Origin of the sequence: Halomonas sp. Y3, assembly GCF_024137965.1 — a bacterium.
GTDB classification, from domain to species: Bacteria; Pseudomonadota; Gammaproteobacteria; order Pseudomonadales; family Halomonadaceae; genus Halomonas; species Halomonas mongoliensis.
Window position 1 is genome coordinate 2,915,322 of sequence record NZ_CP099975.1, and the last position, 113,493, is coordinate 3,028,814.

Here is a 113,493-nt window from a genome sequence, read left to right on the forward strand (position 1 = left end):
CGAGGCCCCGGGCGGGCTCACCGGCTACGCCGCCAGCTACGCCACCGGCGAGGTGGCCATCTACCTGACGCCGGACGGCGAGCATGCCATCGTCGGCACCCTGGTGGACGCCGAGGGCAACGACCTCTCCGATGCGGCCCTGGACGAGCACGTGCGCGCCGCCCAGTTCGCCGAGGTGTGGGAGCGGCTGGAGCAGAGTCACTGGATCCTCGACGGCGACGCCGAGGCGCCGCGGGTGGTCTACACCTTCACCGACGCCAACTGCCCCTACTGCCGCCAGTTCTGGGAGGAGGCCCGCCCCTGGGTGGAAGCCGGCGAGGTGCAGCTGCGCCATATCATGATCGGCATCCTCGCCTCCAACAGCCCCGCTAAGGCGGCCACCCTGCTGGGCGCCGACGACCCGGCGGCGGCCCTGCACGCCCACAGCAGCAGCGGAGAGGAGATCGCCGCGGCGGCACAGCCCCGGGAGATCGAGGAGCAGGTCTACGCCAACAACCAGCTCTTCGACGAGCTGGGCCTGATGGCCACGCCCACCACCCTCTATCGGGACGGTGAGCGGGTCGACCGCGCCCAGGGCGTGCCGAACGCGGAGCGCATGGTCGAGATCATGGGCGGCGAGGCGCCCTGACCGCCACCCGACAGGCAACGAAAAAACGCCCCGCCCGGCTTAACTGACCGGGCGGGGCGTTTGTTTCAGGCCCATCATGATCGCCGGATAACCGGCCAATCGCGCAATGAATTGCGCTCCTACCGGGCCTTCAGCTCCTCGAAGCGCGGCACGCCGATGTTCCACGGCTTGATGTCGTCGCCCTTCTCGCCCCAGTTGGCGTGATCGGCGAGGATCTCGCCGTTGGGTCCCTCCTGGCCATAGAGCGAGTGACGGTGGAAGCTGGGGCCGAAGCGCTCCAGGGTCTCGGCCACGTCGCCGGTATAGCGCGGATCCTGGGGACGCTCCTGGCTGCTCATGTAGTAGGCGATGTCCCAGGCCTCCTGATCGGAGAGCGACAGCGGCTGACCCAGCGGCATGTTGTTCTTGATGAACCCGGCTGCCGTGTGAACCCGCGCGATGCCGGCACCCCAGTTGTTGGAGCCGTCCCCCCAGGGCGCCGGGAAGACATACTCGCCGTCCTGGTAGAGGCCTGAGCCGTCCTCGCTGTGGCAGATGGCGCAGTTCTCCACGTAGAGCGCCTCGCCATTCTCGTAGCTCAGCTCGTCGGGACGATCCGGCGCCGGGAAACCGCGGCCGTAGATCGGCTGGTCGGGGTACATGGGCGCGCCCTTGGCCAGCCACTGATGGTAGGCGGTGAGCGCCAGCATGTCGTCGCTGCCATACTCCGGCGGCACGCCGTTCATGGAGTAGGCGAAGCAGCCGGCGATGCGCTCCTCCAGATTGTTGACGTGATCATTCTTGCCGCGGTAGTTGGGCAGGGTCACCGCGGCGGCCCACACCGGAGCGCTGAAGGGCTGGCGGCCCTCGCCGAGGTGGCAGCTGGAGCAGTTCATGTCGTTGAAGACGTTCTCGCCGCGCAGCTGCTGGGTGTTGGTGAAGAGGTCATAGCCGCGACGGATGACCGCCTTGGTCTCCGGATGCAGGTCGGAGGCCTCGAGATCCGCCATGGTGGGCGGAATATGGACCAGCTCGCCCTCCTGGGGGGCCGGATAGCCCAACTCCACCAGGGTCTGTACCGCGGACGGAAGGGACTCGGCGGCGGCCAGGCCGATGCCGGCCAGCGCGGTGGCGCCAGCCACGGCCAGAGTGGTCCTGCCCAGGTTTGTCCTGAAATGGTTCATGTTCTGCTCCCCCTTATTCGGACGCCACGGACTGGCTGGCCAGCCAGGCGGATACGGCGCGAATGTCCTCGTCGCTCATGCGCTTGGCCACGGCCCCCATCAGGTTCTGGGGATCATTGCTGCGCTCGTCGGCCTGCCAGGCCCGCAGCTGGCTCTCGATATAGCCGGCGTGCTGGCTGGCGATACCCGGGAAGTCGCTGCCGACGCCTTCATTGCGGGGGCCGTGACAGCTCTTGCAGGAGACGATGTAGTTGTCCCAGTCGCCGCGCAGGGCCAGCTGCTCGCCGCGGGCCAGCTGCTCATCCTCGACGTCGCCGCCCTGGGCCTCGGTCACCGGCATCTGGCTGTAGTAGACCGCCACGTCGGCGATCTGCTGATCGTCGAGCATGTTGGCGAAGGGCAGCATGCTGGCGTTCTGGCGACGCCCCTCCTTGAAGTCGTGCAGCTGCTTGGCGATATAGTCGGCGTTCATGCCCGCCAGGCGCGGCCAGGATTCGCCGCCGGGCACGTTCATGCCGCTGCCGTCGGCCTGGTGGCAGGCCATGCAGACCCCTGCCGCCGCCTGGCCGCGCTCGGCGTCGCCTTCCAGCGCCACGGCCTGACCGGCGGCCAGGCCGATGCCCAGCAGCAGGCCGAGCCCGCCCGTGATTCTCTTGCTGGTCCCCATGCTCCTCTGGTAGGACATAGCGGTTCCCCTCATCTTGTCATCGGCCCCTTGCGGGGGTTTATCGACCCGCCGTGACCGGAAAGGTCAGGCGGGCTTCCAGTCCGTCTCCCTCGGGACGGACATACGCCAGTCGGCCAGCGAAGCGCTCGGCGATGGCCACCACGATGGCCAGCCCCAGCCCGCTGCCCTGCTGCTTGCTGGCCCGCCAGAAGCGGCGGGACATCTGTTCGAGCGCCTTCTCGTCGACGCCGGGACCGCGGTCGCGCACCCTGAAGGTGAACTCGCCGGCGGCGCTGTCCAGCTCCCCCTGCAGGGTGACCCGCGCAGCCCCACCGCCGTGACGCAGGGCGTTGTCCACCAGGTTGCGCAGGGCGGTCACCGCCAGCTCACGGGGCAGCGCCAGCTCCGCCTCGGGCCAGCGCTCGGGCAGCTCGAAGCGCTGCGGGTCGGCGCCGGTATCGCGCAGCGCCAGCTCCACCACATCGGCCACCCGGGTGCGCTCGCCATCCTCGAAGGCCACCCGCCCCTCGACCCGGGCCAGCATCAGCAGCTGGTCGAGGATTCGTGACAGGCGCCCCACCCCCTCCTCGGCATGGGCCAGGGACCGGCGGGCCGCCTCCCCCTCCACCCGGCCGGCCACCTGCAGGTGGGTCTTGATGGCGGTGAGCGGGGTCTTGAGCTCATGGGCGGCATCGTTGGTGAAGCGCTGCTCCCGAACGATGGCCTGCTGGATCCGCGCCAGCAGGCCGTTGAGCGTCTCGATCAGCGGCTTGATCTCCATCGGCACCCCGTAGGTCGCCACCGGGGCCAGGGCATCCGGATGGCGCCGCGCCAGGGACTGACGCAGCCGGGAGAGCGGCGCCAGGCCGCGCACCACGCCCAGCCAGAGCGCCGCCATGCTGCCCAGCAGCGCCACGGCGAAGGGCACCACCGCCACCTTGAAGACGTCGGCCAGCAGCTGGTCGCGCTCATCCATGCGGTCGGCGGTGGTGATGGTCAGCCCGCCCCGCTCATAGGTGAAGACCCGCCAGGTCACCCCGCCCTCCTCACGAAAGGCATGGCCCCGCTCCCCCGGGGCCAGGATGGTCTCCAGGTCGGTATGGGTGCGAGCCATGATCTCGCCCCGGGGCGAGTGCACCTGGCAGGCCAGCCCCTCGATGGGCGGAATCGACAGCGCCCGGCGGTCCGCCTCGAGCCACACCTCCTCGGGGAGCTGGGCCATCAGCCCGGCCACCATCCGCGCCGACTGGGCCAGGCGCTGGTCCAGGGTGGCCACGAACTGCTCCTCGAGGTCGCGCATCAGCCAGGCCGCCGCCAGCCCCCACAGCAGGGCAAGCGTCAGCCCCAGGGTCAGCAGCAGTCGGGTGCGCAGGCTCATGAGCTGCCCCCCTCCCCCGGCGGCGCTGGCGCCGAGGGCTTGCCCAGCCGATAGCCAAGCCCCCGTACCGTTTCGATCACCTGGCTGCCAAGCTTGCGGCGCAGGTGATGGATGTGGACGTTGAGGGCGTTGCTCTCCACCTCGTCGTTCATGCCGTAGAGGCTGTCCTTGAGCTGGTCGGCGGAGAGCACGCTGCGGGGCGACTGCAGGAAGGTCTCCAGCAGCACCAGCTCGCGACGCGACAGCGCGACCGGCCGTCCATCCAGGGTGACCTCCCGGGCCACCGGGTCGAGGCAGAGGGCGCCATGCTCGATCAGCGATCGCGAGCGACCCGCGGCCCGGCGCAGCAGCGCCTGCAGCCGCGCCACCAGCTCATCGAGATCGAAGGGCTTGATCAGGTAGTCGTCCGCTCCACCCTGCAGGCCCGACACGCGGTCCTGCACGCTGTCCCGGGCGGTCAGTACCAGCACCGGTGTGGTCACGCCGGTAGCACGCCACTCCTCGAGCAGGTCGAGGCCATCGCCGTCGGGCAGGCCACGGTCGAGAATCACCACGTCGCTGGCCACCGCCTCGAGGGCGCTACGCGCCTCGGCCATGGTCATCACGTGGTCGACCACGAAGTCGTGGACGGTCAGGCCGGCCTGGATCCCGGAGGCTACCAGGGCGTCATCCTCGATCAGCAGTACGTGCATGAGATGGAATCCTCGTCTTGGGGCGCATCGTGGCACCCGTGAATTAAGCCGTCGTTAACCTACGACCAGAGTCCAAGCCAACCGCCGGCGAGCTTGTCCCAGATCATGGTATCCGGCACAAACGCAAGCGTCCCCGCCGTTTCCACGGCGGGGACGCTTTAGGGGCGGACCGTGATGGCCCGCGCTCAGGGAAGACTTACCCTCTGGCGGGTATTGCCCTGGCCAGGAACCAGCCGGCGACCATCGCCACCAGCATGGCGGCCAGCGGTGCGGTCAGCCCGCCGATGGAGGCCAGGGCCGGGCCCGGGCAGTAGCCGGAGAGCCCCCAGCCGATGCCGAACAGGGCGGCACCGCCGATCAGGCGGCCATCGAGATCCTGGCGGGTAGGGAGCTGGAAGGCCTCGCCATAGACCGGGGCCGTGCGCTTGAAGGCGAGGCGGTAGCCGATGAAGTTGGTGACCACGGCCCCGCCGAGCACGAACATCAGGGTCGGGTCCCAGGCGCCGAAGAGGTCCAGGAAGCCCAGCACCCGGGCCGGATCGGTCATGCCGGAGACGCCGACCCCCAGGCCGAACAGCAGGCCGGCGATATAGCCCATCACTGGTTTCAAGGTCGAGGCCTTCATGCGCCACCTCCGATCAGATGCCGAACCACATAGACGGTAATGATCGCCGCCACCAGAAAGGTCAGGGTCGCCACCAGGGAGCGCGGCGACAGCCTCGAGAGACCGCAGACGCCGTGACCGCTGGTGCAGCCGCTGCCGATGCCGGTGCCCACGCCCACCAGCAGGCCGGCAACGAGCATGACCGCCACACCGCCGGCGGGGGCGCCGATCACCTCGCCGGGAGCACCGGCAACGTTGCCCAGCCCCCCGCCGAGCAGCATCAGCAGGATGGGGCCGCTGATCAGCCCCAGCAGGAAGGTGAGCCGCCAGGCGCTGTCGCCCTTGGGTCGAGCGGTGACAAGGCTGCCGACGATGCCGCTGATGCCGGCGATGCGGCCCAGGGTGGCCATCAGCCAGGTGGCGGACAGGCCGATCAGGATACCGCCGGCCAGCCCAGACAGGGATGCGCTCCAGTCCACGTTTTTCTTGCTCCTTTGCGTTCAGGGTTGTTGATCAGGGACCTTCAGGTGGCCCGCAGGGCGCCACAGGGCCGGGACAGCGGGGCATCGCTCTCGCCGCGCAGCTCTCGCCAGGCGTCATAGGTGCTCAGGTAGACCTTGCCGGTCATCTCGTGACAGAACTCGGTGTGCTCCAGCCGGTCCATCACCGGGCCCTTGACCTCGGCCAGGTGCAGGCAGACGCCGGAGTCCCTGAGCCGGGCGTTGATCGCCTCCAGGCTCTCCAGCGCCGAGGCGTCGATGACGTTGACCGCCTGGCAGGCCAGCACGATGTGCTCGAGGCCGGGCTGACGCGTCGCCAGCGCCATCACGGTGTCCTCCAGGTAGCGGGCGTTGGCGAAGTAGAGGCTCTCGTCGACCCGCAGGATCACCAGCCGCTCATCGGTCTCCACCGCGTGGCGCTGGACGTTGCGAAAGTGCTCGGTGCCCGGTACCCGCCCCACCACGGCGCTGTGCGGCCGGCTGGTGCGGTAGAGGTGCAGCGCCAGGGAGAGGCCGACACCGACCATGATACCGCTTTCGACGCCGTGCCCCAGGGTCACCACGATGGTCGCCAGCATGGCGGCGAAATCGCTGCGGGAGTAGGACCAGGTGCGCCGGATCGCCCCCAGGTCCACCAGGGAGAGCACCGCCACGATGATGGTCGCCGCCAGGGTGGCGATGGGCAGGTAGGCGATCAGGGGGGTGAGCAGCAGCGCCGCCGCCATGATACCGACGGCGGTGAAGGCACCGGCGGCCGGGGTCTCGGCGCCCGCATCGAAGTTCACCACCGAGCGCGAGAAACCGCCGGTCACCGGCATGCCGCCGGTGAAGGAAGCCGCGATATTGGAGGTGCCGAGCCCCACCAGCTCCTGGTCGGGGTCGATGCGCTGGCGCCGCTTGGCGGCCAGGGTCTGCCCCACCGATACCGACTCCACGAAGCCCACGATGCTGATCAGCAGCGCCGCCACGAAGAGCTGGCTCCAGAGCCCGCTGTCGAAGCCGGGCAAGGTCAGGGGCGGCAGGCCCGCGGGCACGCTGCCGACCACGGCCACGCCGCGCTCGTCGAGCCCGAGCCCCCAGGCGGCCAGGGTGGTCACCGCCACGGCGAGGATGGGCGCCGCCTTGGTGAGCATGTCCGCCGACCGCCCCGGCACGCCCAGGCGCAGCAGCGACGGCTTGAGCCAGCGCCTCGCGGCATACAGAAAGGCCAGCACGCCGACGCCGATCAGCAGGGTCGGCAGGTTCACGCTGCCCAGGTTGGCCCCCAGGCTGAGCAACAGGTCCAGCAGGTTATGGCCGCTCGCCTCGACGCCGATCACATGCTTGAGCTGACTGGCCGCGATGATCAGGCCCGAAGCGGTAATAAAGCCGGAGATCACCGGATGGCTGAGGAAGTTGGCCAGAAAGCCGAGCCTGGCGATACCCATCAGCGTCAGGATCAGCCCCGACATCAGCGCCAGCACCAGGGCCGCCCCCAGGTACTCGGGGCTCCCCTGGGGAGCGATCTGGCCGACCGCGGCCGCCGTCATCAGCGACACCACCGCCACCGGCCCCACTGCCAGGGTGCGGCTGGTGCCGAAGACGGCATAGACCACCAGCGGCGCGATGCTGGCATAGAGGCCCACCTCGGGAGGCAGGCCGGCCAGCATGGCGTAGGCCAGCGACTGCGGGATCAGCATGATGGTGACGATCACCGCCGCCAGCAGGTCGCTGCCCAGGGTGGCCCGCCCATAGCCGGGCAGCCACTGCAGGATGGGCAGATAGCGCTTCGGGTTCATGGCTCAGCGCTGCCCGGCGGCCGCTTCCAGCAGCGGGCGGCGCTCTTCAAGGTCGTGTCCCGCGGCGCGGGCCGCGGCCAGCAGCGCCGGGATATCGCAGCTCTCGCCCTGGCTGCGCGCGTGGGCCCAGAGATGCACGGCGCGCTTGCCGCTGCGGCAGAAGGCCAGTATCGGGGAGGGCAGGCTGTCCAGCGCCTGGCCGAAGGCCTCGATATCCGCCTCGCCGTACTCGCCCGGAGTGACCGGGATGCAGCGCCACTCGAGGCCCAGCTCGGCGGCGCGGGCACTCAGGGCGCGATCGTCCGGGTGATCCTCGGCCTCGCCGGGGCGACGGTTGCAGATCACCGCGCGAAAGCCGCGGCGGGCCACCTCGTCCAGATCCGCCGGCAAGACGGCGTCGGCAATGGCAAAGTCGGGTTCCAGCTGATGGATATGCATGGCGCCTGCCTCCTGTAAATCGCGTGAAATCAGAACTTGTTGATGGGGACCTTGAGATAGACCTGGCCGTTGTCCTCGGCGGGCGGCATCTCGCCGGCGCGCATATTGACCTGCACCGAGGGCAGGATCAGCTTCGGCATGTCGAGGGTCGCATCGCGCTCGGTGCGCATCCTCACGAACTCCTCCTCGCTGATGCCCTCATGAACGTGCACGTTATGGGCGCGCTGCTCCGCCACCGTGGTCTCGTGCTGGTACTCGTCGCGGTCCGGCGCCTTGTAGTCGTGGCACAGGAAGATGCGGGTCTCTCCCGGCAGGGCCAGCACCTTCTGGATGGAGCGGAAGAGGGTGCGGGCATCGCCGCCGGGGAAGTCACAGCGGGCGGTGCCGTAGTCGGGCATGAAGAGGGTGTCGCCGACGAAGGCGGCATCGCCGATCACATAGGTCAGGCAGGCCGGGGTGTGGCCGGGGGTGTGCAGCACCCGCCCTTCCAGGTTGCCGATGGCAAAGGTGTCGCCCTCCTCGAAGAGGCGGTCGAACTGGCTGCCGTCCCGGGCGAACTCGGTGCCGGCATTGAAGGCCTTGCCGAAGACATCCTGGACCACGGTGATATTGGCGCCGATCCCGGTCTTGCCGCCGAGCGTCTCGTGCAGGTAGGGGGCCGCCGAGAGGTGGTCGGCGTGGACATGGGTCTCGAGGATCCAGACCGCTTCCAGGCCATTGTCGCGCACGAAGGCGATGATCTCGTCGGCCGAACGGGTGTCGGTGCGGCCGGCGGCATAGTCGAAATCGAGCACCGAGTCGAGAATGGCACAGGCACGGCTATCGGGATCCTGCACCACATAGCTGAAGGTGTTGGTGGGCTCGTCGAAGAAATGGGTCACGATGGGCCGAGACATGGCTGAAACCTCCGTCATGGTGAGTCACTGACGCTGCGTATTGGGACCAGCATAGCCCAATAATGATTCTAAGGATAGACTATATTGCTATATATCATGTCGTTCGACCGCGGCCGTAGCGCAGGCCCCGCCGCCCGAGGCAGCGGGGCCCTGCGGGCGACTACTCCCAGGCGGCGCCCTCCAGGGCATCCAGCGGGATCTTGAGGTAGCGCTTGCCGTTGGCCTCGGGCTCCGGCAGGCGGCCGCCCCGGGTATTGACCTGCAGGGAGTGCAGGATCAGCTTGGGCATCGGCAGCTCGCTGTCGCGTTCGTCGCGCAGGGCCACGAAGTCTCCCTCCACGATACCGGCCAGGTGCGGGTTGCGGCTGCGCTGCTCCGCCACGCTGCTCTCCCACTCCGGCTCGCGCCCGCCGGGCATGTAGTCGTGACCGGTGAAGAGGCGTGTCTCGTCGGGCAGCGCCAGGATCGCCTGGATGGAGCGCCACAGCTGGTGGGCGTCCCCGCCGGGGAAGTCCGCCCGGGCGGTGCCGAAGTCGGGCTGGAAGATGGTGTCATGGATAAAGGCGGCATCGCCGATCACGTAGGTGATGGAGGCCAGGGTATGCCCCGGCGAGAACATCACCCGCGCCTCCAGCTCGCCGATGCGGAAGGTGTCGCCATCGGCGAAGAGGCGATCCCACTGGGAGCCATCGGCCTGCAGATCCGGCCAGTGGTAGATCTTCTTCCACAGCTTCTGGACCTCCACGACCTTCTCGCCGATGGCGGTGGGCGCGCCGGTCTTCTCCTTGAGGTACTGGGCCGCCGAGAAGTGGTCGGCATGGGGATGGGTGTCCAGCACCCACTCCACCTCGAGGCCCTTCTCCTCCACGTAGGCGAGCAGCTCATCGGCGTGGTGAGTGGCGGTGGCACCGGACTTCTCGTCGAAGTCGTGGACCGGGTCGATGATGGCGCACTTGCCGGTGGCGGGGTCGCTGACCACATACTGAATGGAGAAGGTGCGCGGGTCGAAGAAACCGGCCACATCGGGGCTGCCGACGCCGTTGCTGCGAGAGAGCTCAAAGGTCTTCATCCTGGCCTCCTGAAATGCCTGTCGTTGAGTCAGGTTGCAGGTGCCGTAAAGGCCCTTTCCAACCATTGGTTATAACCTTATAGCTAAAAATGCATTTCGACCAATTGGCCCTCGCCATGGACTCGATAGCCGCCGCAAGCCCCCTAACGAAAAAGCCCCCGGCCGATAGCCAGGGGCGAAAGAAACGTCATGTGAGAGAGGTGCCCTGGGGCTACTTCTTCAGCTTGCAGGTGTTGATGCCGAACAGGCTGTAGGCCGGGCAGAAGTTGAACAGGCCGGTGGCCAGCGGCAGCACGCCGATCCAGCCCCAGGCGCCGATGGCGCCGGTCAGCGCCAGCAGGATCAGCAGGGCGCCGACCACGATACGGGCAATCTTGTCGATGCCGCCCACGTTGCTCTTCATGGTGTCACCTCGAAGGTCGGTGGATTCAGAAGCTGAAGGTCGGGATATTGGGGTCGCGCATCATCTCGGCGATGGGGCCCGGCGCGGCTACGCCCACGCCCTCGCGCAGGTCATCCTCACCGTACTCGGTATTGGGCAGGAAGATGGCGCAGACGTCCACGCTGGCGCCCTCGCCCATCATCATCTGCATGAGGCCTTCAGGCTTGACGCCCCGCGGGCCCAGCTCGGTCTCGCTCTCGTAGCCCTCCACGCCCAGCTCGCCGGCGGCGTCGCAGAGCAGGATATGCGGGGTGGTGCCCTGCTCACGCATGGCATTGGCCAGGATCATGGCCATTCCCTGGGTCTGCAGGGAGTCGCTGGTCACGATGAACAGCGCCTTGTCGGCATAGTCGTCGTGGCCATGGCTGTCGGCGAGGGCAGCACCGGAGAGGCCGATGGCGGTGGCCGCAGCGGCCAGGGTCAGGGTTGTCTTGAAGCTCATGGGTTCACCTTTTGCGGGTTGTCGGATAAGCGTGTGGTTGCCCGGGCGTCCGACGATGTGCAGCCGGACGCCCGGGGAGGAAAAGTTCCGGGGTCGATCCGCCGGCCGGCGTCTCTATCTTGATAACCGAACTCGATAACCGAGCCCTGATAACCGAACCCTATATACTAATAACCTTTATCATATTCGAGGAAGCCTAGTCCATAGCGTCAGCTTTTGCATGAGACACCAGGTCGCACCTTGACCTGCATCAAGAAAGGCCTTCAAGGCGACAGCCCGGGACAAGATGCCACACTCTCCCCGGGCCCTTGAGCCCTCATCATGGGTCGACTTACCACACCATTTCAGGGTCACTTCTGATGTCGACGCTCTGGCACTGGCTCACCCTGCCCTATCGCCGCTACCCCCTGCTGACCGGCCTGCTGCTGCCGCTGCTGGTGGTGGCCGCCATCCTGATGACGCCGCGGCTGATGGCGCCATCCACACCGCCCCTCGACGCCCTCGGGCGCACCCCGCTGACCCTGGCCGCCGAGCGCGGCGAGTTCGAGACGGTCATGGCCATGCTGGACCGCGGCACCGCCGTGGACGAGAGCGACGGCTGCGGCTGGACGGCGCTGATGAAGGCCGCCGCGGGCGGCCACCTCGACCTGCTCGAGACGCTGCTGGCGCGCGGCGCGGACCCCGAGCATCGCGACGAGGCGGGCTATACGGCCCTCATGGTCGCCGTGGTCAACGGCAGGGAGGCGACCAGCCGAGCGCTGCTGGAGCACGGCGCCCGAATCGATGCGGTAGAGAGCGAGGCCGGCTGGTCGAGCCTGACCTGGGCCGCTCGCAACGGCCACCCGGCGCTGGTGGCGCTGCTGCTGGACCACGGGGCGGATGCCAACCACAGCGCCGATGACGGCACCACCCCGCTGCACCTGGCCCGGGAGGGGGAACATGAGGAGGCGGCCGCCCTGCTCGAGGCGGCCGGCGAGTAGATTGGCACCGGGGTCCTACCACCGGCAACAAGAGGGCGCGCCTGCCGGGACGGGCCTACAGCTCGATGCGGTCGCCGTAGGAGGGAATCTCGGCCTCGATGCCGCTCTCGGCCAGGGCGGCCTTGAAGGCCTCCTGGGTCTCGGGCTCGCCGTGCACCAGGTAGAAGCGGGGAGCGTTGCGGAAGGCCCCAGCCCAGCCGATCATGTCGGTCTGGCCGGCGTGGGCCGAAAAGCCGCCGATGGTGTGAACCTTCGCCTTGACCGCCAGGTCGTGGCCCAGCACCCGCACCCGCTCGGCGCCGTCGACGATCTGCCGGCCCAGGGTGCCGGCGGCCTGGAAGCCGACGATCACCAGGCGGGTATTGGGCTTCTCCAGGTTGTAGCGGAAGTGGTGGATGATGCGCCCGCCGGTGCACATGCCGGCCCCGGCGATGATGATGGCCCCGCCGTGGATGCGGTTGATGGCCATGGACTCCTCCACGCTACGGGTCATGCGCAGGATCGGCAGGTACTGGCTGGTATCGCCGCTGGCGGCGATATTGAGCACCTTGAGGTCCTCGGCGTCCAGCGCCTTGCGCGCCCGGTGGTAGAGCTCGGTGACCTTGATCGCCATGGGGCTGTCGAGGAAGACCATCTGCTGGCGCAGGCGCCCCTCGTGGTAGAGCACGCTCAGGTGGTAGAGGATCTCCTGGCTACGCCCCACCGCAAAGGAGGGAATCAGCACGTTGCCCCCCGCCTCGTGGGCCTCCTCCAGCACCCGGGCGAACTCCTCCAGGGTCTCGTCCAGGGGACGATGGTCGCGGTCGCCGTAGGTGCTCTCCATCAGCACCACGTCGGCCTCGTAGAGCTTCTCGGGGTCCTTCATCAGCACCGAGCTGGGGTTGCCAAGGTCGCCGGAAAAGACCAGCCGCTTCTGCTGGCCGCCGGAGGGGATCGTCAGCTCGACGATGGCGGAGCCGAGAATATGGCCGGCGTCCCGGAACACCAGGCGGGCGCCGCCGGGCAGGTCCACCGGCTGGCCGTAGGGATGGGACTCGCAGAGCGACAGGGTACGCGCCACGTCATCCAGGTCATAGAGCGGCTCGACCAGCGGCTTGTCGTTGCGCTTGCGCCACTTGTTCTCCCACTCCACATCCTTGGCCATGATGAAGGCGGCATCCTGAAGCATGATCTCCAGCAGGTCGCGGGTGCCCCGGGTGCAGTGGACCGGGCCGCTGAAGCCCTCGCGCACCAGCTTAGGGAGCAGGCCGGCATGGTCCAGATGACCATGAGAGAGCACCACCGCATCCAGCTCCTGGGCCAGCCTGCCGAAGGGCTTGGCGTTGGCTTCATCGGCATCGCTGCCGCCCTGGTGGAGCCCGCACTCCAGCAGCAGCTTCTTCGGGCTGCCGTCGCCGTCCACCTCGATCAGGTAGCGAGAGCCGGTGACTTCCTTCACCGCGCCCTGGAAAGTGAGTGTCGACATGGTGTTGCGCTCCTTTGCCAGCAGACCTGCCCAGCTTACCCGGGCCCTGAGTTCAGCATACTGGATCCAGGGAGTGACTGCGCGCCCGGGGTAGAGAACAACAAGCTAGGTGTTGCCCCCCCCCTATCGCGCCTCGAGGGCAAAGCCCAGCCTGCCGAGCGCATGCCAGAGTGCGGGGGTCATGGCACGGGTAAACTCATCGCCGCTGGCTAACAGCACGGTATACCCGCCCGGAAGCGCGTCCAACCGCTCCGCCAAAGCATTGCTTTCAGTTTCGCTAGCATAGGTATCGTAGGTCATACCGAACAGCTGCTCGCCCTGCGCGTCCAGCACAACCACGCCCAGCCCACGCTCAGGTGCCAGCAGGGTTTCATCCCCAACGCGAATGAAGCGCGACGAATTCTCGGGTAAAAAGCCACCGGTAGCACGCAGGTCAACAGCCCCCACTCCCTCTCTCCAGAAGGCAAGCCGGGCGACGCTATCCACCGTGTCCCCTGGCGATAGCCGTTCGCCGATGACATCCTCACCTACCACGGCAGCAGCCACCCAGGCGCTGCGAAAGGCCGGCACGGCAGAGTCAGCCACTACCGCCAGATCGAATTCGGGAGAGAATGCCGCATCGCCAAACCATTCCTCCCAGCGCTGCCTTGCACTGAACTGGGCCGCCCCGGACACACCCTGCCAGCGGATAAACGCCATACCGGGGTTGGCAATGGCGACCCGCCAGCGGCCCTCACCCTCGCTATGCTCATGCAGACTTCCGCCTGTTTCGAGGCGCCTTAACAGCTCCTCCACCTCCGGCAACGGCTCACCGGACTCATCCGACCAGAGCTCTCCCGCGGGCACCTGTGTCAAGTGACTCGTCAGCTGTCGCTGCCACCCCAGGGCTTCACCGGCAGCCCGAGTAACCAGGCAGATGGCACCGGCCCCACCGGAGAGAAGGGCGTTTCGACGGCAAGCATCGATCCAGACAAAGCCCGTCTCATCAGGCAGCTGGGTCAACGCCTGACGAAAGCCCCCTTGCTGCAGCACCCCCACCACCCGCTTACCATCGGGCGCCACCTGCAACAACACGGGATAATCGAAATGTCGTGAACCGACCATGACCTGCTGCTGTTGAGAGTCGACATGCAGGCCATGAGACAGGTCTGGGTAGGCCCAAAGACTGCCCAAGCTGGGGTAGAGCGCCCGCAGGGCATCGTGAGAGCCCCGGTGCTGCTCATGGAAGTTCACCTCTTCACCCAGCAGGTCCCTGCCCAACCCCAAGGCCGGAATATCGAACCCCATCAACGACAGCACGGTGGGGGCGATATCCAGCTGTGAGCCATGACGCGCCACCTGGCGAGGAGCGACATCCGCGCCGAGTATCAGGAAAAGGTTGCGCCGAGGATGTTGATCCAGCACGCCACTCACCGTGTTACGCATCGCCATATGGTCCGACATCAACACCACCAGGGTATCCTCGGCATGGGGCGAGTTAAGGATATGCTCGACCAGCTCGTCCAGCAGCCAATCGCTGCAGTGCACCGCCTGCAGGATAGGATTACTGCCATCGCCATAGGGCATTTCCCGGCACGACGCCGACACATGGCCCTCCGGGTGGTGGGTATCCAGCGTCAGGGTGGTCAGTACGAAGGGCACATCGCGCTCAGCGAGCTCATCGAAGCGCTCGGCCACCATGGGCAGCAAAGCATCGTCGTAGAGCCCCCAGGCATTTACGTCGGCCGGATCGTCCAGCCTTTGGCGCAGCTCTTCCAACCCCTCAATTCGAGAGTAGCCGTGGGTGCGATAGAAGCTTCCCTTGCCGGCAAAGCCACTCTCGGCGCCGCCCATATAGTGAAGGGTATAACCGGCATCGGCGAGCAGGTCACCCAGGCAGACAGCCAGAGGCAGAAACTCGCTGCGGGCACCCTCCCCCGTCCAGCCCGGAGAGCGACCCAGGGGCACACCGCACTGGCTGCCTACCATACCGGCGACCGTCCACCCCATCCCAGGCAGCTGGTCGATGCCGGTGAAGTTCAAGCCCTGTTGCTGGCGACCATTCAGCCTCGGCAGCAGCTCCGGGAAGAGTTCTTCATCGAAATAGGTCCGCTCCAGGGACTCCGCATAGATCAGCACCAGGTTCTTGGGCTGTGCAGTGCCCTTGGCCAGCACCGGGGTCGAGGGCCGCACATAGCCCTCCGGCAGCTCCCCGGTCGGCGAGGCCAGCACATATTGGTGCCCCACCGTCATCAGGGCCTGGCTGCCCGGATGAATGACCCAGGCGGACAGCAGCAGCGGCGGCGTGGCCAGACCCCACCAGGTCGAGAGCGGCAAGGGGCTAAGACGCAGTAGCCGCCACATACCCCATCCGAACAGGGTGCTCAACAGCAGCAGGATGACCGCCAGCCCCATGACGCTCAGGTACTCAGCAAAGCCTGCACCGGCCAGGCCCACCGACAGATGGTAGAGCACCGACTCATCGATACCCTGCCCGGTAAACCAGTCCGATATCAGATGAATACTGGACAACAGCGCCAGCAGCAGCCCCAGCAACGCGACAAGCCCCGCCGGCCAGCGCCGGCGAGGCGACCAGATGGCACAGCCCAGGACGAACAGCCCCAGCGACCCAATCACAGACAATGACATCGATGCCCTCACCAGCACGCTTACCCCAAGGGGGGCGGCATTATGTCACTGCCATGTCAGCTTTCCTACAGGCTGCTCGCCACCTCGGAAAGTGCCGTACCGAAATGGCCCATGGCCTGGGCTACATCACCGCATGGATCTCCTCCATGGTGGGCATCGCCATGATCTCCGTCATGCCGACCATGTCGCCGGCAGAGGCTTCCTGGGGCATTTCCGCCATGCCATCCTCCTGCTCGCCTTCCATGATCAGGGCGTCATCGTCGCTCAGCAGCATGAGCGCCTCATCGTCGAGGTCCACCTCACCGGCGATGAAGGTGCCATTGGCGTCCAGCTCATCCAGACCCACGTCCTTGAGCTTGACCACCTGCCCGATGGTGCCCGCGCTGTCGCCCTCCTGGGCGAAGATGAAGGTGCTACCGTCCACCTCGGCTGCCACGAAGAAGACGCCGCTGTCTTCCAGCCCCTGGCTGGCGATCAAGCGCGCCTCGGCAAAGTTGGCTGCCTCACCGCCCACCAGATAGGTATCGCCTGAGCCGAAGAGGGGACCGCCATCAGCGCTGTGCGAGGCGTCCAGGCCCGAAAAGGCGAGCAGGTCGCCGTCGGCAACGCTGAAGTCGGTCACGACATCAGCGTCTGCCGCCAGGAAGAAATTGCCCCCCTGGCCGCTGGCCGTGGTGCTGATATGGTAGTGTCGATCACGGCACCATTGTTGGCCACCGCGAAATTGAAGCGCGAGGCATCGCCGCTGGCGTCGATGGCCAGCGTATCCAGCTCGGCACCGTTGGCGTCGAGGTTCAGGCCGGCCGCACCGTCGGCGTTGTTGTCGGTGGCGCCCGCGATCATCGGCGCAAGCCCGGACGCCGCCAGCGCCACGTTGATCTGAGTGGCATTGGTGCTATCGCTCAAATCGGCACTCACCGAGGCATCGGTGTCGATAAAGCCGAAGCTGACACTCCCCGCCCGCCGCGCTTCGCGCTTTGGGCGAGAGTTCTGAGGTCACCCCCAGAACCTTCCTGCTTCGACACGCCTTCACTAGGCCGTGGCTAGGCCACGGCCCCCCGCTCCAGTCGCTCCACAGGCTAACCCCGCCAGCCCGGCGGTTCGGATATTTCTGGCCGCGTTGATATCACGGTCGATGGCTTGGCCGCAGCCCTCGCAGTGCCAATGGCGTTGCGATAGCGGCAGTTTCTCAACTTGGTGCCCACAGCCGTGGCACCGCTTACTGCTCGGCAGCCACTGGCTGACTTTCACCAGCTGCCGGCCCGCCCAGTTGGCCTTGTACTCAAGCTGGCGCAAGAATTCACCCCAGCCGGCATCGCTGATGGCCTTGGCCAAGGAACGGTTCTTGAGCATGCCCACGATATTGAGCGACTCGACACACAGCACTTGGTTTTCGTTAATCAGCGTGCGGGTCGCCTTGTGGATCGCATCGCGGCGGCAGTCCGCGATCCTGGCATGTAGCCGCGCCACTTTCTGGCGCAGCTTGTGGCGGTTGCGCGAGCCTTTCTGCTTTTTCGACAACCGGCGTTGCAGATAGGCCAGCTTGGCCTCATAGCGCTTGAGATGACGCGGGTTGCCCGACTTCATGCCCTCGCTGGTGATGAACAGGTCGGTCAGGCCGAGATCGATGCCTACCCTCTTCGGCGTGACCGGCAGCGTCTCCGGCTCGAACTCGCACAGGCAGCTGATGAAATAGCGGCCGGCACGATCCCGCGAGATCGTGATGCTGGAGGGTTCGCTGGGCAGCGGACGGCTCCAGCGGATCGGCAGCGGCGCCGTGGTCTTGGCGATGGTGATCTCGCCATCGCAATAGCGAAATGCCGCCTTGGTCAGCCGGATCGACTGCCGGCCGTCCTTGCGCTTGAAGCGCGGATAGCGCGCCTTGAGTTTGGGGTTGAAGAAATTGTCGAAGGCCGCCTTTTGATCGCGCAGCGTCTGCTGCAGGATCACGCTGGAGACATCCTTCAACCAGGGATAGTCGGCCTTGAGCGCGACCAGGCGCTTTTCTGCGGCGGCGTGCGACACCGGCTCGCCCCGCTGCTGATAGGCCTCGGTGCGATAGGCCAGCGTATTGTTCCAGACAAAACGGGTACATCCGAACGACTGCGCCAGCAGCACCGCCTGCTCGGGGGTGGGATAGAACCGTTCTTTGTAGGCACGTTTTATCATACTGGAAAGATATCAGGGTTTTGAGGCAGTATCCATTGAGCACCGCTTCGCGGTGCGCGCTTGTATCACCGCCCGATTGGGCGATGCTTTACGCGCTGTTTGGTAAGGCCTGGCACATGCGCCGCCTCGCCGGGGCCCGCCTCATCCTGCTCGGCCAGCAGGCCGTCGATGATCTCGGCAATGGCCGCCACGCTCGGCACCGCCAGCGCTGCTGCCGAAGGCGGGTTCCAGGCCCTGGGTCACGTCGATGGCCGCATCACCCAGGGCGGCGCTCTCACCCAGGGGCATGAAGTCCGCCTGCAGCTCACCCTGCGGGGTGCTGGCAAGATTCAACTGCACCAGCTCATCCTGCTCATCCACCAGCCACAGTATCGGCTGCTCCGCCCCCTGGGCGAAAAAACGCTCCACGCTGATGGCGTCGCCATTAACCAGCTGCAGCAGCAGATCGTCGCCGGCCTGTTCCACGGAGAGCAACTCGGAGGGCGTCAGATTGACGACCGTGGGGCCCAGCAGGTCCACCGGGATGGCTTGCGCGGCCTTGTTCAGCATATCCATGTCGCACCTTCTCTTTGAGCTGTCAGGGAAAATGACTACCCGTTACCAGCAGACGCCTTGGGCAGTCATACATGCCTTACACAGCGCCAGCGAGCCTGGATGCAGCTGTACAGGATTTTTTTTGTTCATCGCACTTTGCAGGGGCAGCCGGCTCTCGTGAAACGCATCCACTTTCCGTATCCCTGTGTAGTCTTTTTGTCGCTACTCTCTTTCTGCCGCCGTCGTCTGCGTGACCGCCGTCGCTGCGGCATGGCAAAGTTCGAGGCTGACCGGCCAAGCGCCACCACCTCCACGCCAGAGACAGCCAAGTGACACGGGAACGCGAGGAATTTGACCATGCGGCCGCTCTCGAGGCCTGTGCCCGCGGTGATCAGCAGGCCCTCCATGCCATCTATCTGCATGAGGGTGGCCGCCTGCTCGGCGTGGTGCAGCGCATCGTGCGCGACCGCAGCATGGCAGAGGACATTGTGCATGATGCCTGTCTCAACATCTGGCGACGAGCCAGTACCTATGACCGCAGCCGCGGGTCGGCGCGCGCCTGGATCTTCAGCGTGGCCCGGCACCTCGCCCTCAATGCGATACGCGACCGCCGCAGGGAGGTCGTCACCGACGACCCACATCAGGTCGAGCCACTGGAGAGTACCGGGCCCCAGGACGTGGCCGACTGGCAGGTCGGCGCGCGCATGGATCACTGCCTGGCGCAGCTCGAGCCCGAACGCCGCGCCTGCCTGCTGCATGCCTACGTCAACGGCTACAGCCATGCGGAAATCGCCACCCACACCGACACCCCGCTGGGTACGGTCAAGGCCTGGATCAGGCGCAGCCTCGAACGGCTGCGGGAGTGCATGTCGTGAGCCCGCATGACCTACCCAAAGATCCGGACATCCTCGCTGGCGAGTATGTGCTGGGCCTGCTGGATGAAACGCAGCGCCGTGGCGTCGAGGCGCGCCTGGCAGTCGACCCGGCGCTGCGGCAGGCCGTCGGCCGCTGGGAGGAACGCTTTCACCCCTATACGGCGCTGGCACCGTCGCTCACGCCCTCGGAGCGGCTTTGGCCGCGTATCCAGCGCAGCCTGACGGCGCTCGACGAAGAGCAACGCAGCGCGCAGGCCGCCGGATCCGTCACGTCGTCGCCCTCTCCCCCGGAGGCGCGCGAGGCGACAGCGCCGCCCCCGACGAAGCGCCAGGCGCGGGAGGCGCAGGAAGGTCGGCTGGCGCGCCCCCCCCGCCGCTCGGGCAGGATGTGGCAGAGCCTCACCCTGTGGCGCAGCCTGGCGGGCGCCGGGCTGGCGGCGCTGGTCACCGTCATGGTCACCGAGCCCCCGCCGCAGCGAATAGAAGTGCCCGTGGAGGTGCCGGTGGAAGTCCGGGTCGAAGCGCAGCCGCGCTATATGGTGGTGCTGATGGGCACGGAAGAAGCCACCGCCGGCTGGGTGGCTCAGGCCAGCAGCGCCAGCCAGGTCAGGCTGTTTCCGCTGGCCGGCTACGAGCTGCCCGAAGACCGCGCCCTGGAGCTCTGGACCCAGCTGGAGGCCTGGAACGAGCCGGTCTCGCTGGGACTGATCGAGCCGGGCCGGCCGCTGGAGATTGCCCTGGAAGGCATCGCCCTGGAGGGCAACCAGCTGTTCGCCATCTCACTGGAGCCCCCGGGCGGCTCGCCCACCGGGCAGCCAACCGGCCCCATCGAGTTCGCCGGACACCTGGTGGAACTTTGAATCCTCGCCGCCACAGCGCCACGTGGTCACCGGTGACAGGGAGTCTCCGCCTCGATATGGCCGTTAAATGTCACTACAATGGCATTTTGTTTTCAGATCCATGGATGGCCCGAAATGTCGCCACATTCTATTCCTACTCGCTCAGCCGCCCCGCGCCAGCTACTGATCGGCTTTGGCCTACTGGCTGCCGCCTGGCTGGCCGTGATAGGCGTAGACATGCTCAATCTTTTCGGCGCTGGCGACAGCCTTTACGACCGCATGATCGACCGCAACACCACCCGCTCCTGGGTCTGGGTCATGCTATTCAGCGAGGGCGCGCCGATCGAGATCCTTCAGTGGCTGACCCTGGCGCTGGCGGCAGGCGTTGCCTTTACGCACTACGGCAGGCTCTCTCCCGTCGCTGCCGCCGGCACGCCGGAGCGCAGAGCCGCTCTGTTCTGGCTACTGATGGGCATCGCCCTGATGCTGATGCTGATTGAGGATGCCGGCAACATGCGCCACTGGATGCGCAGCACCGCCTATCACTTCATCGGCGGAAAATCTTCTAAGTATGTGGAACTGACTTACTTCTTTGTACTGGCCTGCGTGCCACTCTCCGCCCTGCTGCTGTTCGGGCGCAGCATTCTGAGCCTGCCTCGTACGCGGCTCTATCTGCTGGGTGGCTTCGCCTTCTACGGCCTGGCGGCCGGCGGCTCGGCCTTCCGCTACGACTGGTACGACAGCATCGGCCAGTGGGTCCACCACACGCTGCTGGGCGACAGCCTGAAAATCACTGAGGTCGGCGGACACAGCCACTACTTCTGGCTGATGGATTTTCTGGTGGAAGAGTCGCTGGAATTTGCCGGGGCCACGCTGCTGGCCGCGGCGGCACTGCACTTCGGCTTCGAGTTCTCCCGCCGCCGTGCCAGCGAACTTGCCAGCGCCGAGCCATGACGTCTAGCGGCGGCTGAGCACGGCCGGCCTGCAGTAACGCACCGGGCATCACCGATGACGCAAATAGGAAGCAGCATGCACGCAAGGTCAAGCCGCTGGCGCTTATCTCTGGTGGTACCGGTATACGATGAGGCAGAAGCGCTTGAGCCTTTTCTGAGCGCCACGCTACCAATGCTGGAAAAGCAGGCGCCGGAACTGGAGATCCTGTTCGTCGATGACGGCTCCCGGGATAGCACCCTGAGCAAGCTTCGGGAGCTGGCCGCCAGCGATCCGCGTATCCGCTACCTGGCCTTCAGCCGCAACTTCGGCAAGGAAGCGGCGCTCAGCGCGGGTATCGAGCACGCCCGCGGCGATGCCGTGATACTTATCGATGTGGACCTGCAGGACCCTCCCGAGCTTATCGCCAAGTTCCTCTACCACTGGCGAGTAGAGGGCTACGACATGGTCTACGGCGTGCGGCAGACGCGCCGTGCCGACAGCGCCACCAAGCGCCAGACGGCGGGCTGGTTTTATCGGATCTTCAACCGGGTCAGCGACACGCCGATTCCACCCAATGCCGGCGACTTTCGCCTGCTCGACCGCCAGGTGGTCGACGCGCTGCGGCAGCTGCCGGAGCGCAACCGCTTCATGAAGGGGCTCTACGCCTGGGCCGGCTTTCACCAGCTGGGCGTGCCCTACCATCGTCCGGCACGCCAGGTGGGCAGCAGCAAGTTTCGCTATTGGAAGCTATGGAATTTTGCCCTGGATGGCATCTTTAGCTTCAGCACGCTGCCGCTGAGAGTCTGGAGCTATCTGGGTGGGGTCGTCGCGCTGCTGGCGTTCGGCTATATACTGGTAATCATCACCAAGGTACTGCTGCTGGGCCGAGACGTACCGGGCTATGCCTCGCTGATGACCACCGTGCTGTTCTTCGGCGGCATGCAGCTGCTCTCCATCGGCATTCTCGGCGAATACCTGGGCCGACTGGTCACCGAGAGCAAGCGCCGTCCGCTCTACCTGATCGCCGAGACCAGTCCGCCCCGCCAAGACGGAGAACCCTGATTGTGCGCAGCGTCGCCGAGCTGTGGCGCCTGCTGCGCTTTCTTGCAGTAGGCGGCGCGGCCACCCTGACCCATCTTGGCGTTGCCACCGCGCTGCTGCTGAGCGGTGCGCCGCTGCCGGTACTGGCGATCAACCTAGTCGCCTACCTCTGCGCCTTCAGCGTCTCTCTGGTGGGTCACCAGCGGGTCACCTTCCAGCGTCGCGCCCGGCTGCCCCACTTCATTGCCATGTCGCTTGGCGGCTACCTAGGGAATAACCTGCTGCTGCTGGCAGGGCTCGGACTCGACGCCGCTCCCCTCGCGGCCATTACCTTCGCTACGCTAACCACCGCCGCCATCACCTACCTGGTGGCCAGGCAATGGGTATTTCGCACCGACTACCCCTGAAGACTCAGCACCAGCTGCTCACCATCCCACCACAACCGGTAATAGCGCGACTGGTGCAGCAGGGCCTCCACCGCCCCCGGCGGCGAAGCCTGGGGGGTCGTGACCACCACCTCCTCGAACAGGCCCCGCAGGTCCAGCGCCGGCTCGTTCCAGTAGTCACCCTCTTGCAGCCCCCGAGGCAGCAAGGTACGCATCAGCGGGTCCAGCGGGCGTATGCGTTCCGCCACGGGCGGCCAGACCCAGTTGCCCTCGACAACCAGCCGGTCACGGCCGTTCTGCAGATACTGGGTATTGACGCGATCGGCGATATCGCGCAGCAGCCACTCCTCATGGCGCTGCAGCTCACCCGCCAAGCTGCCAAATAGCCAGGCCTGCAGCAGCACCGTGGCGCAATAGGCCCCCGCCACCGTCCCAGCAAGGCGCCGCCACAGTTCCCCCGGCCTCAGATGCCAGGCCAACAGCGCCCAGCAGGCCACCACCCCCCCCAGCCCCACGAAGGCCCGGGGCTGCCAAATGGGGTTGACCAGCGCCAGCATAAGACCAAACAGGGCGATCGGGCTGAGCACTAGACACAGCAGCACCGGCCAGCGCCGCCGCCAGGTGGCGCCACCTAGCGCTCCCACCAGCACCATCCCCAGCAGCAGGCCCAGCGCCACCAAGGCCCCGGGATGCAACCAACCCAGGGCCTTCTGCCAGGCCAGGAGCAAGTTTTGCCAGGCGCCCCCTGGCAGCGCGGCAAGCTCGAAACGCTCGGCATGGTGGGCGCTATAGCCCGCCTCAGGCAGGAAGTGCTGCATTACCGGATAGTAGAGCAGTAGCCCCAGTACCAGCGCCGACAGGGCCCGCCACAGATCATGCCAAAGCCGGGCAGGCCCGGATTGCCGCGCCGCCAGGGCGCCCTGCAGACAGCACATCGCCAGGAAGATATTGACCGCCGGCTGGTAGAGCATGAACACCGCCAGCAGCCAGCCAGCCGCAATGCCAATACCGAGATAGGCACGCGGCGACCAGAGCGCGCCGGCGGCCAGCATCGCACCCAGCATCGCCAGACTCATGGAAAACGCATCGAAGCGAAAGGCCATGTTCTCGATAAACAGCGGCGTGGCGAACAGCGGCAGCGCGCAGGCCAACCAGCTCCAGCGCGCCGGCGCCTGCAGCTGGCGGCGTACGATTACCAGCGTCAGCGCCATCAGGCCGATGGCCAGCAGCTGCGGCAACGGGGTGACATCCAGCAGCTGCCCATCCCGGGTCAGCAGGCGCATGACCAGTGTTGTTAGAGGGCGACCGTTGTCCTCCCAGCCCAACATACCCCAAAGGCTGCGCCCGCGATCGTCCAGGAAGCGATAGCCAGATAACCAGATACCCGACCACAGCAGCAGATAAGCCAGCAGCGCACGGCGAAACACCCAGCCGTCGCTGCCCCCGTCACCTTCATGCCCTAGCCCTAGCCCTAGCCCCAGCCACCGCATCGAACTAGCCCGACTCTGGCTTGACGGAAACGTCTTGAGACACAGCCGCCCTTTCCGCTCCGGCTGGCTCTACAACATAGCGGCCGCGCTGTTTCAGAAAGGGGCGCTCGATGCAGGCATAGCTCAGCGAAGCAATGGCGATGCACAGCAGCAGTACCACCAGCAGATTGGCCAGGAAGTTGATCGCGAACCAGGCCGTGGGCTGCCAGACTCCCAAGTGCTCCAGCCACAAGAAAAGCACGCTGGCATGTAGCAGGTAGAAGGAGTAGCTGATCTTGCCGCAGTGCATCAGCACGGCTCCCACCCACTCGGCCAGACGCCCCCGCACGGCCGGCAAGGAGAGGTAACCCACTATCAGTAATGCCCACCCCACCGCCTCCAGGCTGGCCCAGACGATCCACAGCGGCTCATGACGGTCGGCACTGAAAGTACTGGCATGGCGCGCCAGAAGATACAGCATGCTGTAGCAATAGAGAGAGGCTCCGATAAACAGAAAAACACCATGGCGAGCAAGAGGCTCCCGATACTTGGCATATAAAACACCCGCCGCCATACCGATAAGAAACTGATCGAGCCTGCCGGGCAACGTTGAATAAAACACATGCATGGGGTCCGCCACGCTAGCATGGATCACCAGCTTGAAGAGCAACAGCAAACACCACACTCCCAGCAGGTAACGCCAGCCCTGAGAGATAAAGGCCGCCGCAAGGAAGGGAAAGATAAGATAGAAGGTAAACTCCACCGAGATGGTCCAGGCAGCACCCGTCACAAAGTGGTCCGAAGTGGGAGGAGCACCAATATTGGAAAACAGCACGTAGAGGATATCGGTAGCCTGAAACTCGTCACGCCCCAGCGTTATCGCCAGATAAAACACCACCAGAAAGAGCGGCGCAATGCGCAGCACACGATTGAACATGAACTGACGGTAGCGGATCGGCCCCTGAAGGGCGATCAGCATGAACAGGAAGCCCGACAGGGTGAAGAACAGCGCCACTCCGCTATGCCCTTCAACAATAAAGCCAATCAGTGCTGCCTCGGGGTTTGGCTGCCAGCCATGAAAGAAGTAGTGGTAGAGATGAAAGGCCAGCACCAACAGGGCTGCCAGGAAGCGCAAATGGTCCAAGCGAGGAAGGTAACGAATATTGGTAGAGCGCATTGGACCGCCTTTTATAGAAAGAAAATGACGGCTGCACCAGCAACGGAGCGAGGTGCCTCCGCCATTCAAACAACGGGTGGGGGAGCACAAGGCTTAGTGCGCCCCCCACCAGAAATGCCGACGGTCAGTGTGCCGTATTCTCGACGTTATCGCCTTCAAGCTCACGCTTCAGCGCGTTGGCATAAGCTACGCGAGCCGTCTGGGCGATGGCCAGCTGGTGGTTGAGACGCTGGATTTCCTGGTCGGTAATGCGCAGGTTGACCACCTGGTTGCGCGCCTGCTCGCTCAGCTTGTCGAGTTCATACTGCTTGCCGTCGATGGTGATAGTCTGTGCCTGTTCTTCAGCCATGGAATCCTCCAAAAAAATGTGTATGGGCGCCGCGCATCATACCGCACTTGCCCTGCAGGCCACAGGGGAGCCCTTAAATTCTTGGTGATAGCAGCCAAAGCTCCAAGCCAGCCGGCGGCGCCTGGACTATGCTGAAAGTCTGAGCCCTTTCCGGCCCTGGCTCTTGTCACCGGGGAAGCGGCCACGACAGCAGCGCCAGGGCTCCACCGCGGTCGACAAACGGAACTGGCCGTCCGCCCTGCCTGACGAAGACAATCACTATGAAGATCAAACACCTACTGCCCGGCGCGGTGCTACTGCTGGCCTCCGGCGGCGCCTGGGCCTGGAGCGCTACCTACCTTGACGGCCAGAACTGGGCCATCACCTGCGCAGACGGCACCTCACACAGCTATCACGGCAGCTCGGCGGGACTGGACACCGTCGGCCCGGCGCTCTGCCCGGGGGGGATCGTCGACACCGGCGACCCGCTGCCGGGCCCGACCTGGACCCTGGGCAATATCCACGAGCTGGAGCGAGAGGCCAGTCAGCGACCGGCCGTGCGGCTGGAAGCCACGACCGAGCGCGTTCGCGAAAGCCAGTAGCATTTTCAGCCAGCTCAGGTTGCCTACAGCCAGCTCAGGCTTCGGGAAACACCTTGCCCAGCTGGTGCCTCCAGGTCCACTCCTGCTTGACGGCGGCATGAGCGCGCTCACCTACCTGCTGCGCCCGAGCATAGTCCTCATGAACAAGGCGCAGCAGGTGCACCAGGTGCTCCTCATCGCGCTGGGTTCAGCGCTGCATCATGGATGCAAGCGAACGCGACAGCGGGTCCGTATAGCGCTTGATGATCGCATTCAGCACCTGATGGTCTTCACCAAACTGGCTGTGCTGCATCGTCATGGCTTTATCTGCCGCCAAGAGGCCTGCAAAGGCTTGTTTGGCCGACAGCCTGGGAGACGGCTGCAACACTTCGGCCAGGGCCGCCGCTTCGCGCTGCGTCAGGTCGGGATAATACAAGCCAAGCAGTATACGCCGTAGAGGCGTCTTGCCCTCCTCCAGATGAGGCGTATTGGCCGTGATATTTTGCCCATGGCGATGATACTCCAGCAGCGTATCGGGCATATTGGCCAGTGTCGCCCCGGCCTGCACCATGCGAATGTAGAGATCATGGTCTTCATCGCAGATTCGTTCTGCGCTGTAGGTCAACCGATGCTGCACCAAAAATTGCCGCCGCATCATCACGGTGGGATGGACAAAGGTGGCATCCACCAGCAGCAGCCTAGCCTTAAGCTCCGCATCTCCCGGCGCCATCTTCATCTGCACCCTGCCCTGCGGCATCACCTTGATGGCATTGGCGCCAGCCAGGGTGACATGGGGGTTGGCTTCCATGAAGCTGACCTGGCGCCCCAGGCGCTCGGCCAGTGCGACGTCGTCGGAGTCCATGATCGCCACATAGTCTCCGCTAGCCGCTTTCAGTGCCATGCTCCTCGCCAGGCCGGGCCCGCCGTTCACCGGCAGCCTGAGGTGGCGTACTCGGCGATCCAGCGCCGCGTAGTGATCAATGACCGAGGGCGTCCTGTCGGTTGAACCGTCATCGACGACGAGCAATTCAAAGTCTCGATAGCGCTGGTCGAGAATGCTCTCCACGGCACCCGGCAGGCGGGTTTCGCGGTTGTGGACCGGCATGATCACGCTGACGGTCGGCATAAGTGACGTTTCTCCTGTCGCTTGTCGACGTTACGCCGGCCCGTGCAGCTGCTTGTTGGGCCGCCGGTCGGCGTGGCTGTCTCCGGCGCGGCGGGCCACAAGCGGGGCCAGCGCGGCGCATAGCCGTTCGGTGCTGGTCGCCATGCCGTGGCGTTCCCCCTGGGCGCGGGCACGCGCCACCATGGCCTCATGGTAGGCATCGTCGTCGAAGAAGCGCTCGATGTGCTGAACCAGCGCCTCCAGCCATTGGCGGCCCGGCACCCTCCCGTATGGCGGCTCATAGCAGACCTCCGGGAAGTCGAGGTGCACGCCCCCTTCGCCCACCACTTCAGGCAGGCCGCCGCGATTGCTCACGATGGCCGGGATCCCGTTCAACATCGCCTCGGCGGACACGCGGCCAAAGCTTTCCCACCACAGGCTCGGCGCCAGCAGCAGGCGTGCCCGGCCGTACACGGGCCGCATATCACGGGTGGTGGGCGTGACCACGACGTTGCCGAGGGAGTCGCGAGGCGCGCCCAGCTGCGAGGTCATCTGCTCGAGCAGCTGCTGCCAGCTGCCGCGAGACTCGACCACCTCGAAGACGATATCCGGGCGGCGCTGCTCCATCAGCAGCGCCAGCATGACCACCACCGCTCCACCCTTCTGAGGGGACGGGTTGACCACCAGCACGCGGCGGCGCTCATGGTGAGGCGCCACGACGCGCCCCGCATCGATAAAGGCGCCAATGGCCCGCGGCGCAATACCCTGGGTCATACGATAATGCGACGCCGTTGCCTCACTATCGGTGAGAATCAGGTCCACATCGCGGCACCAGCGAGTTCCGCGGTAGTTGCCGTTGGCCAGATAGGCCACGCAGGGAATCCCGCGGCTGTGCGCTTCATCCGCCGCCAGCAGGTCCAGGGGGCGCCCGCCGTAGAAGAACACCAGATCAGGCCGAAAGCGCTCCAGCGTCTGGGTGTAGAGGTCCAGCCAGCGCGTCTGCTCCAGGGTGGTCATGGCCCCACGCTCGATGCTGGCGGTCTTGACCAGGCGGTGGGTCAGCGGCGGATCCTTTAGCGTGACGACCGGCGACGAACTGTGCTGGATCCTGTCCCACTGGGCCCGTAGCGGCAGCCGGCCGCTCTCGGCGTCAAACACGGTGGCGCCGATGATCTCGACCTCATAGCCCTGCCCCACCAGCTGGATCAGCATCTCGCGCACCGCCATGGAGGCGCCGCTGGAAAGGTCCATCAGACAGTAGGCGTTGGCCCAGAGCAGCCGCGGACGCCGCCGAGTATTCGGGTGGCTCATGGCGCTCAGCTGTCGAAATCGAAGGCGAAATCGTCTTCGCCGCCGTCAAACAGCTCGTCCAGGTTCTCGGGGGCCTCGCCCGGGCCGGCGGCGACCGTGGCCACAGGGCTGTCCTGCAGGTTGGCAAGCGACAGGATCTGAGCGTAGGCGAGCATCAGGGCGCCGCTGTCGCGCAGCGCGGCCAGCGCCTTCGGACTCAGGGCCGCCAGGGCCTCGCTGTCCACCACCCGAAAGCCGCTCACGCCGAGCTTACGCGACTTGACCTCCAGCGAGCGCGCCACCAGCAGGCCGTGCTGCTCCAGCTGGCCCACCAGGCGAGTCAGGCGGATGCGATCCTTCTCCAGGTTGGTAAGGATGCCCTTGATCTTCTCCAGCAGCGCGGTGGGCTTTTCGCCCTGGAAAAGCGCATGGCCGCCGGGGGCATTGACATGCTCGCTGGCCATGTCCACCACCATGGCGTAACGGGTCTTGCCCTCCGGGGTCTCCCCCATGGCCTTGATGGTAAAAGGGTAGGCGCGAATGGTCGCCGGACGATAGCGCCCCCGCCACTGCCCCTGGGGGGTCACGTAGGCATTATGGCCCCGCTCGATACCCAGCAGCGCATAGGCGGCGGGCTTGGCGGTATCGAACACCACCGCATAGTCACGGGCGGCGGTGGTGATCTCGCTGGCCACCAGGGGCACAGCCACCTCTTCGCTGGCGAAGCGAAAACTGACGTCGGGCTGGTAGGTCAGCGCGGCGTGCTTGGCAGGGTCCAGCGCCTCGGGGGCCTGATAGAGACTCATCGATACACTCCTTGCGGTTGGGGCTGGGCACAGGATACCCAGCGACATACCAAAAGCCCAGGCGCCTTTGCGGCTTGCCACGGCTCTCCTGCAGCGTCTTGCTCATACGCGACGATCGATCCAATCCTGCCGGCAGCCGGGCCGCTACAGCACCGGCACCAGGGGCACGCGGCCGCAGCCGCCAAGCAGTGCAACGAGCATCACCAGGGGAATCCAGCGCATCGCGCCGCGGCACATCGGGGTATCAGGCATCGGAACTCTCCTTCTCACGATGGGACGGTGCACCAGCCGGTGCGGGCAGCGCATCCAGCAGGGCACGTAGGTAGACAGCGCGGGCCGTGCGCGCCATGGCCAGCCGCTGCTCCAGATGTTCGATGCGCGCCTCGGCCGAACGCAGGCCGTCGCGCCAGGTGCGCGCCTGGGCACTCAGGGTTTGGCCCTCGGGTGTACCCTCGGACACAGGAGGCGCCGGCGGCGGCGATGTCTCCTCCAGCGCGAAGCCGTAGTCGCGCAGCAGCGCCTGGCGCGCCGCGTCACCGGAAAACGCCTTGGGCCCAAGTGCCGGCGCCTGGGGGTGGCACAGGGAATAAGCCGCGGCCATCAGCGGCCTGGGCTCGTAGGGGCCGCGGCCCTGATAGGTCACCCGCCGGCCCTTGGCGGCCTTGAACCCGGGGTGGCAGCTACGGCGAAAGGCGTCGAGGCCCAGCCGATCGCAGCATTCCATGGCCTGCTCGAGATGGTGCCGGGTAATGCCGGCCTGTTGCCAAGGCATAGTATTCCTCGGTTTGTTGATGAGCGGGCACAAGGATACCCAGCACAGGCCCAAAAACCTAGGAGCCTGTCGGGTTTGACCGATCGTCGCGAGGAACACGGGGTTCGCAGCAGATCAGCGTTAAGTCCGACAGGCTCCTAGGCCTCTCTTGGCCCCTGCGCACAGGTGCAGCGCCGCTGTTTGCCGGCGCTGATTTAGGCTAATCTTCGCCGGCGCCAACCAACATCAATGAATAACTTCATATCGAGGGAACGAAGATGACGCGTGAACTGATCGACCTGGCCGTTGCCCTGCTCGGGCGCGCCCCGAGTGGTGAAGAACTCCGCGCCTGGCAGAGCGAAGAAGCGGGACTTTCCGCCTTGTCCGCTACGCTGCTGGCCCTGCCGGAGGCTCAGGCCCGCTTCGACATCCAAAGCGACACTGCCGCGCTGGTGGCCAGCGCCTACCGCGCCGTCTTCGATCGCGAAGCGGATGCCGAGGGTCTCGCCTACTGGCAGGGAGAGCTGGAGAACGACGCACTGTCAGCCACGACGCTGGTCCCTGCCCTGCTGGCCGGCGCACGGGCACCCAACGGCGGCGCCATGGATGCGGCACTGATTGATCAGCGGCTGGAAGCGGCCACCCGCTATCTAGCGGAGGTCGACGACGGCAGCCGACCGTTCGACCTACAGACGGCACAGCAGGCTGTTGCCCAGATCTCCCGAGAGGAGCCTCCCGTATCGCGCACGGAATGGATCGACCTGGCCGTTGCCCTGCTCGGGCGCGCTCCGAGTGACGCCGAACTCCTCGCCTGGCAAAGCGAGGAGGCCGGGCTGACGGCAGCCGCCGCTTCGCTGCTGGCTCTGCCGGAGGCTCAGGCCCGCTTCGACACCCAGGGCGACGCTGCTGCGCTGGTGGCCAGCGCCTACCGCGCCGTCTTCGATCGCGAAGCGGATGCCGAGGGTCTCGCCTACTGGCAAGGAGAGCTGGAGAGCGGCGCGCTGTCGCCCGCGAGCCTGATCCCCGCCCTGCTGGACGGCGCGCGGGCACCCACCGGGGGAGCCAACGATGCCGACCTGATCGACCAGCGCCTGGAGGCCGCCACCGCCTACCTTGCGGAGGTAGAGAGCGGCACTCAGCCGTTTGATGCACAGACGGCCGCCGCGGTCGTCTCGCAGGTATCCCGCGAGCCCATCACCGAGCAGCCGCCCGAGCAGCCGCCCGAGCATGACGCCGGCAGCGGCATTGTGGTGGTGCTTGATAAGGGCTCGGTGGTATACGAGTTTGAAAAAGCCAGCACCGTTCAGGATGGCGTCTCGTCAGTGCTTCTGACCAAGACCGACATGCTCTCATTTGAAACCGCCCTGGACGCGCTGGAAATCACGGCCGACCAGAACTTTGGCTCCATCATCACGTTCACGCTCGATGGCGCAGCGGGCCCCGAAAGCCTCGACCTGGTCACCATCGACTTCGTCGGCGACAGCCCCATCCGCCACTATGCCGAGCAGGTAGGCTACACCACCGGCTTTATCGACTTTGCCCTCTTCAACGGCGAGCTGGTGCTGCCGGAAGCCATCGGTGTCGGGCCGGACACGCTCTTCTATAACCAGAGCGAGCTGTACCATTACTTCGGCTACGACTGGCAGTGGGACATGCAGGGCAATGAAAGCCTTTCCCGCCCGGACGGGCAGGCGTTCAGCGTCAGCGTAGAGCTGCTGGATACGCTGGGCATTGCCAACCTCGACGAAGTATTCGCCGCCGCCATGGCATAATCGGCACTACCCAAGCGACGCGGGGCGCCAGGTCACCACACCGGCGCCCCGTTTGCTGTGCGCGCCTTTCTACTCAGGTTGACGGGCTGCCGGCAGGCAGTTCAGCTGTCGAAGTCGAACACGAAGTCGTCGTCGCCCTCGTCGAACAGTTCATCGAGGCTCAGGGGGCCGGCCGGGGCGACGCCGGAAAGGTCGGCCACGGGGCTATCCTGCAGGTTGGCAAGCGACAGGATCTGGGCATAGGCAAGCATCAGGGCGCCGCTGTCGCGCAGCTCGGCCAGCGCTTCCGGGCTCAGGGCCGCCAGGGCCTCGCTGTCCACCACCCGAAAACCGCTCACTCCGAGCTTACGCGACTTGACTTCCAGCGAGCGCGCCACCAGCAGGCCGTGTTGCTCCAGCTGGCCGACCAGGCGGGTCAGGCGGATGCGGTCCTTCTCCAGGTTGGTAAGGATGCCCTTGATCTTCTCCAGCAGCGCGGTGGGCTTGCCCTCTTCGAAGAGCAGATAGCCGCCGGGGGCGTTGACGTGCTCGCTGGCCATGTCCACCACCATGGCGTAACGGGTCTTGCCCTCGGGGGTCTCCCCCATGACCTTGATGGTAAAGGGGTAGGCGCGAATGGCCGCCGGGCGGTAGCGGCCCCGCCACTGCCCCTTGGGGGTGACATAGGCGTTGTGGCCTCGCGCCACGCCGAGCAGCGCATAGGCGGCGGGCTTGGCGGTATCGAACACCACGACGTAGTCTCGGGCGGCGGTGGTCACCTCGCTTGCCACCAGGGGCACGGTGACTGCATCGCTTGCAAAGCGGAAGCTGACGTTGGGCTGATAGGTCAAGCCGCCGTGATGGGCGGGATCCAGGGCTTCGGGCGCCTGATAGAGGCTCATGGGGCAACTCCTTTTCCATAGGGAGAGGCACAGAATAACTCGGCGTACCGATAAAAAAATAGCCGCCCCCGAGGGGGCGGCTACTACAGCCAACTCTACAAGATAGAGTTATGCGAAGGCGAAGTTGCTGGCATCCAGCTCGTTCAGCCCCAGGAAGCCCGTACCCAGGCCATCCTCAATGGTCAGCTCCCAATAGTTGGGATCGTTCTGACCAACATCGCTGGTGATAACCGCGCTCCAGGTACCAGTAAAGAAGGGACCAGTGAACACATAGTCGATGTCAATATCGCCCAGCGAACCGTAGATACCGAACTCGGAGAAGTCCAGCACATCTTGGGAGAGATCGAAACCGCTGATGACCCACTCACTGGGTGCGCCGCTATTCTGGCTGGCAGCCACGAACTCGAAGTTCACCGCTTCGTTGGAGTTGCTGGTGATATCAACGTCACCGGCACCGATCACGATGGTAGTCTCGGTAGCAGCAGCCCCTGCATCTTGCAGCGTCAGCGTAGAACCAGCGCTGTCAGACAGGTCGATCTTGCTGATGCTGTCGAACACGGCAACGTTATCCAGTGCGACGTTGATCAGCGTCAGATCCTCGACCGTGGCATCCAGAGTCAGATTCTCCAGAGTAGAGCCAGCCGCGACGAGAGAGGAGATCTCCACGTTGGTTGCGCTCTGAATGTCCAGAGTACCTTCGTGGATTCCGCCGCTCAGAGCCACGTCCAGCTCATTGACACCGGTCTCACCGATCAGCTCGAGGGTGATGCCGCTACCGATGTTGCCAGACACTTCGACGTAGCTCTCGTCACGCAGGGAGTCGAGGGTAAGATCACCCGCCAGGAGGGCGACATCAAAGACTTCCACGCCGGTGGTGTTGCTAGCGCTGAAGTAGCCCTGAGCACCTGCGCCAGTTGCGGCGAACGGAGCGCCGAACTGAATGGTTTCGAACTCGCTGATTTCAGCAGCGGTGTTCAGAGCACCATACAGCTGCAGGGTGTCATTGTCGTTCAGCGTGCCCTTAATACCGACGTAGTTGTTGGCGTTGGGGTTGATGCCGTTGCCAAAGCCGTTACCACCACCGTTGACGACCTGGGCAGAGAGCGCCAGGGTCAGGTCGGCCTGGTTCAGGTTACCGTTGGTCTGCAGGTTACCGGTCAGGCCGGTAGCATCGATGTTGCGCGGACCAGTGATGGTAGTACCACCCTGGGTCTGACCCATACGATCGATGTGCAGATCCAGGTCCTGGGTGCCGTCGATATCGACAGTACGAGCACTGGTCGACATGGTGTTGACCACGTTGGTGGCCTCACGGCGACCGGCAGAGGTTACAGTGGTGCTGGCCACATTGTCGACGCGCAGGGAGTCAACGCTCAGCTCGGAGGTGTCACTGGTAGCAGCACCGCGAGAGGTGTTGTCCAGCGTCACGTTGAGATGCTGAGTGTTGACGTTAAGGCCCACCAGCTCGATGTCGCCGAACGTCTGGTTGACATCGTTATTGAAGTTGGTAGCAGACAGGGTCTGGTTCTTGCCGCTGATGGTGACGTCAGTACCGTCTTCGATCTGGGTCACGGCGTTATCGAAACCGCCGGACTGGAAGTCACCCGTGGCGATCACGATATCTTCAAGGCCGCTCATGTTACCTGTGATGATAGCGTGATTGGAATCACCACCGGCGATCACCAGCGTCTCGATGCTGTCGAACGCGGCCCAGCGGGCGGCACCGGTACCGGTACCGGAGCTGGTGGTCACTTCAACGGTGTCGCGACCTGCGCCGCCGTCGATGCTGACCACAGAGCGGTCGATCAGGCTGTTGTTGAAGTTGAAGCGGTCGTTACCGGCACCACCCTCGATGTCGATCACCACGTCGGTGTCAAGCTCAACACCGGTCAGGGCGTTGAAGAAGTTGTCGCCGCTGCCGCCTTCACCGTCAAAGTCGAAGGTGAAGATATCGTCGCCGTTACCGCCGGCGTAGCGGAAGCCAGGCGCGTACTTCTCGCCGGAAGCGCCGGTGCCGCCAACGAAGTCGCTGCCGTCATCATCCGGATTGGTGCTGCTGCCGGAATCACGGAAGTAGCTATCGGCCTTGGCGCCCAGGTCGCCGGTCAGGTTGATAGCGACGTTCAGGTCACCGTTAAACTCATCAGCGTTAACCTGACGAACGTCGGTCAGGCCGACCAGGTTACCATCAACGTCGGTGCCGAAGGCACGGCCGTCGGTGGAGGCCAGCTCGTTGACCGGGGTGCTGTCACCGCGAGTCGCACCGATGGTCAGGTCGCCATCGCCGACAACGTTGACGATCTCCAGGAAGCCTTCCGGCTGGTTGCCAGCATTCAGATTGACGGAAGACATGGCGAGCAGGTGGCTGTCGTTCAGCACGGTGGTGTTGAAGACACCGATGCCGTCCTGACCGGACATGGCGCCAATGTTCAGCATACCGCCCTGGGAGCCGTTACCAGCGCCGTCGAGCACCACGTTGGTTTCGACCAGCACGTCAAACAGGGTAGCGTCGCCGACCTGCTGATTGCCTTCGATGTCGAAGTTGCCCGGCTGAGTGGTGGTCACTGTGCCTTCGGCAAAGTCACGGCCCTGCTCGTCGACCAGCACGAAAGTACCATCTTCGTTGTTGCTGACGGTAACACCTGCCAGAGCCGGCTCAGAGGCGATCGCCGCTTCCAGAGCGGCCTTGAACTCGGCAAAGCTGTTGGCCTGGGCCATGGCAGCATTGGACAGGGTGTAGTCGCTGCCGTCGAGCTCGATGGTCACCGCATTAACGGTGAAGTTTTGCAGCTCATTTTCCGGTGCGCCGGACTCGCGCACGGTCAGAGTCAGGAAGGAATCAGAGCGCCCCTGGCCCAGCGCCACTTCGCGGGCGTTGAAGAAGGCCGCATAGCTAACGTTGGGATCGGTGTCGCGCATGCCGAAGAAGGTCTCTTCGGGAGCAGAGCGAATGTCTTCGATCTGCAGGTAAGCGCGGCTGTTATCGGACCACCACTGCTGGACGCCGTTCATGAACTGAGCGTCGATGTTGGAACCGTTAACGGTGACGTCCTGCGCCAGACGCGACTGCACCTGGATGTTGACGACTTCGATATTCTCGGTACGCGGCGAGATGGCGGTAGCGTCAGCAGTACCCAGGAAGGTATCGGTGACGGTCGCATTGGTCATCAGCTGCGCATTCAGGGTATCGGTACCCTCGCCACCGTCGAGACGGTCGCCGCTGCCCAGGGTGTTAGCGTCGCGGCCACCGATAGTGGTGAAGCTGGCGTCGAAGACGTCGTCGCCGGCGGTGCCGGTCAGCACGTCGGCCTCTGCGGTCAGGCGGAACTCTTCACCTTCGGCAGGCGGCTCCGGCTGGCCGTCATCACCGGTGACCAGGAAGTTGATAAAGCCGTCAACGTCGACGTCGGCGACAGTGGTGTCGGCATCAACGCCGGCGAGGAAGTCGCGGGCGCTAGCGGCAGCGGCATTGCCTTCATAGGCAAGGATTTCCTGGGTGGTGTCGAGCCCTGCGGTGAAGGCATCGGCCACGTCCAGCTTGTTCTGCAGAGCGACTGCGTCGTCGCCCTGGGCGCCACCGGCGATCTCGTAGGCGATCTCGGCCAGGGTCTTCTCGCCGCTGCTGAGCAGACCGACGTAGAACTGGAGGCCAGCCGGCTCGGCATCGCGGCCGAACAGCTGGTTGTAGAGGTTATTGACGAGCTGAGCATTTGACAGGTTGCCAAAAGCATTCTCGTACTCGGCGGAGGTGCCGAAAGCGTTCAGGATGTGGCCGACGCCTTCAGCGTCGATACGCTCTGCCCAGTACTGCTGGCCCTGCGGGTCGGCCGGACGGCCGTAGTAGGCGACGTAAAGCAGCTGCGCCTGGTTCAAGCTCTCTTGAGTTGCCATGGGACTATAGTCTCCTTGCTTAGTTAAATATGCCGGCTATGGCTATCATTCCTTCGCTTGCGCCGGCATTGCTACCTTGAGCGCTCAAGGTCATCCGCTTTGCTCGTCCTTCCTTGTAGGTATTGTGGCGCTGTGCAGCTTTCCATTTCCTGCACCGCCACCCCCCTCGTCACCGACGAGCAATGTCAGATAATGTAAAAGCCATGTCTCTGGCAAGTCAATGGCATTGAACTAATGCCTGATGCCAGAGTGACCTTATTGGGACCTCCCGCGAGCCGCATGACACATATCACACGGCACTAGGCATCTGAAAACAGCGTGCGGGAACATGCCTGCATGCTAGCTCCGCCCTCGCTGGAGTGCAAGCGGTGAATCCGAGCGGCCTCACCCAGGCGCGGCGCAATGCGGTGCCAGGCGTAGGCGTCCTGGGTCAGCTGCCGAGCCCGCGCCACTCGGGCCTCTTGCGCCGGCCGCGGCGTCGCCAGCAGGCGTTCTAGAGCCGCGGCCAACCGGTCCAGCTCGGCCAGCCAAAGATGACGTTCGTCAAAGTCGAAGCCGCGGTTGCCGAAGGGGGTCGTCAGGACAGGTACGCCGCTCGCCGTGTAGTCCAACATCTTGAGATTGCTGCCCGAACCGGAGCCCATCGGGTTGAGCGCCACGTCGACGCTAGCCAACAGCGCACCAAGCTCGGCATCTGTTACCGTGCCCATCAGCCGCAGGTTGGGCGGCAGGTCAATATCGGCAAGATCGGGATGCAGACAGAGGCTGCCGACGACAAGAAAGTCCACCGCCGGGCAGGCCGGCGCCAGGCGCTCCATGATCAGACGGGCGGCCTCCAGATTGGGGCCGTGCCAGCTGCCGATGAACAATGCCGTGGGGCGCTGCTGCCCCAGGCTGGCCTGCCAGCGCCGCCTCAACGCCATATCCACGAAGGGCAGACGCTGGATATCGGCGCCGTTGGGCACCACGATGCCGCGCCGTGGGTCCAGCCCGTAGTGCGAAGTAAAGCTCGCCAGGTCCGCCTCGGTGCAGGCCGACACCCAGGCGCCGGCGCAGCAGGCCAGCCTTTCTACCTCTTCCACCTGCCTGAGAGCGGCGCGTGCCTCGGGCAGGTTCTGTCGCAGCGCCTGGGCCAGGATATCGCGCTTGAGCAGGGCCTCGACGTTATGCGACTCGTAGCCCCAGGGTACGTCCAGATGCTCATGCAGCGCCCCGGCCAGGTAGGGGTGGGCCGCCACGCCCATGGTGGCCTCGCTCGCATAGTGCTTGAGCCGCTCGACAAAGCGGGTATTGAGGCGCCAGCCCTCGATGGCGGCGATATCCTCGACCGGCACGCCAAGTGCCTTTTCCAGCGCCTCGAGCCGCTGCTGCTGCGCCTCGCTAAGCGGAACACGATGCTCCACCAGGCCCGGCGCGATTTCGCGGCGGCACTCCTCGCTGCCGACCGGCGCCAGCACCAGCAGGGTCACGCGGCGCCCCGGCTCGGCGGCCAGGTGGCGGTAGAGGTGAAACATGCGGTTCTGGCCGCCTCCCATGGGGGGATAGACGCTGTAGGTGTTGAGCACCAGCCAGTGCTCGCCGGCGCCCAGCCCGGTCACCTGTGCGGGGCACTGGGGACGGGCGTCGGCCGCGGGTGCCTCCAGCAGCGCCGCCACGGTGCTCGGCCAGTTCACGTGGGCGACGCTGCGGCGCGCGGCGGCGGCCATGGCAAGCGCACTCTCGGGCGCCCGCCCCAGCGCCTCGATCACCTCGGCCAGGGCGGCCGGCTCCGGGGGCACGCACCAGCCATTCTCACCGTGGCGCACGAACTCGGTCACGCCACCGGCGTCGTTGCAGGTGATCACCGGCTTGCCGGCGCTCATGGCCTCGATGGTAATCAGGCCGTAGTCCTCCTGGTAGGGAAGAAAGGGCACCGCCAGGGCGTGGCGATACTGCTCTGCCACCTGGCTGTCGCGCAAAAACCCCAGGAAGCGAATGCGCGGGTCACCGGCGGCCAGCTGCCTGAGCGCTTCTTCCTCCGGGCCCGTACCGGCAATGCGCAGCTCCAGGTCGGCGCGGCTGGCCATGAAGGCACGCACCAGAAGCTCGATGCGCTTGGGGCCGTCCAGCCGGCTGACGGTAAACAGGTAGGGGGGCGTCGCTGCGGCAGGCGCGGGCTCTACAGGCGGCAGGTCCGAGGGGTGGTGGATGACCTTGACGGCCTCACCCCGAGGAAAGTAGTGGGCGCGCCGCGTGACGGTCTGTGAAATGGCGGCATAGCGGCGAATGGCGCCCGGTGCCATGGCGATCGCGTCCAGGTGATGAATCACCGCCCGCGTCAGCGGCCCAGGGAAGGCCAGCAGGGCGTCGCGGCTGGCCGCGGGCAGCCAGCGGCTCTGCTGCAGCGCCTCCAGGGTGGCGAAGAGCTCCGGCAGCTGAGCGCGCTCGGGCGCGGTGGCAAGCAGCTTCTGCAGGCGGCGCAGCTGCGGATGGCGCCGCCAGCGCCCCATGGCCTGCCGGCCCGCCGGCGTGGGCCAGGCAGCAGCGCTGAAGGGGTCGTGGGCGGCCAGCTCCGGCCAGGGATAGGTGTCGTAGAGCCCCCGCAGCGGATGCTGCAGATAGAGCCGGTGGTTGGGGTGTGACACCATCCAGGCCGGATACTTGGTGCTGATCACACAGTCGAAGTGGCTCAGGTCCAGCTCGCTGAAGCGACGATAGCTGCTCAGCAGCTCACCCAGACTGCGCTCGGGCGACGGCAGCTTGATCAGCTCCACCTGGTGGTCGGTCAGCTGATTGAGGTGATGCAGGAGCCCCCACCAGAGCTTTTCGGCACCGCCTACCGTGAAGGGGACGCTGCTGGGCGCCACCAGCGCGATCTTCATGGTACCGACTCCCCCAGCAGGCGGGCCACCACCTGATCCCAGCTGATGTTGGCGCGGTGGTAGCCTTCCAGGCCGGCGCGCCCCATCTCGGCAGCACGCCGACGGTCGCGCCACACCTCATCGATGGCGGCCGCCACGGCCTGAGGCTCCGGCTCCACCACCCAGCCGGTCTCGGCGTCGCGCACAAACTCCAGCGGACCGCCGCTGTCGCGACAGGTGATGACCGGCTTGGCGGCCAGCATCGCCTCGAGGGTCACGTAGCCGTAGTCCTCGTCGAAGGGGCCATAGAAGACCGCGGTGGCGTTGGCATACCAGGCCAACTTCTCCTCTTCGCTGATGCGCCCGATCAGCCGCACGCGATCACTCAGGCCATGCTGCTCGACCAGCGCCTGATAGCGCTGCCGCTGGCCGCCCTCGCCGGCGATCACCAGGCGCGCCGGCGTCTGCAGGTAACGCGCTGCCTCGATCAGCAGATCCTGGCGCTTGAGGCTCTCCAGGCGGCTGGGGTAGAAGATATAGCCCCAGTCTTCATAGCAGCGAAAGCGCTCGGCGTCATGCGGCGGGTGATAGAGCGGCTGCGCCTGCAGGCCGTTGAAGCGCTCGAGCCGCTCGGCCACGCGCCGGGAGTTGGCCAGCAGCCGAGTGGCACTGGGCAGATGGCGGTCGTCGAAGGCCTGAACGGCATCGCGCAGGCGCTGCTGGGCCGGCGAGGCCTGCTGCGGGGAGTAGAGCTCGTAGCAGGCGCGATGCTGGTGCATCACCCAGACGGTATGGTCTGGGTGTTTCAGCCCCCAGGCGGGAAACTGCAGGCTGATGGCGCGGTCGATCTCGACCCCGTTGGGCGCGGCCATATCGAGGGTCTCGACGTAGGCCATCAGGCGTTCGATGTCCTTCTCCGGGCCGAAGCGAAACGGCAGGCGCATCAGCTCGACCTCGTGGCCGCGGTCGCGCAGGGCCTGGGCAACGCCATGAATATGGTAGTCGGCGCCACCGTGAATGAAGGGCACCTGAGTGGCACTGAGCAGGATTCTCACGGCTGCGGCTCCTCGAGCGACGCGGCGACTTCTGCCTGCGCCGGCCGAACCGCCACCAGCGCATAGTCCTGAGGGCCGCACAGATGTCCGTTGACGCGCTCGGTCAGCGGGTCGCTGCCGGGCACCTTGGCGCTCTCCGGGTAGGGGTTGAAGCGCAGCACTTCCAGCCCCCGAAACCCGTGAAACTCCAGCAGGAAGCTCAGCGAGGTGGGCGTCAGCGGATTGCGGTGGGTGGGGTCGTGGTAGAAGGTGTGGCTGCCTACCAGCACGTTCTCGGGATTGGGCGTTTCGATGATCAGCACGCCACCCGGCGCCAGCACGCGACCGGCCTCTGCCACGGTGGCATAGAGCACGTCGAAGGGCAGGTGCTCGGCGATATGAAAGGCACTGATCAGGGCGTGACTGCCGTCAGGCTGCGCCTTGAGCACCTCGAGCAGGTCATCTTCCACGACCTCCAGGCCCTGGGCCCGGCAGTGCGCCGCCATGGTCGCGTTGAGATCGACGCCGTGGGCCTTGAAGCCGTGCTCTTCCAGCAGCTGCAGCCACTCACCCCGCCCGCAGCCCAGGTCGAGGGCGCGCTCACCGCAGGCGCGCGCCTGATGCAGCTGGGGCAGATAGCGCTGGAGGTTTTCGCGCACCTGCGCCTCATCGCCACGAAAGATCGCCTCGAAGGCGAGGTAGTAGTCGTCGAGCTGCTGCTGGCTCGCCGCCGGGCGGCGCTGCGCTCCCAGGGACTCGAGCTTGTGCAGCAGGGGCTCGAGCGCGTCTTCGTCGGGGAGGAGTGCGTGCAGGGCCTCGACCAGCGGCTCGCGGGACTGGGCCAACCGCTCCAGCTGCCGCGCCTGCTCTTGCAGGCCGCGCTCCTGACTGCGTGAACGCTGCTCCAGCTTGGCACTGTGGTGCGCCTGGCGCTGCAGTTCGGCATCCAGCATCAGCAGGATATCGTAGATCCGCTGCTCCTGGCTCTCCAGGCGGCGAGAGAGCGACCGCAGCCGCTCGCGCCGCCTGAGCTCCGGCATCCAGCGGCGCTCCAGCCACCGGTACCAGCGCTGTACGCTCCCCTGCAGCCAGCGCCCCGGCGGCCCCAGCCGCCGCTGCAGGCGCAGCGGCAGCGTCAGCCGCTGAAAGTCGCGCAGGTAAAGCTGGCCGGCGGCCAGCCGTTGGCGGCACTCCGCGGTGCAGAGCAGCTCGGCCAGCACATGGCAGCGCCCCACCTCGGGCAGCGCCTCGAGGTAGTGCCGCCTGCCCTCCTCGTCCGGCTCTCTGCCCAGCAGCACGGCATAGGCGCGCTGCAGAAACTGTTCGTCAGGCTGGCTGGGCAGCAGCAGCGCTTCCAGCTCGGGGGCGGTATCGTCGTCGATCTCAATGGGCAAATCGCCGCCATCCCGCAGCTCTCCCAGCCGCTGCCGGTAGGCAAGCGGCACGGGCTGAGGGGGCTCCTGATACTCGCCGGCATGGCGCGCGGCAGCCCGAATTCGGCCGATCAGGCCGTCAATATCGTCAAAGCGGTGAGTCATGAAGACAGTTCCGGTTGGGCGTGCCGAGTATCCCCGCCGCTGGCGCCCCCTTCGCGGGGCAGTAGTTCCAGGTTCAGCGGTAGCCGGCATGCACCTGAGAAGAGGTGTCCCTTGAAGCCTGCCACGTCAAACTGCAGGTAGCTGTCGCACCACCAGTAGCACTGGTCGAGGTGGTGCTCGCGGCTGTGCAGCGCCACCGTGACCGTGTATTTGCCCGGGGCGATATCCGCCCGCAGCGACAGCCTGACGCAGCAGGGCTGCTCGGGCTCCAGCTCAATCGCCTGCCCGAGCTGGTAGCTGTTGACGCCGAAAATATCCTGCCCGAAGCGATCTCGGATCATGATGCCCAGCGTCACCTCTTCGAGGGGCCGATGAGCCAGCAGATCAAGCTCGATATCCACCAGCTCACCGCTGGACACCGTATCGCTGGCGCTTTCGTGGCCGCGCACGCGGCCCTTGAGCACTTCCACTTCGCGCGTGCCATAGGCCTGGTGGTCGCGCGCCAGATGGCGCCCTTCCTCCTCTTCGGCCTGCCTGGCCATGATGCGGTTGTAGTGGTTCACGGCTTTTTCGGCGTCGCCGTCGAAGACGATACCGCCATCCTCCAGCACCATGACCCTGTCGCACAAGACCTTGACGGCGTTAAGGTCGTGGGAGACAAACAGGATCGAGCCTCCGCCCTCCTTGAACTCGCGGATCCGCTTCATGCACTTCTGCTGGAAGTAGCCATCGCCCACAGACAGCGCCTCATCCACGAGAAAGCAGCGGGGATCGGCGTGAATGGCGATGGAGAATCCCAGGCGCATGACCATGCCGGATGAATAGGTGCGCAGGGGTTCGTCGATATAGTCACCCAGTTCGGAGAAGTCGATGATCGCGTCTCGACGCGCCTCGATCTCCTCGTGAGTCATGCCCAGCATCAGAGCGTTGGCGGTAATATTCTGCCGCCCGGTCAGCTCCATGTTGAAGCCGGTCCCCAGCTCCAGCAGGCCGGTGACGCGCCCGTCAATGCGGATAGCACCGCTGTCGGGCACCAGCACGCCGGTCAGCAGCTTGAGCAGCGTCGATTTGCCAGCTCCATTGCGGCCCACCACGCCGAGCACCTCGCCCGGCGCCACGCGAAAACTGATATCTCTGAGCGCATGGTAGCTGGAGTGGCGGGTTCGGCCGGTTACGGCTTCCAGCAGCCGGTCGCCGGGGCGCTGAAACAGCTTGAAGGTCTTGTTCAGCCCCTCTATCTCGATCATCGCCTCGTTCTCCTAGATGCAGTCGCGCAGGTCGCGCTCGGTACGCCGCAGCAGCCATAGCGCCGACGCCAGCAGCAAAAGCGTCAGCGCTGCCACGCCGGCCAGGCCGTAGGGCCCCGGCAGGGTGTGGTACATGATCAGATCCCGATAGGCATCCACCAGCTGATAGATGGGGTTGAAACGCATCAGTTCCATGGCGCCGTCCGGCAGGATATCGCTGACGTAGACGATCGGCGTGGTCCAGAACAGCACCGGCAGCAGCACCGCCACGGCCTCACGAATATCCTTGAGGTAGACGGCCAGGATGGCCAGCAGCAGCCCCAGCGCGTAGGTGAAGGCCAGCTGCAGGGCAAAGACCAGGGGCACCGCCAGCCACCAGGCGCTGAAGGGAAAGCCGATCAGCAGCAGAAAGACAGCGAAGAACAGCATGCTGATGGCATAGATCACCGACTCGGCAATCAGCACCGAGACAGGCAGCGCCTTGAGCGATACCTTGACCTTGGTGATCAGGTGGGCCCGTTCGATAAACAGGTTGGTGATGGTGCTGAGCCCCTTGGCAAAGGCGGTCCAGGCGAGCATGCCGCAGATCAGATAGATGCTGTAGGTGTACTGGTCGATCTCGGCGCCAAAGCCCTCCAGGCGCGCGCCCATGATCTTGGAGAACACCAGCACGAACACCAGGATGTTGATCAGCGGCCCGATCAGCGTCCAGGCCTTGCCGATCACGGAGCCCTTGTGGCGGTCGACCAGGTCCTCACGGGCCAGGTGCCAGAGCAGTGGCAACTGATTGCGCCATCCGGCCAGACGAGGTGACAACGAGGCCAGGGTCATGACAGCGCTCCTTGTTCATTGGCGCCAGGGGCACTTTCATTGGCACCAGGGGCACTGGGGGCAGGCTCACTGGTACCAGGGCCACCGGGATCGGACTGGCGGCGACAGTCGTTCGAGCCGGGGTCAGCTGGGCTTGCGTCGAGCGGGCTGATGGAGGCCTGGGGCCGGGGCAGATCGGCGAGAATCGGCGCCAGCCAGGCGTCGGCGCTCTGTGCCCAGGTGAGGCACGGCAGTGCCCGAGAGTCGGGCAGGCTGCCGCCCTGCCAGCTCAGGTACCAGGCCTGCAGTTCGCCGGCCAGCTGCTCGGCGCTCTCGGCGTGGAAGTAGCAGGCATGCTCGCCGGCCACTTCACGAAATACCGGAATGTCTCGCGCCAGGATCGGAATACCGCGGTGAGCCGCTTCGATCAGCGGCAGGCCAAAGCCCTCACCGAGGGAGGCTGCCAGCAGGGCATCGCTGTCTGCGTAAAGACGCGACAGCATGGCATCGCTGGCACCCTCCACCCAGTGCAGGCGCTGCCCGGCCATGGGGTGGTGGCGCAGCTGGCCGGCAAGCTTGTCCACGTTCCAGCCCTGTTTGCCCACAATGACCAGATTGAGCGGCAGCTGTCGTTCCCAGCAGCGCTCCAGGGCATCCAGTACCTGACGATGCCCCTTGCGCGGCTCCAGGGTGCCGACCATCAGCAGCGTCGCGCCGCCCGCCTGATCGATCACTTGAAGCTGCGCCTGCTCCTCCTCGCTGGGCGACGCGGCGTCGGCCTGCTCCGCAAAATCGGCGCCCAGATGAAAGTGCCTGACCCAGGGAGACCGGGGCAGCGCAAGGCGGCTCAGCTCCTGGCGCACATCGTCTGCCACCGTCGCCGACACGCAGGTGATGCCGTCGGCCAGCTCGGCGATGGCGTTGAACCAGGCCTGCATGCGCGCCGGAATATCCTCCGGGAAGCAGTGCGGGAGACGCAGCGGCAGCAGGTCATGCACGGTGAAGTAGCAGCGCACGCCCCGCGCGCGCATCCGCTTGAGCGCGTGGCCGGCCTGCTCCAGCAGCGGCGGCGCCCACTCGACGCTGACGTAGATATCACCGGGGCGCGCCTCGCAGGGGCGGTCCGGCGCCGGCGGTTCGATGCCCAGCTGCTCGCTGGCAAAGCCCCGGGCAAGGTGAAAGTCGTCACCGCCCCAGCGCACCAGCTCGACGCGCCAGCCCTGCGGAGGATGGCGCAGCAGCTGGTCTGCCAGCCTTCGAGTGACCCGTTCGATCCCGGTCTTCAGGTCGTGCCAGGCAATGGTGCTCACATCGAAGAGGATGCGCGGGGCCGCCGCAGGGGCCGTGGTGTCGAGCTCGCACAGGCCGCCCGTGACCTCCAGCAAGGCTCCTTCATCGAGGCGCCGCAGCGCGCTCAGACCGGCCAGGCGGTCGAGCCAGCGTTCGTGCCTCTCTCGCCGCGTACGGCCGCTGAAGGATTCGATAGCGTCACGGTACTGCTTGGCCACCTGCACCGGGTCCAGCTGGCGCGCCACGTGGCAGCGCGCCTGCTCACCCAGGGTATGGCGCCTTTCGTCGCTCGCTACCAGCGCCTCCAGCGCCTTCCCTAGCTGCTCGGCGCAAAACCGGTCCGGCAGCATCACCAGCGCCTCCTCCGGCAGTTCGGCGCTGCTGCCGTGGGCATTGGCCACCACCGCCAGACCGTGCGCCATGGCGTCCAGAATAGCGCCGGAGGTCTCTCCCCGGGAGTCCTGGCGCAGCTGCACTGCCACATCCGCGGCGCGTAGCCAGCGCAGGTAGTCGCTGCGGGATACATAGCCCGTGACTCTCACTTGCCGGCCAGCCGGATGCGCGCGCAGGCGGCGTTCCAACGCCTGGCCGAAATCCCCGGCGTGCTGGGCGCCGACCAGGGCGAGTATGACCTCGCGCTCCCCCCAGTCGCCTGCCAGGAATGCCTCCACCAGCTGGTCGCTCATCTTCTTGGGGTTGATGCCACCGAAACTGGCGATCACGCAGGCATCCTCGCTGAGCTGCAGCTCACGGCGCGCCCGGGCACGGCGCTCGTCGTCCAACTCGGGCAGCGCGCGAAGGTGCGGAATGATGGCGGGCGCCTCTTGCCAGGCGTCAGGACGCCAGCGTCGGTCCAGCTCGCTGGCAAACCGTGAGTGCATGATCAGTCCCGCCGCCTCGTGGGTCACAAAGCCGTTGACCGGGTACTCTTCGGGGCCCCTGCTGCCCCCGCCATGCCCCCCGGCTTCCAGCGCCAGCACGGCTGGGAAGCCGTGTTCGTGGAAGAGCTGACGACGCAACCCGTCCGGCCAGTTGCCACACTCCTGCTGCCACCAGACGGCGTCGAAGAGAAACACATCGTGCAGCACCACGACGCCCGGGCAGCGCTGCAGCAGCGGGAACTGATAGGAGTGAAACATGGAGTTGCCGACCTGATAGAGCACACGATCAAAGCCTGAATAGGCCTCGATGAACTGCGCCGGCGACATGACCGCGTGCGTTCCGACAAGGTCGGGGGCGATGTCGGGCTGGTCGACGACCAGCGTGATCTCGTAGTGCGCTGCCAGATAGGGCAGCAGCTCGGCGCTGTAGTCCGCAATGCCGGTTGCCTCGGGGGGCAGAGGCGCCACGAAGGCCAGCCGCGGCGGCGAGTGAGGCGGACACGCTTCATCCTGCGGCACGCTGTCCAGATGCGCCCAGCGCGGAGTCTGACCGGCATGCCCTATCCAGTGCAGCTGTTCGGCGCCCAGGCCATCGGCCAGGCGCTGCGGTACCAGCTCCCAGAGCTGGCGATCGACCCGAGCCAGATGCTCCTGGGCCGGCGCGGGAATATGCAGAATACGCTGCTCCTCCAACCGCCCCGCCAGCCGCCGCCTGACCTCGATGGCATCATCGTCGTCAAAGCCGATCAGCAGGAGCCCGGCCTCGGGCGCAAGGGCCTCCAGCCAGCCATCGCCCTCCGCCAGAGGGCGCCCACCGGGGTTGTCCACAACGTTCAGACGCTTCATGCCTCTCGCTCCCAGCGCTGTTGCAGGTCATCGAGCAGGCGCTTTTGGTACTCACCGCGGCCGTCGAAGTCGTTAACGGGCTGTGCTTCGCCGGCGCGCCATGCACCACCGTACATGAGGCGCAGTACCAGCCCGCGCAGGCGCGGAGCGCGCGCGAGCGTTCGTTGCCCGAGGAGCTTGAGGCGCGGCGAACGTGCCAGCCTCATCAGCGTGCGTGAAAGCAGACGGCGCGCTGTGCTAGTCATGGAACGACTCCAGATCAGGAAAGTGATGAGGTCAAAAGGCTCTGCCAACGAGACCAGAATTGTTCTGTCGAGAAGCGCTCGGCCTGACGGCGACACGCCTGAGGGTCAATGGCCAGCGTCTCGAACGCGTCAAGGCCGGCGCGCAGCGAATCGGCGCATTGATCGGCGAAGAACAGGCCGGTGGCCGCATCGCCGTGTTCGGGTCCCAGCACGGTTTCCAGAGCCCCGCCTCGCCCCAGCGCCAGCACGGGCGTGCCTACGGCCTGCGCCTCCAACGGCATGATGCCGAAGTCCTCATCGGCGGCGAAGACAAACCCGCGCGCCTGCGTCATCAGCCGACGCAGCACATCCCGGGGCTGGTAGCCGAGGATCTCGATGTTCTCCGCACCGGCGGCCAGCGCCTCCAGCCTGCCCCGCTCGGGGCCATCCCCCACCACTCGCAGCCGCTTGTTCGGCATGTCGCGAAACGCTTCCACCACGATATCCAGGCGCTTATAGGGCACCAGCCGCGAAGCCGCCAGATAGAAGTCATCGCGCGGTGACGGGTCAAAGGGAAAAGCGTCGAGGTCAACGGGCGGGTGTATCACACTCGACTCGCGGCGGTAGTAGCGCCGGATGCGCCCGGCGACGTTGGCAGAGTTGGCCACGAAGTGGTCGACCCCCGCGGCAGTGGCCGCATCCCAACGGCGCAGGCGCTCCAGCATGCGCTCGGCACACCAGCTCAGCGGTGCCGGGTAGCGGGCGTCGCGCAGGTAGTCATCGCGCATCTCCCAGGCGTAGCGCATCGGCGTATGGCAGTAGCAGAGGTGCCGCTGCCCCGAGTGGGTCACGACCCCCTTGGCCACCGCATGGCTCGACGAAATGACCAGATCGAAGCGGCTCAGGTCGAAGCGCGCCATCACCTTTGGCATGACCGGGAGGTAATAGCGGTAGTGGTCGCGTATTCTCGGCAGTCGCTGCAGCCAGCTGGTGTGCACCACGTGCTCGGCCAGGCGACCTCGCTCCTCCTGCGGCATGGCGTATACCGTGGTAAAGACTTCGGCATGCGGGAAAGCCTGCAGGAGCGCGTCCAGCACCTTTTCCGCGCCGCCGGACACCACCAACCAATCGTGGATGATCGCCACCCGGTAGCCCTTGCTTAGTGCCTGAAGCCCGGCTAGCGGTGCATTAATGATCGCCATGGAGAGAGGGCTTGGTGGGCTCGGTGCCGGAGCGCCCATAGGCGTCATCGAAACGGACAATATCGTCCTCGCCAAGGTAGTCGCCGGTCTGCACTTCTATCAGGCGCAGGGGGATGAGGCCAGGGTTCTCGAGTCTGTGTACCGTGCCCTGGGGAATATAGGTGGACTCATCCTCGCCAAGCAGAAAGCTTTTCAGGTTGGCGACCTCGCCATAGCCTTCGCCCAGCGTGACCTTGGCCGTACCGGCCACCACGACCCAGTGCTCGGAGCGATGATGGTGCATCTGAAGGGAGAGCTGCGCGCCCGGCTTGACCACGATCTGCTTGACCTGAAAACCCGTATCACTGGCCACACTGCGGTAGTGCCCCCAGGGGCGGTAGACACAGCGATGCATCTGAGGCTCGGAGCGCTTGCCCGCCTTGAGGATGTCGACCACCTCACGAGTCTTCTGCGCATGACTCTGGTGCGCCACCAGCACCGCATCGTCGGTTTCGACGATGACCAGATCCTGCACGCCCAGCGCCGCCACCAGCCGTGACTCGCTGCGCACCAGACAGTTGCTCGTATCGGCAAGGAGCACGTCGCCGTGGGTGGCGTTGCCGTCGGCCTCGGCGTCGGCGTGTAGCGCATGGACAGCATCCCAGGAGCCGATATCGCTCCACCCCGGGCTCATGGGCACCACGGCGGCACTCTGAGTGCGCTCCATCACCGCGTAGTCGATGGAGATATCGGGACAGCTGGCAAAGCGCTCGGCATCGATACGCATGAAGTCAAGATCAACGGCGCGCCCTTCGAACGCGGCCTCGCAGGCGAACAGCACATCAGGCGCATGCCGGGAGAGCTCTTCCAGGTAGTGCCGAGCGCGCATTAGGAAAATCCCGCTGTTCCAGAGATATTCACCGCTGGCAAGATACTGCGCGGCAAGACCGGCATCGGGCTTCTCGACAAAGGCGGCGACGCGATGCCCCGAGCCTAGCGGCGCCCCGCAGCGGATATAGCCATAGCCCGTATGGGCATGGGTCGGCTCGATCCCGAAGGTAACCAGCTGCCCGGCGTCGATCAGCGCCAGCCCCTGGTTCACGGCTGATGCAAAGGCACTGCCATCGCGAATGACATGATCCGCCGGCATGGCAAGCAGCACCGGGTCTTCATGCTGCCCAAGCGCCGCCATTGCGGCCAGGGCCAGAGCCGGCGCCGTGTTGCGCCCGATCGGCTCCAGCAGAATACCGGTGGGGGAGACACCAATCGAGAGCAGCTGATCTGCCACCAGGAAACGGTGCTGATCATTGCAGATGACCAGCGGTGGCGCACAGCCAGGCAGGTGCGCAAGGCGCTGAACCGTCTCCTGCAGCAGGCTCTCTTCCGACGAGCTAAGGCGCTGAAATTGCTTGGGAAACTGCTCGCGAGAAACGGGCCATAGGCGGGAGCCCGAGCCACCTGAAAGGATGATGGGCAAGAGCATGATGTCCTCCATGGAAAAGATGTCTCTGGCGTTCCCCGCGCCTGAGCGATGGCTTGTAGATCCGGGCTGAGAGAATAACACTTCCTGACACTCTGAGCAGCCGCAGCATAGCCGCCCTAAGGCTGACGGTTGATAAAGCCCCGGGGCACCGTCATGGCCAGTATCTTGAGGTCAAAGCCCAGCGACCAGTTGTCGATGTAGTAGAGGTCGTATTCCACGCGCTTGCGCATCAGCGCCACGTCCTCGGTGATGCCGCGCAGGCCGTTGACCTGGGCCCAGCCGGTCATGCCGGGCTTGACGCGATGGCGCTGCATGTAGGCCTCGATCTCATCCTTGTAGTACTCGTTGTGGTCCATGGCATGGGGGCGGGGCCCCACCAGCGACATGCGCCCCTGCAAGACATTATAGAGCTGCGGCAGCTCGTCGAGGCTGGTGCGGCGCAGAAAGGCGCCCAGCGGGGTGACCCGCGGGTCACCGGGCCTGGCCTGAGGGGTACCCTCGGCACGATGCACCGCCATGGTTCGAAACTTGTAGATACGAAAGCGCTTGCCATCCAGCCCGTGGCGATGCTGCTTGAAGAGCACCGGTGAGCCCATCCGCCAGCGCACCAGCAGGGCGATCAGCAGCATCACAGGCAGAAAGGTGAGAAAGAGTACCAGCCCCAGCAGGCGATCCTCGAGCATCTTGATCAGCCGTCGCGGCCCGTCTAGCGGTGAGCGATTGAGGTCCAGGGAGAACATGTCGGCCACCTGAGTGACGCGATGGTTGAGCAGCCGCACATCCGAGAGATCGGGAAAATAGCGCACATCCACCGGCACCATGGTCAACGCCGAGGCCAGCTGCTTGACTCGCTCACCGTGGGCCAGGGGGTAGGTCAACCACACCTCGTCGAAGTCGCGCTGAAAAACACTTTCCTGAGCCAGCGCCTCTACCCTTGCCAGCAGCTCGCCCTCCTGCCCGGCGCCCTCCTCACGGGCGTCGACCAGGGTCTGGCCCAGCCGATAGCCGAGAAAGGGCATGTCGACCAGACGGCGCTGAATACGCTGAATGTTGCCTGGTGCGCCAATCAGCAGCACCCGCTTGTGGTTGCGGCCGCGTGCGCGCAGGGCGCGCAGCGCCACATAGAGGCACCCCCGCACCAGCAGGCCTGCCACCAGCACGCCGCCGGCGGCGGAAGCCATCCAGAGCCGCGAAAAGATAGTGGCGCTCTGGGTCACCACCAGAAACAGGCTCAGCAGGCCTATGGTCAACGCCCAGCCCGCCGTGTAGACGCCGAGCATGGTGAACAGACTGCGCCCTCGCCAGGGCTGATAGAGGCCCAGCAGCTCGCCACATGCCGGCAGCAACAGGCTGCCAAACAGGATCAGCAGAGGATACTCGATGCCCGAGACCTGCTCGATGCCCGGCATCAGCGCCAGCAAGGCGAAGGCGCAAGCCGCCGCAGTGGCCGCATCGAAGCTGCGCATGCCGCGGCGCAGCCAGTCACTGCTGGTACTTTTCGGGCGCATCCCTGACCCCTATGTCAGTTCGCGGGGCGAGTGATGCGATCCAACAGGTCCATGGTCGCCTCCAGGTCGTCATCCCCCAGGGCACCCACTGCAGCCTGTAGCGCCAGGCGGTCGAGCAGGTAGCGGCCCAGAGTCTCGACGTACTGGATGCGCTGGTCGTAGAGGCTGGCGCGCGCATCCAGCACGTCGACCAGGTCGCGCAGCCCCAGCTGTTCGCCACGCTCGGCGGCGGACAGGAACAGCTGGCTGGACTCGATGGCCTGCTGGAGTGCCTCCAGGCGCCGCACGCTGCCGTTCAGGCCGCGCAGGCGCCGGCGTACCTCCTGGGCTGCCAGGTTACGCTGATGCTCGACGCCCTCCTGCGATGCCCGAGTGCGCAGCTCCCCCTGGCGCACGCTGGCCGCCGTATAGCCGCCCCGGTAGAGCGGCATGGTCACTTCGACGCTGGCGGTGTAGTCCTCGCTGGTGCGGAGCTGGTCGTCGCTGTCGCGATCCGAGTAGCTCAGGTTGAGGTTCACCTCGGGATAGAAGCCTCCGCGGCGCACCCGGGTATCGCTGGCAGCCACCTGACGCTCTGCTTCGGCGTGAAGCACATGCAGGTTGCGCGCCGTGCGCTTAAGCCAAGCCGACTCATCTCCCCAGTCGCGCTGCAGCGCTGCCTCGGAGAGATCGCCAAGCGCGAAGCCGAGAAAGTCGGGGAACTCACCGGTCAGGCGCTCGAGCTCACTCAAGGCGTCGTCCAGCTGGTTTTCTGCCTGCACCGCATCGGCCATGGCCTGATCGAAGCGGGACTGCGCCTCGAGCAGGTTGATGCGGTCGCCCACACCCAGGTCATAGGCGCGACGCGCCTGACGCACCTGCAGCTCCAGAGCCTGCTGCTGAGTCTCCAGCAGCCCCAGGGTGCGGGAAGCAAGATAGGCATTGACATAGGCCTCGCTGACCTGCAGCGACAGGTCCTGCTCCAGCAGCGCGAGGTCAAGCTCGGACTGGCCGATCTGGGCCGCAGCCCGCTCCATGCCGCGCCAGCGCTCCAGGCTGAAGAGCGGCTGCTGGACGCTAAGGCGCCAGAAGGTTTCGTCGAATTCACCGGGGCGCTGCGAGGGCTGGTCCAGCCCGAAGCCCTCTGGATCTGTCTGCACATTGGTGGAGTCCTGCCAAAGGTAGCCGCCGCTGGCGGTCACCTGGGGCAGCAGCTGGGAGCGCGCCATGGGCCGCTCCTCTCGCGTGGCCTCGAGCTCGAAGCGCTGACGCGAGAGTTGAGCATCATGCTCGAAGGCGCGTCGCACCAGGCCAGGCAGCGAGGGCAGACCGGCGGCGGCGGGGCCGCTGGCCTCGGGCGCCACCTCGTCCAGGGCTTCCAGCGCCTCGAGCGCCCGAGGGTCGGCCGGCACGTCCTCGGCAAGCGCCAAGGGCGACCCGGCACTGCCCAGGGCAAGCGCCAGCGCGCCTACCACCCACCAGGCCGGCCGCTGCCGCCGACGGTAAAGAGCGAGACCTTTGCGGGGCACGTCCATCAATCCTCCCTGATCGCACGCGAAAGCATGTCGGTGATCGGCTTGGCAATATAGCTGGCAAAGGTGCGCTCGCCGGTGCGGATCATCACCTCGGCCGGCATACCGGAGAGCAGCTGCATCTGCTCGGTCATCTTGTCGCGTCCCTCGTCGGTTACGCGAACCCGTGCGCGGTAGTAGCGCTGGCCGGTGGCTTCGTCCTCGAAGCTGTCGGCGCTAACGTAGATGATTTCGCCGGGGATCTCGTTGGTCAGCCGCTGGTTGAAGGCGGAAAAGCGAATGTTGGCGCCTTGCCCGATGAAGATATGGTCGATATCGCGATTGGGCACCCGCGCCTCCACCACGAAGCCATCGCTCGACGGCACGATATCCATGACGGTGTCGCCACCGCGTATGACCGCACCGACACTGTGAACCTGACGATCCACCACGCTGCCTGACACCGGCGCTACGATCACGGTGCGCCGTACCCGGTCGCTCAGGGAGGTGATCTGCTCCTCGGCTTCGGCAATCTGGCTCTGGGCCTGGCGCAGCTGCTCACCCACCTCGGACTGAAACTCCTGCTGGCGCACCTCGCGCTGCAGGCGGTTCTCGCTGATCTGCGAGCGCAGTCTCGAGATCTCCGCACGGTGCTGAGCATTTTCGCCTTCGAACTGCAGCACCTGGCGTTCCAGCTCGCGCAGGCGCTGATTGTCACCCAGGCCTTCCCGGAACAGCGAGCGGAAATCCTCGGCCTCGCTGCGCAGCGAGGCGATGCGTCGCGTGTTGACGTTAACCAGCTGCTCGAGCCCTGCAATCTGCTCGCGCATCTGCTGGCTCTGCTCGTCCAGAGACTCCAGGGCACCGCGCAGGGACTCACGGCGCGCCACGAACAGGCTCTGCTGCACGGCCATGACCTGCTGCACGCGCGGGCTGTCGCTCTCCAGCAACTCCTGGGGGAACGAGAGGGCGTCGCCCCCCTCCTGCTCGGCCAGCAGGCGAACCTCCATGGCACGGTTGATCAGATACTGGGAGCGAGCAATTTCAAGCTGGGAGCGGGCCTGGGTGTCACTGAGCACGATCAGCGGCTGCCCCGCCTCCACGTGCTCGCCGTCCTCCACCAAGATCTCGCTGACGATGCCGCCCTCGAGGTGCTGCACGCTGCGCTTGAAGGACTCCGTGGAAACGTTACCCGGCGCGACTACGGCCACCGCCAGCGACGCCGTCAGGGCCCAGGTGCCAAAGCCCCCGAAGGCCAGCAGCAGAATCAGCATCCCCAGCCGCTTGTACCCCTTGTCGCTGGTGGGCAGCTTCTCGGCATACTCGCCCTCCAGAGTGTGCGACGCCGGTGTAATGTCGATCTCTTCCCGCCGAGTAACCTCTCGGCTGGAAGGGGCTGACTTGTCGCTATCGGCCATTACTTCTGCTCCTCGGAATGTCCACTGCCTGCCGGCCCCTCGGGGCGGCCGCCCTGCACCGCGGCCAGACGCGCGTTAGACGCCTGATTCACCTGGCGCTGGGGCTTCTTGGCAAACTGTGCCAGTACCTGATCGCGGGGACCGAACATGCTGACCTGACCCTCCTTCATCACCAGCAGCTTGTCCATGTTCTTGAGCACGCTGGTGCGATGGCTGATGACAAAGAGCGTAACGCCCTCGGCCTTGAGCTGCTGGATGGCCGCCGACAGCGCACGTTCGCCGGCCTCATCCAGGTTGGAGTTGGGCTCGTCGAGCACCACCAGCACCGGGTCACCATAGAGCGCTCGGGCCAGGCCGATGCGTTGCCGCTGGCCGCCGGAGAGCGCCCCGCTGGTGGAAGAGATATAGGTGTCATAGCCGTTGGGCAGGTCGAGAATCATCTCGTGCACTCCCGCCTTCTGGGCCGCCTTGACGACCTTCTCGGCATTGACCTCGCCAAAGCGGGCGATGTTCTCGCTGATGGTGCCGTCGAAGAGCTCGATATCCTGGGGCAGGTAGCCGATATGGGGCCCCAGCTCGTCACGGTTCCACTGGGTAATATCGGCGCCGTCCAGGCGCACGGCACCCACCTGGGCCGGCCAGATGCCCAGCAGCACCCGGGCCAGGGTCGACTTGCCGGCGGCGCTGGGGCCGATGATGCCCACATGCTCGCCGGCAGGCACGGCAAAGTTGATGCCGCGAATGGTAGCCATGCGCACGCCGGGCGGCGCCGCGGCAACGGTTTCCACCGCGAACTCACCCCTGGGCCGCGGCAGCGACATGCGGCGCTGTTCGGCGGGAATCTGGGCCAGCAGGTCGTTCAGGCGGTCATAGGCCCCGCGGGCCCCCACGAAGCCTTTCCAGCCGCCGATCATCTGATCGATAGGTGCCAGGGCACGCCCCATGATGATGGAGCCGGCAATCATCATGCCCGGCGTCATCTCGGCCTGCAGTACCAGGTAGGCGCCCAGGCCCAGGATCATCGACTGGAACAGCAGGCGCAGAATCTTGGAGGCGTTGGTCAGGGCGCCGGCGCGGTCACTGGCCTGGGACTGCTTGGCCAGGAAGTGGTGGTGCTTCTCGGCCCAGCGGCCCATGATGCCGGGCAGCATGCCCATGGCGTGCAGCACCTCGGCGTTGCGCAGGTTGGAGTTGGCGAGGTCCTGCGCCTTGATGTGCTCGCTGTTGGCCTCGGCCAGCAGCCCCTTGGTGGCACGCTCGTTGGCGATGGCAAGTACTAGCAGGATGATGCCGGCACAGGTGGCGAAGATGCCCAGCCAGGGGTGGAAGAGGAAGAGCACGCCAAGATAGACCGGAACCCAGGGGGCATCGAAGAAGGCGAACAGGCCGTTGCCGGTCAGAAACTGGCGCACGTTGGTCAGGTCGTTGAGCGGCTGGGCGCTCTGCTGCCCCTGGCTGACCACGCTGCGTCGGAACATGGCACCGTAGAGGCGCGCATTGATCGTGGTGTCAAGCCGGTTGCCGACCCGCACCAGCATACGCGAGCGCACCAGTTCCAGCCCGCCCATTACCATGAACAGAAAGACCACCACCAGGGTAAGCATCAGCAACGTTTCAGAGCTTTGCGTGGTGAGCACCCGGTCATAGACCTGGAGCATGTACATGGGCGGCACCAGCATCAACAGATTGACGAACATGCTGAAGAAACCGACTGATACAAAAGACCCGCGGCATGCCTTAAGGGCACGCTGCAGGTCCGTGGCATCCTGTTGCTTTGCCATGGAGCGATTCACCGTTGGGGAAAGTACGTAGGATATAGAATCAATCGCGGGAGGATAACAGAAACCGGCTGTCTACCGATAGAGAGCCAGGCGCCCCACGCTATCGCAGCGGAACGCCCGGGAGTGAGGATCAGGCTACTAGCATCAGGCTTTCGTCGGATTCTGTGAAGCCGACCATCACTGCACCCATGCTGTCGCCTTGGGCCAGCTGCTCGATCCAGTAGTCGCGACCGGGGGCGTCCGCCTCGCGCTCCAGCACGTTGCGATACATGAGATCGACGAAGGCGTCGTCCGCGATCACCCCGTGAAGTTGCTGGAACTCCTCGGAACCGACAAAGTGCTCGGCGATGCGCTCGGTGGGCAACACCTCCTGGCGGTCCAGCCAGTAACCCAGCCCGGCGCCGTCGGCGTCGCGGTCGAAGGCGGCGTCATAGAGGCGTAACAGCACGTCGACCTCACCTTCCAGCACCGCATCATCGCGTGCCGAGAGGTTCTGGATGCGTAGGTCCTCGCTGGCCGGAGTCTCCTCCTGACGGAATGGCGTCTCGGAATGGAAGGTACCCATGTACTCGGCGAAGGCATCCTGCTCGGTGCCGGCCTCGGCGAACGTGAACATGCCATCATCCTCGAAGGTTTCGACCAGATCGACCCGCTCGAGATAGCGGCCCTCCCCCAGGGGGTAGCCATCGCCGCCGTCGGCCAGGAAGCCCAGGGTGACCACCTTGACCACTTTGTCGGGGTTGCCTATCAGGCGGCCATTCACGGCCAGCACGTCGAGCGTCTCGCCCTCATCGCCAACGATTGCAGCACTTTGTATGCGCTCTCCGGCGGGCTGCTCCCAGTCGAAGCTGTAGCGGATGCCGCCCACCTGGGCGAACTGGCCGGCGGTCACGCCCGGGGCGGCAGCGGCCACGGCATGCTCAAGCACCTCGAGCAGGGTCTCGCGGGTGACGCTGAGGATGGTGAGATCGTTGTTGAAGCGCAGCGCCGAGGCGGCATCCAGCTGCGATACGCCCCCCGCGGGCTTGCCGATGGCAGGATCCGCTGCCGGGGCCTCGAAGCGCGGTTCGCTGTCCTGACCCTCAACCACCACGCGGCCGATGGGCTCACGGATGCCACCGCCGTTCTTGAAGGAGACCAGTACCTCGTCATCTAGCTGACGGGCATACCAGAGGTTGGCATCGGCGGTCAGATTGCCCAGGTTGGTCTCCTCGGTGCGCACCGCACCGCGCTCGCCGACCAGATAGGTGTCGGTCAGCCCCAGGATATTACCGTCCTGCTCCGTTACGAAATCCGCCACCGAGGACACCAGGTCTCTCGCAATGGCACCCTTGGTGCCTTCTGCAAAGGCGCTCTCCAGGTCCCCCCATAGGGCTTCCACCTGGTCGTCGGTGGCGGCAAAAACCCCGGAAGACGCCGGATCCAGGGAGTCGACAATCAGCCGCCCTTCAGCATCGAACTCGACGATCAGTTGCCCCACATAACGCCAGCCGCCATCGGTATTGATGATAGCCACATCATTGCCGGCGGCATCCTGGGTCAGGATGGGGTAGCTCTCATAGGGCACCGGCGCCCCGGGGAAAAGGCCGCGCTCCAGATCCTCAGCGTCAGCCAGCAGGGCGTTAGAGCCACCGGCCAGCACGATATCCACCCCTTCCAGCAGGGTGGCCAGCTCCTCCTCGAACTGGATCTGTTGCAAGTGCGAGGCCAGCACGATCTTGTTGACCCCCTGGGCCTCCATCTGATCGATGATCGGCTGAACCAACTCCGCCAGCGCCTGCATGTCGTTGCTGCCACCGGCCAGCACCTGGGTGGCGCCCGGCGAGGAGATGCTCTCTAGGATCTGAGTGGTGATGCCGATGATGCCCACCAGCTCACCACCTACCTCGGAGACGATAGCCGGCGCCAGCTTGGGCGGCTGGGCACCGGCCAGCAGCGCCTCCGGCGTGGCCCGGAAGGCGTCGCGGCCGAGCAGCTCGTTGGTGGCCAGCCCCGCCAGGTTGGTGTCTCCGCTGAAATCCAGGTTGGCAGAGAGGTAGGGAAACTGCGACCCCATCCATTCAAGATCCGCCAGGGAGCCACCTGCGCCCAGCTGTGGGGCGATCATGTCGGCGACCAGACCGGTCCCCAAATCGAATTCGTGGTTACCAAGGGTGACGGCCTCGGCCTCCAGAAGGTCCATGAGCAGCGTTTCAACACGCCCCGAAGCGGCGGCGACACCGGCAAGAGTTCCGGCCGGCAGGCCGTAGACCGCCTCAGCGGCTGCCTGTATCGCCGGCTGCAGGGAACCATCAGCCGCAGCGGCGAGATAGGGTCCCGGCAGCACCAGGTCACCGGAGCTGAGAAAGAGGCTATTGGCCTCCTGCTCCTCCAGATAGTCGACAAGGGCGACAAAGTTGGGGGCATTCAGCAGGTCACCGCCACCCCCTTCCATATCGGCGGCGTGCAGCAATTGCAGTCGGAAATTGCTCATGTGGGTCTCCAAGGCATATGGGGTTGGCGCTCTCACCGTGCCCCTATCAGATGACGTGGATATGACAGCTTTGCAGAAGTTCGAACAACTTCACCGCATGGAATTTCATCCAAGCGTCAAGATAGCGAAACATCAGGATGAAACGATGCATGCCCACATCTTCTGATACGAGACCCCGAGATGCCCTTCGACGCCGCCTTGACGACGCTTTATCGCGACCTGCTGCTGCGCGACCCCGACACCGCTGGATTCGATTACTGGCTGGCGGCCCTTGAGGGCGGCAGCCGTTCACTAGAGGAAATAGCCAACGCTTTCCTGGCCAGCGAGGAGTACCGCAACGAGATCGAGCCGGTACTGGCCCTCTACGCCCGGGTGCTGCTGCGCCCCGCCGACCCGGAAGGCCTGCGTTACTGGGTTGAAACGCTACGCCAGGGTCGCCCCCTCGAGGAGGTCCGCGGCGCCATGCAGACCTCCACGGAGGCCACCGAGGGCGTAGCCACGTACGACGATGCCGCCTGGCTGGAAGGCGCCTATGTCAGCCTGCTGCTGCGCGAGCCGGACGCCGCGGGCTTCACCTACTGGCTGGACCAGCTGGAGGCTGGGGCTCAGCGCGCCGATGTCGCCACCGCCATCTACGCCAGCGAGGAGGCGACGGCGCTGGGCCAGTCCCGAGCCCTCGGCACCCTGCTCCTGGGCGACGACGCCACCGCCCCTTCTCTGGCGGACTATCTGACAGCGCTCCTGACCGGCTCGCCGGCACCTCAGCCGGAACCCGAGCCCGAACCGGAACCCGAGCCCGAACCGGAACCCGAACCGGAGCCCGAGCCCGAACCGAAGCCGGAGCCCGAACCGGAGCCCAAACCGGAGCCCGAACCGGAGCCCGAGCCCGAGCCCGAGCCCGAGCCCGAGCCCGAGCCCGAGCCCGAACCGGAGCCCATCAATCCTTCTTTAGGCCTTGGCGAACGCTACCACCTGGGCGCCTCTGACGCCTCGGCGGCCATCGCCATCGGCCAGCGCCTGATGCTGGTCGGCGACGACGAGGATCAGGTGCTGCGGCTATTCGATCGCGATGCCGATGGCGAACCGCTGGCCGAGTTCCCCCTTAACGCAGCCCTCGGGCTGAACGACACCCAGGAGGTCGATATCGAGGCGGTGGCCAGCCTCGGCAATACACACTACTGGCTGGGCTCCCATGAGAGCGCCCAGCGCTCGCTGCTATTCGCCACCCGCGTGACCGGCGAGCAAGGCGACACCCTGAGCATCGAGGTGGTAGGACAGTTTGCCGATCTGGCCGCCCAGCTCGAGGCCTGGGACGCCGGTAATGGGCATGACCGAGGCACCAATGCGTTGGGACTGGGTGCGGGCATCAATATCGAGGGGGCCGCCTTCGCCGGCGAAACCCTGCTGCTGGGCCTGCGCGCGCCACTAGATAGCGGAATGGCCCAGGTCATTCCGGTCACCAATGCCACGGCACTGGTGGACGGCGAGGCCGGCCAGGCCGCGTTCGGTGCGCCGCTTAGACTGGATATGGACGGCCGTGTGATCCGCTCCATCGAGCCCACCGACAAAGGCAACTTCCTGGTACTGGCAGGCCCCGAGCAGGACGGTGGCGACGCAGGGTTCGCCCTCTACCACTGGGATGGTGCCCATGCCCTGCGCGAGATCGACGGCATCGATCTGAACAGCATACCCGAGGCCCTCGGCGCCAAGCCGGAGGCCCTCTTCGACCTCCGGGCGGCCAGCGAAGGCTTTACCGCCGGCGTACTCTACGACAGTGGCACCGTCGACTGGCTGGAGGATGGCCGCGAGTCCAAGGACCTGCCCGCCGAGCAGCAGCGCTTCATCGGCGTCGATATCGAGATCCCCGAGCTGCCGGACTTTACGCCACGGCCGGGCGATATCGCCATCATCGCGGTCAAGGGCGACAACCCCGACGACTTCCAGTTCGTGGCGCTCAAGGGTATCGCCGCCGGCGCCGAGATCACCTTCACCGATTCCGGCTGGGCCGGCGACGGCTTCCGCGCCAACGAGGGTGCAGTGTCCTGGAGGGCCCCGGAGGGCGGCGTGGCTCCCGGCACGCGGATTTCGTATCTTGAGCAGGCCGAACAGTTTGCCAGTGCCAACGGCCCCGAGGTGGGCAACAACGGCTTCAATCTCTCGACCAGTGGTGATCAGGTGATCGCCTTTAGCGGCGCGGCTGAGTCGCCCACCTTCCTGTTCGCGGTGCAGACCAACAGCAGCGAGTGGCAGGAGAGTGCCACCAGTTCCAACGACTCCGGCCTGCCCGCCGGGCTAGAGGAAGGGAGAACGGCGGTGGCCGCCGGTGAGGGGCCGAACCGCGATTATGACAACGTGGCCTACGTGGGCCCGGGAAGCGGCACCGCCGAGGAATTGCTGGCGGCCATCGGTAACCCGGCCAACTGGGCCGGTGACAACAGCGCACTGCCGGCAGGGGCCACCACCGACTTTCAGATCGGTAGCATGGAGAGTGTCCATGTTCCCGGCGAGCGCGACATCGGCCTGGCGATTACCGAGATCTGGTCCGGCCAGAGTGGCCCGGACGTGACCGAGGACTGGTTCGAGATCACCAACCGTGCCGCGGCCCCCCTCGATCTCACCGCGACGGCACTCTTCTACGATGACGATAGCGCCGACCCCCAGGATGCCGTGGAGATCCAGGGCCTGACGGAGCTGGCGCCTGGCGAATCGGCCATCGTGATCGTCGACGGCGGCCCCGAGGCGGTAGCCGAGTTCCGCGAGGCATGGCGCGATCTGCCGGGGATCGAGTCGCTGGCTATCGGCTATGCAATGGATGCTTCAGGACTGGGCAGCGGCGGTGATGCGGTCACCCTGTGGCTGGGAGACCCGCGCATCGACGGGGACCGGGTCGCCTTCGAGGCCTATCCCGATACCGACGGCTTCGATGCGGCCGCCTGGGACGTGGACGCCCAGCGCTTCGTCACCCCTGGCGATGCTGGGGTCCTGGCCTCTACGGCTCAGGGCGGCAACGGCGGCAATGTGCCGGCGCTGGCCTCCCCCGGCACCGTCGCGCCACCGGAAACGGCGATTACCCTGATCTCGGCCATCCAGGGCTCCGGTGACGTCAGCCCCCTGGTAGACGAAACGGTCCGTGTGGAGGCCATCGTTACTATGGTGACACCGGGCCTCGACGGCTTCTTCCTGCAGGAAGAAGATGCCGACAACGATGACGACCCGAATACCTCGGAGGGGATCTTCGTCTATACGGGTAGCGGAAGCGCCGACTGGCTCGAGGCCAACCTGAGCGCTGGCGACCAGATTCGCATCGACGGCCGCGTCTCGGAGTACTACGCCAGGACCCAGCTGAGCGCCGACCGCGATAGCCTGCAGGTTCTGGAGAGTGGCCTGGCGCTGCCCAAAAGCCAGCGAATCGAGATGCCATTTGCCGACAAGGCGGGACTCGAGGCCTTCGAGGGCATGCGCGTGGCCATCGAGGCCCTGGACGGCGAACCGCTGGTGGTCACCGAGCTCTACCAGCTGGGCCGCTACGGCGAGGTCACACTCTCCTCCGGCGGCCGTCTGGAGCAGTTCACCGAGGTCAACGCCCCCGACCAGGAGGGCTATGCCACCTGGCTGGCGGACGCCGAGGGGCGCACCATCAAGATCGATGACGCCAACAGCGCCCAGAACCCCGATCCGGTGATCTATGGTCGCAATGGCCAGGAGCTCTCCGCCACAAACCCGCTACGCGGCGGTGACGAGCTGGATGTGCTGGAAGGGGTGCTCGACTTCACCTTCGGCGAGTGGAAGGTGCAGAACGTGGAGGGGCTGGACTTCCGCGGCCCCGAGCGGCCGAAAACACCGGATGCCGAAGCGCTGGGCGACCCCGGCCTGACGGTGGCTTCCTTCAACGTGCTCAACTACTTCACCACCCTGGACGAGAACGGCAATCGCACCCAGACCCCGGACGGCACTCTGCACTCGCCCCGAGGCGCCGATAACGCCGAGGAGCTGGCCCGCCAGGAAGCCAAGCTGGTGAGCGCCATCAACACCAGCGGCGCCGACGTGGTGGGCCTGATGGAAATCGAGAACAACGGCTACGGTCCAGACAGCGCCATCGCGACGCTGGTCGATGCCCTGAATGCCGCTGCGCCGGAGAGCGTTACCTGGGCCTACAGCGTGCCTGAAGATGCCGAGGGCAACGTGACCAGCCCCGGCAACGACGCCATCGCCGTGGGCATGCTTTACAACAGCGAAGCGGTCACGCCTCTGGGGGCAGCCGCTACCAGGACCGACGGTGCCTTCGCCTCAGCCAACCGCGCGCCGTTGCTACAAACCTTCGAGGAGGTCGGCAGCGGCGAGGTGTTCTCCGTGGTGGTCAACCACTTCAAGTCCAAGGGCAGCGTGGTCAACGGCGAAACGGCCATCGGTGACGGCCAGGCCAACAACAACCCGACCCGGGTGGAGGCGGCCGAGGCGCTGCTGGAGTGGCTCGCCAGCGACCCCACCGGCAGCGGCGACAGCGACGTGCTGATCATCGGAGATCTCAATGCCTATGCCATGGAAGATCCCATCACCACCCTACTCGAAGCCGGCTATACGCGACTAAACGACGACTATAGCTATGTGTTCGACGGCTTCTGGGGGTCCTTGGACCATGCCTTGGCCAGCGAGTCACTGCTGAGTCAGGTCAGCGGCACCACCACCTGGCACATCAATGCAGATGAAGCCTCGGCGCTAGACTACAACACCGACTTCACCAACGACCGTCAGGATGACAACCTCTACGCCCCGGACCCCTTCCGCAGCTCGGATCATGACCCGATACTGGTAGGTCTCAACCTGGGGGAGGAGGCCTCCCTGGCCTAGAACTCCCTGACCGAAACGACACTGCCCCGCTCAGGCGGGGCAGTGTCGTTATGGTCGGTGTGACGCCGGGCAGGCGCCGTCACGGTGCCCGGCGCGTTCAGCGATAGACGGGGAAGTTGGCGCAGACGGCCTCGACCTTGCCCTTCACCTCGGCCTCGATGGCGGCGGTGTCCTCGCCCTTGGCCATGACGTCGAGGATGTCACAGATCCAGCCGGCCAGATCGCGGCACTCGCCCTCGCCGAAGCCGCGGGTGGTCACCGCCGGGGTGCCGATGCGCAGGCCGGAGGTGACGAAGGGGCTCTGGGGGTCGCCCGGCACGGCGTTCTTGTTGACGGTGATGTGGGCGCGGCCCAGGGCGGCGTCCGCGTCCTTGCCGGTCAGGCCCTGCTTGATCAGCGAGAGCAGGAAGAGATGGTCCTCGGTGCCGCCGGAGACGATATCGAAGCCGCGCTCGATGAAGACGCCGGCCATGGCCTGGGCGTTCTTCACTACCTGCTGCTGGTAGGTCTTGAACTCGGGGTCCATGGCCTCCTTGAAGCAGATCGCCTTGGCGGCGATGACGTGCTCCAGAGGGCCGCCCTGGCCGCCGGGGAAGACCGCAGACTGCAGCTTCTTCTCGATCGCCTCGTCGTTCTCGGCGGAGAGGATCAGGCCGCCGCGGGGGCCGCGCAGGGTCTTGTGGGTGGTGGTGGTGACCACGTGGGCGTGGGGCAGCGGGGTCGGATAGACGCCGGCGGCAACCAGGCCGGCCACGTGGGCCATGTCCACCAGCAGGTAGGCGCCCACCTCGTCGGCGATCTCGCGGAACTTGGCCCAGTCGATGATCTGGGAGTAGGCGGAGAAGCCGGCGATGATCATCTGCGGCTTGTGCTCACGGGCCAGCTTCGCGACCTCGGCATAGTCGATGCGGCCGCTCTCGTCGATGCCGTACTGCACGGCGTTGTAGTGCTTGCCGGAGAAGTTGGGCTTCGCACCGTGGGTCAGGTGGCCACCGGCGTCGAGGCTCATGCCCAGGATGGTGTCGCCGGGCTTGACCAGGGCCTGGAAGACGGCGCCGTTGGCCTGGGAGCCGGAGTGGGGCTGGACGTTGGCGTAGGTGGCACCGAACAGCTCCTTGGCGTAGTCGATGGCCAGCTGCTCGACGATATCGACGTACTCACAGCCGCCGTAGTAGCGCTTGCCGGGATAGCCTTCCGCGTACTTGTTGGTGAGCTGGCTGCCCTGGGCTTCCATCACCCGGGGGCTGGCGTAGTTCTCGGAGGCGATCAGCTCGATGTGGGCCTCCTGACGCGCGACCTCTTTCTGCATCGCGTCGAACAGGGCATCATCGAAACCGGCAATCGTCATGTCGCGGCTGAACATGGGCGGGGGACCTCGCTTCAAGGGGGAAAACTGAATGCTGCATGATACCCCAGCCCATGACCGCTTTCACATGAAAGGCGGTCATCCCGGGCTGCGGCGTTTTCATACCCGCCTGGGATGCCCCGCCCCGGGGCGACTCAGCGCACCTCGACCCGCATGTCGAAGATCTCGGGAAGCGCCATGGGGTCCGCCGCCAGGCTGCCCAGCGGGCTCTCGTCGGGCAGGGCGATGCTGACCTCGAGCGTCTCGGCGCTGCCCGCCATCATCTCGACCAGCCCTGTCAGGATGCCCTGCACCTGCGGGCCCAGCATCATGCCAAACCCTTCGGCCTGGGTGCGCGCCTGCTCCAGGTACTGCGCTTCACTCATGCCCTCAAGGCCGGCCATCACGGTGAGCAGGCGCGGGAAGAGCCCCTGGTTGGCCAGAGTCAGCCGTAGGTCACCGCCCAGCAGGGTGGCGGTCTCGAGCAGGACGTCGGCGGCCATCAGCGACGCTGGATCCGCCCCCTCGGGAAGACGCATGGGCAGGCCAAGGTCATAGGAGAACTTCAGCGCCTCGGCAAGATCCAGGTACCCCTCGCTGACCAGGCGCACCTCGTCACCGCTCTCCTCCCACTGGGCAGCGATATCGGCATCCAGACGCAGCCGGCCGCTGCCGTCGGTCAGGACGTTGCTGGCCATGCGCAGCTCGCTGCGCTCCTCCGCCGGGGCAAGGTCGATCAGCCGCGCCATATCGAGCTCCAGGCCCTCAATGCGCAGCTGGCCATCGCCCTCGTCGAAGTTGCCCGTGAGGGTGAGCGCCGCCATGCGGGCCAGCGGCCCCTCGGGCGAGCCCAGGCTGAGCGCCTCGAGGGAGAGGCTGGCGAAACGCATCTCGGCAAGGGACTCGTCGTCCGGCGGCGGCACGGCGCGGTCGGGCTCCGTCAGCACCAGGCGCTCCACCTCCAGCGCCTCCGGCATCCCCTCCAGGCCCTCCAGGCGAATCCCCTCCAGGGTGACCTCGCTGGGCGCGTCATAGTCGCCGCTGACCGTATAGCGCTCAACGGTCAGCCGTTCACCCTCATGGCTATCGAAGCGCAGCCCCTCGGCAGTGAGCCGGCTGCGCACCAGCGCCGAGGAGATCTCGCCGATCTCGAGGGTGCCGTCCTCGGCGAAGAGGGCGTGGAGATCGCGCTCCAGGCGCTCGGGGTCGGCCTCGGCCGGCGTGGCCAGGGCCAGAGAGAGCGGCAGCAGCGCGGCGCAGAGGGTCAGTCGAAACATGAGCAAGCTTCCTTGTAGGGTGGCGGTGAGAGGGTGTCGGTGGAGCAGACTATAGCCTAGCCCCGCCCGCGGCCCTCTGCCCCCCTGCGAATGGACGGGGATGCAGCGGCGACGACGCAGCCCCGTGAACACTCCCACGCATCATGCGACGCATCGATGCGTAGGATGCGCGGCTGAGTTGCTCAAGCTCCCTGGACGAGCCGCGCTTCCAGCCGCTCGTTGACCGTGGCCAGCACCGCCAGCCGGGCCCGGCGCTTGTCGTCGCAGGCGACCAGGGTCCATTCGGCGCCGGGCAGGTGGGTGCGGGCGAACATCTCGTCGATGGCGCCCCGGTAGTCGTCCCAGCGCTCGCGGTTGCGCCAGTCCTCGTCGGTGAGCTTGTGGCGCTTGTGGGGCGTGGCGGCGCGGGCCTCGAAGCGCCGGAGCTGCTCGTCCTTGTCAATGGCGAGGAAGAGCTTGATCAGCACCCCGCCATGCGCCAGCAGCTGCTGTTCAAACTGCGTAATCTCGCCGAAGGCGCGCTGCCACTGGGCCTCCCGGGCCAGCCCTTCCACTCGCTCCACCAGCACGCGCCCGTACCAGGAGCGGTCGAAGAGGGCGACGCGCCCGTCCGCCGGCAGCCGGCGCCAGAAGCGCCAGGCCCAGGGACGCAGGCGCTCCTCGTCGCTGGGGGCGGCGATCCGGTGCACCCGGTACTGGCGGGCATCCAGGGCCGCGGTGACCCGGTGAATGCTGCCGCCCTTCCCCGCCGCGTCGTGCCCCTCGAAGACGACCACCACCGGAATGCGCCGCCGGGCCGCCTCCCGGGCGTTGAGGGCCAGGCGCGCCTGCTCCCGGGCCAGCCGGTCGCGGTAGGCCGCCTTCTTGAGCGGCGCCGGCGCCTCCCCCCGGCCCAGGGAGGGCACCCCGGCGGCCTCCTCCGGCAGGTCACCAAGGGCTGTCTCGGGCGGAGCCGCCGAGCTCTCCAGGGTGTTCAGCAGGGCCCGGCCGACCCGGAAGAGCTGCTCCCCGGGCTCGCGAAAGGGCAGCCGCTGCCAGGGGGCATGCGGGGCCTCGGTGTCGTCGCGCAGGCGCCTCCCCAGGGCCTCGATGGCCGCATGCTGGCCGTGGCGCTGCCACTCGCTGACCCCCGCCTGCCAGGCGGTGGCCGGGTCCTGTTGCAGCTCGACCAGGTGGCGGCGCTGCTCGCGACGGCCGATGTCGCTCCACAGCTTGAGCAGCACCACCCCCTCGGCGGCCAGCGCCGCCTCGAAGGCGCGGATCTCCGCCAGGCGGTCCTGGAAGGCACCGGGCGAGAGCCGCCGCTCGGCCCGGGCGAAGAGCGCATCGCCGTACCAGCCGTGGATGAAGATGCCGACGCGGCCGCGCTCGGGCACCCGGCGCCAGTAGCGCCACCAGTAGGGACGCGACTGCTCCTCGCTGCTGGGCCCTAGGGCGTGCACCTCGGTGTGGCGGTTCTCCAGCCAGTGGTTGAGCCGGTTGACCACCGCTCCTTTGTGGGTGGCGGCATGGCCGGTGAGCAGCAGGATCACTGCGCGCTCCTGACGGCGCGCCAGGTCGAGCTGTGCCTCCAGCAGCCGGTAGCGCAGGGTCTCCTTCTGCATGGTCGCCTCCTCGCCCCAGGCTCTCAGGTCTCGCCCAGCAGGCCCAGGCTCGCCGCCGGGGCCTGGCGGCGCAGGCCGCGGGAGAGCAGGTGGCCGATGACGCCGACCAAGAGCGCCCCGCCCAGGGGCAGCGCCAGCCAGAGCCAGCCGTGCAGGCGCGGCGTCAGGTCGAGCCAGGCCAGGTAGAGGGCCGCGGTGGCAAGCTCAGCCAGCAGCGCCCCCATCAGGCCGCTGGCAAACCCCAGGATAGCGAACTCCGCCCCCTGCACCCGGGAGAGCATGCGGTTGCCGGCGCCGAAGACCCGCAGCAGGCCGCTCTCGTGGGCGCGCACCGGCCGGCTGGCGGTCAGCGCCGCATAGAGCACGCTGACGCCGGCCAGCAGCACGAAGCCGAGCACCAGCTCCACGGCGCGGGTCACCTGGGTCAGCAGGTCGCGCACCTGGGCGAGGATGGCGTCGACGTTGAGCAGGGTCACCCCGGGGAAGTCCCGGACCAGGCCCCGCTGCACCTCGCGCTCCTCGGCATCCAGGTGGAAGGCGGTGATGTAGCTGTGACCGAAGCCCTCCAGAACCCCGGGGGGGAAGATCACGAAGAAGTTGGGCCGGAAGCTGTCCCAGTCCAGGTCGCGCAGGCTCGCGATCTCGCCGACGATTTCCTGGCCGCCGATGGTGAAGGTCAGGGTATCGCCCAGCGCCAGGCCGAAGCGTTCCACCAGCCCATCCTCCACCGAGATCGGCACCCGCGCCTGGGCAGGCTCCGCGGCCACCTCGCCCAGCCAGCCGCCGGGCTCGGCGCCCTCCAGGTCATCGAACCACTGCCCCGCCACCAGGCGGTTGCCCTCGGGCAGGGTCTCCCGCCAGGTGAGGTTAAGCTCCCGGCGCAGGGTGTTGTCGCCCCGGGCGTCCGAGGGCACGGCGTCCCGGGGGGCCATGTCGTTGATGGCGGTGATGCGCCCGCGCACCATGGGGTAGAGGGCGCTGCGGGCGTCCGCGGCGTCGCCCAGGGCCGCCTCGAAACCCTCGCGCTCGTGGGGCTGGATATTGATGGCGAAGTAGTTGGGGGTGTCCTCCGGCAGCTGGGCCTCCCAGGTGGTCAGCAGGTCGCCGCGCACCAGGGCGATCATCGCCATGGCGAAGAAGGTGACCGAGAAGGCCAGCAGCTGGCCGAGGCTCGCGGTGCGCCGCCGGGCCAGCTGGGCCCCGCCCAGGCGCAGCGCCTGGGTGAGGTCGTCGCCGCCACGACGGGGCAGCCGGGAGGCCAGACGCAGCACGCCGCCGAGCAGCAGGGAGCCGAGCCCCCAGAGCACCACCAGCATGATGAGCCCGCCGAGCAGCAGCCCGACCGAGAGGCCGAGATCCCCGGAGTAGAGCCACAGCAGGGCACCGAAGACGGCGCTGGCCACTGCTACCACCGCCCAGGCCGAGGCCGGCAGGGGGTCGAGCTCCCGGCGCAGCACCTTGAGGGCGCTCACCTTCTTCAGGCGCAGCAGGGTCGGGCCGGCGAAGCCCGCCAGCACCGCCAGGGCAGTGAGCGCGCCGAGCCACAGCGGCATCACGCCGGGCGGGGGCAGCTCCATGGGCAGGATGGCGGTGAGCAGGGCCAAGAGCGCCGCCTGGCCGGCGAGCCCCAGCAGCGCCCCCACCGCCGAGGCGGCCAGCGCCAGCCACAGGAGCTGCAGGCTGAAGACGCGGATCAGCTCGCGCTGGGTGGCGCCGAAGCAGCGCATCAGCGCCGCCGTGTCCAGGTGGCGGTCCACGTAGCGCCGGGTGGCCATGGCCACCGCCACCCCGGCCAGCAGCACGGCGGCGAGCCCGGCCAGGCTCAGGTAGCGTTCGGCGCGCTCCAGGGCGTTGCCGAGCTGGGGGCGATCCCGGCGCACGTCGCGCACCTCCACGCCGTCACGGCGCAGCTCGGCGAGCAGCGGGGAGAGGCCGTCGATGATGTCCGGCGGCCCGGCGGCGAGCAACTCATGGGAGACCCGGGAGCCCGGCTGTACCAGCTGGGTCGCCGCCAGGTCGTCGATATGCAGCATCAGGCGCGGGTTGAAGTTGGCAAAGCCGCCGGACTGATCGGGTTCACGCTCGATCAGCCCCGCCACGCTCAGCTCGAGCTCCCCGACGCGCACCCGATCGCCGAGCTCGGCGTCGAGCAGCACCGCCAGGCGCGGCGCCAGCCAGGCCTCCCCCGGGGCCGGCCCCCGCGCCAGCACCTCGGGCCCGTCGCCCAGGTCGACCGTGACGCTGCCGTAGAGCGGATAGCGGCGATCCACCGCCTTGAGGCTGGCCGGCTGGAAGGCATCCTCCAGGCTGACCATGGAGACCATGCCCACCTGGTCGCTGAGCACCAGGCCGGCCTCCTCCAGGGTCTGGCGAAGCTCCGCCTCGAAGGGGCGACCCTGCTCCAGCACCAGGTCACCACCCAGGATCTGACTCGCCTGGCGGGTCAGGCCGCGGTCCAGGCGGTCGAGGAAGAAGCCGATCATGGTGGAGGCGGCCACCGCCAGGGCGAGCGCCACGAAGAGGGCCCGCACGTCGGGGGCACGCAGGTCGCGAGTGAGCCCCCGGGCCGAGAAGCGCGCCAGGCGCAGGGCGGTCAGGCTCATGCGCTCACCTCGTCGAGCTCGAGCGCCTCCAGGCGACCGTGGTCCAGGCGCAGGCAGCGGTCGCAGCGCCGCGCCAGGGCGTGGTCGTGGGTGACCAGCACCAGGGTGGTGCCGGCCTCGCGGTTGAGCGTAAAGAGGGCCTCGATGATGCGCTCGCCGGTATCCGGGTCGAGGTTGCCGGTGGGCTCGTCGGCGAACACCAGCTCGGCGCCGGTGACGAAGGCCCGGGCCAGGGCGACCCGCTGCTGCTCGCCGCCGGAGAGCTGCTTGGGCAGGTGGTCCAGGCGCTCGCCCAGCCCCACCCGCTCGAGCCACTCCCGGGCCCTGGCCTCGGTGCCGGCCTGGGGCGAGAGCTCCAGGGGCAGCATCACGTTCTCCAGCGCCGTCAGGGTCGGCAGCAGCTGAAAGTTCTGAAACACGAAGCCTACCCGGCCGGCGCGCAGGCGGGCCCGGCCATCCTCGTCCAGGGCCGCCAGGGACTGGCCGAACATCTCGAGAGCCCCGCTGCTCGGCAGGTCGAGCCCCGCCAGCAGCCCCAGCAGGGTCGACTTGCCCGCGCCGCTCTGACCGAGGATCGCCACCGTCTCGCCGGGGAACACCGAGAGGGCCAGGTCACTCAGAATGGTGAGCTGCCGGTCGCCGCTCCTTACCTGCTTGGTCAGGTGCTCGGCGTGTAGAATCGGCGTCATGTCCATGCGAGAGGTATCGTTCATGTTGAAGGGATTCCCTGAGAGTGCGTTGCGTCGATTCACCGCCCTGCTGCTGCTCCTGTTCCTGGCGCTGACGGCGACGGCGACGGCCGTCCAGGCCGAGGAGCGCCCCACCCTGCTGGTGATGGGCGACAGCCTGAGCGCGGCCTACGGCATCGAGGCCGACGAGGGCTGGGTCAGTCTGCTGGAAGCGCGCCTCGACGAAAAGGCGCGGGTGGTCAACGCCAGCATCAGCGGCGAGACCTCCGGCGGCGGGGCAAGCCGGCTGCCCGAGCTTCTCGGACAGCACGCCCCGGACATCGTTCTGCTCGAGCTGGGCGGCAACGACGGCCTGCGCGGCCTGCCCCCGAGCCAATTCGAAGCCAACATGCGGCGCATGATCGAGGCGAGCCAGGAGGCCGCGGCCCGGGTGCTGCTGCTGGGCATCGACATCCCGCCCAACTACGGCCAGGCCTATCGCGACGCCTTTACCGGGGTCTACCACCGCCTGGCCGACGAGTACGACCTGCCCCTGGTGCCCTTCCTGCTGGAGGGCGTGGCCCTCGAGGAGCATCTGATGCAGCGCGACGGCATCCACCCCACCGCCGAGGCCCAGCCGCTCATCCTCGAGAACGTCTGGCCCGAGCTCGCCGCCCTGCTGGAAGAGAGCAACCTGAGGCTGGCCGCCCAGGAGTGACGCCGGGCGCGGCGTCGTTCAGGGCTGGCTGACCGGGGCCGGCGCCTTCTGCCACTGCTGCAGGGCCAGGCCGCCGAGGATCAGGACCAGGCCGATCAGGGTCGAGGGAAGGATCGGCTCCCCCACCACCAGGAAGAGCAGCAGCAGCGATACCGGCGGCGAGAGGAAGATCAGGTTGGAGACCTTCGCCGTGCGCGATACCCGGTGCACGGCGAGCTGCCAGAGCACGAAGGCGATGCCCATCTCGAAGAGCCCCACGTAGACGCCTGCAGAGAGCCCCGGCCAGCCGTGCCACTGCAGGCCTGGCCCGGCCAGCAGCAGCGCCGTGAGCACCGGCACCCCGACGCTGAAGTTCTGCCACTGGGCCACCAGCGGCGGGCGATGGTCCCGGGCGTTGAGCAGCCAGTAGAGCGCCCAGATCAGGGTCGAGGCGAGCGCCATGGCGACCCCCAGGGGGTCGGCGAAGGCCACGTCGAACACCGCCCCCCGGGTGGCGATCACCCAGACGCCGCCGTAGGCGATCAGGCCGGCCAGCACGTCGATGCGGGTCAGCCGCTGGCCGAGCAGCGGCACCGCCAGGAAAGCCATGGCCAGCGCCCAGGTGTAGTTGAGCGCCATGGCCTCCTGCCCCGGCAGGCGGTCATAGGCGCCGAACAGCACCAGGTAGTAGGCCACTGGGTTCATCAGCCCCGCCCAGGCCGCGGTGCGCCAGCCGTGGCGCAGCGCCTGGCCGGCGAGCCCCTGGCGCATGACCAGGGCACCGATCAGCGCCCAGGAGACCAGGGAAGCGAGCCACATCAGCTCGAGCGGCGACATGTAGCCCAGGGCCACCTTGAAGGCGGTGGCCACGGTGGACCAGAGCGCCACGGCGCCGAGGCCGTAGAGCATCGCCTGACCGTCACGGGTCACGGGTCAGCGTTTCCGGACACCCTCAGAATGTGCCGCGCCTGGAAGTCGCGGCAGCGTTCAAGGGTGTCCGGCAATAGAGGATAGAGGCGCGCCGCCGCATTGATGTTCTCGGCGATGGCGGCGCCATCCGTCAGATACTCATGGGCAAAGGCGTTGCGCAGCTGGCACACTTCAAGCCAGTCATCGACGGCGAGCAGCACACCGAACTTCTCCATGCGGTTCAGGGTATCCAGCAGAGAGATATCGCCGCCGGTATCTTCCAGGCTGGCCCGCGCCAGCGCCCGGAACAGCTTGCCGGCCATGAAGTCCTGCAGCTTGCCGAAGCGGCTCAGGAAGAGGTCCAGCCTGTCGATGGCGTCATCATCCAGCCGGCGCACCCCATCCGCCTGCATGGGGAGATCTGGCTGAACCGCCTCCCAGGAGCGGTGCAGATGATGCAGCATGCGTTCCGCCACCTGAAGCTGCTCCTCCAGAATGGCATTGGCCGTCGTGGTCAAAGTCTCACTCCCTGCTCCAAGGCATCGCGATGTATCGGCCGCAGCGCCTCATCACGCGCACGAATCAGCAGATCGATACGCCTGGGGCCCAGGCGCTCCCAGAGCCGGCGCTGCAGCTGCACCTGCAGCCGCGAGCGGCGCTCGGCCAGGACCGGCAGCTCGATGTAGAGATCGATATCGCCGCCGCGGCAACGATCATCGACCCGAGAGCCGAACAGGTAAACGCGCGCCTCCTGACCCAGCATCTCGGCAACCGTCTCATGAATGATAGCGACCTGCTCAGGGGTCAAACGCATGAATGAGTCTCCCGCCGACAGATGAGTGACACGGCGGCCTCCCTGTCGCGACAATATGAGCGAAACATTCTACCAGCTACCAGCGAGGAACCCCCATGGCCGCACCCGAGATCAGCCAGTCCCGCCTCTACGAGTGGCTGACCGGCGACGAGGACAGCCGGATGTGCAAGGACATTCCGGACGAGGCCTGCGACGAGCAGCCGCGCAACTTCTTCCTCCATCTGGTGGCGTCGCTGGGCAACAAGCTGGCCGACGAGCTCTCCAGCGCTCGGCTGGTGCTGCCCTGGCTGATGGGGGTGATCGGCGCCCCGCTCTGGATGGTGGGCCTGCTGGTACCGATCCGCGAGGCCGGCGCCCTGCTCCCCCAGCTCTTCGTGGCGGGCTTCATTCGCTTGAGGCCCGAGCGCAAGTGGGTCTGGGTGGCGGGCGGGCTGCTCCAGGCGGCGGCCGCGGCCCTGCTCGCCCTGCTGGCGCTGTTCGGCTCGGGCGGCGTCGGCGGCGGCCTGGTGCTCCTGGTGCTGGTGGCGCTGTCGCTCGCCCGGGGCCTCTCCTCGGTGGCCACCAAGGACGTGCTCGGCAAGACCATCAGCAAGCAGCGCCGCGGCACCCTGATGGGCTGGAGCGGCAGCGTGGCCGGCGCCGTGACCCTGGCCGCCGGTGCCGTGCTGATGCTCTTCGGCGACCGTCCGGGGGAGCTGGCCCTGGCGGTGCTGCTGGGCATCGCCGCCCTGGGCTGGGCCCTCAACGCCCTCTGCGCGGCGCGCATTGCGGAGACCCCCGGCGCCGTGGAGGGCGGCGAGAACGCCTGGGACAGCATCAAGCTGGGCCTGCGCCTGCTGCGCGAGGATCGCGGCTTCCTGCACTTCAACCTCTCCCGGGCCCTGCTGCTGGCCAGCGCCCTGGCGCTGCCCTATGTGGCGCTGCTCGGCCAGCAGCAGAGCGGCACCGAGCTTGGCGGCCTCGGGGTGCTGATCGTGGTCTCCGGGCTTGCCGGCATGGTGGCGAGCCCGGTGTGGGGCAAGCGCGCCGACGTCTCCAGCCGCCGGGTGATGCGCGATGCGGGCCTCGGGGCGGCGGCCTGCTGCCTGCTGGCCGCCGCCATCGCCTGGCTGCCCGGGGCCTGGAGCCAGACCGTGTGGCCCTATGCGGTCGTCTATGCGCTGCTGGTGATCATCCACTCCGGCGTGCGCCTGGGCCGCAAGACCTATATCGTCGACATGGCCGGCAGCGACAGGCGCGCCCTCTATGTGGCGCTCTCCAACACCATTACCGGGGTGCTGATGCTGGCGGTGGGTGGCGCCGTAGGTGCCCTCGCCCAGTGGCTCGGCAGCGCGGCGCTGATGGTAGCGCTGGCGCTGATGGCGCTGACCGCGGCGGCCAGCGCCAGCCGCCTGCCCGAGGTGGAATAGGCGGATCGCCGCGTTGAAATCCGCTGGCCGCCTGGCCATGATGTAATGAACCAAGCAGCACCCATGTCGCCCGACAGGGCGACCAGGACTGGATCCGCGACAGGAACGCCCAGAATGAAACGATCTCCCCTGATCAGCCCGGACCTGCTCGAGCGCATCGTCGATGCCTCGGAGGACGGCATCGTGGTCGCCGAGCAGGAAGGCGACGAGAATATCCTGATCTACGTGAACAAGGGCTTCGAGCGTCTGACCGGCTACAGCGCCGACGAGATCCTCTATCAGGATTGTCGTTTCCTGCAGAACGAGGACCGCGATCAGGAGGGGCTGGCCACCATCCGCCAGGCCATCGCCGAGGGGCGCCCCTGCCGCACCGTGCTGCGCAACTACCGCAAGGACGGCACCCTGTTCTGGAACGAGCTCTCCATCACGCCGGTGCATGACGACGACGATAACCTCACCTACTACATCGGGGTGCAGAAGGATGTCACCGAGCGGGTGGAGGCCCAGCTGGAGCTCGAGCGCCTCAAGACCGAGTACGGTCTGGAGTGAGGCGACCATAGCCGAGCGGTGAGAAAAAGTCTCGCCGGGGGCTTGTGCTTCCGCGCCGGTAACGATATATAGCGCCCAGGCAGCCTCGTTGCTGCCTGGGCGCTTCGGGTTCCGCCCCCGGTGGTCACAGCGGACGAGAAGCGATTGCGTGATGCGTCGACGGCAGTCGACTCTGGCCATGGGAGGACGTCGCATGGGCCGTGAACACCTTCTCGAACCGAGCCTCGATGACGAGGCAGACTTTTCCGAAGCGGTGAATGACGAGGAGTACTCTCGTCCCCGCACCAACCGTGCCGATACCCTGCGCGCTCGACGCCGCGTCGAAGCGCTGCTCGAGGAGCGCCGGCTGCGCCGCGCCATCGAGGATGACTGGGCCATCGACGAGGAGGAGTAGGGCCCCGGCTGGCCTTTGCCTGCAGTGGCCACTATCATCGTGGCCACTGAACATCCTCCAACCGACGGGTTCCCATGGCGCAATACGTCTTCACCATGAACCGGGTGGGCAAGATCGTGCCCCCCAAGAAGCAGATCCTCAAGGATATCTCCCTCTCCTTCTTCCCGGGTGCCAAGATCGGCGTGCTGGGCCTCAACGGCTCGGGCAAGTCGACCCTGCTGCGCATCATGGCCGGGGTCGACACCGAGTTCGAGGGCGAGGCGCGCCCCATGCCGGGCATCAACGTCGGCTACCTGCCTCAGGAGCCGGAGCTCGACGACGACAAGAACGTCCGCGAGACCGTCGAGGAAGCGCTGGGCGCCATCAAGGAGGCCCAGGAGAAGCTCGACGCCGTCTATGCCGCCTACGCCGAGCCGGACGCCGACTTCGACGCCCTGGCCACCGAGCAGGCGCGCCTGGAGAACATCATCGAGGCCGCCGACGCCCATAACCTGGAGCGCAAGCTCGAGGTGGCCGCCGAGGCCCTGCGCCTGCCGCCCTGGGAGGCCCGCGTGGGTCACCTCTCCGGCGGCGAACGGCGCCGGGTGGCGCTCTGCCGCCTGCTGCTCTCCAGCCCCGACATGCTGCTGCTCGACGAGCCCACCAACCACCTGGACGCCGAGTCGGTGGCCTGGCTGGAGCGCTTCCTGCACGACTACAACGGCACCGTGGTGGCGATCACCCACGACCGCTACTTCCTCGACAACGTGGCCGGCTGGATCCTCGAGCTCGACCGCGGCCAGGGCATTCCCTTCGAGGGCAACTACTCCGGCTGGCTCGAGGCCAAGGAGCAGCGCCTGGCCCGGGAGGCCAAGCAGGAGGCCTCGAAGAACAAGGCCATCAAGCAGGAGCTGGAGTGGGTGCGCTCCAACGCCAAGGGCCGCCAGGCCAAGAGCAAGGCGCGCCTCAACCGCTTCGAGGAGATGCAGTCCGGCGACTTCCAGAAGCGCAACGAGACCAACGAGATCTACATTCCGCCCGGTCCGCGCCTGGGCGACAAGGTCATCGAGTTCCACGGTGTTTCCAAGGCCTTCGATGACAAGCTGCTCTACGAGGACCTCTCCTTCACCGTGCCCAAGGGTGCCATCATCGGTATCGTCGGCGGCAACGGCGCGGGCAAGTCGACCCTGTTCAAGCTGATCACCGGCAAGGAGCAGCCCGACGCCGGCGAGGTGGTGATCGGCGATACCGTCGATGTCGCCTACGTGGAGCAGCTGCGCGACGGCCTCGACGACAAGCAGACGGTGTGGGAGGCGGTCTCCGACGGCCAGGACATGCTCAACATCAACGGCTACGAGGTCTCCTCGCGAGCCTACGTGGGTCGCTTCAACTTCAAGGGCAACGACCAGCAGAAGCGCCTCAACGAGCTCTCCGGCGGTGAGCGCGGCCGCCTGCAGCTGGCCCAGACCCTGAAGCAGGGCGCCAACGTGCTGCTCCTCGATGAGCCCTCCAACGACCTGGATATCGAGACCCTGCGCGCCCTGGAGGAAGCCCTGCTGGCCTTCCCCGGCTGTGCCATGGTGATCTCCCACGACCGCTGGTTCCTCGACCGCATCGCGACTCACATCCTGGCCTTCGAGGGGGACTCCCACGTGGAGTTCTTCGAGGGCAACTACGCCGAGTACGAGGCGGACCACAGGAAGCGCGTGGGCGATGACACCCCGCATCGCATGAAGTACAAGCGCATCGACGCCTGACCGGCTTCGCCGGAGCTCTAAGCTCTCAGCTTTAAGCTTTAAGCGGCAAGAGAAAACCCCACACACCTTCTCGGTTGTGGGGTTTTCTTATGGCATCAGCGTCGTCCGAAGAGCAGCGACACTACGAAGAGGATCAGGAACAGCACGAAGAGGATCTGGGCGATCGAGGTAGCCACCCCGGCGATGCCGGTGAAGCCGAGAACGCCGGCGATAATGGCGATGATCAGGAACAGCATGGCGTTGCCAAGCATGGAAACCTCCTTTTCCGGGGATATCCGGTGATCCAGTGGGGCCAGCCTGCGCCCCACGCTCCCCTTACAGCCTTGCCGCTGGACGACAGAATAACAAGTTACGCTTGGTAGCGAACGGAAACCATAAAGAAAAATACGTTGCCTCGCAGCGACACGCCCAGCGCTTCAATACAGGCTTTCCGCGCCTTCGGGGCGGGTCTTGAAGCGGCGGTGCAGCCAGAGATACTGCTCGGGGTGCTTGCGGATTGCCGTTTCGATAAAGGCGTTGACCCGGGCGGCGTCGGCCACATCGTCGCCGGTGGGAAAGGGCTCCAGACGCGGATGGCACTCGATGGTGTAGGTGCGGTTGTCGGGGTTGCGGTGGAACATCAGCGGCACCACAGGCGCCCCGGTCATGCGCGCGATCTTGGCAGTCAGCTTGATGCTGGCCGCCTCCACGCCGAAGAAGGGGGCGAAAACGCTGACGTCGCGGCCGAAATCCTGGTCCGGAGAGTACCAGACGATATGGCCCGCCTTGATGCGACGCACCACGCCGCGCAGGTCATGACGGTCGATGGCACGCCCAAAGATGCGGTTGCGCGCCCGGGTCATGAAACGCTCGAAGAGCGGATTGTCGTGGGGCCGATAGACCACGTCGGCCGGAAAGAAGAGCGAGTGCAGGGCGCCTCCCAGATCCAGGGTCGAGAAGTGGATCCCCACCACCAGCACTCCTTTCCCTTCCGCCTGGGCGGCGGCCAGATGGTGCTCGCCCTTGTAGGTGACGCGATGGCGAAGATGCTCGGGGTCGCGGCACCAGCCGGTGGCGGTCTCCATGATGCCGATGCCGTTGGCGACAAAGGTCTCCCTGACCAGGCGCGCCTGCCGGTCGTCATCCAGCTCGGGAAAGCAGAGCCGCAGGTTGGTCTCGGTGATATGCCGCCGGCGCCGGGCAAGGCGCCAGGCGGCAAGGCCAATTCCCTTGCCGATCCAGAGCTTGAGCCGCCAGGGCAGCCAGGCGGCGAGATGCATCAGGCCAATGGCACACCAGGTGGGCCAGAAACGGGGATGGACAAAGGAATCGGGGTAGCGTTTCCGGCTCATGGAGGTGGAAGCCCTCTGTGACGTTCGTTAGGAGCAGTGGCCTCCATGATACCGCCTCGGCACCCGGGGCAGCACCCCGGTGAGCAGGGTGTAGCTGATGGTGTCGCAGTGGCGGGCCACCTCGTCCACCCCGAGCAGCTCGCCGTTGGCGGCACGCCCCCAGAGCACCACCTCGCTGCCGATGTCGGCCTCGGGGACGTCGGTGATATCCACGGTCATCATGTCCATGGAGACCTTGCCGGCCACGGCCGCGCGCTGCCCCGCTACCAGCACCGGGGTGCCGTCCACGGCGTGGCGGTCGTAGCCGTCGCCGTAGCCACAGGCCACCACGCCGATGCGCGACGGCCGCGGGGTGATCCAGCGCCCGCCATAGCCCACCGGCTCGCCGGCGGGCAGCTCGCGCACGGCGATGATCGCCGAGCGCAGGGTCATCACCGGCGCGAGGCGCTGGCTCTCCACGCTGGCGGCCTCCAGCGGGTCGCTGCCGTAGAGCATCACCCCCGGACGGTGCCAGGCGCCCGCGGCCTCGGGGCGCGCCAGGGTCGCCGGCGAGTTGGCCAGGCAGAGCGGCGCCTCGAGCCCCTCGGCCAGCTCCCGCAGGCGCTCCATCTGTCGGGTGAAGTAGCCGGTATCGGTGAGATCCGCGGTGGCGAAGTGGCTCATCAGCTGCAGGTCGCAGGCATGGTCGGGCGCCGCCGCCAGGCGACGCCAGGCCGCTTTCGCCGCCTCGGGGGGAAAGCCCAGGCGGTGCATGCCGGAGTCTACCTTGAGCCACACCGGAATCGGCCGGGCCGGTCGGCGCGCCAGCAGCGCCTCCAGCTGCCAGTCGCTATGCACCGCCATCCACAGGCCCAGCGCCTCCACCTGCTCGAGCTCGCTGGCCTCGAAGATCCCCTCCAGCAGCACGATGGGCGTGGCGATGCCCGCCTCGCGCAGGGTCACCGCCTCCTCGATGCAGGCCACCGCAAAGGCCGGGGCAAGATCCTCCAGGGCGCGTGCACAGGCCACGGCACCGTGGCCGTAGCCGTCGGCCTTGAGCACCGCAACGGCGCGGCTGTCCGGCGCCAGAGAGCAGGCGAGACGGTAGTTGTGACGCAGGGCGTCGAGGTCGATATCGGCGATCAGCGGCCGGGCCATGGCGGATCCTGGAAGAGTGGCAGAGACAGATATGGCATTATCCATGCCCACGCCGGCTCTTTCATGAAAGAAACCACCAAATCACTGGTGGTTTCTGGCAAGCAGCTCTGTAAAAAACAGGCTTATCAGGACAACATCACGAAGGCGACCGAGGGCGCGCCCCGATATTCATCACCGGGTCCTGGTTACCCACGGCGGGCAGCTCCAGGGAGACCGCGCTCTCCGCCTGGAGCCAGGCGTTGACCGCCTGGATCGACGCGGCGTCGAGCAGGCCTGCCTGCTGCTGCAGGCGCAGCAGGCCCAGCACATAGTCGTAGCGCGCTTCGGCGTGATCGGCGATGGCATTGAACAGGTTGCGCTCGGCGTTGAGCACGTCGACGATGTTGCGGGTGCCCACCTCGTAGCCCGAGCGGGTCGCCTCCAGGGCGCTGCGGTTGGAGACGATGGCCTGGGCGCGGGCCTCCACGGTCTCCACGTCGTTGGTCACCCGGGTGAACAGGGAGCGCACCTGCTGGACGGTGTCGCGCCGCTGGGCCTCGAAGTCGTACTGGGAGACCTCCAGGGCGAAGCCGCTCTGGCGAATCTGCGCCTGGGTGCTGCCGCCGGTATAGAGTGGCATGCTGGCACGCAGCCCCAGCTGGCTGCCGGAGTTGTAGCCCGAGACGCCGCTACGGTCGTTATCCGAGTAGTCGTAGGCGGCGAAGGCCTCCAGGCGCGGCAGCTGGCCGGCCCGGGAGACCTCCAGCTCGCTGCGGGCCACCTCGATGCCGGCCTCGGCCATCTGCAGCATGGGGCTGTTGGCCATGGCGAGCTCGACCCAGTCGCCGCGGTCCACGGGCTCCGGCGGGGCGATGGGAATCTCCTCGGCCAGGCCGTCGATGCTCTGGTAGCGCTGGCCGGTGAGGCGCTCCAGGGCCTCGAAGCTCACCTGCATGGCACTCTCGGCGGCGATCCGCTGGGCGCGGGCCAGGTCGAAGGAGGCCTGGGCCTCGTGCACCTCGGTGATGGCGATCAGGCCCACCTCGAAGCGCTCCCGAGCCTGCTCCAGCTGGCGCTCGATGGCGGTCTCCTGGGAGCGGCGCGCCGAGAGGATATCGTGGGCGCGCAGGATCTCGAAGTAGGCCTCGGCCACCTCCAGCAGCAGCTGCTGCTCGGCCACTGCAAGCGACAGCGCTTCGCGGTCGACCCGGCGCTCCGCCTGGGTGAGCTGGGCGCGCCGCGCCGGATCATAGAGGGCCTGGCTGGCGTCGAGATTGATGCCTAGGCTGTTGACGTCATCGTCGCCACCGGCACCGCTACCCGGCTGCGTCACCCCGCCCGCCTGGCTCTCCCCGGACTGGCTCTGGTAGGTGCGGCTATGGCTGAGGCTGCCCCCCAGGCTCACCTGGGGCAGCAGGGTGCCGCGCTGGACGTCGCGCCCCGCCTCCACGGCGGAGAAGCCCGAACGGGCCGCCGCCAGGGAGGCGTCGTTCTCCAGGGCATCCCGGGCCACGGTCCAGAGGTCGGTGGCCTGGGCGGGGCCGACCACGGCCAGCCCCACCAGCAGAGCAAGTGGACGGAGCGTCAGGCGAGTCAGGGTCGGGCGAGGCATGGGCGTGGCAGTTCCTGTGTACGGGCCGATTTCCTCCACAGGCTGACAGGGCAGCATGCAGGAAATCGGCAAGCGCGGTTCATTCGAAGATGGAATCCAGCGAGAGCCCCTGCTTGTCGAGCACCCGGCGCAGCTTCTTGAGCGCCTCCACCTGGATCTGACGCACCCGCTCCCGGGTCAGGCCGATCTCCTCGCCCACCTGCTCCAGGGTGGCCGCCTCGTGGCCGCGCAGCCCGAAGCGGCGTACCACCACCTCCATCTGCTTCTCGGTGAGCTCGGCGAGCCAGTCGTCGACGTGCTGCTTGACATCCCCGTCGAGCAGGGAGGACTCGGGGCCGACCTCGTTGTCGTCGGCCAGGGTCTCGATCAGCGGCTTGTCGCTGTCGCCTCCCACCGGGTAGTCCACCGAGGAGATCCGCTCGTTGAGCCCCATCATCTTCTTGACGGTCTCCACCGGCTTGTCGAGGTAGTCGGCAATCTCATCGGCGGTGGCCTCGTGGTCGAGCTTCTGGGTCAGCTCCCGGGCCGCCCTCAGGTAGATATTGAGCTCCTTGACCACGTGGATGGGCAGACGAATGGTGCGGGTCTGGTTCATCAGGGCCCGCTCGATGGTCTGGCGGATCCACCAGGTGGCGTAGGTAGAGAAGCGGAAGCCGCGTTCGGGGTCGAACTTCTCCACGGCGCGGATCAGGCCGAGGTTGCCCTCTTCGATCAGGTCGAGCAGCGACAGGCCGCGGTTGAGGTAGCGCCTGGCGATCTTGACCACCAGACGCAGGTTGGACTCGATCATCCTCGAGCGGCCGGCCGGATCCCCCTTGCGGGCGAGGCGGCCATAGTAGACCTCCTCTTCCGGGGTCAGCAGCGGCGAGAAGCCGATCTCGTTGAGGTAGATCTGAGTGGCGTCAAGGCTGTGATTGCTGTAGCGATCCTCGCGACTGAGCGCCTTCTCGAAGGCCTCTTCGTCGCGGCTGCTCTCCGCCTCGCTGCGATCGTCATCCAGCTCGTCGACACTCTCGTCTTCCTTCTCCTCGAGCGTGTCGAGATTCACATCCTGAAGGTCCCGTTCAAGCATGCTCATCGATGGCTACCCTGTGGTTGCGTCCCGGCGCCGACGCCCTGGGAAGAGCATCGGCGCTCATGATTATTATTGTGTGACACCCCGCCGGTGCGCCGGCCACCGAGCACTCAGCGGGACGGCAGGTAGTTCAGGGGGTCCTGAGGCTGCCCATTCCGGCGCACCTCGAAGTGCAGCCGCACGTCTTCGGCATCGCTATCGCCCATGGTGGCGATCACCTCCCCGGCCTCGACCACGTCATTCTCGCGGACGCGCAGGGAGTCATTGTGCGCGTAGGCGCTCAGGTATTCGTCGTTGTGCTTGAGCAGAATAAGGTTACCGTAGCCCCGCACCCCGCTGCCGGCGTAGACGACGATACCCGGTCCGGCGGCTCTGACAGGTTGCCCCTTTTGCCCGGCGATATCAATCCCGGCGGTGATGCTGCCGCCCTCGCCGAAGCGGCCCACGACCTCGCCGTCGGCGGGCCAGCGCCAGTTCACCTCATCCACCGGTGTATAGGTGCGCGAGGAGCGGTCCGGAGCCTGGCTGCCACCCGCCACCGCGGTGCCGACTTCCGGCTCCGGCGCGGCCGCCGGCGCGGGCTCCGGCTCCGATTCCGGTTCCGGCTGGGGAGCGGGCGCCGGCTCGGCAGCCGCCACCTCTCGGGCCGGCTCCGGCTCGACGACCGGCGCGCGCGCCGGCGTCTCGTCGGCGTCGCGGCGAGGAATGGGTCCCGGAGCGGCCGTGCCGCCGGCCGCCTCCGCGGCGCTCTCCAGCGCGCCCTGGCTCGGGCCATCGGCCGCATCCAGAGGCTGGGCAGCAAAGCTGCGTCCCTGCTCGACGGAGCCGTCCGGCAGCAGCCACTCCATGCTGCCGCTCTCCTCGGCGGGGGAGCGGGCGCCACCCAGGGGCGTCGCCACTACGCCACGGCTCGCGGCCACCTCGGTGGTGGCTCCGTCCCGAGAGGGCGCTGGACCATCAGGATCCAGCACCAGGCGCTGGCCGGGGTAGATCTGGTAGGGCGGGCCAATACGGTTGATGCGTGCCAGATCGCGGTAGTCCAGGTTGTGGCGCCAGGCGATGCCATAGAGGGTATCTCCCGCCTCTACCGTGTAGTGAGAAGCGCTAGACTGCTCCCGGCTCGCAGAGAGGTCGCGCACCTGCACCTGGGGCGCCTCGCCCTGCTGGGCGGCACAGCCGGCCACGGCCAGGGCCAGCGCAGAAATCATCATTGCCTTACGCATCGGAAGCATCCTCCTTGTTCGCCCCGCGGGGCGTGCTCGCAGCGGCCGGTCGGCTCGTGCGATCCAGCAGCAGCACCAGGGCCGCCCCGGCCAGCATCAGTGCCACCACGCCCGTCAGCTGGGACGGCTCGCCGGTCAGCATGGCGAAGTCGCTCGGGGTGAGATAGCGGTAGTCCAGCGGAATCATCTGCCCTTCGGGGCCGAGCTGATAGCGTACCAGCTCACGCCAGGGCCAGAGTACCGGCAGCGACCCCACGATAAAGCCCACCAGGAGCTGCAGGGTGCCGGCATGGAAGCGGTGCAGCAGCCAGGAGAGCAGCCGCGAGAAGAAGAACAGGCCGATCAGGCAGCCCAGCCCGAAGATGGCGATGAGCCCCAGATCGAAACTGCGGATCCCCTGCATCACGGTGCCATAGAGCCCCATGGTGAGCAGCAGGAAACTGCCCGAGACCCCCGGCAGCAGCAGCGCACTGATGGCGATGGCGCCACCTACCACCAGCATGATCTCCTGGCTGCCGAGCAGGGTGATCAGTGGCATCAGGGCGGGCAGGAAGTGCGCCATCACCAGCCCCGCCGCCAGCGGGGCGATATGCCACCAACGCCAGTCCAGCGGGTGGCGGCTGACCACCAGCGCCGAGGCCGCCACCAAGCCAAAGAAGAAGCCGTTGAGCAGCAGCGGGTAGTCTTCCATCAGCCACACCACCAGGTGCGCCACCGTGATCAGGCTGGCGGCGATGCCGGCCAGCAGCGGAATCACGAAGCCCAGGTTGAGGTGGGCGATCAGCAGCGGCAGGCCACCGCGACGCCAGGCCACGAAGGCGCTGGGGCCGAACTGCTTGATGGTGTGGATCAGCTCCTCGTAGATGCCGGTCACGAAGGCGATGGTCCCCCCCGAGACGCCGGGCACGGCATCGGCGGCGCCCATTCCGGCGCCCCTGAGAAAGATTCCTGGGTAACGCTTCAAGCGCAAGCTCCTTTCAACGAATGACGCCTTCCAGCAGCGGCACGAAACGCACCGCCTCGAGCCGCTGCCGTTCATAGTGGTCCCCCTGGCGGCGCACCCGGGTCAGCCACTGGCGCCCCCGGGAATCCGCCAGCGGCGTTATCAACACCCCGCCGTCGGCCAGCTGGGCCAGCAGGGGGGCGGGAAGCTCACCGGCACAGGCGGTGAGCAGGATGACATCGAAGGGAGCCGCTTCCGGCCAGCCGTGGCCGCCGTCGGCCAGCCGCAGGTGAACCTGCTGGGCCCCGAGCAGGCGCAGCCGCTCGGCGGCACGCCGGTGCAAGGCATTGATTCGCTCGATGCTCCAGAGTTCCGGCACCAGCCTCGCCAGGATCAGGGTCTGGTAGCCCGAGCCGGTACCGATCTCCAGCACGCGGCCCGGCTCGGCCGCAAGCACCAGCTCGGTCATCCGCGCCACCATCCACGGCTGGGAGAGCGTCTGGCCTTGACCGATGGGCAGGGCGGTGTCCTCATAGGCGCGGTGGGCGAGCGCCTCGTCCAGGAAGAGGTGGCGCGGCTCGCTGGCCAGGGTCGCCAGCACACGCGCATCGCGGATGCCCTGCTCGGCGAGCCTCGCCACCATGCGGTCCCGGGTGCGCTGGGAGGTCATGCCGACCCCACGCACCAGCTCCGTGAGTTGTTCAGGTGAGAGCATCCAGCCAGCCCTGCACGTCGCCGATGGCCGCATGCCGGGTCAGGTCGGTCTGCAGCGGGGTGATGGAAACATAGCCCGCCTCGACCGCGGCGAAGTCGGTGTCGGGACCGTCATCGGCATTTTCGCCGGCGGCGGCGATCCACCAGCGCACCCGCCCGCGGGGGTCGCGCACCTCCAGCGGGCGCGATGCCGGCCCTCGATAGCCAAGCCGGGTGACCCGAAAGCCCTGGATCTCGTCCCAGGGCAGGTCGGGCACATTGACGTTGAGCAGGCTGCGCGGCGGCAGCGACAGCTGGTCGGCGGCGCCCACCAGGCTGGCCGCCACTCGGCCGGCAGTATCGAAGTGGCGCGACCCCGTCAGCGACATGGCGATGGCCGGCATCCCCAGGTTACGCCCCTCCATGGCGGCGGCTACGGTGCCGGAGTAAAGCACGTCGTCGCCCAGGTTGCCGCCATGGTTGATGCCGGAAATCACCAGGTCTGGCTTCTCGTCCCAGACCCCGTTGACCCCCAGGTAGACGCAGTCCGCCGGGGTGCCGTCGACGCTGTAGAAGCCGTTGTCCATGTCGGTGAGCGATAGCGGACGGCTCAGGGTCAGGGAGTTGCTGGCGCCGCTCTTGTCGCGGTCCGGGGCTACCACGCGCAGCCGCGCGTGGGGCGACAGGGCGTCATAGAGCGCTCGCAGGCCCGGGGCGTGCACGCCATCGTCATTGGAGAGCAGTAGTCGACGCATCGCAGGCTCCTTACAGGGTGGGATGGGCAATCAGTTCGCGCAGCACGGCGGTGGCGAAGGCGCCCCGGGGCAGGCTGAAGGCGAGCCACAGTTCGCCCTCGCCCCGGGTCAGGCGCGGCTCGCCGAGGCGCAGCCGCAGGGCGCGCCGCCCCAGGCGAACCCCGGCCCGCTCCAGTCCGTCACAGAGCGACGGATAGCGCTCCGCCAGCCGCGCCTCCAGGGCCAGGGCCTCGCCTTCGGCTACCGAGCGGCCGACGCCCCAGAGCACGCCGCTTGGGTGCAGGTCGAGACGGGCGGCACGGGCCTCGAGCTCGGCATCGGGCGCCTCCAGGGTGAACTGGCTGGCGGTACCGTCGAGGATCGCCACCTCCCCCGGCAGCAGCCGATTCCAGCTGCCGTCGCGGACCCGCTCGGCCAGCCCCTCGTTGAACAGGAAGCTGCGCGCCGCCGAGAGCAGCATGCCGTCGCGGTCGTCGCGCTTGCGCCAGCCACGGGCCAGCAGGGAGCGGGCGCGCAGCAGGTTGCGACCGTCGGGGCCGAAGCGCTGGGGGCCGAAATAGTTGGCCACCCCCTGCGCCACCAGACGCTGCCAGCGCGCCTCCAGGGCGGGGTCCTCCAGCGCCGCACCGGAGAGGCGCAGCCGGAAGCGGTTGGCGCGATGCACCCCGCGCTTGAGCTTGCGGGGGTGGCGCGCCTCGGAGAGCACGCGCACGCCCCGCTCGGCCAGGGCCTCGGTGAGCCCCGCCGGCGCCTCCCGGCCGGGCAGCTGCACCGAGAGCCACTGGCGGGTCACCGCCACGCGGTCCTTCATGCCGGAGTAGCCCACGTCACGGGGCGAGACCTCGCAGAGCCGCGCCAGCTCGCGAACCGCCATGGCGGTGGTCAGGTCGCGCTTCTCGATATGCAGCCAGAGGTGCTCGCCCTCCCCCTCCGGGGCGAAATCGAGCACCTCGGCCACCTGGAAATCCTCGGGGCGGGCCCGGTAGTCGCCGGCCGGCGGCGCCCCGAACTCGGCATCGAGCACCCGCGGCCAGGCCGGGGGCCAGAGGATGCCCTCCGCCGCCGCCTCACCCATGGGCGTTCTCTAGCGGCAGCAGCAGGGCCACCGCCTCGGCGGCGATGCCCTCGCCGCGGCCGGTAAAGCCCAGCCGCTCGCTGGTGGTGGCCTTGACGTTGACCGCGCCGACGTCGACGCCCAGGTCCTCGGCGATAGTGGCCGCCATGGCCGCGATATGCGGCGCCATCTTCGGCGCCTGGGCGATCACCGTGGCATCCAGGTTGCCGACCCGGTAGCCGGCCTCCCGCACCAGGGCCACCACATGGCGCAGCAGCATGCGGCTGTCGGCACCCTTCCAGGCCGGGTCGGTGTCGGGGAAGTGGCGGCCGATATCGCCCAGGGCGCAGGCCCCCAGCAGGGCATCGCTGATGGCGTGGAGCAGCACGTCGCCGTCGGAGTGGGCGATAAAGCCGTGGTGAAAGGGAACGGCAACGCCGCCGATCATCAGGTGGTCGCCGTCGCCGAAGCGGTGGACGTCAAAGCCGTGGCCGATGCGCATCATCTCTCCGTGGCGCCACTGGGCGCACTCTCGGGCTGGCCCGAGGAGACCGCCCGGCCCGCAGCGCAAGAGCGCTGGGCGGCCAGGATCTGCCCGGCCAGGGCCAGGTCCTCGGGATGGGTAATCTTGAGGTTGTCGCGACGCCCGCTGACCAGCCGCGGGGCGAGGCCTAGGGCTTCCACCGCCGAGGCCTCGTCGGTGACCGTTACCCCGGCCTCCAGGGCGGCGGCCAGGGCCCGGCGCAGCAGGCCGAAGCGAAACCCCTGGGGGGTCAGGGCGTGCCAGAGCCCGGCCCGGGGTGCGGTGCTCGCCACCCGCTCGGCGCCGTCGTCGCGCTTCATGGTATCGGCCACCGGCGCGGCCAGCAGCCCCCCCACCGGGTCGTCCGTCAGGGCGGCGCGGAGGCGCTGCAGGTCGGCCACGGTGACGCAGGGACGGGCCACGTCGTGCACCAGCACCAGATCATCGTCACCGGCCTCGGCGGCGATGGCCGCCAGGGCGTTGGCCACCGAATCGGCCCGCTCGGCGCCGCCGGTCACCCGGCGCCACTCTGCGAAGGGCACCCAGGCCGGTTCGAAACGGTCGTCATCCGGGTCCAGGCAGAGGCAGAGCCGCGCCCCGGGAAAGGCGGCGTGGAGCCGCGCCAGAGTGTGGGCCAGCACCGGGCGGCCGTCGAGCTCCAGATACTGCTTGGGGCGGTCGGCGCCCATGCGCCGGCCCTGCCCCGCCGCCGGCACTACCAGCCACAGCGTCTCGCTCATCGGCTGGCCTCCAGGCCCATCGCCGGCGCGGGGTTGACCACCGGGGTCGCCTCCACCGCCACGCCGGGCACCCAGAAGAAGTGCTCGTCGGCGCGCACCATGCCGATGTCGCTGCGGCTGCGCTCCTCGATGGCGTCCAGGCCGGTCTTGAGGTCCAGCACCTCGGCGGCCAGGCGGGCGTTGCGGTCGCGCAGGGGCTTGTTGGCCGCCTCCAGGGCCGCAACCCGCTCGCGCACCTCACCGAGGTCGCGCACGCCGCCCTCCCCGAGCCACAGGCGATACTGAAGCAGGGCGAGCAGGACCAGCAGCACGATGGCCAACCACTTGAGCATGAACAGCGTCCGTCGCGAGAAAATGAATGGCAGGCATTATGCCACCATCGCCGGGCCCGCTCACGCCCTGAAGGGCAGCGCCTGCTCGGCGGCGGTGCAGTAGGCCCGCACCTGGGGGCGCTCCTCGGCGCAGAAGCGGGCCACGGCGTCGCGCAGGCGAGGATCGGCAATATGATGCAGGGAGGTGAGCAGGCACGGCGCGAAGCCTCGGGTCAGCTTGTGCTCCCCCTGAGTGCCGGGGTCGAAGGCGGTGAGCCCCCGGGCCAGACAGTGCTCGATGCCCTGGTAGTAGCAGGCCTCGAAGTGCAGGCAGTCGGCCATCACCTCGCTGCCCCAGTAGCGGCCGAAGAGGGTGCGCGAGCCCTGCAGGCAGAGGGCCGCCGCCACCGGCTTTCCCGCCAGTCTCGCCTGCACCAGCAGCAGGCTCTCCGGCATGGCGGCGCGCAGGCGGCGGAAGAAGTCCGCCGTCAGGTAGCCGTGGCGCCCGCGCTCCAGGTAGGTGATCTCGTAGCAGCGAAAGAAGTGCTCGAGAGCCTCTTCATCGATGGCCTCGCCCTCCAGGCGGTGCAGGGTCAGCCCCTGATCGGCGACGAGGCGCCGCTCGCGGCGAATCGCCTTGCGCCGCTTGGCGGTCATGGCGGCCAGAAAGCCCTCGAAGTCGCCGTAGCCGGCGTCCCGCCACTGGAACTGCACCCCGTGGCGGGCCAGCAGCCCGGGGCGTGCCGCCTGCCAGTCGGCCACCTCGGCTTCCTCGGCGAACAGCAGGTGCCAGCTGGAGAGCGGGCCCTGCTTGCCATCGCCCTCCCAGGCCGTGGCCAGCAGCCGGCGGGCTTCCAGGGGGTCGACCCCCTCCGCCAGCGCCAGCCGCGGCCCGGGCACGGGGGTATAGGGGATCGCGGTGAGCCCCTTGGGGTAGTAGCGCCCGCCGGCTCGCTCCCAGGCGTCGGCCCAGCTCCAGTCGAAGACGTACTCCCCGAAGGAGTGGTGCTTGTGATAGTGGGGCATCGTCCCCACCAGGCGGTCGCCCTGCCAGAGAGTCAGGTGGCGCGGCACCCAGCCGGTGGCGGGGCTCACCGAGCCGCTGGCCTCCAGGGCGTGCAGGAACTCGTGGCGCAGGAAGGGGTAGTCGTCACCCGTCAGGGCGTTCCAGTCGGAGGCCGCCACCGCCTCCATGGCAGGCAGCACTTGCAGCATGAGCTTGGACATGGCGGCTCCCGGGGGCTGATAATTCCATAGCGGAACGGCGTCATTGTGCCAGACCCGCTTCCAGCCTTGTACATCTCAGGGAGAGCTGCATGACTCATGTCCAGACGCTTCAGGCCCGCTTCGATGCCCAGCGCCGCGCCTTCGCCGCCGAGCCCTGGCCCGACCTGGCCCTACGTCGCGACCGGCTCGCGCGTCTGGCGACCATGACCCGCCGCCACCGCGACGAGATCAGTCGGGCCATCGCCTCCGACTTCGGCTACCGGGCCGAGGCCGAGAGCCGGCTGGCCGAGGTGGCCACCGTGCTGCAGGCGATCCGCCACGCCCGGCGCCACCTGCGCCGCTGGATGCGACCGCGCCGCGCCGCCGTGCCCTGGCGGCTCAAGCCCGGCCGCGCCCGGGTCCATCGCCAGCCCCTTGGCGTGGTGGGCATCATCGCCCCCTTCAACTACCCCTGGAACCTGGCCATGCTGCCGGCGGTGGACGCCCTGGCCGCCGGCAATCGGGTGCTGATCAAGCCCAGCGAACACACTCCGGTCACCAGTGCCCTGATGGCACGCCTGGCCGAACGCTACTTCAGCGCCGAGGAGCTCTGCGTGGTGGAGGGGGGCATGGGGGTCGCGAAAGCCTTCGCCGCCCTTCCCTTCGACCACCTGCTCTTTACCGGCGGCGGGCGCATCGGCCGCGAGGTGGCACGGGCCGCCGCCGCCAACCTGACCCCCGTCACCCTGGAGCTCGGCGGCAAGACGCCGGCCATCGTCGCCGACGACGCCGACCTGACCCGCGCCGCCGAGCGCATCGCCTTCGGCAAGTGGCTCAACGCCGGCCAGACCTGCATCGCCCCGGACCACGTGCTGGTGGAGAGCGCACGGCTGCCGGCGCTGGTCGAGGCGCTAAAGGCCGCGGTGGCAGACTTCTACCCGAAGGGCTGCACCAGCGCCGACTACAGCGCCGTGGTGGGGGAGCGGCAGCAGTCGCGCCTCACCGCCATGCTGGAGGAGGCCCGGGACCACGGCTGCCGGGTGATCGAGCTCGGCGAGCGCCGGGAGCTGCCCGATGGCGGCGTCAAGCTGCCCCCCGTGCTGGTGGTGGACCCGAACGAAGGGCTCGCCATCATGCGCGAGGAGATCTTCGGCCCCTGGCTACCCATCGTCGGCGTGCGCGACTTCGACGCCGCCCTGGCCCACGTCAATGCCGGGCCCAGGCCCCTGGCCCTCTACGCCTTCACCGACGATGCCGAGCGGCGCCGGCGGGTGCTGGAGACCACCCGCTCCGGCGGCATGGTCTTCAACGACACCCTCTGGCACAGCGCCGTGCCCGCCCTGCCCTTCGGCGGCGTGGGCGAAAGCGGCATGGGCGCCTATCACGGCGAGGCGGGCTTTCGGCGCTTCAGCCACGAGCGCAGCGTCTTCATTCAGGCCCGACGCAACGCTGTCTCGCTGCTCAACCCGCCCTATCGCCGCTGGCTGCTCAAGCTGCTGGGGCTCTAGCCCCGGCGCCGTCATCGCACGAAACGCTGGAGACTCACCATGCCCACGCTCAATGCCACCGTTGCCGACGTCACCCGCCGCATCCGCGAGCGCTCCGCCGAGCGCCGCGCCCTCTACGAGGCGCGCATGGCGGCCCAGCACCGGCGCGGGGTGCATCGCGGCGAGCTCTCCTGCGGCAACCTGGCCCACGGCTTCGCCGCCTGCGGCGCCGAGGAGAAGCAGGCGCTGAAGCTGATGAACTCGGCCAACCTCGGCATCGTCTCCGCCTACAACGACATGCTCTCGGCTCACCAGCCCCTGGAGGACTACCCGGCGATCCTCAAGGCCGCCGCCCGAAGCATGGGCTCCACCGCGCAGTTCGCCGGCGGCGTGCCGGCCATGTGCGACGGCGTCACCCAGGGCCAGCCCGGCATGGAGCTGTCGCTCTTCTCCCGGGAGGTGATCGCCATGGCCACCGCCGTGGCGCTCTCCCACAACATGTTCGATGCCGCCCTCTATCTGGGCGTCTGCGACAAGATCGTGCCTGGGCTCTTTATCGGCGCGGCGCGCTTCGGCCACCTGCCGGCGCTCTTCGTGCCCGCCGGCCCCATGGAGAGCGGCCTGCCCAACCGGGAAAAGGCGCGCATCCGCCAGCTCCATGCCGAGGGCAAGGTGGGCCGCGAGGCGCTGCTCGAGGCCGAGTCCGCTTCCTACCACAGCCCCGGCACCTGCACCTTCTACGGCACCGCCAACTCCAACCAGCTGATGATGGAGATCATGGGCCTGCACCTGCCCGGCGCCTCCTTCGTCAATCCGGGCACCCCGCTGCGCGAGGCCCTGACCCGCTATGCGGCCGAGCAGGCGATCCGCAATACCGAGGCCGGCGGCGACTACCGCCCCTTCTATCGGCAGGTCGACGAGCGCGCCATCGTCAACGCCATGGTGGGTCTGCTCGCCTCCGGCGGCTCCACCAACCACACCCTCCACCTGGTAGCCATGGCCGCCGCGGCGGGGCTGACCGTCACCTGGGACGACTTCACCGCCCTCTCCGCGGTGACTCCCGGCCTGACCCGCATCTACCCCAACGGCCAGGCCGACGTGAACCACTTCCATGCCGCCGGCGGCATGAGCCTGCTGATTCGCGAGCTGCTGGGCGCCGGCCTGATCCATGGCGATATTCCCACGGTGTTCGGCAGCGACCTCACCGCCTACACCCGGGAGCCCTGCCTGGAGGAGGGCCGGCTCGTCTGGCGGGAGGGGCCCACCGAGAGCCTCGACACCGACGTGCTGCGCGGCGTGCAGGATCCCTTCGCCCCCACCGGCGGGCTTGCCGTACTGGACGGCAACCTGGGCCGCGGCGTGATCAAGGTCTCGGCGGTAGCCGAAGAGCATCGTGTCGTGGAGGCGCCGGCGCGGATCTTCGAGGACCAGAACGCGCTCAAGGCGGCCTTCGAGGCAGGCGAGCTGGACCGCGACCTGGTGGTGGTGGTGCGCTACCAGGGGCCCAGGGCCAACGGCATGCCGGAGCTGCACAAGCTCACCCCCTACCTCGGCGTGCTCCAGGACCGCGGCTTCCGGGTGGCACTGGTCACCGACGGGCGCATGTCCGGCGCCTCCGGCAAGGTGCCGGCGGCCATCCATATGACCCCGGAGGCCCTGGATGGCGGCCCCCTGGCACGGCTGCGCGACGGCGACATCATCCGCCTGGACGCCAACGCCGGCACCCTCGAGGTCAAGGTCGCCGCCGATGAGCTGGCCCAGCGCGAGCTGGGCGAGCCGCACCTGGAGCACTATCACCTGGGCCTGGGCCGCGAGCTCTTCACCGGCCTGCGCCACCTGGCCAGCGGCTCCGAGGCCGGCGCCAGCGTCTTCGGTGGCTTCGAGGCCGACGACCTGGCCAGCCAGGCCGAGCAGATCCGCCAGCAGGATGCCTGAGCTCGGGGAGCTGCCGTGCTAGGCTATGCCGCCTCTGCCAACGCCATGACCGCAGCACCGCCAGCTCAGGAGGCCTCATGATTCCCGCTTCGCTCAGAACCCTGCTCGACGAGACCCGAGGCCAGCGCCGGGCCGAATGGCAAGGCCGCCAGGTGTGGCTGGCCAACGAGGCCTGGGGCGAGCTCGCCCTCTCCCTGCAGGGAGGCCAGGTCCTGCACTTTCTTCCGTCGCCCGACGCCGCGACCGCTGAGGGTTCCCTTTCGTCGCCCGACGCCGCGACCGCTGAGGGCTCTCTTCCGTCGTCCGACGCCGCGACCGCTGAGGGCTCTCTTCCGTCGCCGCTCTCTAACGCGTCCGAAGACACGCGAACGCGCGTCAGCGCCTCACGCCCAAGCGAGAGCGAGGGCGAGGGCGAGGGCGAGGGCGAAGAAGCGTTGGTGGCAGGTGGCTGGCTCTGGGTGACGCCCACCCCCCAGGCGCTGCCCGGCACGATCCGCGGCGGCATCCCGCTCTGCTGGCCCTGGTTCGCCGACGACCACTATGCCGACGAGAGCGAGGACAGGAGCGGCCCCTTCCACGGCCCGGCGCGCCTGGCCGGCTGGCGCCTGGACGCCGTGGATGAGCATGAGGAGGGGGTGGAGCTGCATCTCTCACCAGAGGAGCGACTGCACACTCAGCTCGCGCCGCGGGTGGTGATCCAGGCCAACGCCCGGCGTCTGCACGTGGAGCTGATCACCGAGCACGTGGGCGAGACCCCGGTGAAGATCAGCGGCGCCCTGCACAGCTACCTGGCGGTGGCCGACGCCCGAGCCTGCCGCCTCGAGGGGCTGGTCGGCGCCCGCTACCTGGACAAGCTGGCCGGCTTCGCCGAGGGCGAACAGCAGGGCGAGCTCGGGGTACGCGGCGCCGTGGACCGCATCTACCACAGCAACGCCGAGCTCACCCTGGACGATGGGCAGCGCCGCCTGCGTATCGCCCGCCAGGGCAGCGACTCCGCGGTGGTCTGGCAGCCGGGTGACGCCCTGCCCGAGGACACCCCCGCCGATGCCGGCCGCCGCTTCCTCTGCGTGGAGGCCGCCAACACCCGCCTCGACCCGGTGTGGCTGGTACCCGGCGCCCAGCACCTTCTGGGCACCACGCTCTCGCGGGGGTGAGTCGGGCTATTGTTCCAGCTGGTTCTCATTGATCATGGCCTGACTCCTCCGTGATATAGGCCTGCTGGGGGTGGTTGGGCTTGGTTGGGTACAGCAGCTTGAGCCGCCGAGCCCTGACCATGGGCTGCAGATAATGCTTGCGCAAGGACTCCGCCGAGCGATTGAGCAAGCGAGTCAGCTCATCCAAGCGCAAGGGACGCCGGCAACAGAGGGCCAGGATGACCTCCTCAACCTTGCCCCTCGGTGCCTTACCCCTCTCGGCGATAGGCCTTGCCAGTGCCTCAAGGTCCTCCCAAGGTCCGGAGCTAATGCCCAAAGGTCCGGAGCCCGTCTCCAAAGGTCCGGAGTTGGATAGCAAAGGTCCGGAGCTCATGTTCAAAGGTGCCGAGCTGGAGCCAGCCGTCTCTTCCGCCATCTCAAGTTCAGTGAAGATATCCTCCAGGTACGCATCAGGCAGGAAGTACACCGTTCCACGACCAGCTCCGCCGCGCAGCATCAGACGCTTCTCCACCAGCCCAGCAAGCAGCTGACTAAGGTCTCTAGGATGAATATCCAGGATGGACATCATGCGCCCATGGTCCACCGTCCTCTCGATGGAGGCCGTCACAAGGACAAGGCGCTCCTTGTCCGACAGGCTAGCGAAGACATCCTCTCCCAATGAGGCGTGCAGCTCGGCCAATACCGACTCCGGCACCAGGCTGAGCATGTGCAATTCCAGCAGGGTCTGATCGGAGGGCGCCTGGGTTTCGCGCAGCACCGGCTTTCGCCAGTGCTGACTCGACCAACCCTGGAAAATCTTGGGCAGCCCGGAACCTGCATTCTCGCCCAGGCCGATATAACGAAACATGTTTTGCAACAATCGATTACGACAATCGCTGTACCCCCCGGCCATGGCTTGATCCACCGGCACCCGCATCAGGCCAGGGTTGCGGAACCCGAACATGTCCGGTCTCTTGACCACCAGTATCGAGGCCCGCCCACTATAGTCCGCGTGCACCAGGGTGTTGACCAGGGCCTCACGCAACGCCTTGTGGACCAGAGTGTCATCCTGGCGCTGGTCGCCCTCCAGAGCGAAGGGCACCTTGAGATCGGCAGTCAGCTTGCGAATCACACGGCGATAGAAGTCGAACACGTTCCCCGACCAGCTGCCATCCAGAGTGAATCGGTCGACCCAGCGTAACTCCGCTTTTGGCTCGGGGCGCTCCTGGTAGTCGAGCATGTAATTGGGAAAAGCTTCGATTATGGCGACCTGCTGGCCAAACATCAGAAGCCCGGCGCGTGTCAGCCCAGAGCCCCCAGCTTCCCGGTCCTTGCGCCAGCCACCGATCTGGTAAAGAAACGCCTGGGCATCCAGTTGGTTCCACGGATGGTCAGGCTGCCGATTGGCGTAGAGCTGGCGATACTGATTGAAGCTCTCGATATCCAGGTCATCCAGGCCAAAGCCCCGCAGGATCTCACTGTCACGGCTGTCCTCGACCTGCTCGGCCAACATGCGCCGCACCTGCTCTTCACCCAGCAGATGGTCGGTGCTGTTGAAGCGGCGATAGGTACCGCTCAGAGGGTTGCCGCGGAGATAGACAGGCCGCTGCTTGCGAGTCGCCGCCGGCACATGGATATGCACGACGGTCTTATCCTCAATCTCGATGAGGCGGACCCAGAGGTCACTAAGCAGGTTGACGCTGACCTTCTGAGGGTTGTTGAGCCCGGTCCAGAGCTCATCGATAACCTTCTGGGGGTCAGCCACGCCGGCTAGTTCGAAATGGCCACTGGATCTCTCCCGCACCCCCAGGAAGATGTCGCCACCACGGGTGTTGGCGAATGCACTGTAGGTCGGCCAGAACTCCTTGGGCAGCGCTCCCTTGCCATCGCGCCCCTGAGCCAGCTTGCACTCCACATCCACGCTTTCGCGCAGGGCCGAGATATCCTCCAGGGAGTCGATTTCAAGCATCGCCATCTTCCTTTGCCAGCAGAGTGACAGACCTGTCGCGACCGAAGAGGCGGGTCATCTGGTCCAGGCTGAGCCAGGCGGTTTCCGGCTCAAGCGCCACTTCCAGCTGTGCCTGGCCATCACGGGAAGTGAAGATTCGTACTTGCTGCTCGGTCATGACAGTTCCTCGCCATTGCCTTGGGCAAGCGCCTGCGTGTCGGTTCATGGATGGAAAGTCATCCGGAAACCACCAGAAGGTAAGCGCCCACCTCTGCAGGCGCTCAGATCAGCTCAGTGATGAAACCGCTCCGCGGCTTCCCGGGCCAGCTGGCGGATGCCGTGCCAGTCCTCGGCGTCGATCAGGGACTGGGGCGTCAGCCAGGTGCCGCCCACGCACATCACGTTCTTCAGCGCCAGGTAGTCCTCGGCGTTCTCCAGGGTGATACCGCCGGTGGGGCAGAAGCGCGCCTCGGGGAGCGGGCCGGCGAAGGCCTTCAGCGTCTTGACGCCGCCGCTGGCCTCGGCGGGGAAGAACTTGAAGCGGCGGTAGCCGTGCTGCCAACCGGACATCACCTCGGAGACGGTGGTCACCCCCGGCAGCATCGGCACGGGGCTGCTGACGCCGTGGCGATAGAGCGCCGCCGTGGCCCCCGGCGTGACCACGAAGTCGGCTTCCACCTCCTCGGCCTGGCGGTACTGGGCCGGGGTGAGCACGGTCCCCACGCCCACGCTGGCCTGGGGCAGCGCCGCCTTGATGCGGCGCACCGCCTCCAGGGCGCAGTCGGTGCGCAGGGTCACCTCCAGCACGGAAAGCCCCCCCTCCACCAGGGCGGTGGCCAGGGGCACCGCATCCTCGAGGCGCTGGATGGCCAGCACCGGGATCACCTCCGCCTTGAGGCAGATGCTGTCGAGCTCGGTGGTGCGGGTCGAGGGCAGCTGTTTGTCGATGGTCATGGAACACCTCCGGTCGGTTCAGGGAGCCCAGTAAATCGCCAGCGGGCAGGAAAGAAAGGCGCGGATCGGCAGCTCCCGGGGGTCATCCCCGGCCAGGGCGCGCACCAGGGTGTCGCGCTTGTCGCCGCCGGTGATATGCAGGAAGTGACGCCGGGCACGGTGCAGCCGGTCGCCGCTCAGGGTCAGCCTGGGCAGCTGGCCCGGGGCGCGGATCGCCACCGCCGGCTCGGCGGTGGTCAGCGCCAGGGGCAGCTCCGGGCTGTCGGGGAAGAGCGAGGCGGTGTGGCCGTCGCCGCCCATGCCCAGCACCACGGCGCTGGCGGGCCAGGCCAGCGACGCGAGCCGCCGGGCCACCTCAGCCACGCCCTGCTCCGGGGTGGGGTCATGGGTGGTCAAGGAGACGAAGGTGGCCGCCGCCGCAGGGCCCTGCAGCAGGTGGTGACCCACCAGGCGAGCGTTGCTGTCGGCGTGCTCCATTGCCACCCAGCGCTCGTCGGCCAGGGTGACCTCGACCCGCTCCCAGGGCAGCTCCCGGGCGGCCAGGGCCCGGAAGAAGGGCACCGGGGTAGAACCGCCGGAGACCACCAGCAGGGCACGCTCCTGGTGATTCAGGTCATGCTGCAGCGCTTCCGCCACCGCCTCGGCCAGCTGGGTAGCCAGGCGCTCTCGACACAGCTCGCTCATATGGTTTCCTCCCGAGAGGCCTTCCAGAATCGCGCGATAAATCGCGCTCCTACAGCTCCCGACGAAGCCCGCCCCTTCCTGTTTCCGGCCTCATCGCGGCGCTCCTGACGCTCGCTAGCAGTCTGTCGGACTTGAGGTTAATGGATGAGCTGAGGCGTGGGTTCTTCACCAACCCCCTGTGTTGGTGTTGGTGTGTGGCTCTTAACCTGCCCCTCAGCTTCTGCAAGGCGGTTCTGACGCCTTGCCTGCTGGCCGGTTGGGCGCGGCGAGCCCTCGGCCCTCAGCCCGCCGTCAACCGGTGCATCCGCTTGATATTCCACGCCATGGTGGCCAATCGCCACTCACCACTGACGTTCTCCAGGCCGCGCAGCGAGAACTGCCGGAACCCCATCACGTGCTTGATGATCCCGAAGACGGGTTCCACGGTATGTTTGCGCAATGCGTAGAGCGCTCGGCCCGCCTGCGTCTTCAAGCGGTGTGCCATTTGCTCGACGGGATCCTCGCTCGCCGGGGCAGGAGGATCAGCGGCGAAGCGCTCGAAGACCGGGAGGTGGTGGACGTCGCGCTGCATCGCCAACAGCGGTTCGATGCCATGGGCATGGCAGGCCTGGACATTGGCGCCACTGAAGTAGCCGGTATCGGCCAGCAGGTGGTCAGGTTTTTCCAGCGTTTCCGGGTAACCTTGCCAGGCCGTCAGTAGCGGCATGACTTGCTGCTTGTCATTGGTCGCCTGGGTGACGTGGACATGGGTCACCAACAGGCTGTCGGTATCAACCGCGGCTTGGGCGTTGTAGCACTGATCAAACCCCTTGCCGGTGACCGGCATGATGCGCGACTGCGGGTCGGTGAAATTGATCTGATCCTTGTCACGCGGGCCACCAGTGGGCGGTTCGGGGTCACGCCCACGGGGCTTCTTGCCGGCCTTGCGCTGCGCCTCCCGCCGCGCCACCTTTTCCTGATAGGCGGCTTGCTCGGTGGCGTCCCGCTCCTCGGCGCGCGCCTCGATCTTGGCCTTCGCCTCGGCGATGGCCGCCAGGCGGGCTTCACGGCGGGCAATCTCGGCGGGGATGTCCATGCCGTCGGCCGCGTCCTCCTTGTCCGCCGACTCGGCCCGCTCGGTCAGCGCTTTCACCTCTGCCCTGAACTGTGCCTCCAGCTTCTTGGCATGGCCATACGACAACGCCTTGTGCTTGCTGGCGTTGGCCTTGAGCTTGGTGCCGTCCAGGGCGATGGTGCCAAGCTTGAGCAGCTTCATCTCGCGGGCCAGCAGCAGCACCTGTACGAACAACTGTTCCAGTTCCGGCAGAAAGCGGCGGCGAAAGGTGGCCAGCGTGTCATGGTCGGGATGGGTATTGGCGGCCAGGTAGCGGAACGCCACCGAGTCATAGGTGGCACGCTCGATCTTGCGGCTGGAGACCACCCCGGTGGCGTAGCCGTAGATCAGCAGGCTCAGCAGCACCGCCGGGTGATGTGCCTTGGAACCCCGCCCCATGTAACGCCGGGTCAACGTCGAGAGGTCCAGTTGTTCGACAACATCGACAACGAACCGCGCCAGGTGACCATCGGGCAACCACTCGTCTACCGAAGGCGGCAGCAGGTAATCGGTCTGGCGGTCCACAGGGATGAAGCGGCTCATGGCGATCTTCTCAGCTCGGCGATGACGGTGGTCAGTATCTCACGGTGCGACGGAAAGTCCGACAGACTGCTAGTAATCCTCGTACCAGCTTCGGCCATCCTGGGTGATCATGGCGGTCTTGAGAAAGTGGCGACCGGCCCTGGGGCCAGCCGGCACTTCTCAATAATCCTCGTACCAGCTTCGGCCATCCTGGGTGATCATGGCAATGGACGCGACCGGCCCCCAGGAGCCGGCGGGGTAGCGCCTTGGCGGCTCGGCCCGCTCGGACCAGGCGGCCACCAGGCTGTCGCACCAGCGCCAGGCGTGCTCCACCTCGTCCCGGCGCACGAAGAGATATTGCCGCCCCTTCATCACCTCCAGCAGCAGGCGCTCGTAGGCGTCGGGAATCCGCGTCTTGGGAAAGGCGCTGTTGAAGTCCAGCTGCAATGGGCCCCGGCGCAGCCGCATGCCCTTTTCCAGGCCGCTGTCCTTGGTCAGCACCTCCAGCATGATGCCCTCCTCGGGCTGCAGGCGGATCACCAGCTTGTTGGCGGCCAGGTCGCGCTGGTCCGGGTCGAAGATGTAGTGGGGCTGCTGGCGAAAGTGGATGACGATCTGGGAGAGCTTCTCGGGCATGCGCTTTCCGGTGCGCAGGTAGAAGGGCACCCCGGCCCAGCGCCAGTTCTCCACGCCGGTGCGGATGGCCACGAAGGTCTCGGTATGGCTCCCGGGGTTGGCCCCCTCCTCCTCCAGGTAGCCGGGCACGGCCTGGCCGTGGACGGTACCGGTAATGTACTGGCCGCGCACCACGTCCCGGCCCAGCCGTTCCTCGGTAAAGGGTCTGAGCGCCCTGAGCACCTTGACCTTCTCGTCGCGGATGGCATCGGCGTCGAGGTTGGCCGGCGGGTCCATGGCGATCAGGCAGACCAGCTGCAGCAGGTGGTTCTGCACCATGTCGCGCAGCTGGCCCGCCTCATCGAAGTAGCCCCAGCGCCCCTCGATGCCGACCTGCTCGGCCACGGTAATTTCCACGTGAGAGATGTGGTTCTGGTTCCACTGGGTACCGAAGAGCGGGTTGGCGAAGCGCAGCGCGATCAGGTTCTGCACCGTCTCCTTGCCCAGGTAGTGATCGATGCGGTAGATCCGCGACTCGGGAAAGACGGCACCGATGGCGTCGTTGATCGACGCCGAGGAGGCCAGGTCGTGGCCGATGGGCTTCTCCACCACCACCCGGGCCCGCTCATCGAGGCAGCCCGCCGCCTCCAGGTGGCAACAGATGTCGCCGTAGAGCCTGGCCGCCACGGAGAGATAGACCACCAGGGGACGCGAACTCCCGCGGTGCCAGTCGGCAATCTGCGCGTAGCCCTCGGGCAGGGCGAAGTCGAGGCGGCGGTAGTCCAGGCGGGCCAGAAAGCGCGCCATGGCCTCACGCTCCTGCTCCTCGGCCCGCAGCTGGCGCGCCAGGGCCTGCTCGATCTCCTCGCGAAAGGCCGCCGCGTCCAGCTCCCGGCGCGCCAGCCCCAGCAGGCGCGTGTCGGCGGGCAAGAGCCCCTCCCGATCGAGATGGTAGAGCGCCGGAAAGAGCTTGCGCCGGGCCAGGTCGCCCATGGCACCGAAGATCGCCAGATCGATGCCGTCACCGGCGGTCGGCTTCCCTCGAGTCTGCTGCGTCATGCCCTGCCCTCCTTGTCTGCCGGCGCGCTCCTGTGCGGAGCCGGACCGGTCCATCGCCTACCCGCAGCATAACCTGCATAATGTCGTTAAATCACCACATCCCCTGCCGCCAGCCGTTACGGAGACCCCAACCGCCCATGGCCAGTCACGACCTGCTCGATCGAATCCGTCAGCGCCTCGAGGAGCTCAACCGTTCGGAGCGCAAGGTCGCCGACGTCATCCTCGCCGACCCCACCGCCGCCACCAGCATGAGCATCGCCAGCCTGGCCCAGGCCGCCTCCGTCAGCGAGCCCACCGTCAACCGCTTCTGCCGCAGCTTCAACGCCAAGGGCTACCCGGACTTCAAGATCAAGCTGGCCCAGAGCCTGGCCGGCGGTACGCCCTATGTCAGCCAGGCGGTGGAGCCCGACGACAGCGCCGCCGACTACACCCGCAAGATCTTCGGGGCTACCATGGCCGCCCTGGACGAGGCCCTGCGCCAGACCGACCCGGTGCGCATCGAGAAGGTAGTGGACTACCTGATTCAGGCTCGGCAGCTGCACTTCTTCGGGCTCGGCGCCTCGGGGGCCGTGGCCCAGGATGCCCAGCACAAGTTCTTCCGCTTCAACATGCCGGTCACCGCCTACGTGGACGTGCTGATGCAGCGCATGGTGGCGTCGAGCTGCCACACCGGGGACGTGGTGGTGGTGATCTCCTGGACCGGCCGCACCCGGGAGCTGGTCGATATCGCCCGCCTGGCCCGGGAGAACGGCGCCGTGGTGCTGGGCATCACCGCCCCGGGCTCGCCCCTGGCGGCGGAGTGCACCGAGACCCTGGAGGTGGCCACCCCCGAGGATACCGACCACTACATGCCCATGACCTCGCGCATGATCCAGCTGACGCTGATCGACGTGCTGGCCACCGGGGTGACCCTGCGCCGCGGCGAGGACTTCCTGCCCCATCTCAAGAAGATCAAGGACAGCCTCAAGAGCACCCGCTACGCCGCCCCGCGCAATGACTGAACACCACCCGCGGGCTTGCCAGAGGCGGCCTCTCGCACAACAATAGCTCCCCCTGTCACCGCTGGAGCCCTGCCATGCGCCGCCTTGCCCTTGCCGCCACCCTTGTCCTGTTCGCCCAGGGTGCGGCCGCCGAGACCTTCCGCTTCACCGCCATTCCCGACGAGGACCAGGCGCGCCTGGTGGAGCGCTTCGGCAAGGTCGCCGACTATCTGGAGGAGCGCCTGGGCGTCGAGGTGGAGTACGTGCCGGTGAAGTCCTACAGCGCCGCGGTCACCGCCTTTCGCAACGACCAGGTGCAGCTGGCCTGGTTCGGCGGCCTCTCCGGCGTCCAGGCCCGCCGCCTGGTACCGGGCTCCCAGGCACTCGCCCAGGGCAGCGAGGATGACGCCTTCATGAGCTACTTCATCGCCCACCGCTCGACCGGCCTCGAGCGGGCCGATGAGCTGCCCGACGCGCTCGAGGGGATGAGCCTCACCTTCGGCTCGCGCACCTCCACCTCCGGGCGCCTGATGCCGGAGCACTTCTTCCGGGAGCGCTTCAACGACGTCGACCCCGAGGCCTTCTTCTCCCGGGTGGGCTACTCCGGGGACCACTCCCGCACCATCGCCCTGGTGGAGGCGGGCACCTGGGATATCGGCGCGGTGAACTATACCGTCTGGGACGCCGCCGTCGCCGATGGCCGCGTCGACACCGACCGGGTCTCGGTGATCTGGGCCACCCCGCCCTATCCCGACTACAACTGGACCCTGCGCGGCGACGCCGACGAGCGCTTCGGCGAGGGCTTCACCGAGAAGGTCCAGGCCGCCTTCCTGGAGATGGACGACCCGGCGCTGCTGGCGAGCTTCCCCCGCGAGGCCTTCATTCCCGCCGACAACGCCCTCTACGCGCCCATCGAGGAGGTCGCGGAAGAGCTCGGCCTGCTGCGCTGAGGGCAAGCGCCATGGAGAGCGAGCAACGCCGCCCCCCCACCGGCCCTGCACTGGTCCGCTTCGAGGCCGAGGATCTCGGCCACGGCCGCGACCGCCAGGGGCGCCTCCGCCACCTGGTGCTGCCCGGACTGGCGCTCACCCTTTACGAGGGTGAACGGGTGGCGCTGCTCGGCCAGAGCGGCTCGGGCAAGTCGACCCTACTGGCCGAGCTGCGCCAAAGGCTCGGAACCCGCGCCGCCTGGTGCCCCCAGCACCACGGCCTGGTGCCTCAGCTTGCCGTCTACCACAACGTCTTCATGGGGCGACTGCCGGAGCACTCGGCCCTGGCGGCGCTCTGGAACCTGGTACGCCCCCTGGCTCGCCCCTGGCGGGAAGTGGGCGAACTCTGCACGCTGCTCGGGCTGGAGGGCCTCGCGCGGCGCCCGGTGGGTCGACTCTCCGGCGGCCAGCGTCAGCGGGTGGCCATCGCCCGCGCCCTCTACCAGGGGCGGGCGATCTTCCTCGGCGACGAGCCGGTGGCCAGCGTCGACCCCCACCAGGCGCTGCGCCTGCTGGGACTGATCGATGCCCGCCATTCCACCTCGGTGGTCGCGCTCCATCAGCGCGAGCTGGCGCTCTCCCACTTCGACCGGGTCTGGGGGCTAAGGGAGGGTCGGCTGGTGATCGATGCCCCGACCCGGGCGCTGACCCTGGCCGACCTGGACGCCCTCTATCCGGATGCCGACGCCCCGGCCGACGCCTCCTCAGAACCGGCCGCGCCGACGATGCCGAATCCGGAGGCGCTGCCCTGCGCCCGGGGCCGGCCGTGAGCGAGGCGCGCACTCACCCGCCCCGCCATGGGCGCCACTGGTGGCGGGGCGACACACCCGGGCTCAAGCTCGCCCGCCACACCCTGGGGCTGGTGGCCCTGGCCGTGGTGCTCCTGCCCTTCGCCGATCTCGCCATCCACACCCGGGAGCCCTGGACGGAGCTCGGCCGCATGGCACTGGGCATGGCCTGGCCCGCCTGGGGGTCGCTGGAGTCGCCGCTCTCCGCCATCGGCCTGACCGTGGCGGTGGCGATCTGGGGCACCCTGGCCGGGGTGGTGCTGGGCTTCCCCCTGGCGCTGCTCTTTGCCCGCTCGCGGCTTGTGCGCGCCGTCTGCGCCTTCCTGCGCGCCATCCATGAGCTCTTCTGGGCGCTGCTCTTCCTGCAGGTGTTCGGGCTCTCGGCCGTCACGGCGCTGGCAGCACTGGCCATCCCCTATGCCGGCATCTTCGCCAAGGTCTATGCGGAGATCCTCGAGCAGACGCCCCGGGCGCCCCGGGACGCCCTGCCCCCGGGCACCGGCCGCCTGGTGCGCTTCGTCTACGCCGAGCTGCCGCTGGCCTGGGCGCAGCTTGCCGCCTACACCCGCTACCGCTTCGAGTGTGCCCTGCGCGCCAGCGTGCTGCTGGGCTTCGTGGGGCTGCCGACGCTGGGCTTCCACCTGGAGACCGCCTTCCGGGAGGGGCGCTATCACGAGGCGGGCGCCCTGCTGTGGCTCTTCTATCTGCTGATCGCCAGCCTGCCCGGCTGGAGCCACCGTCGGCTGATCCCGGTGCTGCTGGTCGGTGGCGCCTGGCTGCTGGGCCCCTGGCCCAGCGTGGATGGGGCCCTGGTATGGCGCTTCGTCAGCGAGGACATCTGGCCACGAGAACTGCTGGCCGGGGACTGGGCGGGCCTGGTCGAGTGGCTGTCGCGCATCCCGGACCTGGGGCCGGCCATCGGCAACACCCTGCTGCTGGGGCTGCTCGGCACGGTGGGCGCACTGCTGGTGGCCATGGCGCTGTGGCCCCTGGCCTGCCGCCACTTCGGCAATCGCGGCACCCGGCTCACCGGCCACGGCCTGCTGATCGCCCTGCGCTCCACCCCGGAGCTGATGCTGGCGTTTCTCTTCCTGCTGCTGCTGGGGCCCTCGCTGCTGCCCGCCTGGCTGGCGCTGGCGCTGCACAATGGCGCCCTGATCGCCTTTCTGGTGGCGCGCCACGCCGACGCCCTGACGCCCGGCATGCCGGGGCTCTCCGCTACGGGCCGGCTGGCCTACGAGCTGCTGCCGCGGCTCTATCCGGGCATGCTGGCGCTGCTCTACTACCGCGCCGAGGTGATCCTGCGCGAAACGGCGATCCTGGGGATGCTGGGGGTGGCGACGCTGGGCTTCTATATCGAGGAGGGGTTCGACTACCTGATGTTCGACGTGGCCTTCTTCCTGCTGCTGATCAGCGCGACGCTCAATATCGCCGTGGACGCCCTGTCGCGGCGTCTCAGGCCGAGGGACGGGGCCGTCATGGACGACCCCTGCATGCGGTAGGGCCGCTCAGTAGCTGTACTCGCCGCTGACCACGGCGGCCGAGACGGTGATCTCCACCTTGAGCTCGTCGGCGGGCATGGGCGCGCAGACGCAGGTGCGCGCCGGGGCGTGGCCGGTGGGCACCCAGGCATCCCACACCGCGTTCATGGCGGCGAAGTCGTGGCCGTCTTTCAGGTAGATCGTCGCGGTCAACAGGTTCTCGCGGTCGGAGCCGATCTCGGCGAGCAGGGCGTCCACGCGCGCCAGCATGCTCTGCGTCTGCTCGGTGATGTCGCCGTGGCGCGCCTCGGGGCCGGCCACCTGCCCACACAGGTAGGCGATGCCGTTGTGGATCACGGCGCGGCTCATGCGCGCCTTGGTGTCGTGACGGACAATGCTCATAAAAACCTCTCCTTGAATGTTTCCGGCAGTACATTCCCCTGCCGAAACGGCTATCGGCCAGCCATTATCACCGCTCACGCACCCGGGGTCGACTGCCGGGGCGCGTCGTAGTCGATTGGCTCATCGGTATAGACGCAGACATTGGCATCCTCGACATCACCGTCCGGCGACTCGACGTGGGTCGCGAAGAACGCCTGAATCTCGCGTCGGTTGCAGTGGGCCTCGAAGAGCTCGCGGCTGGCCCAGACCTCGTGGAAGACGATGGGATAGCTGGTGCCCGGCGCATTGGGATGGTCGATATGGCGGGTCACGGTATAGTGCAGGCAGCCATCCTCGCGATGGGTGTTCGGCTCCAGGGCCTGCAGGGCCTTGAACAGGGCCTCTTCGCGGCCGGGCCTGGGCTTGAAGCTGGCAATACAGTAGATCTTGCGGGACATGGATCACTCCGGAACGGCATCTCTCCTGACCCCGGTTGGCGGCCTGGGAGCATCGTGAACAAGACAAGCCGGCGCACCGAGAGGGGCCGGCTCGTGAAAGGGTCAGCGCAGCAGCAGCACCGGCACCCTGGCGCGGCGCAGCATGGCGGTGGTGGTACTGCCCACCAGCAGCTGGCGAATGCGCGAGTGGCCATAGGCCCCCATCACCAGCAGGTCGATGGCGTTCTCCTCCTTGTAGGCGCGCAGGGTCGCCTCCACCTCGCCGGCGCGAATGGCGCCTTCGGCCTCATGGCCTGCGCCACGCAGGGTCTCGAGGGCCCAGTCGAGCTGGGCGCGGTTGTCGCCGGTCTCGGCCCCTACGATCACCACGTGGACCGGGATCCCCTCGAACAGCGGGCTTCTGGCCAGCATCTCTACCCCCTTGCGGGCGGTCTGGCTGCCGTCGAAGGCGATCATCACCCGTTCAGGTGCCTTGAAGCGCTGGGGCACCATCAGGATCGGCCGGCGCAGGCTGCGTACCACCCGCTCCAGATTGGAGCCGAGATGGCCGCTGTCCTGGTGGGCACGCTCGCCGCGCTTGCCGATCACCAGCAGGCGCATCTCCTCCTGCAGCTCCTCCAGGGTCTCCACCAGGGTGCCGTTGCGCTGACGGGTGCCGGGCTCGGCAACGCCACCCTCGATGGCACGCTCCCGGGCCGCCTCGAGCATCAGCCGCCCCTGCTCTCTGGCCACCCTGGCGCGGCGCTCGTCGAGCTGGGCGAGCTCCTCGAGCAGGTGCTCCCGGGCGCCCAGGCCGATATGACCGGAGAGGTCCGCCTCGGCGGTCTGGGGGTGGTTGTCCACCACGTGCAGGAAGGTGAGCGGTGCTCCCAGAGCCTGGCTTGCCCAGGCGGCGTAGTCGCACACCCCTGCCGAGAAGGTCGAACCGTCGATGGCGGCCATTACCTGTTCTGTCATCGTCATCGTGCTCCTCAGTGGCCGCCCATCAGCTTGTCGACGGCGGCGGGGTCATTGTGCACAGCATAGCGGTCGACGATGGTGGCCGTCGCCTCGTTGAGGCCCACCAGCGCTACCTCCGTGCCCTCGCGGCGGAACTTGATCACCACCCGGTCCAGGGCCTGCACGGCGGTGATGTCCCAGAAGTGGGCCCGGGAGAGATCGATGGTGACCTTCTCCACGCTCTCCTTGAAGTCGAAGGCGTTGCCGAAGCGCTCGGAGGAGGCGAAGAACACCTGGCCCACCACCCGATAGGTGCGATGGCGTCCCTTCTCGATCTCCTCGCTGCCGATATGGAGGATATTGCCCACCTTGTTGGCGAAGTTCATGGCCGCGATCAGCACCCCGACGAAGACGCCGATGGCCAGGTTGTGGGTGAAGACGGTGACCGCCACCGTGGCCAGCATGACGACGTTGGTACTCATGGGGTATGTCTTGAGGTCGCGGATCGAGGCCCAGCTGAAGGTGCCGATGGAGACCATGATCATCACCGCGACCAGAGCGGCCATGGGAATCTGCGAGACCCAGTCGGAGAGGAAGACCACCAGGATCAGCAGCAGCACCCCGGCCACCAGGGTGGAGAGGCGCCCGCGACCGCCGGATTTCACGTTGATCACCGACTGGCCGATCATGGCGCAGCCCGCCATGCCGCCCAGCAGGCCGGCACCGATATTGGCGATGCCCTGGCCCTTGCACTCGCGGTTCTTGTCGCTCGGGGTATCGGTGAGGTCATCGACGATGGTGGCGGTCATCATCGACTCCAGCAGGCCCACCACGGTGAGCATCAGCGAGTAGGGCAGGATGATCCACAGGGTCTCGAGGTTGAGCGGCACGTCCGGCCACAGGAAGATCGGCAGGGAATCGGGCAGCTCGCCCATGTCGCCCACGGTGCGGATCTCCATGCCGGAGAGCAGGTAGACGGCAGTCAGCACCACGATGCAGACCAGCGGTGAGGGGATCGACCTGCCGATCCTGGGCAGGTAGGGGAAACCGTAGATGATGCCGAGGCCCGCCGCGGTCATGGCATACACATGCCAAGTGACTCCGGTCAGCTCCGGTAGCTGGGCCATGAAGATCAGGATCGCCAGGGCGTTGACGAAGCCCGTCACCACCGAGCGCGAGACGAAGCGCATCAGCTCGGCGAGCTTGAGGTAGCCGGCGATGATCTGCAGCACACCGGTGAGCAGAGTGGCGGCGAGCAGGTACTCGAGGCCATGGTCGCGTACCAGAGTGACCATCAGGAGCGCCATAGCGCCGGTGGCCGCCGAGATCATGCCCGGGCGGCCGCCGGCGAAGGCGATGATCACCGCGATACAGAAGGAGGCGTAGAGCCCCACCTTGGGGTCCACGCCGGCGATGATGGAGAAGGCGATCGCCTCGGGTATCAGGGCGAGGGCCACCACGATACCGGCGAGGGTGTCGCCCTTCACGTTGGAGAACCAGGTCTGGCGTATCGATTCGAACATGCTCTGTTCCAGTCAGGGGTGGGGGTCATGCCGCAAGGGGCCGCACCGAGAACAGCGGCGGGCCATTGGCCGCATCCTTCGGGTGCAGCGCCTATCGCGGCGTCGGACGTTATCGCTATGGTGCGTTGTTGCCAGGGATGGGCGCAGGCGCGCCCGGGCGGCCACAGGGTGGCGCCAGGGAGTGACGCTTCGGTGACGAGGCGCCGAGGGAGGAGATATGCGCTAGGGCGGAGTCGTCAGCCCTGCCGGGGGAATCATCACGGGTGCGGGTCCCTTGTCTGATCTGCCGCTCGGGGGCGGCACTCGAGAGAGCCGCGCATTCTAGCAGCTCCCCTGCTGCGCTGCACCCCGGGCCCGGAGCCGCCGCTCCAGACGGCGCTCATAGAGGCCCTTGGCGAGCAGGCTGCCCAGCACCAGGGCGCCGCCGGCGAAGGCCAGGGGCGTGGGCCTCTCGCCCAGCAGCCACCAGACCCAGAGCGTCCCCGCCACCACCTCCAGCAGCATCAAGAGCCCCACCTCGGCGGCAGGCGGCAGGGGTGGCGGCGCGAGAGATAAGCGGGGCTCAAGGCAACCTCGATGTCGCGAAGGGCCCCTCAGGATGCCACGGCCGGGAAGGCCATGGCAGGGGTCAGTCGTCGCCGTTCTGCGCCTTGCGGGCCTGGGCCGCCGGCGAAGCCTTCATGTGCTTGAAGGCCTCCATGATGTCCATGGGCAGCGGGAAGACGATGGTGGAGGCGTTCTTGTTGCTCATGTCGCTCATGGTCTGCAGGTAGCGCAGCTGCAGGGCCGCCGAGTTCTCGGCCATGACGTTGGCGGCCTCGACGAGCTTGCGCGAGGCCTGCAGCTCGCCCTCGGCGTGGATCACCTTGGCCCGCCGCTCCCGCTCGGCCTCGGCCTGGCGGGCGATGGCGCGGATCATGCTCTCGTCCAGATCGACGTGCTTGATCTCCACGTTGGCCACCTTGATGCCCCACTCCTCCGTCTGGGCATCGATGATCTCCTGGATATCGTCGTTGAGCTTGTCCCGCTCGGAGAGCATCTCGTCCAGGTCATGCTTGCCGAGCACCGAGCGCAGGGTGGTCTGAGCCAGCTGGCTGGTGGCCACAGTGAAGTTCTCCACCTGGATGATCGCCCTCTCGGGGTCGATGACCCGGAAGTAGAGCACGGCGTTGACCTTCACCGTGACGTTGTCCTGGGAGATCACGTCCTGCTCCGGCACGTCCATGGTGATCACCCGCAGGTCCACCACCTCCATCTTCTGGATGCCCGGGATCACGATGATCAGCCCCGGCCCCTTGACCGACTGGAAGCGGCCGAGGAAGAAGATCACCCCGCGCTTGTACTCCGGCAGGATTCGGATCGAGGCGGCGATCAGCATGAACAGCAGGACCACCGGCACAAGATAGGAAATCAGCATGGTCACTCTCCTTGACTGCGAGGTTGGGGTGAGGCGCCGTCTGGCGCCCCGGGGTCAGGACGGTTCGGAGGCCAGGGGCTCCACTTCCAGGGTCAGGCCGTCGATACGCACCACGCGGACCGCCTGCCCCCTGGCGACCGGTCGGATGGCGCGGGCCTTCCAGCGCTCGCCCATCAGCTTCACGTGGCCCGCGCCGTCGAAACCCTCGACCGCCACGGCTTGACTGCCGACCAGCTCCTCCACGCCAGTGCGCGCCGGGCGTCGCCGCAGCCCCATGAAGCGGGTCATCACCCAGAGCATCAGCGCCGCGGCCAGGGCCGCCACCCCGCCGATCATGGGCAGCGAAATGCTCAGCATCTCGGAATCCATCAGAATCACCGAGCCGATCACGAAGGCGACGATACCGCCGAAGCCGAGGATGCCGAAGCTGGGCATCAGGGCCTCGCCCACCATCAGCGCCAGGCCCACCAGGATCAGCGCCAGCCCCGCATAGTTGACCGGCAGCACCTGGAAGGCGAAGAGCGCCAGCAGCAGGCTGATGATGCCGATGGTGCCGGGCACCAGGCTGCCGGGGTTGGAGAGCTCGAAGATCAGCCCGTAGAAGCCGATGATCATCAGGAAGTAGGCGACGTTGGGGTTGGTGATCACCGACAGCAGCTGGGTGCGCCAGTCGGGATCGAAGCGCTCGATGGTCAGGTCCGCCGTCTCGAGGGTCTGCTCGCCGCGCTCCATCACCACCGTACGCCCGTCGATCTGCTCGAGCAGGTCCTCGATATCGCTGGCCACCACGTCGATGACGTTCTTCTCCAGCGCCTCCCGAGAGGTGAGGTTGACCGCCTCGCGCACCGCCTCCTCGGCCCAGTCGGCGTTGCGACCGTGGCGCTCGGCCAGGCCGCGAATGTAGTAGACGGCGTCTTCCAGCACCTTGCGCTCCATGGCGGTCTCGCCGCGGCGCGGCGTGTCCGCGGCGCGGCTGCGCTCGTCGGCCTCCTCGCCGGTTGCCTCGGCGTCGGGTACGGCCGCCTCGTCGCCGGCGGCATCGGCGGCCTCCTCGGACTCCTCCGCCCTGGCCCCGTCGCCGCTGCGCTCGTCGTCGTCATCGCCGCCTATCCCCGGAAAACCGCCGCCCATCTGCACCGGGGTGGCCGACCCCAGGTGGGTGGAGGGAGCCATGGCAGCCACGTGGCTGCCGTAGAGCAGGTAGGTGCCGGCGCTGGCCGCCCGGGCGCCGCTGGGCGAGACATAGATGGCCACCGGTACCGGCGAGGTGAGCATGGCACGGATCATGTCGCGCATGGAGGCGTCGAGGCCACCGGGGGTGTCCATCTGCACCACCACGATCTCGGCATTGCCCTCGGCGGCCCGGCGCAGGCCGCGCTGGAAGTAGTCGCTGGTGGCGGGGCCGATGGCCCCCTCCACGGTCATCACCAGCGCCGTGCGCTCGTTCTGCTGGGCCTGGACCACAGACTGGAAGAGCGCCAGCGCAACGCCCAGCGCCAGGCAGGCGAGGCTGAAGAGGAGAAAGCGGCGCCCGATCAGGGCGGCATGAACTCGGCTCATGGTGATCTTCCCTGCGCGACCCGTATAGTGAGTGTGAGTGTGGAGGCCATCCGTAGTTCAGCAAAGTGGTTCAGCAAAATCTCACGAAAAGGGCCTTGGCATTCAACGCCTCATCATGACTCCATCAGCGTAGATGTTGTTGGGCCAGACTGTAAGGATGGCTGGCCTCGCCCGACATTGATGAGACGCCTAACCCCCGACACCGAGGAACGACATGCCGGATTCCGTCTCCTGCGCGGACACCCGACTCGACGCAAAGGATGCCCTGGCCGGGGCCCTGGCGCGCGCCGGCCTGGCGGCCGATATCCGCGCGGTGCATCCGATGGCCGATACCGGCCTGGCCCATACCCATGTGTGGCTCGAGCGCGATACCATCGACTGGGTGGCACGGCTGCCAAAGCAGAGCCAGATGGGGCTGCCGGCCGAGGAGAACCTCGCCTACCAGGCGGCCTGCTTCGCCCGCGCCGGCCCGAGCGGCCATACGCCGGCACTGCACGGCGTGCTGCCGCCCGCGCCCGAGCTGCCCCGCGGCGGCCTGCTGGTCAGCGCGGTCCGCGGGCGACCGGCCCGCCTCCCCGATGACCTGCCCGCCATCGCCGAGGCGCTGGCCGCCATCCATGGCCTGGAGGTGCCCACCGAGGCGGACCGCGCCCCGCTACGCTCTCCCGCCGACCCCTGGCGGGCCATGCGCGAGGAGGTGGCGCGCCAGGCGGAGTGGCTGGCACATGCCGGCCTCTCCCGGCAGGCGCGCGCGCGGATCGAGGAGGAGCTCGCGGCGCTGCCCGAGCGCCTGCCGCCGGGGCCCGGCACGGCACCTCGCCTGATCAGCTTCGATGCCCACCCCGGCAACTTCCTGATCACCGACTCGGGACGCGCCGTGCTGGTGGACCTGGAGAAGTGCCGCTACGGGCTGCCGGGCTTCGACTTGGCCCATGCCACCCTCTATACCTCCACCACCTGGGACCTGCACAGCCGTGCCGTGTTGACCCTCGAGGAGGTGGCCGACTTCTATCGCCAGTGGCAAAGCACGGCCGGCCTGGCCGGCGACACCCTCTCGCTGCTGGCCTGCCGCCGGGCCATGTGGCTCTGGTCGCTGACCTGGTGCGCCAAGTGGCGAGCCCAGCACCGCCGGGAGCGCGATGCCGCGGCCGGCGGCGAGGACTGGTCCGCCGAGCTCAGCGACGACACCCTGGTGGCCCATGTGCGCGAGCGGGTCGACCACTACCTCTCCCCCGAGGTGATCGCCCGCGTAAAGAATGAACTGCTTGACCTGCGCCTCGCCCTCGGCGATTGATTCCCCCTGACGCCCCCGACAAGGACTGCCCGATGCCGATCCGCCCCCTTGCCCTGCTCCCCGCCCTGGCACTGATATTGACCACCCCCCTCCAGGCCGCCCCGAACCCCACCGACTGGGAGGCGGTGCTCGAGGAGGCTCGAGGCCAGACCGTCTACTGGAACGCCTGGGGCGGC

102 protein-coding genes (2 of these 102 running past the window's edge) are annotated in these 113,493 nt (G+C 67.1%); 25 read left to right on the forward strand and 77 right to left on the reverse strand.

Annotated features, from left to right (window positions below; all coding sequences use genetic code 11):
* Positions 1-628: the 3' portion of a thiol:disulfide interchange protein DsbG gene (gene dsbG, locus NHL60_RS13845; protein ID WP_253444501.1), read on the forward strand. The gene continues 131 nt to the left of window position 1, outside the view; 628 of the gene's 759 nt are visible here — the last part of the coding sequence; the start codon falls outside the window, past its left edge; it ends in the stop codon at positions 626-628.
* A 119-nt stretch (positions 629-747) separates the two neighbouring features.
* On the opposite strand, the gene NHL60_RS13850 is transcribed toward dsbG, so the two are convergent.
* The 12 genes from NHL60_RS13850 to NHL60_RS13905 form a co-directional block, all read right to left on the reverse strand.
* Positions 748-1,791: a c-type cytochrome gene (locus tag NHL60_RS13850; protein WP_253444504.1), complete on the reverse strand. Its 1,044-nt coding sequence runs from the start codon at positions 1,789-1,791 to the stop codon at positions 748-750.
* A gap of 13 nt (positions 1,792-1,804) precedes the next feature.
* Positions 1,805-2,476, reverse strand: a complete 672-nt coding sequence (locus tag NHL60_RS13855; RefSeq protein ID WP_253444507.1) for a cytochrome c — start codon at positions 2,474-2,476, stop codon at positions 1,805-1,807.
* 40 nt (positions 2,477-2,516) lie between these two features.
* Positions 2,517-3,836, reverse strand: coding sequence for an ATP-binding protein (locus NHL60_RS13860; RefSeq protein WP_253444510.1), 1,320 nt, complete (start codon positions 3,834-3,836; stop codon positions 2,517-2,519).
* Positions 3,833-4,528, reverse strand: a complete 696-nt coding sequence (locus tag NHL60_RS13865; RefSeq protein WP_253444513.1) for a response regulator transcription factor — start codon at positions 4,526-4,528, stop codon at positions 3,833-3,835. The genes NHL60_RS13860 and NHL60_RS13865 overlap by 4 nt, the downstream gene beginning before the upstream one ends.
* 196 nt (positions 4,529-4,724) lie before the next feature.
* Positions 4,725-5,153 carry a DUF6691 family protein gene (locus NHL60_RS13870; protein ID WP_253444516.1) on the reverse strand — a complete coding sequence of 143 codons (429 nt, stop codon included), beginning with the start codon at positions 5,151-5,153 and terminating at the stop codon, positions 4,725-4,727.
* The gene (locus tag NHL60_RS13875; RefSeq protein ID WP_253444518.1) at positions 5,150-5,611 is read right to left on the reverse strand and encodes a YeeE/YedE family protein; all 462 of its coding nucleotides are present in this window, start codon (positions 5,609-5,611) and stop codon (positions 5,150-5,152) included. The genes NHL60_RS13870 and NHL60_RS13875 overlap by 4 nt, the downstream gene beginning before the upstream one ends.
* 44 nt (positions 5,612-5,655) lie before the next feature.
* Positions 5,656-7,410 carry a SulP family inorganic anion transporter gene (locus NHL60_RS13880; RefSeq protein ID WP_253444521.1) on the reverse strand — a complete coding sequence of 585 codons (1,755 nt, stop codon included), beginning with the start codon at positions 7,408-7,410 and terminating at the stop codon, positions 5,656-5,658.
* Between the two features lie 3 nt (positions 7,411-7,413).
* Positions 7,414-7,848 carry a TIGR01244 family sulfur transferase gene (locus NHL60_RS13885; RefSeq protein ID WP_253444523.1) on the reverse strand — a complete coding sequence of 145 codons (435 nt, stop codon included), beginning with the start codon at positions 7,846-7,848 and terminating at the stop codon, positions 7,414-7,416.
* Between the two features lie 29 nt (positions 7,849-7,877).
* Complete coding sequence (locus tag NHL60_RS13890; RefSeq protein WP_253444526.1) at positions 7,878-8,744, reverse strand: MBL fold metallo-hydrolase; 867 nt, start codon at positions 8,742-8,744, stop codon at positions 7,878-7,880.
* Between the two features lie 160 nt (positions 8,745-8,904).
* On the reverse strand, positions 8,905-9,813 hold the full coding sequence (locus NHL60_RS13895) for an MBL fold metallo-hydrolase (protein ID WP_253444529.1): 909 nt from the start codon (positions 9,811-9,813) through the stop codon (positions 8,905-8,907).
* Positions 9,814-10,024: 211 nt separating this feature from the next.
* Positions 10,025-10,216 (reverse strand): DUF2892 domain-containing protein, encoded by a 192-nt coding sequence (locus NHL60_RS13900; RefSeq protein ID WP_253444532.1) that lies wholly within the window; start codon positions 10,214-10,216, stop codon positions 10,025-10,027.
* Positions 10,217-10,241: 25 nt separating this feature from the next.
* Positions 10,242-10,697 (reverse strand): hypothetical protein, encoded by a 456-nt coding sequence (locus NHL60_RS13905; protein WP_253444535.1) that lies wholly within the window; start codon positions 10,695-10,697, stop codon positions 10,242-10,244.
* A 359-nt stretch (positions 10,698-11,056) separates the two neighbouring features.
* Between NHL60_RS13905 and NHL60_RS13910 the strand changes: the two genes are divergently transcribed.
* The gene (locus tag NHL60_RS13910) at positions 11,057-11,677 is read left to right on the forward strand and encodes an ankyrin repeat domain-containing protein (RefSeq protein ID WP_253444538.1); all 621 of its coding nucleotides are present in this window, start codon (positions 11,057-11,059) and stop codon (positions 11,675-11,677) included.
* 55 nt (positions 11,678-11,732) lie between these two features.
* Here NHL60_RS13910 and NHL60_RS13915 read toward each other — a convergent pair whose 3' ends face one another.
* The 6 genes from NHL60_RS13915 to NHL60_RS13940 all read right to left on the reverse strand — a co-directional run bounded on the left by NHL60_RS13915 (position 11,733) and on the right by NHL60_RS13940 (position 18,494).
* Positions 11,733-13,142, reverse strand: a complete 1,410-nt coding sequence (locus NHL60_RS13915; protein WP_253444541.1) for an MBL fold metallo-hydrolase RNA specificity domain-containing protein — start codon at positions 13,140-13,142, stop codon at positions 11,733-11,735.
* A 123-nt stretch (positions 13,143-13,265) separates the two neighbouring features.
* Positions 13,266-15,770, reverse strand: a complete 2,505-nt coding sequence (locus tag NHL60_RS13920; protein WP_253444544.1) for a sulfatase-like hydrolase/transferase — start codon at positions 15,768-15,770, stop codon at positions 13,266-13,268.
* Positions 15,771-15,891: 121 nt separating this feature from the next.
* A complete protein-coding gene (locus NHL60_RS13925; protein WP_253444547.1) occupies positions 15,892-16,392 on the reverse strand; it encodes a hypothetical protein in 501 nt (166 codons plus the stop codon).
* Entirely contained in the window at positions 16,389-16,676 is a 288-nt protein-coding gene (locus NHL60_RS13930; RefSeq protein ID WP_253444549.1) for a hypothetical protein, read from the reverse strand. The genes NHL60_RS13925 and NHL60_RS13930 overlap by 4 nt, the downstream gene beginning before the upstream one ends.
* Before the next feature lie 126 nt (positions 16,677-16,802).
* Entirely contained in the window at positions 16,803-17,939 is a 1,137-nt protein-coding gene (locus NHL60_RS13935; protein WP_253444552.1) for a transposase, read from the reverse strand.
* 141 nt (positions 17,940-18,080) lie between these two features.
* The gene (locus NHL60_RS13940; RefSeq protein WP_253444555.1) at positions 18,081-18,494 is read right to left on the reverse strand and encodes a hypothetical protein; all 414 of its coding nucleotides are present in this window, start codon (positions 18,492-18,494) and stop codon (positions 18,081-18,083) included.
* Between the two features lie 308 nt (positions 18,495-18,802).
* Between NHL60_RS13940 and NHL60_RS13945 the strand changes: the two genes are divergently transcribed.
* The 5 genes from NHL60_RS13945 (at position 18,803) to NHL60_RS13965 (ending at position 22,568) form a co-directional block, all read left to right on the forward strand.
* The gene (locus NHL60_RS13945) at positions 18,803-19,348 is read left to right on the forward strand and encodes a sigma-70 family RNA polymerase sigma factor (protein WP_253444558.1); all 546 of its coding nucleotides are present in this window, start codon (positions 18,803-18,805) and stop codon (positions 19,346-19,348) included.
* The gene (locus NHL60_RS13950; protein WP_253444561.1) at positions 19,345-20,208 is read left to right on the forward strand and encodes an anti-sigma factor; all 864 of its coding nucleotides are present in this window, start codon (positions 19,345-19,347) and stop codon (positions 20,206-20,208) included. Before NHL60_RS13945 ends, NHL60_RS13950 begins: the two co-directional genes overlap by 4 nt.
* A gap of 216 nt (positions 20,209-20,424) precedes the next feature.
* Complete coding sequence (locus NHL60_RS13955; protein WP_253444564.1) at positions 20,425-21,141, forward strand: hypothetical protein; 717 nt, start codon at positions 20,425-20,427, stop codon at positions 21,139-21,141.
* Between the two features lie 75 nt (positions 21,142-21,216).
* On the forward strand, positions 21,217-22,182 hold the full coding sequence (locus NHL60_RS13960; RefSeq protein ID WP_253444566.1) for a glycosyltransferase family 2 protein: 966 nt from the start codon (positions 21,217-21,219) through the stop codon (positions 22,180-22,182).
* 2 nt (positions 22,183-22,184) lie between these two features.
* A complete protein-coding gene (locus NHL60_RS13965) occupies positions 22,185-22,568 on the forward strand; it encodes a GtrA family protein (protein ID WP_253444569.1) in 384 nt (127 codons plus the stop codon).
* Here NHL60_RS13965 and NHL60_RS13970 read toward each other — a convergent pair.
* The 3 genes from NHL60_RS13970 to NHL60_RS13980 form a co-directional block, all read right to left on the reverse strand.
* Complete coding sequence (locus NHL60_RS13970; RefSeq protein ID WP_253444572.1) at positions 22,559-23,974, reverse strand: glucosyltransferase domain-containing protein; 1,416 nt, start codon at positions 23,972-23,974, stop codon at positions 22,559-22,561. The genes NHL60_RS13965 and NHL60_RS13970 overlap by 10 nt on opposite strands.
* Positions 23,975-24,041: 67 nt before the next feature.
* Positions 24,042-25,193: an acyltransferase gene (locus tag NHL60_RS13975; protein WP_253444575.1), complete on the reverse strand. Its 1,152-nt coding sequence runs from the start codon at positions 25,191-25,193 to the stop codon at positions 24,042-24,044.
* Between the two features lie 124 nt (positions 25,194-25,317).
* Positions 25,318-25,542, reverse strand: a complete 225-nt coding sequence (locus NHL60_RS13980) for a DUF6447 family protein (protein WP_253444578.1) — start codon at positions 25,540-25,542, stop codon at positions 25,318-25,320.
* A gap of 260 nt (positions 25,543-25,802) precedes the next feature.
* On the opposite strand from NHL60_RS13980, the gene NHL60_RS13985 reads away from it, so the two are divergent.
* Complete coding sequence (locus NHL60_RS13985; RefSeq protein WP_253444581.1) at positions 25,803-26,123, forward strand: hypothetical protein; 321 nt, start codon at positions 25,803-25,805, stop codon at positions 26,121-26,123.
* Between the two features lie 34 nt (positions 26,124-26,157).
* Here the strand turns inward: NHL60_RS13985 and NHL60_RS19605 are convergent, their stop codons facing one another.
* The 5 genes from NHL60_RS19605 to NHL60_RS14005 all read right to left on the reverse strand — a co-directional run bounded on the left by NHL60_RS19605 (position 26,158) and on the right by NHL60_RS14005 (position 30,075).
* Positions 26,158-26,286, reverse strand: coding sequence for a hypothetical protein (locus tag NHL60_RS19605; protein WP_301271065.1), 129 nt, complete (start codon positions 26,284-26,286; stop codon positions 26,158-26,160).
* A 24-nt stretch (positions 26,287-26,310) separates the two neighbouring features.
* Positions 26,311-27,228: a glycosyltransferase family 2 protein gene (locus NHL60_RS13990; RefSeq protein ID WP_253444584.1), complete on the reverse strand. Its 918-nt coding sequence runs from the start codon at positions 27,226-27,228 to the stop codon at positions 26,311-26,313.
* A gap of 30 nt (positions 27,229-27,258) precedes the next feature.
* Positions 27,259-28,518 carry a glycosyltransferase gene (locus tag NHL60_RS13995; protein WP_253444586.1) on the reverse strand — a complete coding sequence of 420 codons (1,260 nt, stop codon included), beginning with the start codon at positions 28,516-28,518 and terminating at the stop codon, positions 27,259-27,261.
* Positions 28,519-28,523: 5 nt separating this feature from the next.
* Positions 28,524-29,303, reverse strand: a complete 780-nt coding sequence (locus NHL60_RS14000) for a SapC family protein (protein WP_253444589.1) — start codon at positions 29,301-29,303, stop codon at positions 28,524-28,526.
* Positions 29,304-29,547: 244 nt separating this feature from the next.
* Positions 29,548-30,075 (reverse strand): hypothetical protein, encoded by a 528-nt coding sequence (locus NHL60_RS14005; RefSeq protein WP_253444592.1) that lies wholly within the window; start codon positions 30,073-30,075, stop codon positions 29,548-29,550.
* Between the two features lie 257 nt (positions 30,076-30,332).
* Between NHL60_RS14005 and NHL60_RS14010 the strand changes: the two genes are divergently transcribed.
* Positions 30,333-31,826 (forward strand): DUF4214 domain-containing protein, encoded by a 1,494-nt coding sequence (locus NHL60_RS14010; protein ID WP_253444595.1) that lies wholly within the window; start codon positions 30,333-30,335, stop codon positions 31,824-31,826.
* Between the two features lie 101 nt (positions 31,827-31,927).
* On the opposite strand, the gene NHL60_RS14015 is transcribed toward NHL60_RS14010, so the two are convergent.
* The 16 genes from NHL60_RS14015 to NHL60_RS14090 form a co-directional block, all read right to left on the reverse strand.
* On the reverse strand, positions 31,928-32,707 hold the full coding sequence (locus NHL60_RS14015; protein WP_253444598.1) for a SapC family protein: 780 nt from the start codon (positions 32,705-32,707) through the stop codon (positions 31,928-31,930).
* A gap of 108 nt (positions 32,708-32,815) precedes the next feature.
* Positions 32,816-36,598: a DUF4214 domain-containing protein gene (locus tag NHL60_RS14020; RefSeq protein WP_253444601.1), complete on the reverse strand. Its 3,783-nt coding sequence runs from the start codon at positions 36,596-36,598 to the stop codon at positions 32,816-32,818.
* A gap of 299 nt (positions 36,599-36,897) precedes the next feature.
* On the reverse strand, positions 36,898-39,459 hold the full coding sequence (locus NHL60_RS14025; protein WP_253444604.1) for a glycosyltransferase: 2,562 nt from the start codon (positions 39,457-39,459) through the stop codon (positions 36,898-36,900).
* Entirely contained in the window at positions 39,456-40,493 is a 1,038-nt protein-coding gene (locus tag NHL60_RS14030) for a glycosyltransferase family 4 protein (RefSeq protein ID WP_253444607.1), read from the reverse strand. Before NHL60_RS14030 ends, NHL60_RS14025 begins: the two co-directional genes overlap by 4 nt.
* A complete protein-coding gene (locus tag NHL60_RS14035) occupies positions 40,490-42,010 on the reverse strand; it encodes a methyltransferase domain-containing protein (protein ID WP_253444610.1) in 1,521 nt (506 codons plus the stop codon). The genes NHL60_RS14030 and NHL60_RS14035 overlap by 4 nt, the downstream gene beginning before the upstream one ends.
* Positions 42,007-43,257, reverse strand: a complete 1,251-nt coding sequence (locus tag NHL60_RS14040; RefSeq protein WP_253444613.1) for an ABC transporter ATP-binding protein — start codon at positions 43,255-43,257, stop codon at positions 42,007-42,009. The genes NHL60_RS14035 and NHL60_RS14040 overlap by 4 nt, the downstream gene beginning before the upstream one ends.
* 12 nt (positions 43,258-43,269) lie before the next feature.
* On the reverse strand, positions 43,270-44,088 hold the full coding sequence (locus NHL60_RS14045) for an ABC transporter permease (protein ID WP_253444615.1): 819 nt from the start codon (positions 44,086-44,088) through the stop codon (positions 43,270-43,272).
* On the reverse strand, positions 44,085-47,084 hold the full coding sequence (locus NHL60_RS14050) for a glycosyltransferase (protein ID WP_253444618.1): 3,000 nt from the start codon (positions 47,082-47,084) through the stop codon (positions 44,085-44,087). Before NHL60_RS14050 ends, NHL60_RS14045 begins: the two co-directional genes overlap by 4 nt.
* Positions 47,081-47,329, reverse strand: a complete 249-nt coding sequence (locus NHL60_RS14055) for a hypothetical protein (RefSeq protein ID WP_253444622.1) — start codon at positions 47,327-47,329, stop codon at positions 47,081-47,083. The genes NHL60_RS14050 and NHL60_RS14055 overlap by 4 nt, the downstream gene beginning before the upstream one ends.
* A 14-nt stretch (positions 47,330-47,343) precedes the next feature.
* A complete protein-coding gene (locus tag NHL60_RS14060; protein WP_253444625.1) occupies positions 47,344-48,510 on the reverse strand; it encodes a glycosyltransferase in 1,167 nt (388 codons plus the stop codon).
* On the reverse strand, positions 48,497-49,972 hold the full coding sequence (locus tag NHL60_RS14065) for a mannose-1-phosphate guanylyltransferase/mannose-6-phosphate isomerase (protein ID WP_253444629.1): 1,476 nt from the start codon (positions 49,970-49,972) through the stop codon (positions 48,497-48,499). The genes NHL60_RS14060 and NHL60_RS14065 overlap by 14 nt, the downstream gene beginning before the upstream one ends.
* A 116-nt stretch (positions 49,973-50,088) precedes the next feature.
* The gene (locus NHL60_RS14070) at positions 50,089-51,480 is read right to left on the reverse strand and encodes an undecaprenyl-phosphate glucose phosphotransferase (protein WP_253444631.1); all 1,392 of its coding nucleotides are present in this window, start codon (positions 51,478-51,480) and stop codon (positions 50,089-50,091) included.
* Positions 51,481-51,494: 14 nt separating this feature from the next.
* Positions 51,495-52,988 carry a TolC family outer membrane protein gene (locus NHL60_RS14075; protein ID WP_253444633.1) on the reverse strand — a complete coding sequence of 498 codons (1,494 nt, stop codon included), beginning with the start codon at positions 52,986-52,988 and terminating at the stop codon, positions 51,495-51,497.
* A gap of 5 nt (positions 52,989-52,993) precedes the next feature.
* Complete coding sequence (locus NHL60_RS14080; RefSeq protein WP_253444636.1) at positions 52,994-54,388, reverse strand: HlyD family type I secretion periplasmic adaptor subunit; 1,395 nt, start codon at positions 54,386-54,388, stop codon at positions 52,994-52,996.
* Positions 54,388-56,169: a type I secretion system permease/ATPase gene (locus tag NHL60_RS14085; protein WP_253444638.1), complete on the reverse strand. Its 1,782-nt coding sequence runs from the start codon at positions 56,167-56,169 to the stop codon at positions 54,388-54,390. The genes NHL60_RS14080 and NHL60_RS14085 overlap by 1 nt, the downstream gene beginning before the upstream one ends.
* 130 nt (positions 56,170-56,299) lie before the next feature.
* Positions 56,300-58,642, reverse strand: a complete 2,343-nt coding sequence (locus NHL60_RS14090) for a 5'-nucleotidase C-terminal domain-containing protein (protein WP_253444641.1) — start codon at positions 58,640-58,642, stop codon at positions 56,300-56,302.
* Here NHL60_RS14090 and NHL60_RS14095 point away from each other — a divergent pair.
* The gene (locus NHL60_RS14095) at positions 58,641-58,808 is read left to right on the forward strand and encodes a hypothetical protein (protein ID WP_253444644.1); all 168 of its coding nucleotides are present in this window, start codon (positions 58,641-58,643) and stop codon (positions 58,806-58,808) included. The genes NHL60_RS14090 and NHL60_RS14095 overlap by 2 nt on opposite strands.
* Before the next feature lie 14 nt (positions 58,809-58,822).
* On the forward strand, positions 58,823-63,490 hold the full coding sequence (locus tag NHL60_RS14100) for an ExeM/NucH family extracellular endonuclease (protein ID WP_253444647.1): 4,668 nt from the start codon (positions 58,823-58,825) through the stop codon (positions 63,488-63,490).
* Positions 63,491-63,587: 97 nt separating this feature from the next.
* Here NHL60_RS14100 and glyA read toward each other — a convergent pair whose 3' ends face one another.
* The 5 genes from glyA to NHL60_RS14125 all read right to left on the reverse strand — a co-directional run bounded on the left by glyA (position 63,588) and on the right by NHL60_RS14125 (position 71,032).
* Positions 63,588-64,853, reverse strand: coding sequence for a serine hydroxymethyltransferase (glyA, locus tag NHL60_RS14105; RefSeq protein WP_253444650.1), 1,266 nt, complete (start codon positions 64,851-64,853; stop codon positions 63,588-63,590).
* A 137-nt stretch (positions 64,854-64,990) separates the two neighbouring features.
* A complete protein-coding gene (locus tag NHL60_RS14110) occupies positions 64,991-66,112 on the reverse strand; it encodes a hypothetical protein (protein WP_253444652.1) in 1,122 nt (373 codons plus the stop codon).
* A gap of 182 nt (positions 66,113-66,294) precedes the next feature.
* Positions 66,295-67,716 (reverse strand): polyphosphate kinase, encoded by a 1,422-nt coding sequence (locus tag NHL60_RS14115; protein WP_253444655.1) that lies wholly within the window; start codon positions 67,714-67,716, stop codon positions 66,295-66,297.
* 23 nt (positions 67,717-67,739) lie between these two features.
* Positions 67,740-70,319: an ABC transporter permease gene (locus NHL60_RS14120; RefSeq protein ID WP_253444658.1), complete on the reverse strand. Its 2,580-nt coding sequence runs from the start codon at positions 70,317-70,319 to the stop codon at positions 67,740-67,742.
* On the reverse strand, positions 70,316-71,032 hold the full coding sequence (locus tag NHL60_RS14125; protein ID WP_253444661.1) for an ABC transporter ATP-binding protein: 717 nt from the start codon (positions 71,030-71,032) through the stop codon (positions 70,316-70,318). Before NHL60_RS14125 ends, NHL60_RS14120 begins: the two co-directional genes overlap by 4 nt.
* 121 nt (positions 71,033-71,153) lie before the next feature.
* On the opposite strand from NHL60_RS14125, the gene NHL60_RS14130 reads away from it, so the two are divergent.
* Positions 71,154-71,705, forward strand: a complete 552-nt coding sequence (locus NHL60_RS14130) for an arylesterase (RefSeq protein ID WP_253452211.1) — start codon at positions 71,154-71,156, stop codon at positions 71,703-71,705.
* A gap of 18 nt (positions 71,706-71,723) precedes the next feature.
* On the opposite strand, the gene NHL60_RS14135 is transcribed toward NHL60_RS14130, so the two are convergent.
* From NHL60_RS14135 to NHL60_RS14145, 3 genes are read right to left on the reverse strand one after another with little or no spacing between them, the layout of a single operon-like run.
* Positions 71,724-72,614, reverse strand: coding sequence for a DMT family transporter (locus NHL60_RS14135; protein WP_253444664.1), 891 nt, complete (start codon positions 72,612-72,614; stop codon positions 71,724-71,726).
* Complete coding sequence (locus NHL60_RS14140; RefSeq protein WP_253444667.1) at positions 72,611-73,111, reverse strand: hypothetical protein; 501 nt, start codon at positions 73,109-73,111, stop codon at positions 72,611-72,613. The genes NHL60_RS14135 and NHL60_RS14140 overlap by 4 nt, the downstream gene beginning before the upstream one ends.
* Positions 73,108-73,407 (reverse strand): nucleotidyltransferase domain-containing protein, encoded by a 300-nt coding sequence (locus tag NHL60_RS14145; protein WP_253444670.1) that lies wholly within the window; start codon positions 73,405-73,407, stop codon positions 73,108-73,110. Before NHL60_RS14145 ends, NHL60_RS14140 begins: the two co-directional genes overlap by 4 nt.
* A gap of 95 nt (positions 73,408-73,502) precedes the next feature.
* Between NHL60_RS14145 and NHL60_RS14150 the strand changes: the two genes are divergently transcribed.
* The 4 genes from NHL60_RS14150 to ettA all read left to right on the forward strand — a co-directional run bounded on the left by NHL60_RS14150 (position 73,503) and on the right by ettA (position 77,495).
* A complete protein-coding gene (locus tag NHL60_RS14150; RefSeq protein WP_253444673.1) occupies positions 73,503-74,816 on the forward strand; it encodes an MFS transporter in 1,314 nt (437 codons plus the stop codon).
* Between the two features lie 114 nt (positions 74,817-74,930).
* A complete protein-coding gene (locus NHL60_RS14155; RefSeq protein ID WP_253444676.1) occupies positions 74,931-75,365 on the forward strand; it encodes a PAS domain S-box protein in 435 nt (144 codons plus the stop codon).
* A 193-nt stretch (positions 75,366-75,558) separates the two neighbouring features.
* Entirely contained in the window at positions 75,559-75,759 is a 201-nt protein-coding gene (locus tag NHL60_RS14160; protein WP_253444679.1) for a PA3496 family putative envelope integrity protein, read from the forward strand.
* A 74-nt stretch (positions 75,760-75,833) separates the two neighbouring features.
* The gene (gene ettA / locus NHL60_RS14165; protein ID WP_253444682.1) at positions 75,834-77,495 is read left to right on the forward strand and encodes an energy-dependent translational throttle protein EttA; all 1,662 of its coding nucleotides are present in this window, start codon (positions 75,834-75,836) and stop codon (positions 77,493-77,495) included.
* Positions 77,496-77,590: 95 nt separating this feature from the next.
* Here ettA and NHL60_RS14170 read toward each other — a convergent pair whose 3' ends face one another.
* The 14 genes from NHL60_RS14170 to NHL60_RS14235 form a co-directional block, all read right to left on the reverse strand.
* Positions 77,591-77,746 (reverse strand): DUF1328 domain-containing protein, encoded by a 156-nt coding sequence (locus NHL60_RS14170; protein WP_253444685.1) that lies wholly within the window; start codon positions 77,744-77,746, stop codon positions 77,591-77,593.
* A 165-nt stretch (positions 77,747-77,911) separates the two neighbouring features.
* Entirely contained in the window at positions 77,912-78,826 is a 915-nt protein-coding gene (gene lpxL / locus NHL60_RS14175) for an LpxL/LpxP family Kdo(2)-lipid IV(A) lauroyl/palmitoleoyl acyltransferase (protein ID WP_253444688.1), read from the reverse strand.
* A 27-nt stretch (positions 78,827-78,853) separates the two neighbouring features.
* Positions 78,854-79,963, reverse strand: coding sequence for an alanine racemase (gene alr, locus NHL60_RS14180; protein ID WP_253444690.1), 1,110 nt, complete (start codon positions 79,961-79,963; stop codon positions 78,854-78,856).
* Positions 79,964-80,099: 136 nt separating this feature from the next.
* Positions 80,100-81,554 carry a TolC family outer membrane protein gene (locus NHL60_RS14185; RefSeq protein ID WP_253444693.1) on the reverse strand — a complete coding sequence of 485 codons (1,455 nt, stop codon included), beginning with the start codon at positions 81,552-81,554 and terminating at the stop codon, positions 80,100-80,102.
* Positions 81,555-81,633: 79 nt separating this feature from the next.
* Complete coding sequence (rpoS, locus tag NHL60_RS14190) at positions 81,634-82,632, reverse strand: RNA polymerase sigma factor RpoS (protein WP_253444696.1); 999 nt, start codon at positions 82,630-82,632, stop codon at positions 81,634-81,636.
* A gap of 107 nt (positions 82,633-82,739) precedes the next feature.
* Entirely contained in the window at positions 82,740-83,852 is a 1,113-nt protein-coding gene (locus NHL60_RS14195; RefSeq protein ID WP_253444699.1) for a peptidoglycan DD-metalloendopeptidase family protein, read from the reverse strand.
* Positions 83,845-84,816, reverse strand: coding sequence for a DUF368 domain-containing protein (locus NHL60_RS14200; protein ID WP_253444702.1), 972 nt, complete (start codon positions 84,814-84,816; stop codon positions 83,845-83,847). Before NHL60_RS14200 ends, NHL60_RS14195 begins: the two co-directional genes overlap by 8 nt.
* 13 nt (positions 84,817-84,829) lie before the next feature.
* On the reverse strand, positions 84,830-85,510 hold the full coding sequence (locus NHL60_RS14205; protein ID WP_253444705.1) for a protein-L-isoaspartate(D-aspartate) O-methyltransferase: 681 nt from the start codon (positions 85,508-85,510) through the stop codon (positions 84,830-84,832).
* Positions 85,497-86,243: a 5'/3'-nucleotidase SurE gene (gene surE / locus NHL60_RS14210; protein WP_253444708.1), complete on the reverse strand. Its 747-nt coding sequence runs from the start codon at positions 86,241-86,243 to the stop codon at positions 85,497-85,499. Before surE ends, NHL60_RS14205 begins: the two co-directional genes overlap by 14 nt.
* Before the next feature lie 10 nt (positions 86,244-86,253).
* Positions 86,254-87,318 carry a tRNA pseudouridine(13) synthase TruD gene (gene truD, locus NHL60_RS14215; RefSeq protein WP_253444711.1) on the reverse strand — a complete coding sequence of 355 codons (1,065 nt, stop codon included), beginning with the start codon at positions 87,316-87,318 and terminating at the stop codon, positions 86,254-86,256.
* Positions 87,311-87,799 (reverse strand): 2-C-methyl-D-erythritol 2,4-cyclodiphosphate synthase, encoded by a 489-nt coding sequence (gene ispF, locus NHL60_RS14220; protein ID WP_301271066.1) that lies wholly within the window; start codon positions 87,797-87,799, stop codon positions 87,311-87,313. Before ispF ends, truD begins: the two co-directional genes overlap by 8 nt.
* Entirely contained in the window at positions 87,799-88,560 is a 762-nt protein-coding gene (gene ispD / locus NHL60_RS14225; RefSeq protein ID WP_253444717.1) for a 2-C-methyl-D-erythritol 4-phosphate cytidylyltransferase, read from the reverse strand. The genes ispF and ispD overlap by 1 nt, the downstream gene beginning before the upstream one ends.
* Complete coding sequence (ftsB, locus tag NHL60_RS14230; RefSeq protein ID WP_253444720.1) at positions 88,557-88,892, reverse strand: cell division protein FtsB; 336 nt, start codon at positions 88,890-88,892, stop codon at positions 88,557-88,559. Before ftsB ends, ispD begins: the two co-directional genes overlap by 4 nt.
* Before the next feature lie 60 nt (positions 88,893-88,952).
* A complete protein-coding gene (locus NHL60_RS14235; protein WP_253444723.1) occupies positions 88,953-90,098 on the reverse strand; it encodes a GNAT family N-acetyltransferase in 1,146 nt (381 codons plus the stop codon).
* A gap of 89 nt (positions 90,099-90,187) precedes the next feature.
* Here NHL60_RS14235 and NHL60_RS14240 point away from each other — a divergent pair, with 89 nt between their 5' ends.
* The 3 genes from NHL60_RS14240 to NHL60_RS14250 all read left to right on the forward strand — a co-directional run bounded on the left by NHL60_RS14240 (position 90,188) and on the right by NHL60_RS14250 (position 94,653).
* Positions 90,188-91,585 carry a coniferyl aldehyde dehydrogenase gene (locus NHL60_RS14240; protein WP_253444726.1) on the forward strand — a complete coding sequence of 466 codons (1,398 nt, stop codon included), beginning with the start codon at positions 90,188-90,190 and terminating at the stop codon, positions 91,583-91,585.
* A 39-nt stretch (positions 91,586-91,624) separates the two neighbouring features.
* On the forward strand, positions 91,625-93,499 hold the full coding sequence (edd, locus tag NHL60_RS14245; RefSeq protein WP_253444729.1) for a phosphogluconate dehydratase: 1,875 nt from the start codon (positions 91,625-91,627) through the stop codon (positions 93,497-93,499).
* A gap of 77 nt (positions 93,500-93,576) precedes the next feature.
* On the forward strand, positions 93,577-94,653 hold the full coding sequence (locus tag NHL60_RS14250; RefSeq protein ID WP_253444732.1) for a D-hexose-6-phosphate mutarotase: 1,077 nt from the start codon (positions 93,577-93,579) through the stop codon (positions 94,651-94,653).
* 25 nt (positions 94,654-94,678) lie between these two features.
* Here NHL60_RS14250 and NHL60_RS14255 read toward each other — a convergent pair whose 3' ends face one another.
* The 6 genes from NHL60_RS14255 to zwf all read right to left on the reverse strand — a co-directional run bounded on the left by NHL60_RS14255 (position 94,679) and on the right by zwf (position 101,507).
* Entirely contained in the window at positions 94,679-96,601 is a 1,923-nt protein-coding gene (locus tag NHL60_RS14255; RefSeq protein ID WP_253444734.1) for an RNA-binding domain-containing protein, read from the reverse strand.
* Positions 96,594-96,758, reverse strand: a complete 165-nt coding sequence (locus tag NHL60_RS14260) for a hypothetical protein (protein ID WP_253444737.1) — start codon at positions 96,756-96,758, stop codon at positions 96,594-96,596. Before NHL60_RS14260 ends, NHL60_RS14255 begins: the two co-directional genes overlap by 8 nt.
* Positions 96,759-96,871: 113 nt before the next feature.
* A complete protein-coding gene (locus tag NHL60_RS14265) occupies positions 96,872-97,534 on the reverse strand; it encodes a bifunctional 4-hydroxy-2-oxoglutarate aldolase/2-dehydro-3-deoxy-phosphogluconate aldolase (protein WP_253444740.1) in 663 nt (220 codons plus the stop codon).
* 18 nt (positions 97,535-97,552) lie between these two features.
* Complete coding sequence (pgl, locus tag NHL60_RS14270) at positions 97,553-98,218, reverse strand: 6-phosphogluconolactonase (protein ID WP_253444743.1); 666 nt, start codon at positions 98,216-98,218, stop codon at positions 97,553-97,555.
* Between the two features lie 280 nt (positions 98,219-98,498).
* Positions 98,499-99,854, reverse strand: coding sequence for an IS1182 family transposase (locus NHL60_RS14275; protein ID WP_253443240.1), 1,356 nt, complete (start codon positions 99,852-99,854; stop codon positions 98,499-98,501).
* 159 nt (positions 99,855-100,013) lie between these two features.
* A complete protein-coding gene (zwf, locus tag NHL60_RS14280; RefSeq protein WP_253444746.1) occupies positions 100,014-101,507 on the reverse strand; it encodes a glucose-6-phosphate dehydrogenase in 1,494 nt (497 codons plus the stop codon).
* Between the two features lie 137 nt (positions 101,508-101,644).
* On the opposite strand from zwf, the gene NHL60_RS14285 reads away from it, so the two are divergent.
* From NHL60_RS14285 to NHL60_RS14300, 4 genes are all read left to right on the forward strand, one after another.
* Positions 101,645-102,508 (forward strand): MurR/RpiR family transcriptional regulator, encoded by an 864-nt coding sequence (locus NHL60_RS14285; protein ID WP_253444748.1) that lies wholly within the window; start codon positions 101,645-101,647, stop codon positions 102,506-102,508.
* 74 nt (positions 102,509-102,582) lie between these two features.
* A complete protein-coding gene (locus NHL60_RS14290; protein ID WP_253444751.1) occupies positions 102,583-103,437 on the forward strand; it encodes a putative selenate ABC transporter substrate-binding protein in 855 nt (284 codons plus the stop codon).
* 11 nt (positions 103,438-103,448) lie between these two features.
* Positions 103,449-104,246 carry an ATP-binding cassette domain-containing protein gene (locus NHL60_RS14295; RefSeq protein WP_253444753.1) on the forward strand — a complete coding sequence of 266 codons (798 nt, stop codon included), beginning with the start codon at positions 103,449-103,451 and terminating at the stop codon, positions 104,244-104,246.
* Positions 104,243-105,766: an ABC transporter permease gene (locus tag NHL60_RS14300; protein ID WP_253444756.1), complete on the forward strand. Its 1,524-nt coding sequence runs from the start codon at positions 104,243-104,245 to the stop codon at positions 105,764-105,766. The genes NHL60_RS14295 and NHL60_RS14300 overlap by 4 nt, the downstream gene beginning before the upstream one ends.
* Positions 105,767-105,772: 6 nt before the next feature.
* On the opposite strand, the gene NHL60_RS14305 is transcribed toward NHL60_RS14300, so the two are convergent.
* The 7 genes from NHL60_RS14305 to NHL60_RS14335 all read right to left on the reverse strand — a co-directional run bounded on the left by NHL60_RS14305 (position 105,773) and on the right by NHL60_RS14335 (position 112,023).
* Entirely contained in the window at positions 105,773-106,147 is a 375-nt protein-coding gene (locus NHL60_RS14305) for a RidA family protein (RefSeq protein ID WP_253444759.1), read from the reverse strand.
* A 74-nt stretch (positions 106,148-106,221) separates the two neighbouring features.
* Positions 106,222-106,584, reverse strand: a complete 363-nt coding sequence (locus NHL60_RS14310) for a putative quinol monooxygenase (RefSeq protein ID WP_253444762.1) — start codon at positions 106,582-106,584, stop codon at positions 106,222-106,224.
* Between the two features lie 102 nt (positions 106,585-106,686).
* Positions 106,687-107,541 (reverse strand): universal stress protein, encoded by an 855-nt coding sequence (locus tag NHL60_RS14315; RefSeq protein WP_253444765.1) that lies wholly within the window; start codon positions 107,539-107,541, stop codon positions 106,687-106,689.
* 14 nt (positions 107,542-107,555) lie between these two features.
* Complete coding sequence (locus NHL60_RS14320) at positions 107,556-109,046, reverse strand: SulP family inorganic anion transporter (RefSeq protein WP_253444768.1); 1,491 nt, start codon at positions 109,044-109,046, stop codon at positions 107,556-107,558.
* 321 nt (positions 109,047-109,367) lie between these two features.
* The gene (locus tag NHL60_RS14325) at positions 109,368-109,553 is read right to left on the reverse strand and encodes a hypothetical protein (protein ID WP_367399330.1); all 186 of its coding nucleotides are present in this window, start codon (positions 109,551-109,553) and stop codon (positions 109,368-109,370) included.
* Positions 109,554-109,674: 121 nt separating this feature from the next.
* A complete protein-coding gene (locus NHL60_RS14330; protein WP_253444771.1) occupies positions 109,675-110,463 on the reverse strand; it encodes a slipin family protein in 789 nt (262 codons plus the stop codon).
* Positions 110,464-110,517: 54 nt separating this feature from the next.
* Positions 110,518-112,023 (reverse strand): nodulation protein NfeD, encoded by a 1,506-nt coding sequence (locus tag NHL60_RS14335; RefSeq protein WP_253444774.1) that lies wholly within the window; start codon positions 112,021-112,023, stop codon positions 110,518-110,520.
* Positions 112,024-112,237: 214 nt separating this feature from the next.
* On the opposite strand from NHL60_RS14335, the gene NHL60_RS14340 reads away from it, so the two are divergent.
* Positions 112,238-113,317, forward strand: a complete 1,080-nt coding sequence (locus NHL60_RS14340; RefSeq protein WP_253444777.1) for an aminoglycoside phosphotransferase family protein — start codon at positions 112,238-112,240, stop codon at positions 113,315-113,317.
* Between the two features lie 32 nt (positions 113,318-113,349).
* Positions 113,350-113,493: the start of an ABC transporter substrate-binding protein gene (locus NHL60_RS14345; RefSeq protein ID WP_253444780.1), read on the forward strand. It continues 1,128 nt past the right edge of the window; only the first 144 of its 1,272 coding nucleotides appear in the window; it begins with the start codon at positions 113,350-113,352; its stop codon lies beyond the right edge, outside the window.

What these genes read in the sequence shown, in the direction of transcription:
- NHL60_RS13850 (WP_253444504.1), bottom strand. Translation starts at nt 1,791, where the DNA reads ATGAACCATTTCAGGACAAACCTGGGCAGGACCACTCTGGCCGTGGCT.
- NHL60_RS13855 (WP_253444507.1), bottom strand. Translation starts at nt 2,476, where the DNA reads ATGTCCTACCAGAGGAGCATGGGGACCAGCAAGAGAATCACGGGCGGG.
- NHL60_RS13860 (WP_253444510.1), bottom strand. Translation starts at nt 3,836, where the DNA reads ATGAGCCTGCGCACCCGACTGCTGCTGACCCTGGGGCTGACGCTTGCC.
- NHL60_RS13865 (WP_253444513.1), bottom strand. Translation starts at nt 4,528, where the DNA reads ATGCACGTACTGCTGATCGAGGATGACGCCCTGGTAGCCTCCGGGATC.
- NHL60_RS13870 (WP_253444516.1), bottom strand. Translation starts at nt 5,153, where the DNA reads ATGAAGGCCTCGACCTTGAAACCAGTGATGGGCTATATCGCCGGCCTG.
- NHL60_RS13880 (WP_253444521.1), bottom strand. Translation starts at nt 7,410, where the DNA reads ATGAACCCGAAGCGCTATCTGCCCATCCTGCAGTGGCTGCCCGGCTAT.
- NHL60_RS13885 (WP_253444523.1), bottom strand. Translation starts at nt 7,848, where the DNA reads ATGCATATCCATCAGCTGGAACCCGACTTTGCCATTGCCGACGCCGTC.
- NHL60_RS13890 (WP_253444526.1), bottom strand. Translation starts at nt 8,744, where the DNA reads ATGTCTCGGCCCATCGTGACCCATTTCTTCGACGAGCCCACCAACACC.
- NHL60_RS13895 (WP_253444529.1), bottom strand. Translation starts at nt 9,813, where the DNA reads ATGAAGACCTTTGAGCTCTCTCGCAGCAACGGCGTCGGCAGCCCCGAT.
- NHL60_RS13900 (WP_253444532.1), bottom strand. Translation starts at nt 10,216, where the DNA reads ATGAAGAGCAACGTGGGCGGCATCGACAAGATTGCCCGTATCGTGGTC.
- NHL60_RS13905 (WP_253444535.1), bottom strand. Translation starts at nt 10,697, where the DNA reads ATGAGCTTCAAGACAACCCTGACCCTGGCCGCTGCGGCCACCGCCATC.
- NHL60_RS13910 (WP_253444538.1), top strand. Translation starts at nt 11,057, where the DNA reads ATGTCGACGCTCTGGCACTGGCTCACCCTGCCCTATCGCCGCTACCCC.
- NHL60_RS13915 (WP_253444541.1), bottom strand. Translation starts at nt 13,142, where the DNA reads ATGTCGACACTCACTTTCCAGGGCGCGGTGAAGGAAGTCACCGGCTCT.
- NHL60_RS13920 (WP_253444544.1), bottom strand. Translation starts at nt 15,770, where the DNA reads ATGTCATTGTCTGTGATTGGGTCGCTGGGGCTGTTCGTCCTGGGCTGT.
- NHL60_RS13935 (WP_253444552.1), bottom strand. Translation starts at nt 17,939, where the DNA reads ATGATAAAACGTGCCTACAAAGAACGGTTCTATCCCACCCCCGAGCAG.
- NHL60_RS13940 (WP_253444555.1), bottom strand. Translation starts at nt 18,494, where the DNA reads ATGGATATGCTGAACAAGGCCGCGCAAGCCATCCCGGTGGACCTGCTG.
- NHL60_RS13955 (WP_253444564.1), top strand. Translation starts at nt 20,425, where the DNA reads ATGCTCAATCTTTTCGGCGCTGGCGACAGCCTTTACGACCGCATGATC.
- NHL60_RS13960 (WP_253444566.1), top strand. Translation starts at nt 21,217, where the DNA reads ATGCACGCAAGGTCAAGCCGCTGGCGCTTATCTCTGGTGGTACCGGTA.
- NHL60_RS13975 (WP_253444575.1), bottom strand. Translation starts at nt 25,193, where the DNA reads ATGCGCTCTACCAATATTCGTTACCTTCCTCGCTTGGACCATTTGCGC.
- NHL60_RS13980 (WP_253444578.1), bottom strand. Translation starts at nt 25,542, where the DNA reads ATGGCTGAAGAACAGGCACAGACTATCACCATCGACGGCAAGCAGTAT.
- NHL60_RS13985 (WP_253444581.1), top strand. Translation starts at nt 25,803, where the DNA reads ATGAAGATCAAACACCTACTGCCCGGCGCGGTGCTACTGCTGGCCTCC.
- NHL60_RS13990 (WP_253444584.1), bottom strand. Translation starts at nt 27,228, where the DNA reads ATGCCGACCGTCAGCGTGATCATGCCGGTCCACAACCGCGAAACCCGC.
- NHL60_RS13995 (WP_253444586.1), bottom strand. Translation starts at nt 28,518, where the DNA reads ATGAGCCACCCGAATACTCGGCGGCGTCCGCGGCTGCTCTGGGCCAAC.
- NHL60_RS14000 (WP_253444589.1), bottom strand. Translation starts at nt 29,303, where the DNA reads ATGAGTCTCTATCAGGCCCCCGAGGCGCTGGACCCTGCCAAGCACGCC.
- NHL60_RS14005 (WP_253444592.1), bottom strand. Translation starts at nt 30,075, where the DNA reads ATGCCTTGGCAACAGGCCGGCATTACCCGGCACCATCTCGAGCAGGCC.
- NHL60_RS14010 (WP_253444595.1), top strand. Translation starts at nt 30,333, where the DNA reads ATGACGCGTGAACTGATCGACCTGGCCGTTGCCCTGCTCGGGCGCGCC.
- NHL60_RS14015 (WP_253444598.1), bottom strand. Translation starts at nt 32,707, where the DNA reads ATGAGCCTCTATCAGGCGCCCGAAGCCCTGGATCCCGCCCATCACGGC.
- NHL60_RS14020 (WP_253444601.1), bottom strand. Translation starts at nt 36,598, where the DNA reads ATGGCAACTCAAGAGAGCTTGAACCAGGCGCAGCTGCTTTACGTCGCC.
- NHL60_RS14025 (WP_253444604.1), bottom strand. Translation starts at nt 39,459, where the DNA reads ATGAAGATCGCGCTGGTGGCGCCCAGCAGCGTCCCCTTCACGGTAGGC.
- NHL60_RS14035 (WP_253444610.1), bottom strand. Translation starts at nt 42,010, where the DNA reads ATGACTCACCGCTTTGACGATATTGACGGCCTGATCGGCCGAATTCGG.
- NHL60_RS14040 (WP_253444613.1), bottom strand. Translation starts at nt 43,257, where the DNA reads ATGATCGAGATAGAGGGGCTGAACAAGACCTTCAAGCTGTTTCAGCGC.
- NHL60_RS14045 (WP_253444615.1), bottom strand. Translation starts at nt 44,088, where the DNA reads ATGACCCTGGCCTCGTTGTCACCTCGTCTGGCCGGATGGCGCAATCAG.
- NHL60_RS14050 (WP_253444618.1), bottom strand. Translation starts at nt 47,084, where the DNA reads ATGAAGCGTCTGAACGTTGTGGACAACCCCGGTGGGCGCCCTCTGGCG.
- NHL60_RS14055 (WP_253444622.1), bottom strand. Translation starts at nt 47,329, where the DNA reads ATGACTAGCACAGCGCGCCGTCTGCTTTCACGCACGCTGATGAGGCTG.
- NHL60_RS14060 (WP_253444625.1), bottom strand. Translation starts at nt 48,510, where the DNA reads ATGGCGATCATTAATGCACCGCTAGCCGGGCTTCAGGCACTAAGCAAG.
- NHL60_RS14065 (WP_253444629.1), bottom strand. Translation starts at nt 49,972, where the DNA reads ATGCTCTTGCCCATCATCCTTTCAGGTGGCTCGGGCTCCCGCCTATGG.
- NHL60_RS14070 (WP_253444631.1), bottom strand. Translation starts at nt 51,480, where the DNA reads ATGCGCCCGAAAAGTACCAGCAGTGACTGGCTGCGCCGCGGCATGCGC.
- NHL60_RS14080 (WP_253444636.1), bottom strand. Translation starts at nt 54,388, where the DNA reads ATGGCCGATAGCGACAAGTCAGCCCCTTCCAGCCGAGAGGTTACTCGG.
- NHL60_RS14085 (WP_253444638.1), bottom strand. Translation starts at nt 56,169, where the DNA reads ATGGCAAAGCAACAGGATGCCACGGACCTGCAGCGTGCCCTTAAGGCA.
- NHL60_RS14095 (WP_253444644.1), top strand. Translation starts at nt 58,641, where the DNA reads ATGTGGGTCTCCAAGGCATATGGGGTTGGCGCTCTCACCGTGCCCCTA.
- NHL60_RS14090 (WP_253444641.1), bottom strand. Translation starts at nt 58,642, where the DNA reads ATGAGCAATTTCCGACTGCAATTGCTGCACGCCGCCGATATGGAAGGG.
- NHL60_RS14100 (WP_253444647.1), top strand. Translation starts at nt 58,823, where the DNA reads ATGCCCTTCGACGCCGCCTTGACGACGCTTTATCGCGACCTGCTGCTG.
- glyA (WP_253444650.1), bottom strand. Translation starts at nt 64,853, where the DNA reads ATGTTCAGCCGCGACATGACGATTGCCGGTTTCGATGATGCCCTGTTC.
- NHL60_RS14110 (WP_253444652.1), bottom strand. Translation starts at nt 66,112, where the DNA reads ATGTTTCGACTGACCCTCTGCGCCGCGCTGCTGCCGCTCTCTCTGGCC.
- NHL60_RS14115 (WP_253444655.1), bottom strand. Translation starts at nt 67,716, where the DNA reads ATGCAGAAGGAGACCCTGCGCTACCGGCTGCTGGAGGCACAGCTCGAC.
- NHL60_RS14120 (WP_253444658.1), bottom strand. Translation starts at nt 70,319, where the DNA reads ATGAGCCTGACCGCCCTGCGCCTGGCGCGCTTCTCGGCCCGGGGGCTC.
- NHL60_RS14125 (WP_253444661.1), bottom strand. Translation starts at nt 71,032, where the DNA reads ATGAACGATACCTCTCGCATGGACATGACGCCGATTCTACACGCCGAG.
- NHL60_RS14130 (WP_253452211.1), top strand. Translation starts at nt 71,154, where the DNA reads ATGGGCGACAGCCTGAGCGCGGCCTACGGCATCGAGGCCGACGAGGGC.
- NHL60_RS14145 (WP_253444670.1), bottom strand. Translation starts at nt 73,407, where the DNA reads ATGCGTTTGACCCCTGAGCAGGTCGCTATCATTCATGAGACGGTTGCC.
- NHL60_RS14150 (WP_253444673.1), top strand. Translation starts at nt 73,503, where the DNA reads ATGGCCGCACCCGAGATCAGCCAGTCCCGCCTCTACGAGTGGCTGACC.
- NHL60_RS14155 (WP_253444676.1), top strand. Translation starts at nt 74,931, where the DNA reads ATGAAACGATCTCCCCTGATCAGCCCGGACCTGCTCGAGCGCATCGTC.
- NHL60_RS14160 (WP_253444679.1), top strand. Translation starts at nt 75,559, where the DNA reads ATGGGCCGTGAACACCTTCTCGAACCGAGCCTCGATGACGAGGCAGAC.
- ettA (WP_253444682.1), top strand. Translation starts at nt 75,834, where the DNA reads ATGGCGCAATACGTCTTCACCATGAACCGGGTGGGCAAGATCGTGCCC.
- NHL60_RS14170 (WP_253444685.1), bottom strand. Translation starts at nt 77,746, where the DNA reads ATGCTTGGCAACGCCATGCTGTTCCTGATCATCGCCATTATCGCCGGC.
- lpxL (WP_253444688.1), bottom strand. Translation starts at nt 78,826, where the DNA reads ATGAGCCGGAAACGCTACCCCGATTCCTTTGTCCATCCCCGTTTCTGG.
- alr (WP_253444690.1), bottom strand. Translation starts at nt 79,963, where the DNA reads ATGGCCCGGCCGCTGATCGCCGATATCGACCTCGACGCCCTGCGTCAC.
- NHL60_RS14185 (WP_253444693.1), bottom strand. Translation starts at nt 81,554, where the DNA reads ATGCCTCGCCCGACCCTGACTCGCCTGACGCTCCGTCCACTTGCTCTG.
- rpoS (WP_253444696.1), bottom strand. Translation starts at nt 82,632, where the DNA reads ATGAGCATGCTTGAACGGGACCTTCAGGATGTGAATCTCGACACGCTC.
- NHL60_RS14195 (WP_253444699.1), bottom strand. Translation starts at nt 83,852, where the DNA reads ATGCGTAAGGCAATGATGATTTCTGCGCTGGCCCTGGCCGTGGCCGGC.
- NHL60_RS14205 (WP_253444705.1), bottom strand. Translation starts at nt 85,510, where the DNA reads ATGCTCTCACCTGAACAACTCACGGAGCTGGTGCGTGGGGTCGGCATG.
- surE (WP_253444708.1), bottom strand. Translation starts at nt 86,243, where the DNA reads ATGCGTCGACTACTGCTCTCCAATGACGATGGCGTGCACGCCCCGGGC.
- truD (WP_253444711.1), bottom strand. Translation starts at nt 87,318, where the DNA reads ATGGGTGAGGCGGCGGCGGAGGGCATCCTCTGGCCCCCGGCCTGGCCG.
- ispF (WP_301271066.1), bottom strand. Translation starts at nt 87,799, where the DNA reads ATGCGCATCGGCCACGGCTTTGACGTCCACCGCTTCGGCGACGGCGAC.
- ispD (WP_253444717.1), bottom strand. Translation starts at nt 88,560, where the DNA reads ATGAGCGAGACGCTGTGGCTGGTAGTGCCGGCGGCGGGGCAGGGCCGG.
- ftsB (WP_253444720.1), bottom strand. Translation starts at nt 88,892, where the DNA reads ATGCTCAAGTGGTTGGCCATCGTGCTGCTGGTCCTGCTCGCCCTGCTT.
- NHL60_RS14235 (WP_253444723.1), bottom strand. Translation starts at nt 90,098, where the DNA reads ATGTCCAAGCTCATGCTGCAAGTGCTGCCTGCCATGGAGGCGGTGGCG.
- NHL60_RS14240 (WP_253444726.1), top strand. Translation starts at nt 90,188, where the DNA reads ATGACTCATGTCCAGACGCTTCAGGCCCGCTTCGATGCCCAGCGCCGC.
- edd (WP_253444729.1), top strand. Translation starts at nt 91,625, where the DNA reads ATGCCCACGCTCAATGCCACCGTTGCCGACGTCACCCGCCGCATCCGC.
- NHL60_RS14250 (WP_253444732.1), top strand. Translation starts at nt 93,577, where the DNA reads ATGATTCCCGCTTCGCTCAGAACCCTGCTCGACGAGACCCGAGGCCAG.
- NHL60_RS14255 (WP_253444734.1), bottom strand. Translation starts at nt 96,601, where the DNA reads ATGCTTGAAATCGACTCCCTGGAGGATATCTCGGCCCTGCGCGAAAGC.
- NHL60_RS14260 (WP_253444737.1), bottom strand. Translation starts at nt 96,758, where the DNA reads ATGACCGAGCAGCAAGTACGAATCTTCACTTCCCGTGATGGCCAGGCA.
- NHL60_RS14265 (WP_253444740.1), bottom strand. Translation starts at nt 97,534, where the DNA reads ATGACCATCGACAAACAGCTGCCCTCGACCCGCACCACCGAGCTCGAC.
- pgl (WP_253444743.1), bottom strand. Translation starts at nt 98,218, where the DNA reads ATGAGCGAGCTGTGTCGAGAGCGCCTGGCTACCCAGCTGGCCGAGGCG.
- NHL60_RS14275 (WP_253443240.1), bottom strand. Translation starts at nt 99,854, where the DNA reads ATGAGCCGCTTCATCCCTGTGGACCGCCAGACCGATTACCTGCTGCCG.
- zwf (WP_253444746.1), bottom strand. Translation starts at nt 101,507, where the DNA reads ATGACGCAGCAGACTCGAGGGAAGCCGACCGCCGGTGACGGCATCGAT.
- NHL60_RS14285 (WP_253444748.1), top strand. Translation starts at nt 101,645, where the DNA reads ATGGCCAGTCACGACCTGCTCGATCGAATCCGTCAGCGCCTCGAGGAG.
- NHL60_RS14290 (WP_253444751.1), top strand. Translation starts at nt 102,583, where the DNA reads ATGCGCCGCCTTGCCCTTGCCGCCACCCTTGTCCTGTTCGCCCAGGGT.
- NHL60_RS14295 (WP_253444753.1), top strand. Translation starts at nt 103,449, where the DNA reads ATGGAGAGCGAGCAACGCCGCCCCCCCACCGGCCCTGCACTGGTCCGC.
- NHL60_RS14305 (WP_253444759.1), bottom strand. Translation starts at nt 106,147, where the DNA reads ATGAGCATTGTCCGTCACGACACCAAGGCGCGCATGAGCCGCGCCGTG.
- NHL60_RS14310 (WP_253444762.1), bottom strand. Translation starts at nt 106,584, where the DNA reads ATGTCCCGCAAGATCTACTGTATTGCCAGCTTCAAGCCCAGGCCCGGC.
- NHL60_RS14315 (WP_253444765.1), bottom strand. Translation starts at nt 107,541, where the DNA reads ATGACAGAACAGGTAATGGCCGCCATCGACGGTTCGACCTTCTCGGCA.
- NHL60_RS14320 (WP_253444768.1), bottom strand. Translation starts at nt 109,046, where the DNA reads ATGTTCGAATCGATACGCCAGACCTGGTTCTCCAACGTGAAGGGCGAC.
- NHL60_RS14330 (WP_253444771.1), bottom strand. Translation starts at nt 110,463, where the DNA reads ATGCTGATTTCCTATCTTGTGCCGGTGGTCCTGCTGTTCATGCTGATC.
- NHL60_RS14335 (WP_253444774.1), bottom strand. Translation starts at nt 112,023, where the DNA reads ATGAGCCGAGTTCATGCCGCCCTGATCGGGCGCCGCTTTCTCCTCTTC.
- NHL60_RS14340 (WP_253444777.1), top strand. Translation starts at nt 112,238, where the DNA reads ATGCCGGATTCCGTCTCCTGCGCGGACACCCGACTCGACGCAAAGGAT.